General features: G+C 43.6%; 108 protein-coding genes (2 of these 108 running past the window's edge). 73 read left to right on the forward strand and 35 right to left on the reverse strand.

Annotated elements, in window-relative coordinates; genetic code table 11:
• From L2730_RS01390 to L2730_RS01400, 3 genes are all read right to left on the reverse strand, one after another.
• Window positions 1-17 carry the 5' end (the start) of a DUF2960 domain-containing protein gene (locus L2730_RS01390; RefSeq protein WP_020914207.1) on the reverse strand. 238 nt of this gene lie to the left of the window's left edge, so 17 of the gene's 255 nt are visible here — the first part of the coding sequence; it begins with the start codon at window positions 15-17; its stop codon lies off the left edge, out of view.
• Window positions 18-116: 99 nt separating this feature from the next.
• On the reverse strand, window positions 117-596 hold the full coding sequence (locus L2730_RS01395) for a GNAT family N-acetyltransferase (RefSeq protein WP_248972954.1): 480 nt from the start codon (window positions 594-596) through the stop codon (window positions 117-119).
• Window positions 597-620: 24 nt separating this feature from the next.
• Window positions 621-2,108: a carboxypeptidase M32 gene (locus L2730_RS01400; RefSeq protein ID WP_248972955.1), complete on the reverse strand. Its 1,488-nt coding sequence runs from the start codon at window positions 2,106-2,108 to the stop codon at window positions 621-623.
• Between the two features lie 114 nt (window positions 2,109-2,222).
• Between L2730_RS01400 and L2730_RS01405 the strand changes: the two genes are divergently transcribed.
• The 4 genes from L2730_RS01405 to L2730_RS01420 all read left to right on the forward strand — a co-directional run bounded on the left by L2730_RS01405 (window position 2,223) and on the right by L2730_RS01420 (window position 7,737).
• Window positions 2,223-2,771: a DsrE family protein gene (locus tag L2730_RS01405; protein ID WP_248972956.1), complete on the forward strand. Its 549-nt coding sequence runs from the start codon at window positions 2,223-2,225 to the stop codon at window positions 2,769-2,771.
• A gap of 152 nt (window positions 2,772-2,923) precedes the next feature.
• Window positions 2,924-3,547, forward strand: coding sequence for an OB-fold-containig protein (locus tag L2730_RS01410; RefSeq protein ID WP_248972957.1), 624 nt, complete (start codon window positions 2,924-2,926; stop codon window positions 3,545-3,547).
• Between the two features lie 46 nt (window positions 3,548-3,593).
• Window positions 3,594-5,369, forward strand: coding sequence for a flotillin family protein (locus L2730_RS01415; protein WP_248972958.1), 1,776 nt, complete (start codon window positions 3,594-3,596; stop codon window positions 5,367-5,369).
• A gap of 541 nt (window positions 5,370-5,910) precedes the next feature.
• Complete coding sequence (locus tag L2730_RS01420; RefSeq protein ID WP_248972959.1) at window positions 5,911-7,737, forward strand: S8 family serine peptidase; 1,827 nt, start codon at window positions 5,911-5,913, stop codon at window positions 7,735-7,737.
• A gap of 69 nt (window positions 7,738-7,806) precedes the next feature.
• On the opposite strand, the gene L2730_RS01425 is transcribed toward L2730_RS01420, so the two are convergent.
• From L2730_RS01425 to L2730_RS01440, 4 genes are all read right to left on the reverse strand, one after another.
• On the reverse strand, window positions 7,807-8,451 hold the full coding sequence (locus tag L2730_RS01425) for a DUF2913 family protein (RefSeq protein ID WP_248972960.1): 645 nt from the start codon (window positions 8,449-8,451) through the stop codon (window positions 7,807-7,809).
• A gap of 94 nt (window positions 8,452-8,545) precedes the next feature.
• A complete protein-coding gene (locus L2730_RS01430; protein ID WP_248972961.1) occupies window positions 8,546-9,190 on the reverse strand; it encodes a peroxiredoxin-like family protein in 645 nt (214 codons plus the stop codon).
• Window positions 9,191-9,637: 447 nt separating this feature from the next.
• Window positions 9,638-10,936: a DEAD/DEAH box helicase gene (locus L2730_RS01435; protein ID WP_248972962.1), complete on the reverse strand. Its 1,299-nt coding sequence runs from the start codon at window positions 10,934-10,936 to the stop codon at window positions 9,638-9,640.
• A 186-nt stretch (window positions 10,937-11,122) separates the two neighbouring features.
• Window positions 11,123-12,910, reverse strand: a complete 1,788-nt coding sequence (locus L2730_RS01440; protein ID WP_248972963.1) for an aminopeptidase P family protein — start codon at window positions 12,908-12,910, stop codon at window positions 11,123-11,125.
• Between the two features lie 296 nt (window positions 12,911-13,206).
• Here L2730_RS01440 and L2730_RS01445 point away from each other — a divergent pair, with 296 nt between their 5' ends.
• The 3 genes from L2730_RS01445 (at window position 13,207) to L2730_RS01455 (ending at window position 17,042) form a co-directional block, all read left to right on the forward strand.
• Window positions 13,207-14,397 carry an MFS transporter gene (locus tag L2730_RS01445; RefSeq protein ID WP_248972964.1) on the forward strand — a complete coding sequence of 397 codons (1,191 nt, stop codon included), beginning with the start codon at window positions 13,207-13,209 and terminating at the stop codon, window positions 14,395-14,397.
• Between the two features lie 69 nt (window positions 14,398-14,466).
• A complete protein-coding gene (locus L2730_RS01450) occupies window positions 14,467-15,237 on the forward strand; it encodes an ROK family protein (RefSeq protein ID WP_248972965.1) in 771 nt (256 codons plus the stop codon).
• A gap of 587 nt (window positions 15,238-15,824) precedes the next feature.
• Complete coding sequence (locus tag L2730_RS01455) at window positions 15,825-17,042, forward strand: M24 family metallopeptidase (protein WP_248972966.1); 1,218 nt, start codon at window positions 15,825-15,827, stop codon at window positions 17,040-17,042.
• Between the two features lie 71 nt (window positions 17,043-17,113).
• Here L2730_RS01455 and bamJ read toward each other — a convergent pair whose 3' ends face one another.
• Window positions 17,114-17,584, reverse strand: coding sequence for a BamJ family beta-barrel-assembly machinery protein (gene bamJ, locus L2730_RS01460; protein WP_020914190.1), 471 nt, complete (start codon window positions 17,582-17,584; stop codon window positions 17,114-17,116).
• Between the two features lie 266 nt (window positions 17,585-17,850).
• On the opposite strand from bamJ, the gene L2730_RS01465 reads away from it, so the two are divergent.
• On the forward strand, window positions 17,851-18,903 hold the full coding sequence (locus L2730_RS01465) for an OmpA family protein (protein WP_248972967.1): 1,053 nt from the start codon (window positions 17,851-17,853) through the stop codon (window positions 18,901-18,903).
• Between the two features lie 12 nt (window positions 18,904-18,915).
• Window positions 18,916-23,928, forward strand: a complete 5,013-nt coding sequence (locus tag L2730_RS01470; RefSeq protein WP_248972968.1) for an Ig-like domain-containing protein — start codon at window positions 18,916-18,918, stop codon at window positions 23,926-23,928.
• Between the two features lie 87 nt (window positions 23,929-24,015).
• Here the strand turns inward: L2730_RS01470 and L2730_RS01475 are convergent, their stop codons facing one another.
• Entirely contained in the window at window positions 24,016-24,360 is a 345-nt protein-coding gene (locus tag L2730_RS01475) for a DUF1294 domain-containing protein (RefSeq protein WP_248972969.1), read from the reverse strand.
• A 208-nt stretch (window positions 24,361-24,568) separates the two neighbouring features.
• Here L2730_RS01475 and L2730_RS01480 point away from each other — a divergent pair, with 208 nt between their 5' ends.
• A complete protein-coding gene (locus L2730_RS01480) occupies window positions 24,569-25,228 on the forward strand; it encodes a cupin domain-containing protein (protein WP_248972970.1) in 660 nt (219 codons plus the stop codon).
• 3 nt (window positions 25,229-25,231) lie between these two features.
• On the opposite strand, the gene L2730_RS01485 is transcribed toward L2730_RS01480, so the two are convergent.
• Window positions 25,232-25,525 (reverse strand): ArsR/SmtB family transcription factor, encoded by a 294-nt coding sequence (locus tag L2730_RS01485; protein WP_248972971.1) that lies wholly within the window; start codon window positions 25,523-25,525, stop codon window positions 25,232-25,234.
• A 143-nt stretch (window positions 25,526-25,668) separates the two neighbouring features.
• Window positions 25,669-26,169, reverse strand: a complete 501-nt coding sequence (locus L2730_RS01490) for a hotdog fold domain-containing protein (protein ID WP_220738131.1) — start codon at window positions 26,167-26,169, stop codon at window positions 25,669-25,671.
• A 159-nt stretch (window positions 26,170-26,328) separates the two neighbouring features.
• Between L2730_RS01490 and L2730_RS01495 the strand changes: the two genes are divergently transcribed.
• From L2730_RS01495 to L2730_RS01555, 13 genes are all read left to right on the forward strand, one after another.
• Window positions 26,329-27,249, forward strand: coding sequence for a polyprenyl-phosphate transporter (locus L2730_RS01495; RefSeq protein ID WP_248972972.1), 921 nt, complete (start codon window positions 26,329-26,331; stop codon window positions 27,247-27,249).
• A 167-nt stretch (window positions 27,250-27,416) separates the two neighbouring features.
• The gene (locus L2730_RS01500) at window positions 27,417-28,373 is read left to right on the forward strand and encodes a YbgA family protein (RefSeq protein WP_248972973.1); all 957 of its coding nucleotides are present in this window, start codon (window positions 27,417-27,419) and stop codon (window positions 28,371-28,373) included.
• A gap of 58 nt (window positions 28,374-28,431) precedes the next feature.
• A complete protein-coding gene (locus L2730_RS01505) occupies window positions 28,432-29,397 on the forward strand; it encodes a MerR family transcriptional regulator (RefSeq protein WP_248972974.1) in 966 nt (321 codons plus the stop codon).
• Window positions 29,387-30,859, forward strand: a complete 1,473-nt coding sequence (gene phrB, locus L2730_RS01510; RefSeq protein ID WP_248972975.1) for a deoxyribodipyrimidine photo-lyase — start codon at window positions 29,387-29,389, stop codon at window positions 30,857-30,859. The genes L2730_RS01505 and phrB overlap by 11 nt, the downstream gene beginning before the upstream one ends.
• The gene (locus tag L2730_RS01515) at window positions 30,856-31,389 is read left to right on the forward strand and encodes a nuclear transport factor 2 family protein (RefSeq protein WP_346347803.1); all 534 of its coding nucleotides are present in this window, start codon (window positions 30,856-30,858) and stop codon (window positions 31,387-31,389) included. The genes phrB and L2730_RS01515 overlap by 4 nt, the downstream gene beginning before the upstream one ends.
• Window positions 31,386-32,240, forward strand: coding sequence for an SDR family NAD(P)-dependent oxidoreductase (locus L2730_RS01520; RefSeq protein WP_248972976.1), 855 nt, complete (start codon window positions 31,386-31,388; stop codon window positions 32,238-32,240). Before L2730_RS01515 ends, L2730_RS01520 begins: the two co-directional genes overlap by 4 nt.
• Window positions 32,240-33,514 (forward strand): NAD(P)/FAD-dependent oxidoreductase, encoded by a 1,275-nt coding sequence (locus L2730_RS01525; protein WP_248972977.1) that lies wholly within the window; start codon window positions 32,240-32,242, stop codon window positions 33,512-33,514. Before L2730_RS01520 ends, L2730_RS01525 begins: the two co-directional genes overlap by 1 nt.
• Complete coding sequence (locus L2730_RS01530; protein ID WP_248972978.1) at window positions 33,511-34,278, forward strand: DUF1365 domain-containing protein; 768 nt, start codon at window positions 33,511-33,513, stop codon at window positions 34,276-34,278. Before L2730_RS01525 ends, L2730_RS01530 begins: the two co-directional genes overlap by 4 nt.
• 2 nt (window positions 34,279-34,280) lie before the next feature.
• Window positions 34,281-35,522: an SAM-dependent methyltransferase gene (locus L2730_RS01535; protein WP_248972979.1), complete on the forward strand. Its 1,242-nt coding sequence runs from the start codon at window positions 34,281-34,283 to the stop codon at window positions 35,520-35,522.
• A gap of 7 nt (window positions 35,523-35,529) precedes the next feature.
• Window positions 35,530-36,036 (forward strand): DUF2878 domain-containing protein, encoded by a 507-nt coding sequence (locus tag L2730_RS01540; protein ID WP_248972980.1) that lies wholly within the window; start codon window positions 35,530-35,532, stop codon window positions 36,034-36,036.
• Window positions 36,037-36,076: 40 nt separating this feature from the next.
• On the forward strand, window positions 36,077-36,709 hold the full coding sequence (locus tag L2730_RS01545) for a chalcone isomerase family protein (protein ID WP_248972981.1): 633 nt from the start codon (window positions 36,077-36,079) through the stop codon (window positions 36,707-36,709).
• On the forward strand, window positions 36,697-37,299 hold the full coding sequence (locus L2730_RS01550; protein WP_248972982.1) for a DUF3833 domain-containing protein: 603 nt from the start codon (window positions 36,697-36,699) through the stop codon (window positions 37,297-37,299). Before L2730_RS01545 ends, L2730_RS01550 begins: the two co-directional genes overlap by 13 nt.
• A 131-nt stretch (window positions 37,300-37,430) precedes the next feature.
• Window positions 37,431-37,634, forward strand: a complete 204-nt coding sequence (locus L2730_RS01555) for a hypothetical protein (RefSeq protein ID WP_248972983.1) — start codon at window positions 37,431-37,433, stop codon at window positions 37,632-37,634.
• Between the two features lie 38 nt (window positions 37,635-37,672).
• Here L2730_RS01555 and L2730_RS01560 read toward each other — a convergent pair whose 3' ends face one another.
• A complete protein-coding gene (locus tag L2730_RS01560; protein WP_248972984.1) occupies window positions 37,673-38,017 on the reverse strand; it encodes a DUF3634 family protein in 345 nt (114 codons plus the stop codon).
• 503 nt (window positions 38,018-38,520) lie between these two features.
• On the opposite strand from L2730_RS01560, the gene L2730_RS01565 reads away from it, so the two are divergent.
• Window positions 38,521-38,703, forward strand: a complete 183-nt coding sequence (locus tag L2730_RS01565; protein ID WP_020914180.1) for a hypothetical protein — start codon at window positions 38,521-38,523, stop codon at window positions 38,701-38,703.
• 75 nt (window positions 38,704-38,778) lie between these two features.
• Here the strand turns inward: L2730_RS01565 and L2730_RS01570 are convergent, their stop codons facing one another.
• From L2730_RS01570 to aptA, 4 genes are all read right to left on the reverse strand, one after another.
• Window positions 38,779-39,501, reverse strand: coding sequence for a TorF family putative porin (locus tag L2730_RS01570; RefSeq protein WP_248972985.1), 723 nt, complete (start codon window positions 39,499-39,501; stop codon window positions 38,779-38,781).
• A 113-nt stretch (window positions 39,502-39,614) separates the two neighbouring features.
• The gene (locus tag L2730_RS01575) at window positions 39,615-39,986 is read right to left on the reverse strand and encodes a cupin domain-containing protein (RefSeq protein ID WP_248972986.1); all 372 of its coding nucleotides are present in this window, start codon (window positions 39,984-39,986) and stop codon (window positions 39,615-39,617) included.
• Between the two features lie 85 nt (window positions 39,987-40,071).
• Window positions 40,072-41,565, reverse strand: a complete 1,494-nt coding sequence (locus tag L2730_RS01580) for a CoA-acylating methylmalonate-semialdehyde dehydrogenase (RefSeq protein ID WP_248972987.1) — start codon at window positions 41,563-41,565, stop codon at window positions 40,072-40,074.
• Between the two features lie 118 nt (window positions 41,566-41,683).
• Window positions 41,684-43,024 (reverse strand): omega-aminotransferase AptA, encoded by a 1,341-nt coding sequence (gene aptA / locus L2730_RS01585; protein ID WP_248972988.1) that lies wholly within the window; start codon window positions 43,022-43,024, stop codon window positions 41,684-41,686.
• Between the two features lie 283 nt (window positions 43,025-43,307).
• On the opposite strand from aptA, the gene L2730_RS01590 reads away from it, so the two are divergent.
• Complete coding sequence (locus tag L2730_RS01590; RefSeq protein ID WP_248972989.1) at window positions 43,308-44,807, forward strand: aldehyde dehydrogenase; 1,500 nt, start codon at window positions 43,308-43,310, stop codon at window positions 44,805-44,807.
• 2,150 nt (window positions 44,808-46,957) lie between these two features.
• Here the strand turns inward: L2730_RS01590 and L2730_RS01595 are convergent.
• Both L2730_RS01595 and L2730_RS01600 read right to left on the reverse strand, forming a co-directional pair.
• The gene (locus tag L2730_RS01595; protein WP_248972990.1) at window positions 46,958-48,994 is read right to left on the reverse strand and encodes an alkyl/aryl-sulfatase; all 2,037 of its coding nucleotides are present in this window, start codon (window positions 48,992-48,994) and stop codon (window positions 46,958-46,960) included.
• Window positions 48,995-49,076: 82 nt separating this feature from the next.
• A complete protein-coding gene (locus tag L2730_RS01600; RefSeq protein WP_248972991.1) occupies window positions 49,077-50,108 on the reverse strand; it encodes an AraC family transcriptional regulator in 1,032 nt (343 codons plus the stop codon).
• 150 nt (window positions 50,109-50,258) lie between these two features.
• Between L2730_RS01600 and L2730_RS01605 the strand changes: the two genes are divergently transcribed.
• On the forward strand, window positions 50,259-50,780 hold the full coding sequence (locus L2730_RS01605) for a GNAT family N-acetyltransferase (protein ID WP_248972992.1): 522 nt from the start codon (window positions 50,259-50,261) through the stop codon (window positions 50,778-50,780).
• On the opposite strand, the gene L2730_RS01610 is transcribed toward L2730_RS01605, so the two are convergent.
• On the reverse strand, window positions 50,777-51,361 hold the full coding sequence (locus L2730_RS01610) for a TetR/AcrR family transcriptional regulator (protein ID WP_248972993.1): 585 nt from the start codon (window positions 51,359-51,361) through the stop codon (window positions 50,777-50,779). The two genes, L2730_RS01605 and L2730_RS01610, sit on opposite strands and share 4 nt — an antisense overlap.
• Before the next feature lie 177 nt (window positions 51,362-51,538).
• Between L2730_RS01610 and L2730_RS01615 the strand changes: the two genes are divergently transcribed.
• On the forward strand, window positions 51,539-52,081 hold the full coding sequence (locus tag L2730_RS01615) for a carboxymuconolactone decarboxylase family protein (RefSeq protein WP_248972994.1): 543 nt from the start codon (window positions 51,539-51,541) through the stop codon (window positions 52,079-52,081).
• Between the two features lie 197 nt (window positions 52,082-52,278).
• Entirely contained in the window at window positions 52,279-52,692 is a 414-nt protein-coding gene (locus tag L2730_RS01620; protein ID WP_248972995.1) for a GNAT family N-acetyltransferase, read from the forward strand.
• Window positions 52,693-52,835: 143 nt separating this feature from the next.
• Here the strand turns inward: L2730_RS01620 and L2730_RS01625 are convergent, their stop codons facing one another.
• Window positions 52,836-54,143, reverse strand: a complete 1,308-nt coding sequence (locus L2730_RS01625) for an NAD(P)/FAD-dependent oxidoreductase (RefSeq protein ID WP_248972996.1) — start codon at window positions 54,141-54,143, stop codon at window positions 52,836-52,838.
• A gap of 246 nt (window positions 54,144-54,389) precedes the next feature.
• Here L2730_RS01625 and L2730_RS01630 point away from each other — a divergent pair, with 246 nt between their 5' ends.
• The 12 genes from L2730_RS01630 (at window position 54,390) to L2730_RS01685 (ending at window position 68,315) form a co-directional block, all read left to right on the forward strand.
• Window positions 54,390-54,938 (forward strand): cupin domain-containing protein, encoded by a 549-nt coding sequence (locus tag L2730_RS01630; RefSeq protein WP_020914162.1) that lies wholly within the window; start codon window positions 54,390-54,392, stop codon window positions 54,936-54,938.
• A 459-nt stretch (window positions 54,939-55,397) separates the two neighbouring features.
• Window positions 55,398-56,159: a gamma-glutamyl-gamma-aminobutyrate hydrolase family protein gene (locus L2730_RS01635; protein ID WP_020914161.1), complete on the forward strand. Its 762-nt coding sequence runs from the start codon at window positions 55,398-55,400 to the stop codon at window positions 56,157-56,159.
• 2 nt (window positions 56,160-56,161) lie between these two features.
• Window positions 56,162-57,511, forward strand: a complete 1,350-nt coding sequence (locus L2730_RS01640; protein ID WP_248972997.1) for a glutamine synthetase family protein — start codon at window positions 56,162-56,164, stop codon at window positions 57,509-57,511.
• 266 nt (window positions 57,512-57,777) lie between these two features.
• The gene (locus L2730_RS01645; RefSeq protein ID WP_020914159.1) at window positions 57,778-58,878 is read left to right on the forward strand and encodes a polyamine ABC transporter substrate-binding protein; all 1,101 of its coding nucleotides are present in this window, start codon (window positions 57,778-57,780) and stop codon (window positions 58,876-58,878) included.
• 110 nt (window positions 58,879-58,988) lie between these two features.
• Window positions 58,989-60,125, forward strand: a complete 1,137-nt coding sequence (gene potA / locus L2730_RS01650; protein WP_248972998.1) for a polyamine ABC transporter ATP-binding protein — start codon at window positions 58,989-58,991, stop codon at window positions 60,123-60,125.
• Window positions 60,126-60,135: 10 nt separating this feature from the next.
• Complete coding sequence (locus L2730_RS01655) at window positions 60,136-61,041, forward strand: ABC transporter permease subunit (RefSeq protein ID WP_248972999.1); 906 nt, start codon at window positions 60,136-60,138, stop codon at window positions 61,039-61,041.
• On the forward strand, window positions 61,038-61,853 hold the full coding sequence (locus tag L2730_RS01660) for an ABC transporter permease subunit (RefSeq protein WP_020914156.1): 816 nt from the start codon (window positions 61,038-61,040) through the stop codon (window positions 61,851-61,853). Before L2730_RS01655 ends, L2730_RS01660 begins: the two co-directional genes overlap by 4 nt.
• Before the next feature lie 181 nt (window positions 61,854-62,034).
• Window positions 62,035-63,321, forward strand: coding sequence for an NAD(P)/FAD-dependent oxidoreductase (locus tag L2730_RS01665; protein ID WP_248973172.1), 1,287 nt, complete (start codon window positions 62,035-62,037; stop codon window positions 63,319-63,321).
• Between the two features lie 477 nt (window positions 63,322-63,798).
• The gene (locus L2730_RS01670) at window positions 63,799-64,131 is read left to right on the forward strand and encodes a c-type cytochrome (protein ID WP_248973000.1); all 333 of its coding nucleotides are present in this window, start codon (window positions 63,799-63,801) and stop codon (window positions 64,129-64,131) included.
• A 3-nt stretch (window positions 64,132-64,134) separates the two neighbouring features.
• Window positions 64,135-65,544 (forward strand): cytochrome-c oxidase, cbb3-type subunit I, encoded by a 1,410-nt coding sequence (ccoN, locus tag L2730_RS01675; RefSeq protein ID WP_248973001.1) that lies wholly within the window; start codon window positions 64,135-64,137, stop codon window positions 65,542-65,544.
• Window positions 65,534-66,148: a cbb3-type cytochrome c oxidase subunit II gene (locus tag L2730_RS01680; protein WP_248973002.1), complete on the forward strand. Its 615-nt coding sequence runs from the start codon at window positions 65,534-65,536 to the stop codon at window positions 66,146-66,148. Before ccoN ends, L2730_RS01680 begins: the two co-directional genes overlap by 11 nt.
• Window position 66,149: 1 nt before the next feature.
• Window positions 66,150-68,315: a cytochrome c gene (locus L2730_RS01685; protein ID WP_248973003.1), complete on the forward strand. Its 2,166-nt coding sequence runs from the start codon at window positions 66,150-66,152 to the stop codon at window positions 68,313-68,315.
• A gap of 62 nt (window positions 68,316-68,377) precedes the next feature.
• Here the strand turns inward: L2730_RS01685 and L2730_RS01690 are convergent, their stop codons facing one another.
• Window positions 68,378-69,907, reverse strand: a complete 1,530-nt coding sequence (locus L2730_RS01690) for a cytochrome-c peroxidase (RefSeq protein WP_248973004.1) — start codon at window positions 69,905-69,907, stop codon at window positions 68,378-68,380.
• Between the two features lie 304 nt (window positions 69,908-70,211).
• Here L2730_RS01690 and L2730_RS01695 point away from each other — a divergent pair, with 304 nt between their 5' ends.
• Window positions 70,212-70,670 (forward strand): hypothetical protein, encoded by a 459-nt coding sequence (locus L2730_RS01695; RefSeq protein WP_248973005.1) that lies wholly within the window; start codon window positions 70,212-70,214, stop codon window positions 70,668-70,670.
• A gap of 102 nt (window positions 70,671-70,772) precedes the next feature.
• Here the strand turns inward: L2730_RS01695 and L2730_RS01700 are convergent, their stop codons facing one another.
• Window positions 70,773-73,139 (reverse strand): TonB-dependent receptor, encoded by a 2,367-nt coding sequence (locus tag L2730_RS01700; protein ID WP_248973006.1) that lies wholly within the window; start codon window positions 73,137-73,139, stop codon window positions 70,773-70,775.
• A 137-nt stretch (window positions 73,140-73,276) separates the two neighbouring features.
• Here L2730_RS01700 and L2730_RS01705 point away from each other — a divergent pair, with 137 nt between their 5' ends.
• From L2730_RS01705 to L2730_RS01725, 5 genes are all read left to right on the forward strand, one after another.
• A complete protein-coding gene (locus L2730_RS01705; RefSeq protein WP_248973007.1) occupies window positions 73,277-73,606 on the forward strand; it encodes a hypothetical protein in 330 nt (109 codons plus the stop codon).
• The gene (locus L2730_RS01710) at window positions 73,596-73,859 is read left to right on the forward strand and encodes a hypothetical protein (RefSeq protein WP_020914139.1); all 264 of its coding nucleotides are present in this window, start codon (window positions 73,596-73,598) and stop codon (window positions 73,857-73,859) included. The genes L2730_RS01705 and L2730_RS01710 overlap by 11 nt, the downstream gene beginning before the upstream one ends.
• Window positions 73,860-73,870: 11 nt before the next feature.
• Complete coding sequence (locus tag L2730_RS01715) at window positions 73,871-75,457, forward strand: PepSY-associated TM helix domain-containing protein (protein WP_248973008.1); 1,587 nt, start codon at window positions 73,871-73,873, stop codon at window positions 75,455-75,457.
• A 367-nt stretch (window positions 75,458-75,824) separates the two neighbouring features.
• Complete coding sequence (gshB, locus tag L2730_RS01720) at window positions 75,825-76,862, forward strand: glutathione synthase (protein ID WP_248973009.1); 1,038 nt, start codon at window positions 75,825-75,827, stop codon at window positions 76,860-76,862.
• A complete protein-coding gene (locus L2730_RS01725; protein ID WP_248973010.1) occupies window positions 76,846-78,840 on the forward strand; it encodes a flavohemoglobin expression-modulating QEGLA motif protein in 1,995 nt (664 codons plus the stop codon). The genes gshB and L2730_RS01725 overlap by 17 nt, the downstream gene beginning before the upstream one ends.
• A gap of 248 nt (window positions 78,841-79,088) precedes the next feature.
• Here the strand turns inward: L2730_RS01725 and ppiC are convergent, their stop codons facing one another.
• Window positions 79,089-79,367 (reverse strand): peptidylprolyl isomerase PpiC, encoded by a 279-nt coding sequence (gene ppiC / locus L2730_RS01730; RefSeq protein ID WP_248973011.1) that lies wholly within the window; start codon window positions 79,365-79,367, stop codon window positions 79,089-79,091.
• A gap of 151 nt (window positions 79,368-79,518) precedes the next feature.
• Between ppiC and L2730_RS01735 the strand changes: the two genes are divergently transcribed.
• Complete coding sequence (locus L2730_RS01735) at window positions 79,519-80,298, forward strand: CLCA_X family protein (protein WP_248973012.1); 780 nt, start codon at window positions 79,519-79,521, stop codon at window positions 80,296-80,298.
• 52 nt (window positions 80,299-80,350) lie between these two features.
• Here L2730_RS01735 and L2730_RS01740 read toward each other — a convergent pair whose 3' ends face one another.
• A complete protein-coding gene (locus tag L2730_RS01740; protein ID WP_248973013.1) occupies window positions 80,351-80,695 on the reverse strand; it encodes a DUF3718 domain-containing protein in 345 nt (114 codons plus the stop codon).
• A 215-nt stretch (window positions 80,696-80,910) separates the two neighbouring features.
• On the reverse strand, window positions 80,911-81,948 hold the full coding sequence (gene pyrC / locus L2730_RS01745) for a dihydroorotase (protein WP_248973014.1): 1,038 nt from the start codon (window positions 81,946-81,948) through the stop codon (window positions 80,911-80,913).
• 275 nt (window positions 81,949-82,223) lie between these two features.
• On the opposite strand from pyrC, the gene L2730_RS21920 reads away from it, so the two are divergent.
• The 3 genes from L2730_RS21920 to L2730_RS01760 are packed head-to-tail and all read left to right on the forward strand — an operon-like array spanning window position 82,224 to window position 83,814.
• A complete protein-coding gene (locus L2730_RS21920) occupies window positions 82,224-82,754 on the forward strand; it encodes a type II secretion system protein (RefSeq protein WP_283105614.1) in 531 nt (176 codons plus the stop codon).
• Between the two features lie 37 nt (window positions 82,755-82,791).
• The gene (locus L2730_RS01755) at window positions 82,792-83,478 is read left to right on the forward strand and encodes a pseudouridine synthase (RefSeq protein ID WP_248973015.1); all 687 of its coding nucleotides are present in this window, start codon (window positions 82,792-82,794) and stop codon (window positions 83,476-83,478) included.
• 27 nt (window positions 83,479-83,505) lie between these two features.
• Window positions 83,506-83,814, forward strand: a complete 309-nt coding sequence (locus L2730_RS01760) for a hypothetical protein (protein WP_248973016.1) — start codon at window positions 83,506-83,508, stop codon at window positions 83,812-83,814.
• Between the two features lie 85 nt (window positions 83,815-83,899).
• Here the strand turns inward: L2730_RS01760 and L2730_RS01765 are convergent, their stop codons facing one another.
• Entirely contained in the window at window positions 83,900-86,047 is a 2,148-nt protein-coding gene (locus tag L2730_RS01765) for a cation:dicarboxylate symporter family transporter (RefSeq protein WP_248973017.1), read from the reverse strand.
• Between the two features lie 570 nt (window positions 86,048-86,617).
• Between L2730_RS01765 and L2730_RS01770 the strand changes: the two genes are divergently transcribed.
• Window positions 86,618-87,388: a hypothetical protein gene (locus tag L2730_RS01770; RefSeq protein WP_248973018.1), complete on the forward strand. Its 771-nt coding sequence runs from the start codon at window positions 86,618-86,620 to the stop codon at window positions 87,386-87,388.
• 56 nt (window positions 87,389-87,444) lie between these two features.
• On the opposite strand, the gene L2730_RS01775 is transcribed toward L2730_RS01770, so the two are convergent.
• Window positions 87,445-88,341, reverse strand: a complete 897-nt coding sequence (locus L2730_RS01775; RefSeq protein WP_248973019.1) for a LysR family transcriptional regulator — start codon at window positions 88,339-88,341, stop codon at window positions 87,445-87,447.
• A 173-nt stretch (window positions 88,342-88,514) separates the two neighbouring features.
• On the opposite strand from L2730_RS01775, the gene L2730_RS01780 reads away from it, so the two are divergent.
• Window positions 88,515-89,039: an NADPH-dependent FMN reductase gene (locus L2730_RS01780; RefSeq protein ID WP_248973020.1), complete on the forward strand. Its 525-nt coding sequence runs from the start codon at window positions 88,515-88,517 to the stop codon at window positions 89,037-89,039.
• Between the two features lie 295 nt (window positions 89,040-89,334).
• A complete protein-coding gene (locus L2730_RS01785) occupies window positions 89,335-90,411 on the forward strand; it encodes a LysR family transcriptional regulator (RefSeq protein WP_248973021.1) in 1,077 nt (358 codons plus the stop codon).
• A 27-nt stretch (window positions 90,412-90,438) separates the two neighbouring features.
• Here the strand turns inward: L2730_RS01785 and L2730_RS01790 are convergent, their stop codons facing one another.
• Window positions 90,439-91,419, reverse strand: a complete 981-nt coding sequence (locus L2730_RS01790; protein ID WP_248973022.1) for a LysR family transcriptional regulator — start codon at window positions 91,417-91,419, stop codon at window positions 90,439-90,441.
• 479 nt (window positions 91,420-91,898) lie between these two features.
• Between L2730_RS01790 and L2730_RS01795 the strand changes: the two genes are divergently transcribed.
• From L2730_RS01795 to nrfD, 4 genes are all read left to right on the forward strand, one after another.
• Window positions 91,899-92,318, forward strand: coding sequence for a DUF2726 domain-containing protein (locus tag L2730_RS01795; protein ID WP_248973023.1), 420 nt, complete (start codon window positions 91,899-91,901; stop codon window positions 92,316-92,318).
• Window positions 92,319-92,400: 82 nt separating this feature from the next.
• Complete coding sequence (locus L2730_RS01800; protein ID WP_248973024.1) at window positions 92,401-92,874, forward strand: multiheme c-type cytochrome; 474 nt, start codon at window positions 92,401-92,403, stop codon at window positions 92,872-92,874.
• A gap of 10 nt (window positions 92,875-92,884) precedes the next feature.
• The gene (locus tag L2730_RS01805; RefSeq protein ID WP_248973025.1) at window positions 92,885-93,568 is read left to right on the forward strand and encodes a 4Fe-4S dicluster domain-containing protein; all 684 of its coding nucleotides are present in this window, start codon (window positions 92,885-92,887) and stop codon (window positions 93,566-93,568) included.
• The gene (gene nrfD, locus L2730_RS01810; RefSeq protein WP_248973026.1) at window positions 93,565-94,506 is read left to right on the forward strand and encodes a cytochrome c nitrite reductase subunit NrfD; all 942 of its coding nucleotides are present in this window, start codon (window positions 93,565-93,567) and stop codon (window positions 94,504-94,506) included. The genes L2730_RS01805 and nrfD overlap by 4 nt, the downstream gene beginning before the upstream one ends.
• 112 nt (window positions 94,507-94,618) lie before the next feature.
• Here the strand turns inward: nrfD and L2730_RS01815 are convergent, their stop codons facing one another.
• Complete coding sequence (locus tag L2730_RS01815) at window positions 94,619-94,795, reverse strand: hypothetical protein (RefSeq protein ID WP_020914117.1); 177 nt, start codon at window positions 94,793-94,795, stop codon at window positions 94,619-94,621.
• Window positions 94,796-95,132: 337 nt separating this feature from the next.
• Between L2730_RS01815 and L2730_RS01820 the strand changes: the two genes are divergently transcribed.
• Both L2730_RS01820 and L2730_RS01825 read left to right on the forward strand, forming a co-directional pair.
• A complete protein-coding gene (locus L2730_RS01820; RefSeq protein ID WP_248973027.1) occupies window positions 95,133-96,905 on the forward strand; it encodes an ABCB family ABC transporter ATP-binding protein/permease in 1,773 nt (590 codons plus the stop codon).
• A 127-nt stretch (window positions 96,906-97,032) separates the two neighbouring features.
• A complete protein-coding gene (locus L2730_RS01825; RefSeq protein WP_248973028.1) occupies window positions 97,033-97,296 on the forward strand; it encodes a hypothetical protein in 264 nt (87 codons plus the stop codon).
• On the opposite strand, the gene L2730_RS01830 is transcribed toward L2730_RS01825, so the two are convergent.
• The gene (locus L2730_RS01830) at window positions 97,293-97,487 is read right to left on the reverse strand and encodes a hypothetical protein (protein WP_248973029.1); all 195 of its coding nucleotides are present in this window, start codon (window positions 97,485-97,487) and stop codon (window positions 97,293-97,295) included. The two genes, L2730_RS01825 and L2730_RS01830, sit on opposite strands and share 4 nt — an antisense overlap.
• A gap of 179 nt (window positions 97,488-97,666) precedes the next feature.
• Window positions 97,667-98,209: a histidine phosphatase family protein gene (locus L2730_RS01835; protein WP_248973030.1), complete on the reverse strand. Its 543-nt coding sequence runs from the start codon at window positions 98,207-98,209 to the stop codon at window positions 97,667-97,669.
• A 169-nt stretch (window positions 98,210-98,378) separates the two neighbouring features.
• Here L2730_RS01835 and L2730_RS01840 point away from each other — a divergent pair, with 169 nt between their 5' ends.
• The 6 genes from L2730_RS01840 (at window position 98,379) to L2730_RS01865 (ending at window position 105,036) form a co-directional block, all read left to right on the forward strand.
• Window positions 98,379-99,128, forward strand: a complete 750-nt coding sequence (locus L2730_RS01840; RefSeq protein WP_248973031.1) for a ferredoxin--NADP reductase — start codon at window positions 98,379-98,381, stop codon at window positions 99,126-99,128.
• 10 nt (window positions 99,129-99,138) lie between these two features.
• Complete coding sequence (locus tag L2730_RS01845) at window positions 99,139-99,738, forward strand: glutathione S-transferase (protein ID WP_248973032.1); 600 nt, start codon at window positions 99,139-99,141, stop codon at window positions 99,736-99,738.
• 199 nt (window positions 99,739-99,937) lie between these two features.
• Window positions 99,938-100,945, forward strand: coding sequence for a Fe(3+) ABC transporter substrate-binding protein (locus tag L2730_RS01850; RefSeq protein ID WP_248973033.1), 1,008 nt, complete (start codon window positions 99,938-99,940; stop codon window positions 100,943-100,945).
• A 145-nt stretch (window positions 100,946-101,090) separates the two neighbouring features.
• Entirely contained in the window at window positions 101,091-102,722 is a 1,632-nt protein-coding gene (locus L2730_RS01855) for an ABC transporter permease (RefSeq protein ID WP_248973034.1), read from the forward strand.
• A gap of 2 nt (window positions 102,723-102,724) precedes the next feature.
• A complete protein-coding gene (locus tag L2730_RS01860; RefSeq protein ID WP_248973035.1) occupies window positions 102,725-103,753 on the forward strand; it encodes an ABC transporter ATP-binding protein in 1,029 nt (342 codons plus the stop codon).
• Window positions 103,754-104,103: 350 nt separating this feature from the next.
• On the forward strand, window positions 104,104-105,036 hold the full coding sequence (locus L2730_RS01865; RefSeq protein ID WP_248973036.1) for a Dyp-type peroxidase: 933 nt from the start codon (window positions 104,104-104,106) through the stop codon (window positions 105,034-105,036).
• A gap of 359 nt (window positions 105,037-105,395) precedes the next feature.
• On the opposite strand, the gene L2730_RS01870 is transcribed toward L2730_RS01865, so the two are convergent.
• Window positions 105,396-105,854: a cupin domain-containing protein gene (locus L2730_RS01870; RefSeq protein WP_248973037.1), complete on the reverse strand. Its 459-nt coding sequence runs from the start codon at window positions 105,852-105,854 to the stop codon at window positions 105,396-105,398.
• 162 nt (window positions 105,855-106,016) lie between these two features.
• Window positions 106,017-106,487, reverse strand: coding sequence for a transcriptional regulator ArgR (gene argR, locus L2730_RS01875; protein WP_220736962.1), 471 nt, complete (start codon window positions 106,485-106,487; stop codon window positions 106,017-106,019).
• A gap of 351 nt (window positions 106,488-106,838) precedes the next feature.
• Here argR and mdh point away from each other — a divergent pair, with 351 nt between their 5' ends.
• Window positions 106,839-107,774: a malate dehydrogenase gene (gene mdh / locus L2730_RS01880; RefSeq protein ID WP_020914103.1), complete on the forward strand. Its 936-nt coding sequence runs from the start codon at window positions 106,839-106,841 to the stop codon at window positions 107,772-107,774.
• A 77-nt stretch (window positions 107,775-107,851) separates the two neighbouring features.
• On the opposite strand, the gene ispB is transcribed toward mdh, so the two are convergent.
• The gene (gene ispB / locus L2730_RS01885; RefSeq protein ID WP_248973038.1) at window positions 107,852-108,823 is read right to left on the reverse strand and encodes an octaprenyl diphosphate synthase; all 972 of its coding nucleotides are present in this window, start codon (window positions 108,821-108,823) and stop codon (window positions 107,852-107,854) included.
• Between the two features lie 280 nt (window positions 108,824-109,103).
• Here ispB and rplU point away from each other — a divergent pair, with 280 nt between their 5' ends.
• The 7 genes from rplU (at window position 109,104) to L2730_RS01920 (ending at window position 113,254) form a co-directional block, all read left to right on the forward strand.
• Window positions 109,104-109,415, forward strand: a complete 312-nt coding sequence (gene rplU, locus L2730_RS01890; RefSeq protein ID WP_020914101.1) for a 50S ribosomal protein L21 — start codon at window positions 109,104-109,106, stop codon at window positions 109,413-109,415.
• 15 nt (window positions 109,416-109,430) lie between these two features.
• Window positions 109,431-109,685, forward strand: a complete 255-nt coding sequence (gene rpmA, locus L2730_RS01895; protein WP_012154114.1) for a 50S ribosomal protein L27 — start codon at window positions 109,431-109,433, stop codon at window positions 109,683-109,685.
• Window positions 109,686-109,823: 138 nt separating this feature from the next.
• A complete protein-coding gene (gene cgtA, locus L2730_RS01900; protein WP_248973039.1) occupies window positions 109,824-110,990 on the forward strand; it encodes an Obg family GTPase CgtA in 1,167 nt (388 codons plus the stop codon).
• 26 nt (window positions 110,991-111,016) lie between these two features.
• Window positions 111,017-111,778, forward strand: a complete 762-nt coding sequence (locus L2730_RS01905) for a threonine/serine exporter family protein (RefSeq protein ID WP_248973040.1) — start codon at window positions 111,017-111,019, stop codon at window positions 111,776-111,778.
• Window positions 111,775-112,245: a threonine/serine exporter family protein gene (locus L2730_RS01910; RefSeq protein ID WP_248973041.1), complete on the forward strand. Its 471-nt coding sequence runs from the start codon at window positions 111,775-111,777 to the stop codon at window positions 112,243-112,245. Before L2730_RS01905 ends, L2730_RS01910 begins: the two co-directional genes overlap by 4 nt.
• Before the next feature lie 21 nt (window positions 112,246-112,266).
• Entirely contained in the window at window positions 112,267-112,749 is a 483-nt protein-coding gene (gene folA / locus L2730_RS01915) for a type 3 dihydrofolate reductase (RefSeq protein ID WP_248973042.1), read from the forward strand.
• 109 nt (window positions 112,750-112,858) lie between these two features.
• On the forward strand, window positions 112,859-113,254 hold the full coding sequence (locus tag L2730_RS01920; RefSeq protein ID WP_248973043.1) for a DUF3718 domain-containing protein: 396 nt from the start codon (window positions 112,859-112,861) through the stop codon (window positions 113,252-113,254).
• Between the two features lie 282 nt (window positions 113,255-113,536).
• On the opposite strand, the gene L2730_RS01925 is transcribed toward L2730_RS01920, so the two are convergent.
• On the reverse strand, window positions 113,537-115,343 hold the 3' portion of the coding sequence (locus L2730_RS01925; RefSeq protein WP_248973044.1) for a methyl-accepting chemotaxis protein. The gene runs 215 nt beyond the window's last position; only the last 1,807 of its 2,022 coding nucleotides appear in the window; the start codon falls outside the window, past its right edge — the gene reads right to left on this strand; the stop codon is at window positions 113,537-113,539.

Here is a 115,343-nt window from a genome sequence, read left to right on the forward strand (position 1 = left end):
GTGATTCTTACGGCCATATTGCTCTTCTCATTTGAAATTGGGTGCAAGCCCAAGCAGCCTCAAAATGCAGTCTGTAGCATGTTGAGGTTATTTATCGCTATGATAGCAAATCTCGACTACAAGGTATAAACCATATAACAGGCATCGGCAGGATAATCGCTAAGATCTTTATCAATTTCCTGCACTTTAAAGCCTTGTCGTTGCCAATAGCGATCAGCGCCTTGTACGGCAATCAAGCTAATGTTGCTAAAGCCATTATTCTTGGCGAATTGCATGAGTTGCTCCAGGATCAGGCGGCCAGCTCCTTTACCTTGAGCCTTCGCAGACAGTGCAATATCGTGCAGGTACAGCGTGTCGCTTGCAGTGATTCTCTCTAACTCTTGCTCTAAGGTGGGCGGATGATTGATTATCCAAGGATGAGCCAAACAATAACCTACAACTTGTTGGCTAAGTTCCAGGCTAAAACAAGACTGCGGTGATGCTAACCATTTACTCTGCAGCACTGCTAATGACTCCGGTTCTATCTGTGGATAGCACTCAAGCTGGATCTCAAGAATACTCGGCCAGTCACTTGTTTCAATATTGCGTAATCTCATCAATTTATACCGCCTGTGCTTAGCTTAAAAGGAGTATCTTTGTATTAAATGCTGTTTAAAGTATTCAGGGTTGAGTGTCTCTCCCGTGGCCTGCTTAACCAGTTCATCGGTGGACAATAAACTGCCTTTTGACCAAATATTATGTTCAAGCCAACCCATTACCGATGATAATTTTCCATTTGCGACAAGTGACTCCATAGAGCCTAATTGTTGCTCCATTGCCATCCTAAATTGAGCCGCATACATAGCACCTAATGTGTAACTAGGGAAGTAACCCATCTCACCAACAGCCCAGTGAATATCTTGCATGCAACCGTTCTTGTAGTCACCATCGGTATTGATACCTAAAAGGGACTGCATCTGCGCCGACCAAAAATCGGGGAGATCGGCGACAGCGAGTTGATTACTGACTAATGCTTTCTCTGCTTCAAAGCGCAGCAGAATATGGCAAGGGTAGGTGAATTCATCGGCATCGACTCTGATATGACCGGGTGTGACTCTAGAGTAGATATTAAGCAACTGCTCGTAGTTTAAGTTGCAATTCAAGCGCTGTTGCAACATAGGTTGCAGTTGTTTGAGAAAAGCACCACCGCGCCCAAGTTGCATCTCGCAGAACAAACTTTGGCTTTCGTGGATTGCCATTGAGCGCGCAACACCTGCGGGTTGACCGCGCCATTTAAGCGGTAAGCCTTGCTCATATTTTGCATGACCGGTTTCATGCACAACGCCCATCAAGCCGCTGGTAAAGTCAGCTTCATCATAACGAGTGGTTAGGCGAACATCACTGGCAACGCCGCCACAAAATGGGTGGCTGCTGGTATCGAGCCTGCCGTGATTAAAGTCAAACTGTAGTAATGTCATTACATCACGACTTAACAGTGCTTGGGCATCACTTGAGGCATGGGGGATCGTAAAACGATCTTGATGTCGTTGCTTTTCCTGAACTTGCTCAATTAACCCAGGTAACCAGCTTTTCAAACCACCAAATATTTGCTCAAGCCTTGCCGATGTCATCCCTGGCTCAAACTTATCCAATAGTGCATCGTAAGGGGAGATGTTGAGAGCTTCAGCACGGATCTGCGCTTCCTCTTTTGCGAGTGCGAGTACATTTTCAAGGTTAGGTCTAAAACCTTGCCAATCGTTTTGACTTCGCTGCTCTCGCCAAGCTTGCTCGCATTTGTATGCGGCTTTGGTTTTAGCTTCAACAAGACTTCCTGGAACAATATTCGCTTGTTGAAACTGATAGCGGATCTCTCGAAGGTTGGCCTGCTGTTGGGGAGCTAACGCTTCTAACTCAGCAGCGGCAATAGTTTGCTCTAGCATGGGCGCCGTTTTCAATGAATGAATATGCTTGGCAAGTTCAGCCATTGCAGCGCCTCGCGCCTCACCGCCGCCAATAGGCATCATTGCGGCTTGATCCCAATCACCGAGTGCGCTCAAATGCTCAAAATGGCTAATGCTTTGAAAGTGATCGCAAAGCAATTCATAGTGCTTATTTGCAGGTTGATTCATAAAGGTCTGCTAATGATGGTTAATCTCGCTATGCTAGCACGAACTTTAACGGCAAATAAGCGTACGAAATCGATTATTGATATTGCATTCGCAGTAATCTAAAAGGAGATAATAATGAACAAAGTTCAGGGGCAGAGTTTTATTGCGGCAAGTTTAATGCTGTGCAGTTTTAACCTCATGGCAGGGGGCGATGCATTTAAGTCGGGTGTTGTCTTACCCCAATACGGTAAAGTTGCCGATGTTGAGACTAGCTTAGTCATCCCTAAAGGGATGACATTCAAAGTGGTATTCGATGTGAGTAAAGCCGCTGAACCAGGCAAAGTTAACCGTAGTTTGGATACGTTGGCGCGTTTTATCAATATGCATGTCAGTAACGGTGTCGCACTCGATGATATCGACTTGATGATGGTGGTACACGGCAGTGCCGTCAAAGATTTTACAAAGGAAAAATACTTTCAATCAACTCAAGGTCAGCCTAACACCAATGCGGAGTTGATAAGCCAGCTATCAAAGCTTGGGGTTAAGTTTAATTTGTGCGGCCAAAGTGCTGCTTATTATGATGTTACGCTACAGCAACTGTTACCCGGAGTTGATATGGCATTGTCTGCAATGACTGCTCACGCCATTGCAGCAAGAGAGGGCTACAGCTTGAATCCTTTTTAAGCTGCGGATTTTTTAGTTTGGCTAAGGGACAAAGTTTGGTATGCTGAATACTGCATAAATTATTTTAAATTATGCAGTTAGCCACATTGTAAGGCAGCGAAGCCTTACGCCGCAGAGGATAATGCGGATAAATTGTGTTCACGGAGGATTTAATGGTTTTATTTCTGTTAAGCCAAGACAATTTACCCTATGCCATCGCGCTTTGTATCGTCGGTATATTAGGTATTGTAGAAAGCTTATCTCTTGTCATTGGTGCCAGCTTTTTAGGGCTGCTCGATGATTGGGCGCCTAATGGTGACAGCAATGATGTCGGTGGAGTCACAGGGCTCGCTGGTTGGTTGTGTATTAGTCGTTTGCCACTGCTCATTTGGTTTGTATTGGCACTAGTTAGCTTCGCCATTGCAGGTTTATCTGTAAATTACTTCTCCCTTAGCTGGTTTAACAGCCTCCTATCTCAATCTGTCTCTTTGCCCATTTCACTAATGCTGATGGCTATAAGTTGTCATTTTCTTGGGGGCAGGCTTGCTAATATTTTGCCAAAAAATGAATCATCAGCCGTTTCTGTCGAAGACCTTAATGGATGTGTCGGTATTCTAACAATCGGTAAAGCCGTTTTAGGTAACCCAAGTGAGGCTGTTGTTAAAGACGGTTATATGCAAAAACACTACGTTTTAGTCGAGCCCGATGAGCTTGGTGTCGAGTTTCCAACAGGCACTCAAGTCGTATTATTAAAACGTAAGGGGAGCGTTTGGCGGGCTGCCAAATTAGAACCTTAAGCTTATATTTAATAAATTTAACGTAAATAATGAAGGAACATTATAGATGGAACCAGTACAAGATATAGCAGCAGGATTTGGTGGTAGCTTTGCTTTGATAGTCGCGGGCTCAGTCTTTGTCGGTATGTTGGTTATAGGGATGATTTTTGCCAAACTATATTGCCGCGCCACCAAAGAGATGGCGTTTGTTAGAACAGGTTTTGGTGGTGAGAAAATAATCAAAGACGGTGGCGCCATCGTGCTACCTGTATTGCACGAAACTACCGTAGTTAATATGAATACCTTGCGCATTGAAGTGGAAAAAACCCAAAAAGATGCCTTGATAACCAAAGACCGCATGCGAGTCGATGTTAAAGCTGACTTTTACCTGCGAGTTGCTCCTAATGTTGAGGGGATCTCCATGGCAGCGCAAACACTTGGCACCAGAACAACACGAGTTGAAGAGCTTAAAAAGTTGATGGAGAGTAAGTTTGTCGATGTACTTCGAGCGGTGGCGGCAGAGATGAATATGACCGAAATGCATGAGCAGCGGGCTGACTTTGTACAGCGAGTGCAAAATAATGTCGCTAATGACCTTGAGAAAAATGGTCTTGAGCTGGAATCGGTATCGTTAACAGGCTTCGATCAAACTGACCTGCAGTTTTTCAATGAGAATAATGCCTTTGATGCAGAAGGTCGCGCGCGCTTAGCTAAGATCATTGAGGAGAAGCGCAAAGAGACCAATGATATCGAGCAGGAAAACCGAATTAAAATAGAGCAGCGTAACCTCGAAGCTGAAAAGCAGTCGCTTGAAATTGAAAAGACGGAAGAGGAAGCAAGGCTAGTGCAACAACAAGCGCTAGAGTTTAAGCGGGCAGAGCAAAAAGCGGAGATCTTAAAGCAACAAGAGCAAAAAACGCGTGAAGAGCGAGAGGCTGAAATTGCTAAAGAGCGTGCTATTGAAACTGCAGAGATTGAGAAAACCAAAGATATTGAAACCCGTGAAATCGAAAAGCGTAAAGCGATTGAGCAATCACGTATTCAGCAACAGCGCGATATCGAAGTGGCTGAGCAAGACAAGCAGATTGCGGTTGCCGCTAAATCAGAAGAGGAGTCTGCAGCGCGTGCGCAAGCAGCTGACGCTGAGAAGCTCAAAGTAGAGAAGGAAGAAGCGGTTATCACTACTCGTCAAGTGGCCGAAGCTAACCGTCGTAAAGAGATTGAAGTGATTGATGCACGTAAAGAAGCTGAGCGTGAGGCGGTGGGAGTCACCGTTGAAGCTGAAGCTGAAAAGCGTGCAGCTGAAGATAGATCGAGTGCGATCTTAATTGAAGCGAAAGCCGCTGCAGATGCGAAGAAGTTAAGCGCAGAAGCGGATGAAAAGGTCTATGCGGTTGATGCCGCCGGTAAGCAAGCGCTGCATGAAGCTGAGAACGTATTGAGCGATGAGCAGATTGCACTGCAACGCTCACTGGCGATTTTAGCTTCGTTGCCTGACATTATTAAGGAATCTGTTAAGCCACTGGAAAGCATTGAAGGCATTAAGATCTTGCAAGGCTACGGTGCAGGCACAGGTAATGCGACTGCTGTAGATACTGTTGGCCAACAAGGGGGCATTGCTGAGCAAGTCACTACCGCAGCGTTAAATTACCGCGCTAATGGGCCTGTAGTTGATGCGATGCTGCAAGAGCTAGGGCTAGTTGATGCAAAAACGGGTAATTTAAGTGAGCTGCTAAAAGGTAACAACAGCCTCACAGAGCAAGCGCTTAATATCCCTAAAGTTGAGCTCGATACACTCGACGGTCACAGTCATAAGCAAGCCACAGCAGCGGACCTCAACTAAATTCTCTGTCATCTAAAAAGAGCGCCTTTCGGGGCGCTTTTTTGTGTCTAAAGCAAATGAGTATTATGTAGTACAGAGTATTACCCGCTTTTAAACTTGGCTGACAAAGTGGATTTTTACTTTATCTTACCTTACCAGAGTCACCTCCAGCGCCGCCTGCAATTCTAAACGCGTATTTGCGGCTAATTACTCGATAATACTTTAGTGCGAGGAAGATATGCCAAAAAAATATGTTGAATCTTTAATCAGTAATTCCACATTTTTAGTTCATATAGAATATTCTAAAATTTTAGTTAATTAATTGAAAAAAGTAATGATAATTTTTTTGGGTTAGCAACCTAGCGATGTCTTTTTATTCACCTTGTTATGTGTTTACAGTGTTTACATTTGTTAACTTATTGTTACATTTGATGGGTTGTGCTAGGTTTTTAAGTTCCATTTAGTTGGTATTACTGCCAATTAAGGGATTTGTAGTTAAAGAATCTAATAATTAATTGGGCCATAAAAGAGCCTTGTGCAAACCTTTCTGGAGTAACACTTTATGAAATTGACAAGAATTGCAGCGACCTTAATAGCACTATCTGTTGGCGCCTCTGCGGCAGCAACAGCAGATGAGCGATATGTTATTCAAGTGGATAACAGTAAAAAAGGCGTTGTAAAAGCCTTAGCAAAGAAGATGGGCGGAGAATTAAAGCTTGATGGTGATGGCTTTATTGCAGCGACATTTTCAGGAAAAGATCTCGCTCAAGTGAAAGGTTTGCTTAACAACCCACATATTCAGCTTGTCGAAGTGGATCAGCGTCGAGCGTTAATGTCATTCAGTGACGACGTTGGCAACCCTATGACGCAGCAAATAACTCCTTATGCCGTTTATCAATCTAATGTGAATGATATTGGATTTAATAATGCTGCTGGTATGAAAGTTTGTATCATTGATTCTGGTTTAGATGCTTCGAATCCAGATTTTGAATGGGGCAATATTAGCGGTGACAATGACAGTGGTACTGGCAATTGGGATGAAAATGGTGGCCCACATGGTACGCATGTGGCCGGTACGGTTGGCGCTGCAGATAATAGCGTAGGTGTGGTGGGCATGGCACCTGGCGTTGATATGCACATTATTAAAGTATTTAATGCCGAGGGTTGGGGTTATTCATCCGATCTTGCTCATGCTGCTAACTTATGTAGTGCGGCTGGCGCCAATATTATCAGTATGAGCCTAGGTGGTGGCGGTTCAAACTCTACAGAATCAAATGCATTCCAGTCTTTCACTGATGCAGGTGGCCTAGTCGTTGCGGCAGCGGGTAATGATGGCAACAGTGTTCGCTCATATCCTGCAGGTTATCCTTCAGTGATGATGGTTGGCGCTAATGATGCAAATAACGACATCGCTGATTTCTCGCAGTTTCCAACGTGTACGACGGGTCGAGGTAAAAAGCAAAAAACAGATACCAGTATCTGTGTTGAGATTGCCGCAGGTGGTGTAGATACCCTATCAACCTACCCTGCGGGTATGGCAACAGCATCCAACATGAGTGCTGATGGCGTAGCGTACTCAAGCTCTGCAATGGAAAATGCTGGCTCTATATCAGGCAGTGTATTTTATATGGGCACAGCTGAGACGACCAATGCTGGTGCAAACGGTATGGTTTGTATGATTGATCGTGGCGTTATCTCTTTCCATGACAAAGTGCTTAATTGTGAAAACTCAGGTGGTGTCGGCGCCGTTATTATCAATAATGAACCCGGTATGCTTTATGGAACATTAGGCGACACCAATGCCACGACTATCCCAGCTGTTGGCGCAGCATTTGAAGACAGATCTGCGCTGATTGCGGCTGCTAATGCGGATATTGCAATTGGCACCTCTGATTACGGCTTTATGAGCGGTACTTCAATGGCAACACCTGCTGTATCGGGTATCGCAGCAAGAGTATGGTCTAATCATACAGAATGTACCGGCAGCGAAATCCGCGCAGCATTGAATGCTTCAGCAATGGACAGTGGTGCAAGTGGTCATGACGTTTACTTTGGTCACGGTATTGCTGATGCTGCAGCGGCTGATGCTTACTTAACGGCTAATGGTTGTGCAGGTGGTGATAACGGTGGTGACCCAGGCACGGGCGATGGTCTAGCTGTTACGACTAACCATTATAAGCAACGTGGTGTAAAAACCGTTGAGCTTAGCTTTAGTGGCGCAGCAGGCAGCACTGTGGATGTTTATCGTGATGGCAACCTTGTTGGTTCATCAGCAAGCAATGCAAACTATATCGATACTATTACGACTAAAGGCGGCGGAACATACACCTATAAAGCATGTGACGCAGGAACAACAACCTGTAGTGCTAATGTGAGTGTAACATTCTAAAAGCTATTTCAACTGAGTAGATAAAAAAGGCCTGCATTTAGCAGGCCTTTTTGTTTCATCATAGTGAGATTAATGCGTTAGCGGTTGCAATATTGATAGTGCTGGCTGCAAGTTTTTCGGCCATATTTGGTAAGCCTTATGGTGCTTAATCAAAGAGGCCTTTTTGTTGCCAGGGCTGAGCAGTAGATCATGCTTATAAGCCACCGCGGAAAAAGTAGGCTCTTGGGCACGCACATAAAGGGTAATGGGTTTTACCAGTTCTGCGCCGTCAATGCGTTGCTGAAATTGATCTTCAGGTATGATCAAACTCGAGTGACCATCACTTGCAAGTTTTAGCTTTTTAGTCACTTCTTGATCGGTAATGATAAGCCAATCGTCGGCTTCAAGCTCAACCAACATCGCCTTTAAAGATGCCGCCAGCCCTTGTTGTTTATCGGCAATGTAGCTGTACTGCTGACTAATTTTTTGCAGTAACAGCTTAAGCTCTGCAGCTGCGCCCATGCTACGAGCTTGTCTTATCCAAAAGGTGAGATCATCGGCGATTAATTTAGGGAAGCGACGTTCTTTAAGGGCGGTTACCATCCAGCTACATAAAAAATGACTCTCAGCGGCGGGGGTTTTAGCACTGCTGCTTTTTGCCGCATAATCGGAAAGAGCAGCAAGACCTGCGTTAGCAAAGTCTAAAAGGGCTTGGTTATAACTGGTATCGGACATGAGATCTCCGCCGTGGAAAGTAAGTGAGGATACGGCGGAGAGATTATAGCTAATCCCGTCTTTAACAGCTACGTTGAAGCGCAGCTGCAAGAGATTATTTGAGTGCCAATTTTGCCGCGGTAGTAATTAGTTCAGGTGCTGGGCGCACTCTAAAGTTTGGATTTACATATTGGAAATGCACTAGGCCGCTAGCATCGCTGATATAAACGGCAGGAACAGGTAATACTAAGCGCTGCTCGCCAGATGGCGTTTGCCACAGTTTATTTTCAAGCTTCATCTTGCTGGTGTAACGCGCAGTGGTTTTGGCACTGGTGTAATAGGCTAGGCCGAAGGCTTTACTGGTCTCTAAATTGGCATCGGATAACAAGGTGTAACTGAGGTCTTGTTTGGTCATCGAGGCCTTTAGTTTTTCTGGTGTGTCGGGAGAGATCCCAATCAGTTGATAGCCCATCTCAAGTAGCTGTGGCTCAATTGCTTGTAACTGACCCATTTGAGAGTTGCAAAATGGGCACCAGCCACCACGATAGAAAAAGATAATGCTGGGTTTTCCGGCAGTGAGTTTGGCGATATCAACACTGTTGCCATTGAGATCTTTTAGTGAAGCAGAAGGGATAGTTTGTCCGTTCATTAACGGCATCACATTCAATTCATCGAGTGCGATAGGTTTAGCAAAAACAGGCAAGCTAAACAGCAGTGTTGATAGTGAGAGTGACAGTGCAACTAAGGTCTTTTTTAACATTATTTTGGCCTTTGAATGTAGAGGGAGTTATTCGCCAAATAATAGACCTGTGAAATGTAATTTAACTTTCAATGTCTGTTGCTAGGGGCTGTTGATCTTTCACGGTTGTTTTTGCCGCAGTTTATTGGCTATTTTGACAAGGCGGAGGCTATGCCGTTTAGTTATTCTCCACAAATAGTCTACAACACAGTAAAAATAGCCAAGAAACGCGGCCCTTTGGGTTCGATTCAATGCTTCTATTCTTTTATGACTAGAATGTGTTATGAGCTTTTCACTTAGCCAGCTAAGCTTTATCGCTCAAGCCTTGTACTAGAAGCATTATTCCTTACGGTAAAGAGCCGAACAAAAACTAAGCTCGAAAGATCAACAGCCCCTAAATAATACGCACAAAAAAGCACCATATGGTGCTTTTTTTGATTATAAAATAATTCGATGTCCGTACTGCGATTATTTTATCTTCTTAATTTTTGCCGGAGAGGCGTTTTTCACTTTCACGCGACGACCTTGCATGTTTTTCTCGGCAATCACTTGAGCGCCAGCATTATCGCTACGTTGTTGTTTCTTGGCGAAACTGCGACGAGTTTGCAGCTGTTTGATAAGTAGATCTCGACTACCCACTTCGTAACCTGGAACCGTTACGCGGCGTAATTTTTGGCCAATCAGTTTTTCAATATCAGCTAAGGTGCGTTCCTCTTCACGACTGACAAATGAGATGGCAACGCCAGATTTACCTGCGCGGCCAGTACGGCCTATACGGTGAACATAATCTTCTGCAAGGAAAGGTAGGTCGTAATTGACCACATACTCAAGGTCTTGAATGTCGAGGCCGCGAGCTGCAACTTCGGTTGCAACTAGCACGCGCATCTTGCCTTCTTTAAATTCACGCAGTGCACGACGTCGGCTACCTTGCGCTTTTTCGCCGTGTACTACTGCCGTTGGAATACCATCAAGGTTAAGCTCTTTCTCGAGTTTATCCGCGGCATCACGGGTGGCTGTAAACACCAATACTTGTTGCCAGTTTTTCTTGCCGATAAGTTCTGAAAGTAGCTCACGCTTACGGCGTTGCTCTACTGGGTATATAACTTGGCTAACAGTATCAGCGGTGGTGTTCTGTTTATCAGCCGTGATGACATTGGGTTTAGTCATCATTTCACTGGCAAGCTTTTTCACTGCAGAAGAGAAGGTAGCTGAGAACATTAAGTTCTGACGTTTGCTATTCACTGCTTGTAGAATTTTTTGGATATCGGCACTAAAACCCATATCTAGCATACGGTCGGCTTCATCGAGTACTAAAAAGTCGACATTTGAAAGGCTAAGGTTACAGGCAACGATATGCTCAAGTAAGCGACCTGGGGTGGCGATAATAATATCGGCACCGCGTTTTAGCTTAGTGGCCTGGCTATCCATTTTTACGCCGCCGACAATTGTGACGACATTGACCTCAAGGTATTTCGCGTAATCATTAATGTTGTCGGCAATTTGCGCCGCTAACTCGCGAGTAGGCGTTAAAATTAACGCTCGAGTGTTAGAGCGTTGCGTCGCGCTTGGGTTATCAAGCATTTTTTGCAAGATAGGCAGTGAAAATGCAGCCGTTTTACCTGTACCAGTTTGGGCGCTAGCTAACACATCCTGACCACGGCGAACCGCTGGAATTGCCTGCTGCTGAATAGGTGTCATTTTTTGATAACCACATTCAGAGATGGCGCGCAAAATCTCGGGAGCAAAACTAAAAGATTCAAATCTCATGATGAGGGTCCTGTAATCAACTATTCAACCGCTAGCGTACAGCGCTAACTTCTATCCACCATTAAAATGGAGGCGGCGGAGTATAGCAAACTTTAGCTTAAAACCTGTACTTATTTTCTAGACTACGACAAATGAAATCAATAAAAAAGCAGCGCTGAAGCGCTGCTTGTTCGGTAGTGCGCCAAACTAAATCGCGGCGGTAACCTTATTGAGCCATGCTAGCTCATCAGCTTGCATGTGCGGCGTTAGCTTTTCTCGCACCTGCTGGTGGTATCGGTTGAACCACTCAATTTCAGCGCAAGTCAGTAAGCTCTTATCTATTAGTCGAGCATCCATCGGAATAAAGGTTAGCGCTTCGAACTCTAACATCTCGCGCTCACTATTGGCTAAAGTGACAGATGGACGCACAGCGACTAAGTTTTCCAGCCGAATACCAAACTCATTGGCACGGTAATAGCCAGGCTCATTGGATAACACCATTCCAGCAACTAAAGGAACCGTAGTTCTATTCTTGCCTATCCCCTGCGGCCCTTCATGAACGCTGAGGTAGTGGCCTACACCGTGACCTGTACCATGATCGAAATCGAAACCATGTTGCCACAGATATTGACGAGCGAAAGAGTCTAGTTGTTGCCCTGATGTGCCCTGTGGAAACTTAGCTTGATCAATGGCGATATGACCTTTAAGCACTAAGGTAACCATCTTGCGTTGCTCGTCAGTCACTTCACCAATAGCGATGGTACGAGTGACATCGGTAGTGCCATCTAGGTACTGAGCACCAGAATCGACCAGATAGATACTGTTCATGGTCATCAGTGCTGGCGTGCCATCGTTATGGTTGTAATGACACATCGCTGCATTGGCACCTGCGGCTGAAATAGTATCGAAACTTGGCTCTTGATATAGCGGATCTTCAAGGCGAAAGCTTTCTAGCTTATCGGCAAGTTGTGCTTCATCATATAAACGCTCAGCCTTCACTTCGCTATCGAGCCAAGCTAGAAAACGGCTAACGGCGACACCATCACGAATATGACAGGCCTTCATTCCACCAAGTTCAGCGTCATTTTTTTGCGCTTTAGGCAGAGCAACCGGATCGGCACCAGCAATAAGCTCTGCTCCGGCATTTTTTGCGGTGATCTGTAACCAAGCATTGGTGGTATCTGGGCTTGCGAGCACTTTAGCGCCTTTAAGCTTGCCTAGTTCAGTTTCAAGTTCTGCTTCGGTTTTAAAGCTAACACCTTGCCCAACATGTTGCTCAATTCCTTCAGGCAGCTTTGTGGTGTCAGTAAATAGCAGCATATCGCCGTTGGCATGAAGCAAGGCAGTACCTAAAACTACAGGTAAACGTGGCACATCTTTACCACGAATATTGAGTAGCCAACAGAATGAATCTAGGGTTGCGATAATTGCGATATCAGCGCCAGCGGCCTTAACTGCTGCGCCTATTGTACAGCGTTTCTCTATGCTGCTGCGACCGGCACTTTGTTCGCTAAAGGCCATGATAGGTTCACTTGATGCTTGTGGTCTATCGCTCCAGTTAAGGTCAATTGGATTGTCTTTAACGGCGACTAACTCTATCTGTGCTTTGCTTAATGTATTGCGAGTATTGTTGAACCAAGAAAGGGTGTGTAGTCTTGCATCAAAGCCTACATTAGCGTTGGCACTAAGTTTCTCTGTCAGCCATTGGGCTTGCGGGGTGTCGTGTAAGCTTAAGTATTCAAATAGTTCTGCATCAACTTGTTGACGAACCTGCACCGTGTAGCGGCCATCGACAAAGATAGCTGCTGAGTCTTTTAAGACAATGATCATGCCAGCAGAACCGGTAAACCCGCTGCTCCATAGCATACGTTCATTATGGGCAGGCACATACTCTCCCAAATACTCATCTGCGCGAGGAATAATAAAAGCATCGAGATTAGATTTTGCCATCTCGGTTCGAATCGCACTGAGACGCGCGGCAATAGTATTTGACATTTTGGCTCCCAACTAGCACTTATTCAGCAACAGGTTATTGGCTGAAGGTTATGAGTTTTAGTTCTACTTTAGCGCGGAGGTTATCACAATCTATTATCGCTAGGGGAGTGACTTACTCGCTTATTTGTATCATCTTTTTTACTATTTTTTAGCATTGTCTGTGACAAGAAGCCTATATTCAGAGGTTTACCTTGGTGAGTTAACACTAAATTCGTGCCACTATGTTGCAACAAATTTTTTGAGCAAAGTTACGACGTCGTATTTTAATTGCGTTGTTTAAGGATAATTAAAAGCTTATGTCATTTAATGTATGGCTACTAACGTTGGCACAGGCATTTGCCATGAGTGCCACGCCAATGATGATGTTGTTAGGCGGCATTATCGGTGCAGAGATCGCACCATCACCAGAACTGGCAACCTTGCCGATAGCTTCTATGGTCGTGGGTGTCGCATTGTCTATCGTACCTGTGTCTAAATTGATGCAAGCTTTTGGTCGAAAATCGATATTTATTTCAGGGGCATTGGTGGCCGCAAGCTCTGGAGTATTAGCGGCTTTTGCGACGTCACAGCAAAATTTTTTCCTATTTTGTTTAAGCGGCATGATGCTAGGTTCTGCAGGCGCTGTGGTGCAGCAATATCGTTTTGCGGCGATGGAGTCGGTGTCTGAAGCTTTGGCTGCTAAAGCGGCCTCAAGGGTATTATTGGGTGGGCTAGTGGCAGCCATTATTGGACCTGAATTGGCGGTAATCGGTGATGTTTTATCAGAGCAAGCTTATGTTGGCGCTTTTTTCTTCCTAACCATGGTGAGTTTGATAGCTGCGGTCATTCTATGTTTTTATCGGGAAGCTGAAATCGAACGTAAGCCTACGATTAAATCAGCTCAAAGCACTGGTCGTCCTCTAGGGATTATTTTGTCACAACCGCGAATTTGGGTGGCGATTGCGGGGGCAACATTGGGCTATGCCATGATGAGCTTTGTGATGACGGCCACTCCGCTACATATGCATCATATTGAACATCACTCGCTTGCCGATACTAAATGGGTTATTCAAAGTCACATTATCGCTATGTACCTGCCTTCATTGATCAGTGGCGCATTGGTGGTACGCATTGGTGTATCTAAGATGATGTTGCTCGGCTTACTTGCTTATGTGATCACCATTGTCACCGCGCTGCTTGGGCATGATCTACTAAATTATTGGGCTGCGTTGGTCTTACTTGGTCTAGGTTGGAATTTTCTTTTTGTGGCGGGAACTGCTTTGCTACCTCGCTGTTATAACAAAGATGAACGCTACAAGGTGCAAGCGTTTAACGATAGCTTTGTTTTTGGTGCACAAGCGATGGCGTCACTGAGCGCAGGTTGGGTGATTTATGTACTAGGGTGGGAGATATTACTGATCAGCTGTTTGCCACTGATTGCTGCCTTACTGTTACTCATCGCTTGGTGGAAACTATCCAAAAGTCGCATGTTACAAAAAGATGGCTAACTAACCTGATATTAAGTTTGTTGTGGTAAGCTATTTAATCGATATTTGTGAACGTCTTAGGAGTAGTTGGTGCAAACATTAACGGTGGATATTAGTGGTTCAAAAGCTTTATTTGAGATTGAAACTCAAGGGCGAGTTGAACAATATAAGATCGGTGCCAGCGATTCGTTCAATATAGACAGTTTAAACACTCAAATTGCAGAGCTAGAGCAAGACTATGATCTTAATGGCTACTCGTTGGGGATTGCTGTTCCTGGTTTGGTGCAAGACAAGCAATTAGTCGCTTGTAAGTCACTACCGGGGCTTAATGGTTTGTCAGCTGAGCAGCTGGTGACACGGGCTAAGCGGAGCATCATTGCTAACGATAGCGATGCCGCTATGCGAGCATTGTTAGAGCCTAAGCAGCAGTGTGAACTGCTAGTAATGTGTGATACTGGTATTGGGATGTCGATAGCGATTAACGGTAAACCTTTTACTGGGGCTGCGGGAATAGCTGGAGAGCTTGGGCATTGCAGAGTGATGACTGAGTCAGGCGAATTTAGTTTAGAAAGGCTTGCGAGTGGTGAGTCTATTGTGGCGCGAAATCTCAGTAGTAGCGCGGATCTATATCGCGCAGGTAGCTACTTAGGCATGGGGTTAGCTTGGACAGTTAACCTTTTTAATCCCTCTCGAGTCTATCTTGCGGGCAGTATGATGAATAACCTTGATTACTATAAAGGCTGCGTCGACACATTAAAACAGATGGCATTAAGAGCGCCGTTGGCCAGTGCAAAGATTAATCGCGTTGATGACCGTGAAACCATAGTATGTCGCGGGCTAAAAGTGATGTTAGCGAGCTAATGACTAAATCGAATCATATTAAGGAGCGCTAGTCGCTCCTTTTTTGTTGCTGATAAACAACATTTCCTCAGATTAATGCAAGCTTTCAATAATACCAATTGCATTAAGTATTTGGCCAGTTCAGAGCCCCTCAGCCTTTTCAATTCAAAGCGCATTGGTAAAGAAATGGTTGTTCCCTTTTAAGCCAATGCAAAGCAGAAGTGGAAAGACTGAGGAACTCACGTAGTGCGGCTGAGGTGAAACAAATTGGCAAAACGCTGTATGATTCGCTATGGGATTTGGATATAGAATAACTATTAGCTCATATCCCACTACTTTCCTACAGCGTTTTGAATTCCCGCTGAATGGTCAAACTTTTAATGCAATTGGTATAACTATTTATCAATTACCTGTAATTCTCAGTGAACTTTTGTATATTTTATGCTAGAAAGTGTGGCAGATATTCTAAAATAGACCTTCCTGTTCAAATATTGCCGTAGTAATGGCGATAAGGTGGGAGGGATGCTTCATTTATTATAAGCGTTGAACGCCGTGAATACGGAGTGGCTTCACCGCTTAGCGTTAACTTTTAAGGTAAGGGTAAGCAGATGACTATAGGTGTAGGCGGTTCTACCGCAGAACAAGAGCTAGCAAAGCTCACAGACATGACTCAAGGTGCAGCGCCAATTAGCCGCGATGAATACTCAGCACGCATCGCAAACGCACAGTCAATAATGCAGGCTGAAGGAATTGCCGCTATTTATGTCAACGCTGGCACCAACCTATACTATTTTACTGGAACACGCTGGTATGCTAGCGAGCGCATGGTGGGAGCGATTATTCCTGCTAGTGGCGCGGTTGAATACATCGCGCCTGCATTTGAAGTTGATACCTTACTTGGTTACATGACGATTGAAGGTAAGGTAAACACTTGGCAAGAAGATGAAAGTCCTTACGCACTATTTGGTAATGTTCTGGCTCAAATGGGCATTAGCTCAGGTGATATCGGTATTGATGAGTCTGCAGCATTCTTTATTTTTGATGGTGTTCGTCAAGCGCACCCACAGTTCAATTATGTTAATGCCAAACCTGCAACAGCAGGTTGCCGAATGATTAAATCTGCAACAGAGCTAAGTTTATTGCAACGCGCTAAAGATATGACGTTAGAGGTACATAAGGCTGTAGCGCGTATACTTCGCGAAGGTATCACCACTACTGAAGTTGAAGCCTTTATTAATGCGGCGCACATCAAGGTTGGTATCTCGGCAGGATCTTATTTCTGTATTGTACTGTTTGGTGAAGACAGCGCTTATCCGCACGGAGTTAAATCGCCAAAAGCGCTGGAGTTAAACGACACGGTATTAATTGATACAGGTTGCCAGCTATTTGGTTACAACTCAGATATTACCCGTACTTATGTATATGGTGAACCATGTGCGCGCCAACGTGAGTTATGGCAGTGTGAGCAAGATGCGCAAATTGCAGCATTTGAAGCGGCGCAGTTAGGGGCAAGCTGTGCTAGTGTCGACCGTGCTGCTCGTGATGTGCTAGAGGCTAAAGGTTTTGGCCCTGGTTATGACGTACCGGGTTTACCACATCGTACTGGGCACGGTATTGGCTTAGATATTCATGAATGGCCGTATTTAGTGCTTAACGATCAGACTCCACTGGCAGCAGGTATGTGTTTTAGTAACGAGCCAATGCTATGTGTCCCGGGTGAGTTTGGTGTACGTCATGAAGACCACTTTTACATGACCGAGCAAGGCCCTGTTTGGTTTACCAAGCCTGCACATTCAATCGATGATCCATTCGGTTATGAAGCTTAGCGTTTACTCAAAAACATGACACAAAAAAGCCCGAATGGTTAACCGTTCGGGCTTTTGTTTTAAAGCGACGGTTAATCGATACTGATGAGCTCGACATCAAAGATAAGTGTTGAACCGCCAGCAATTTTGCCAGCACTGCGATTGCCGTAGGCTAATTCACTTGGAATAAAAAAGCGCGCTTTCTCGCCAACAACCATCAGTTGCACACCTTCTGTCCAGCCCTTAATCACGCGATTTAATGGAAAGCCTATTGGCTCGCCGCGCTCAACAGAGCTATCAAATACAGTACCGTCTATTAAAGTGCCATGGTAGTGAACGGTAACAGTATCACTTGCCTTGGGATGGACAGTACCATCGCCCGCCGCCAATACCTGATACTGCAGCCCTGACGCAGTGGTGGTGACACCCTCTTTCAATTTGTTTTCTGCTAGAAAGGCATTACCCAGTTCAATATTCTCTTTAGCTGCTTTTTGGTTATTCATTGAAGTAAAGAAGTAAAAAATTACGCAGGCAATGACGACTACGGCGAGGATCATTTTCATTATGGTGTCATTTGATTAATAAAACGGTGGAGCCATCATAACCAATCTAAATCTTAAGTTAAATCGTCGCCATCTCAGATTGATGTATAGAGGTAAAACTTCGCATTAATACGCAGCATATTAGGATAAAAAATTTCAGTTCTTATATAACTATATGCTTAATATTTAAACTGAAAACTGGTGAAATACCAAATAGGGTTTAGACTGAATAATCAATAACTGTTAGTCACTCTGGTGATTGAATTTTCTTGCTCAAGGAAGAATATATGTCAAAGTTGAACGTTATTAGTTTTTCTTTCTTTACGCTGGTTAGCGTGATGTTTTCATCTTCTGCATTTGCAAACCCTAATGACTCTGAGCATGCTCAAACACCATCGTTTGAGTCATATTTCTACGCTGGCGCTAAAGTTGGCCAAATGCATTATCAAAATGCCTGTGAAGACTGGAGCATCAGTTGTGATGCTAACGATACGGGTTATGGTGTTTTTGCTGGGTACCTGCTTTGGCAACACTTAGGATTTGAAACTGCTTATTTAGATTTGGGTAAAGCGGTTGCGGATTATTCTGAAAGTGGTGTTGATAATCGATATGTAGGAACAATGAAAGGCTGGGAGCTTTCAGCTATCACTCGTATGAACTTGAGTGAGAGCTTTGAACTGTTTGCTAAAGCTGGCAGTTTATACTGGGATGGTGACAATCAAGGTCCGCTGAATACCATATCGGACTCGGACTGGGCGCCAATGGTAGGTATTGGCTTAGGGTACGCAATTACACCATCTTGGGTTGCGCGAGTTGAATATCAATACATGGATTCGCTTGGAAGTGAGCTTATTGGTGGTAGTAATGGTCATTTGACGACTTTAGGCATTAGTTACCGTTTTGGAAGGAGTCACTCTAAGACAAAACCTGCGCCGCAACCAATGACGCAGCCCGCGATTGTTGAGCCAATAGTTCCCGCTGTTATTACCTTACCGGCTCTTGCTGTGACCACTCTGTTTGAATTTGATAGCAGTGAAGTTAGCGAGGTCGCACCTTTAATGTCAGCACTAGAACGTTTGCTGCAACAGCCCGCAGCCATAGCTAACATAAAGGGTTACACCGACTCCAAAGGTCATGCTGAATACAATCAAGCTTTATCAGAACGACGGGCTCAAGCCGTTGCTGATTACTTTATTTCGCAAGGTGTTAACCCCCAGCAGGTATTGGCGCACGGTTATGGTGAGCAATCTCCTATCCTCGATAACAACAGTGAAAGTCATCGGCATGAAAATCGTCGAGTACTTATCTATATCCCACCTATGACCTTGCCTGTAAGATAAGGACTGATAACCATGAAAATGTTGCAATCGATTTACAGCCATTTTTTGTTGATGAGCCTACTTTTTATTGCTGGTTGTGGTGGAGACGACGGCTTTCCTACAGGGCAATGTGGCGGGCCTGATAACCCGTGTGCTGCCTATGCTATTGGGCTGGAGGTAACGCCTAAGTTAGCAACGTTAGCAGTCGGAACTCAAACCCCATATAAGGCGGTGGCCACATATAGTGATGGTGTGCTGCTCGATGTGACTGATGAGGTTATGTGGTCTAGCTCTGAAGACGCGATTGCGACAATATCTAATGTTGGAGTTGCTATAGCAACTGCTGCAGGGCAGACACAGATAACCGCAACCTTGCCGCCAGAGCAACAGGGCGGGCTAACGCTTGTCGATTCAGGGATTCTGAATGTGACAGACGCAAAGCTTACAGCGCTAAATATAGAGCCTGGTCAAGCCGAAATACTTGTGGGTATGCAGCAAGCTTTTTCGGTGCATGCACTTTATGCTGATGGCCATCAACAAGATGTTACTCAAGATGCAACTTGGTCGGTTGATGATGCCAGTATTGCGACAATCTCTAATGAGCCAGCAATGCAAGGCGTCGCCAAAGGGCTTAATGTTGGCGTTACTGGTATCAAGGCGTTATGGGCTGAACAAACCGCAACAGCAGTATTGGCAGTGCTAAGTGCGCAGCCGAGCCAGCTCATTATCAATCCAATCGATCAAAGTTTGCCAAAGGGAACAAGTCTGCAGTATCAAGCTCACCTATTATTGGATAACGGTTTAAGCCTTGATGTTACGCAGCAATCTCTATGGCGCTCAAGTAGCGCTGAAATCGCGAGCATTGACGACGGTGCTTTTTTAACGGCGAGTCAACTGGGGGTGACTAATGTTAGTGCGAGTTTAGTCTTTGCCGATATCAACTTAAGTGCAGTGACAACTGCTACCGTGACAGATGCTGCAGCCGAAAGCTTGCTAGTAACCCCTAGCAATGGCCTGTTCCCACAGGGTACTAAGGGGACTTATATCGCGACAGCATATTTCTCTGACGGACAAGTGAAGGATGTTACCCGAAATTCACTGTGGTCAACGTCAAATGACAGTGTTATTGCTATTGAAGCTCAAGGTTCTCAAGCGGGGGATGCAACAGCATTGAGTGTTGGTGCAACAGATATTATGGCGACCTATGGCGAGCTTACCAGCACTGCTAATGCAGAGGTGACAAACGCGACACTTGCAGCAATTCAACTATCGCCGCTTAATGATCAAGTGCCTGCTGGAACGAGTGTGCAATATCAAGCAAACGGTATATACAGTGATGGTAGCATTAGAGACCTGACCCAATTAGGCTACTGGCAGAGCAGTGAGACGAGTGTTGCCAGTATAGGTTTGACGGGCGGGCTTTCGGGTAGAGCTGACACTTATGTTGCTGGTAGCACGCAAATCAGTTTTACCTATATGGGAGTTGAGCAGGTAACGGGTTTAACCGTTACTGCAGCAACAATGACGGCGTTACAGATCTCGCCGATTAATGAGCGAGACCCTATTGGAACCGAAGGTCAATATAGAGCAATTGCGTTTTATTCAGATGGTCATAGCCAAGACGTTACTCAAGATGCTAGTTGGGTGTCAGATGCGCCGAATATCGTCAGTATTGTTAATACTGGCGCTAATGGTGGTTTTGCCTCTGGGCTTGCCGTTGGCAGTACTAATATTTCCGCTAGCTATGGAGGTATAAAGACCGGAAGAGCATCTGCAGCATCGGATAAATCAGTTGGTGTAGCATCTCCAAATAGCGCCACGGTGAGCAATAAAACTCAGGCAACTGTCACCTCTGCTATTTTGCAGAGCTTGGTTATTACGCCAAACAATGCCTCAATTGCGAAAGGAAATTATCAACAATATCGCCTATATGGCCTCTTTTCTGATGGTAGTAGTAAAGAGGTCACCCCTTATGCATTTTGGCAAACAAGTGATGCCAACATAGCGCAAGTTTCGCGTTTTGGTCGAGCACACGGGCTTGCTACTGGTGAAGTACAGATTGCTGCTCGTTATCTGGGGATGCAAATAACAGCAACACTAACGGTTACTGATGCTGTCATTACATCATTACAAGTTGCACCAGCTGTCAGTACACTCATTTCTGGTTATCAGCTGCAATTGGTTGCGACGGCTTATTATTCTGACGCGCACAGTAGTGATGTGAGCGAGTTGGCAAACTGGGTGTCGACTCGGTCTGATATTGCAGAGGTCGGCGCAACGGGCAACATTGGCGGGCTTGTCCATGGACTTGAGCAAGGCAGCACTCAGATTGAAGTTAGTTTTGATGGGATGCAGGCCGATGCGAGAGTTGATGTCACTAGTGCCATTCTAGAGTCTGTCAGCTTAACACCAACTGATGCATCAATTGTCGCTGGCAATAGCCAACAATATAGCTTTATTGGTTTCTTTTCTGACGGGACCCACCAGGATTTAACTCAACAGGCGAGTTGGCAATCGAGCGCTTTAGATATTGCAACGATCGACAAGCAAGGCTTAGCCACAAGTTATAAAGAGGGTGTAAGTGAAATTAAAGCCTCCTATATTGGTTTTTCATCTACAGCTACGCTAAGAGTGACTCAAGCGACTGTTACCGCTTTGCAAATTACACCTAATAACGTGGTCGTGCCATTAGGCACTAAAGGACAATATCAAGCCGATGCTTTTTACTCGGATGGTTCAAGAAGTGATGTGACCAAACTAGCCATTTGGAGTGTTAGCGATTCTAGCGTTGTCAGTATTACGCCTGCTGGAACTGGCGCAGGACGCGCTGAAGCGGCTAAGGTTGGTACTACTGAGGTTCAAGCCGTATTTGACGGGGTAAGCAGTACTGCGAAGGCAACCGTTAGCAATGCGATTATCGAACAGCTAATCGTCTCTCCGAGCAGTGCATCGGTATCGCTGGGTCTAACTCAAACTTATCAAGCTGTGGGAATTTTTTCAGATGGAACTCATAAGGATCTCACTCGACAATCAAACTGGTTTAGCTCTGTTGCGAGTATTGCGACGGTTAGTCGATTGGGAGTTGCTCATACATATGCGGTTGGCGAAGTTACAATCACTGCAAACTATGCCGGTTTAGTAGGAACCGCAGCATTAATGGTCAGTGACCGAGCGTTAGATTATATAAAAATGACACCGACGCTAGTAGAGGTTCCTTTGGGCACAGAAGGACAGTTCACGGCTCGGGCTTATTACACCGATAAGTCTTCTGAAGATATAACCCAAATAGCCACTTGGAGAAGTGCTGATAATACTGTTGTTCAAGTGGCAACCGAGGCGCCTAATGCTGGCTATGCCAAAGGTGTCGGAGTTGGGCAAACAGCAATAACGGTCGAGTACAAGGGGCGTACAGATACTGCGGTGGTAAGGGTTAATGATGCAGCGGTGGTTGAACTCAATGTTTCTCCGCACGATAAAACGATACCTGCAGGTTTAGAACAAGCTTATCAAGCATTTGCTGTCTTCTCTGATGGTAGCAATAAGGATGTAACTTTAGCATCGAGTTGGCAAAGCTCTGTGCTCAGTGTGGCATCTATTGATGCCGAAGGAATAGCGCACACGATTGTTGAAGGGCAAACAGGAATAAAGGCAAGTTACCGAGGACAAACTGCAACAACAACTTTATTTGTAACTGCCGTGGAGCTGTTGGAAATACAGGTGACGCCGAGTATTTCGCAAGTCAATATTAACGAACAGCAGCAATATACAGCGCGTGCTTTCTACAGTGACGGTCATAGTGAGGATGTCACTCAACTCGCGACATGGAGTGTCGGCGATGAGATTATCGCTCACGTTGTAACTGCAGGAAAAGAAGGTGGCTTAGTTTCGGGAGCAAGTCATGGTCGCACCTCTGTCAAAGCCAGTTTTAAAGCTATTAATGGCTTAGCTTTGGTAACCGTTACTGATATTGAATATTTGGGCGTTAATATTGAACCTGCAGACAGTAGCATAAAGATTAATGATACCCGGCAGTATATTGCCTATGCTGTTTATGAGAATGCGGCAGGTGATATTTCAACTAAGAATGTCACGCTATTGAGTGATTGGTACGTCAGTAAACCCAATATTGCTGCTATTTCCGATCGAGGGCTTGCGACGGGTCATGAGGTGGGCAAGACTGATGTCTTTGCGATTTATAACAACATTGAAGGCCAAGCGAATCTAACGGTTATAGATACCTATGTGGTGAGAGTTAAAGTATCACCAGAGCATTTAAAAGCACCGGTGGGATCAAAAGGAGGTTATCGCGCAAGGGCTGAATATAGTCATGGTTTACCACCTGAAGATATAACTGAAAAAGCGAGTTGGGTCTCTAGTGACCCTGATATTGTCCATATCGTTGCTTCTGGCTATAAAGGCGGTAGAGCAACTGCTGTTGCTGTTGGTTCAAGTGATATCACCGCGACTTATCAAGGTGTGAGTGATACGACTTTAGGCACGGTAACGCCGGCCGTTTTAGTCAGTGTAGAGATAACCCCTAAAGTTGATTCACTATACACTCAGAGCTATTTTCAGTTTACGGGACTTGCGCACTATTCGGATGGAAGTACCAGCGATATCACTTTAGATGCGAATTGGAAGAGTGATGATCCAAGCGTTATTGAAATTGATACTGGAAATATTAATGCTGGTCGCGCCATAGGTTACGCTGAAAGTAACAGCGCGACTATTAGCATGAGTTATCAAAAGTTAACCGACAGTATGGAACTGCTTGTTAAACCTGTTGAGCCAACAAAAGTTGAGATTATTCCAAGTAGTATGACAATTGCTAATGGCAGTTATCAAGAGGTACAAGTAATGGTCACTTTTACCGACGGGTCAGTGTTTGATTATGCTGATTATGTTGATTGGAGTTCAACGGACAACGATGTTGCATTTGGGGCGAAAAGTATTGTCACGGCCTCAGGTGTTGGCACTGCTACTGTTACCGCAAAATTTGGCGCTATTACCGGTAGCGCATTAGTGACAGTAACGCCTAACAACTAGACATTATGCCGGGGTTACTTCAGTGGTAGCGTGCTTTTTCTAGGTAGATTAAATGCAGCATTAAATACAGTGCTGCATTTTTTTGCTCTAAATATAATGGTTAAAAAAGTGCTCGTATAATAGATAGACAGTTGTTAGGTTGACCAAAATACTCAACCAAAGCACGATTTTAAATGAGTTTTTGGCTGACTTATGCCTTAATGTCTGCTGCGCCAGTAACGCTCCAGGCCAACCGCCGAGCAGTGCTAAAAGGTGCAATTTAAACTCTTGTATACGCCAACTTTGTTTTTTTGCTGCTTGCTTATCCAGTGCGTAAGCGATAAATGTAATGCCAGATGCCGCTAGAAAATATACTGCGGCAGCAAGTGGTATTATCGTCATGTAGTACAGAATAAAAATGCCGATAATCGCTAAAACGGCAAATAGACTCACAAGATTTAGTCAGCTACTGGTTGTTCGGCGCTGGTGGTGTTTATTAGCAATTCTGCATTGACTAGCGCTTTATACACTTCTAATTTGAATTAACTTATTCATAATATCCCCATCATATTGGGACTTCGACAGTTAAACTGTACTGGCTATAATCATCGCCACGTACGTATTAGTTTATCAAAATGTGCAGCGCGCAAAGGGGGATTTAATGTTAAATATGGATTTAAGCCAGCGAGTCGTCATTAGAACCCAAGAGCAACCTTGGTTAGATAGCCCGTCTGCAACGGTGTTTCGTAAGCCATTGGAGCGCGCAGCAGCAGAAAGTGGCCACACAACCAGTATCGTAAAGTATCAAGCTGGCGCCAGTTTTAACAGCCATAGTCACCCTTATGGTGAAGAAATACTCGTGCTTGAAGGTGTATTTTCTGATGAAGAGGGTGATTATCCCGCAGGCACTTATATTCGTAATCCGCCAGGAAGCAGCCATGCACCGTTTAGCAAAGAGGGTTGTGTGCTGCTGGTAAAGTTAAACCAGTTCGATAAACGTGATTTACACAAAGTGCGGATCAATACTCGCACTAATGAATGGCGAGCGGGGATCGGTGGTTTACAGGTCATGCCGCTGCATGAGTTTGAGCATGAACATATCGCGTTAGTTAAATGGCCAGCGGGCGAACGCTTTCAAGCACATCGTCACTTTGGCGGTGAAGAGGTCTTAGTGCTTAGCGGTGAGTTTATCGATGAACATGGCGCTTATCCACAATACACATGGCTTAGAAGCCCACATCAGAGTGAGCATTTTCCATTTGTTAAACAAGAAACCATTATCTATGTAAAGACAGGCCACCTTTATCCTAAAGGGTCATGAATATTAACACTTCTCGTCGCTGCAACACTCCTCTTGCAAAAAAGCGACTAACCCGTCTAAACAATCAAATTGAGGGATACAGTGCAGAACTCTTCCCTCTCTTTGCTGCTTAACAAGGCCGGCAGACATCAAACTTGAAAGGTGGTGAGATAAGGTTGAGTTAGGGATCTGCAATGTTTCTTGTAGTTGTCCAACAGGTAAACCCGCGTGACCCGCTTTTACTAAGCAGCGAAATAGCGTCAACCTTGTAGGGTGACCAAGCTCTTTTAATGCCTTTGCGGCAACATCAATATCCATAATTTCAACTCAGTGTCATTGTCTTTAAGCGCAGAATTAGCTCACCGTGATAAAGCTTAATTTCTCTGGCCTGCTATTATTTCGATTATTACCGAAATAATAGCAGGGTATGAGCTGCCATTGAAGCTCTATCCGCAAATACTTTATTTTCTCGATGGTTTTTCTGAGATCCATAGCTTAATTGTACCCTGCACAACAGCTACGCCGTCGGTATCATATGCCGTTACTGGCACTAACATGTCACCAACAACCCATTGCTCAGGTTTTACTTCAGCAACACAAGTGATATCGCTGCCCGCTTTAGCAGTGTAATCAACACTCATTCCCTTAGGGATCCAACGTAAGTGACTCGGAATAGAGGCTTCAGCCATGGTGCCCATCGCCATCTCTAGACCATTGCATATTGCGATTACGTGCACAGTTTGAATATGGTTGTGGACTAATTTACGCTTTTTAATAAGACAAACGCATTTATTCACTTTTAATTCACTGATAAAAGGTTTTACTGTACCGAAGTAAGGGGCCATGCGGCAGACCATGAGTGAAAATATCTTGTTGCCAAACGGTAAGCGAGTAATTCGCTTGTACAGAGACATCACTTTAGTCGGTTTGTTGCTTTGCTTGTTATTCGTTGAATTGCTCATCTTCTTCCTTGTGAACTTTACTGGTCGGATGAGATTAACATTGAATTAACATCGATTGCTAGCGTCTTACTTGTTTCGCGGCAAAGATAAGCTTCGCTTCTATGGTGCAGCGCAGTATAATTTTGTCATAAAACTCTACTGAGTCGATTAAGGAATAAAGTGAATTATTTAAAGACCTACCTTAAAGGGATGGCAATGGGAGCAGCTGATGTCGTTCCCGGTGTTTCTGGCGGTACTATCGCCTTTATTACAGGCATATTAGATCAACTGCTTGATAGCATAAAAAAGATAAGACCCTCTTTATTTAGCGTTATAAAGGAACAAGGCGTTAAAGCGGCTTTTATGCACATTAATGGACCATTTCTTGTGTGTGTGTTTGGTGGCATCTTAACTAGCATCCTCACGTTAGCTAAGCTTATTACCTATCTACTGCATACCCATCCTATCCCCGTTTGGTCGTTCTTCTTTGGATTAATAGTAATATCTGTAGTGCACATGCTCAAACAGGTTAAGGGCTTCACCGTTGGCCGCTTAGCCTTGTTCGTATTAGGGGTCGCCATTGCATGGGGGATCACTATGCTCAATCCTATTGCGCTAGAGATGACTTACCTCAATGTATATCTGGGTGGTTGTATTGCGATAACCGCGATGATTTTACCTGGGATCTCAGGCAGTTTTATTCTATTGCTGTTAGGGCTTTATACTTCGGTGATGGGCGCAGTAAAGGGATTTGATATTGCCATTATGGCAACATTTGCTGCAGGTGCAGCCACTGGCTTACTCAGCTTTAGCCATGTGTTATCGCTATTATTACGTAAGTATCACGATGCAACCTTAGTATTTTTAACTGGGCTGATGCTAGGAACACTTGGCAAAATTTGGCCATGGAAAGAAGTACTGACTTTTCGTGAAAACTCAAAAGGCGAGATGGTGCCATTGGATGAACGTATTTTGTCACCATTGCAGTATGAACATATTACCGGTCAGCCTGCATTGTTAAGCTATGCCGTTGTCGCCATGCTATGCGGAGTCTTACTAGTATGGGGGCTTGAGCAGTTCGCTAATAAAAATCGTCCTTAGCAAAAAAGCAAATTGAGAAGATAAACGCCAGCATATTGCTGGCGTTTTTTTTGGATAAATCCAGCAAAGATACTGATAGTTGCCATACTGAATTATAAACTTGTACAAGAAAGTGATCCTTGTACAAGTATGCCGCGTAATGACTTTAAAATTAAGGGAGTAATGCTATGAGCCATTTTAATTCAGACAAAATTCAAATCGGAATAAGCGCATGTTTATTGGGGGAGAAGGTTCGTTTTGACGGCGGACATAAAGCCTCGAGCTATTGTCGCAAGGAGATAGCTGAACATTTTGACTATGTGCCAGTTTGCCCTGAAATGGCAATTGGCATGGGCGCACCTAGAAAGTCTGTACGCCTCGAAAAAAAGGGTGACATCATATTTGTTAAAAGTGCCGATGGTTCTATAGATGTTACCGAAAAACTTAATGAGTTTAGCGATAAAAAAGTGGCACAACTTGATTTTCTCGGCGGCTATATTTTGTGCGCTAAATCACCAACGTGCGGCATGGAACGAGTAACCGAATACAAGTTTGGTACTAATAATGGCTGGAAGTCTGGTGTAGGGGTATACGCGCGTAAACTGATGGAACGTTATCCGTTGTTGCCAGTTGAAGAGGAAGGACGATTACATGACTTGCCAATCCGCGAGAACTTCTTTACCCGTGTTTATGCTTATCACGATTGGCATTGTTTGCAGGCATCAGGTTTTACCAAGAGCAATATTCTTGAATTTCACGCTCGTTATAAATATATGTTGATGGCTCATAATCCCAAGCTGTACCGCGAGCTTGGCCCTCTGTTAGCGGATATGAGTGGCGACTTGAATGAAATAGCTAATACCTATTTCACTCACTTCATGCAGATCTTAAAGGTCAAAGCGACTCGAAAGAACCACACTAGTGCGCTGCAACATATGCAGGGATATTTTAAAAAGCACCTGTCGAGTTCGCAAAAGGCGGAGCTCACAGAAGCCATTTTAAAGTACAACCAAGGGCTACAGCCTATCTTGGTGCCAATGACCTTAATTAACCATTATTTGCGTGAGTTTCCAACGCCGTATATTGAAAAGCAGGTTTACCTTAACCCGCACCCACAAGAGCTCAAGCTACGCTACGCGTATTAATGGATTAGAGAGTGACTGTCGTCTGGATAAAGTCAGTAAACATCAGTGGGGAGGGGTCATGACTCAGCTTAAGGCAGAAACAACAGCTGAAGACTGGTTTAGTATCGGTGAAGCTGCAGAGCGAACAGGGGTAAACCCTGTTACGCTAAGAGCTTGGCAGCGACGCTTCGGTATTGTAATCCCCAAGCGCACAGCTAAAGGTCATAGACTATATAGCCAAGCACACATAGATCAAATCTTGGAGATCCTTGAGTGGCTCGATAAGGGCGTTGCGATTAGTAAGGTAAAGCCATTACTCAAAGGCTCGATGTCAGCAGCTAAAGAGACATCTACAGGCTCTGATTGTTTGCTAGGTGATGAGAAGCTGAGTTTCTGGCAACAGAATATTGGCTTTTTGAATCAATGCTGCGCCAACCTAGACGCCTGTGGGCTGCATCGTAAACTCAGTGAGCTGACAGCTATCTACCCCTTTAATGTGCTTAAAAGCTGTCTTTTCTTACCTTGGTTAGCGGACTTTGGAAAAAACTCACCATCAACCTCTGATGTAGAAACGGTTCAAAAGTGGTTGGCAAGAGAGTTAGCGGATGCTTTCTCTGCAAGGCGCTTAGCGTTATTGGAGGGTAACAACCCTGCAATGTTACTGGTTAGCTTTGGCGATGTGGATGAGTGGCAACCAATACTGCTGTCAGCAGAGCTCAGCGCCAATAACGTTAAGCATCAGCAATTCTCAATTAATAAGATCGCGCAACTCAAACAGTTAATTAGTCGAGCTAATTGTTATGGAGTGCTGCTAGTGGTACCGCCTCAGTTTACTCAAGACGATATATGCGAATTTCAGGGGTTACGCCAAGCTTTGCAAGACAAAGAGCAAGCGGTTGAACTGCAATTATGGGGAATCGATGCCCAGAGTCATAATCGCAGCTTGGGTTTAGCTAATATCACGCATCAACGGTTATCAAACAACATATCACTAGCAGGTTCTAGATCTAAAGTAACAACTAAGAGAGTTAAAAATGACAGTTAAAGCTGCAACTACGCTTGTATGGTTTCGAAATGACTTACGTGTACAAGACAATCAAAACTTAGTTGATGCCTGTGAACATGCACTGCGTGAAGGTAACTCTGTTAGAGCGCTATTTATTGCGACTCCAATGCAATGGCAGCAACATGACGTTTCCCCGATTCAGTTAGATTTTGTTGAAAGGCAGCTAAACCAACTTGCGGTGTCGCTAGCAGCACTTGGGATCTCGCTAGATGTTTATCATCTCGATAATTTTCAGCAGATCCCAGATTATCTAGTGCAATACACAACCCAATGGCAGGTCGATTACGTGTTTGCCAGCTGTGAGCCTGAATATAACGAGCAGCAAAGAGATCTGGCCGTTGCCGATAAAGTCGATCTGGTGCTCTGCCAGCAGCACTGTTTGATCGCGCCCTTAACCGTACGGAATCTATCGGGAGAGATGTACAAAGTCTTTACCCCATTTGCTAAAAAATGGCGCGCAATAGCGAGTCGAAGCGCTATCTATACAATTGCTCCACCCACGCCTATTGGTGCGCCATTGCGAATCACTGACAAAATCACCCTCCATTGTGACAAAGTATCCAGTGGTGCTTGGGCGGTTGGCGAAGAGGCCGCACTCACGCAATTACGTCAGTTTGCTTTGACTAAAATGGCAGACTATCAAGCAAACCGGGATTTTCCTGCGATTGATGGAACCAGCCAGATATCAGCTTACTTAGCCATCGGTATTATTAGCGCAAGGCAGTGTGTAGTGGCGTTGCTAAGTCATTATCCTGATGCTTTGATTGATGATCAAAGTCCTGGCCGCTGCTGGCTAAATGAGATTATTTGGCGGGAATTCTATCGACATCTGCTGGTGGCATTTCCTCGACTATCAAAAGGACATAACTTTAACCGCTTAGCTGACAATATCGCTTGGAGAAACAATGAGCTGGAGTTTAAGGCATGGTGTGACGGTAACACTGGCTATCCATTGGTAGATGCAGCTATGCGTCAATTAAACCAAACTGGCTGGATGCATAACCGGTTGCGGATGGTGGTTGCCAGCTTTCTGACCAAGCACCTACTTATAGATTGGCGTTGGGGAGAGCGTTACTTCAGGCAGAAGCTTATCGACGGTGATCTGGCTGCCAATAATGGTGGTTGGCAGTGGTCTGCTGGAACCGGTTGCGATGCACAGCCCTATTTCAGAGTATTTAATCCTATATCTCAGTGCGAAAAGTTTGATCCAACTGGTGGGTTTATCCGTAACTACTTACCAGAGCTTGAAGCGGTAGATTTAAAGTTAATTCATAAACTTAAAATACCTAATCAAGCAGAACTTTTTTCAGATAAAAGCTATATTTACCCTATCGTCGAGCATAAATTTGCCCGCGAAAGAGCATTGAAAGAGCTAGCGGCAATGAAGCGCGGAGTTAGCCAAGTGGAAGTGGTAGATCTAGACAAGGAGATTTTCGGATGACAGCAAGTGCAGATTCACTCAACCACGACACTCTGAATGTTTTGCCAAACAAGACTAATGAGCCAGCAGCTCAAATCGATGAGACGTTACAAGGTACTGATGTATTGCCGCAAGAGATAATAGCGCGCTTTGTTTCTGTGTACCAAAAATTGAACAAAGACAACCTCGAACTGCTCAATGAAATCTACTCAGATGACATCCGCTTTAGCGATCCACTACATAAAATCGCCGGTCTCAATGCACTAACAGATTACTTTAGAACACTCTACCAAAACGTTGAATCGATAGATTTCGTTATCCATCAAGTGATCCGTGATGAAAGCACCGCAGCACTGAAATGGACCATGAATCTCGTTCACCCCAAGTTAAACGCAGGTAATGCCATTAGTGTAGAGGGCGTTAGTTTACTGAAATTCGATGGCAAAATTAGCCAGCACCAAGACTATTTTGACTTAGGCGCTATGCTCTATGAGCAATTGCCTATAGTGGGTGGTTTGATTGGGTTTATTAAGTCTAAGGTTGCCAAATGAATCCTTCAGCCTCCGCCTCACAGCAACAAAAAACAGTACTGATCACCGGCGCTAGCTCAGGTATCGGTCTGCAGCTTGCTAATGATTACTTGCAACATGGCTGGAAAGTATTTGCTTGTGGCCGTAATAAACAAGGGCTGGATAAGCTAATTGGTGCAGAGAAGCTACTGTTCGATATTAATGATATTGATGCGATAAAGGCTGAGGCTGAGCGTCTTCAAAATGGTGGCTTTGCAAAACTGGATTTGGTGATCCTCAATGCGGGTACATGTGAATACGTAGACGATGCATTGCACTTTGACTCTGTACTGTTTGAGCGAGTTATCCGTACTAATGTGATCTCGATGGGTCACTGCATCAGTGCCTTTTTACCGTTAATGTCTCGCGGAAGCCAGCTGGCTTTAATGGGCTCAAGCGCTGTTTACTTACCGTTTCCAAGAGCAGAAGCATATGGTGCTTCAAAAGCGGCTGTGCAATACCTCGCCAGCAGTTTAGCCATTGATCTTAAGCCACATGGGATAGGAGTAAGCGTTATTTGTCCAGGTTTCGTGAAAACGCCACTAACAGATAAAAATGACTTTGCTATGCCGATGCAACAAACGCCAGAGCAAGCATCTATTGCCATTCGAAGCGGCTTAGCAAAGGGTCTGCAAGAGATACACTTTCCACGTCGTTTCACTCTACTTTTAAAATTTATCTCACTATTACCACGAGGGGTTTGGCAAAAGTTAGTGCAACCAAAGCATGATGAATCATCAGCTATTGACACAAACAACTCACAACATGATGTTAATGAGCATGGCCAAAGTAGTCGCTCAAATATCCCTACAGAGAATAGGAAGGTGCGCTAATGGAAACGATTGATAGCAGTAATCGTAAAAGAATTGCCATTGTAGGTTCAGGGATCTCAGGCCTTACTTGTGGGCATATTTTATCGCAAAAGCATGATGTGAGTGTATTTGAAGCTAATGATTATATCGGTGGCCACACCGCCACTATCGATATTGAAAAAGACGGTAAACAGTACGCCATTGACAGTGGTTTTATCGTATTTAATGACCGAACCTACCCAAGGTTTGAGCAGCTTCTAGCCCGCTTAAACGTAAAAGCATTGGCGACAGAGATGAGCTTTAGCGTGCACAATGCGCTGACCCAGCTTGAATATAATGGTAATACGTTAACAAGCTTGTTTGCGCAGAAGCGTAATCTGTTTCGCCCACGCTTCTGGTTATTTATTAGAGAAATTTTACGTTTTAACAAGTTGTGTAAACAAGCATTTGTCGACGATAGATACGATTACCAAACGCTCGGTGAACTGCTTGAAAAAGAACGCTTTAGTGAGTTCTTTAGCCTGCACTATATTCTGCCTATGGGCGCTGCTATTTGGTCATCAAGCATCGATGACATGAAGGCATTTTCATTACGTTTCTTCATTCAGTTTTTCCAAAATCACGGCTTGCTAAATATAACCGACAGACCACAGTGGTACGTATTAGAAGGTGGTTCACGTAGCTACATACCTGACCTTATTGCACCATTTGAATCTGCAATTCACCTTAATAGCCCTGTGAGCGCAATAGTGCGCAGTGACGATGGCGTAAAGCTGCAGGTTAATGGCCAGTGGTTAGAATTTGACGAGGTGGTACTTGCTTGTCACAGCGACCAAGCCCTCGCCATGCTGAGTGATGCCACTGAAGATGAAGTTAACGTATTGAGCAAGCTTGCTTACCAAAACAATGAAGTGGTTTTGCATTGTGACGAGTCTTTATTACCTAAGAGAAAGGCTGCGTGGGCCAGTTGGAATTACCGCTTAGATGGCGACACACAAAAGCAAGCTTCAGTGACTTATAACATGAATATTTTGCAGCGTTTGCCGATCGATGCGCCAACTTTCTGTGTAACGCTTAACCAGTCTGAACTTATCGATAACAGCAAAGTGTTGCGGGTATTTAACTATTCGCACCCAGTATTTAATGAGCAAACGATGCAAGCTCAGTCGCAGCGAACGCTGATTTCTGGCGTGAATAACACCCACTTTGCAGGAGCTTACTGGTACAACGGCTTTCATGAAGATGGGGTGCATAGTGCCTTTGATGTGTGTGAATCATTTGGGCTACAGCTATGAACATTCAACTAAATAGTGGTGTTTATAAAGGTGATGTTAAGCATCGCCGCTATAGCCCGCGTAAGCACGATTTTGACTACCAAATGGCAATGTTGGTGCTTGATCTAGATGAAGTTAACTTAATCGAACAGATGAGCTGGCTCTTTTCTGCAACGGGCTTTGCTCCTTTACACTTTAATCCAAATGATTACTTGAGAGCGACCAATCGAGACTCAGTCGGTTTAGCTAAAGTGAATGACTTAAAGTTAAAAGTGCTTGAGAAAATTGAAGCGCTTGGCGCCGAAATAACCTGTAATCGAGTGGTATTTGTCGGCCAGGTGCGTCACTTCGGGATCTATTTTAGCCCGATAAACTGCTTTTTTTGTTATCAAGGTGATGAGCCTAAATATATGTTGGCGGAAGTCAGTAATACCCCTTGGAACCAACGTCACTATTACTTGGTTGATTTAGCGAATCCACAACCAAGTGACAAAGCTTTTCATGTGTCGCCCTTTATGGACTTAGACATGAAATATATTTGGCGTATTCAACCGCCCTGTTCATCAGTGAAAGTGGGTATTGAAAACCGTAGCAGTCAAAAATTATTTGATGCCAATCTGTGTTTATTTAGGCGAGAGATGAGTCATCAAAGTTTACGGAAAATGTTACTGCAGTTTCCATTGATGACATTGCGAATTGTGCAAGGGATCTATTGGCAAGCACTGAAAATTTTTATCAAGCGAGTGCCTTTTATTGGGCACCCCGGTAAGTCAGCGGAGAGATAATAATGGAAAATATAGCAACTAAGAAAAGTCTGGCGAGCGCGGGTTTACCGGATAATATAGCCAAAAAATTGCTGCTAAGTGTGTTGCCTGCGCTAGCTAATGGGCACTTGAGTCTTATTGATGGAGACAACAGTTATGAATTCGGTAACAAAGACTCTGATCTGCATGCGACTTTGGTGGTGACGCATCCAAGATTTTACCGGCAGATACTACTGTCGGGCTCTATTGGCGCTGGAGAGGCTTTTATTCAGCACCATTGGAACAGCCCAGATTTAACTAAAGTTGTGCAGATTTTCGCTAGAAATTTACCGCTACTCGATAAGCTTGAACAGAAACTATCTTGGCTAACCACGCCATTTAGTCGACTAGGACATCTGTTTAACCGTAACACTCAAGCGGGCTCAAAAAAGAATATTCTAGCGCATTACGACTTGGGTAATGACATGTACCAAGCGTTTTTAGATAAAGAGATGCTCTATTCAAGCGCGTTATATCCACATGCCGATGCCTCGCTTGATGAGGCGCAGCAACATAAACTTGAGACCATCTGTCAGCGATTGGATTTAAAAGCGGGGCAAACTCTGCTTGAAGTCGGCACCGGCTGGGGAGCATTAGCTATTTACGCCGCAAAACACTTTGGCGTTAAAGTGACCACCACTACGATTTCAGATGCACAGTTTGAGTACGCCAAAAGCCGAGTCGAACAAGAGGGGTTAGCTGATAGCGTCTGCTTGCTTAAAGATGACTACCGAATACTAACGGGTGAATACGACAGAGTGGTGTCCATCGAGATGATTGAAGCTGTGGGGCATGAGTTCTTGCCGGGATTCTTTAAGAAGCTAGAGTCACTATTGAAGCCCAATGGTCGTCTACTCATTCAAGCCATTACCATTGCCGATCAACGTTATAATAGTTACCGAAAAAGTGTCGACTTTATTCAGCGTTATATTTTCCCTGGTGGATGCCTACCGTCTGTGACTCGCATGACCAATGAGTTAACCAAGCATACTGATTTTGTTACTTGGTCAGTGGATGACATGGGGCTCGATTATGCCAAGACCCTTAAAGATTGGCAGAATAACTTTGATGCCGCATTACCAAAAATTAAAGCGCTTGGCTATGGCGATGATTTTATTAGAATGTGGAAATTCTACCTTAGTTACTGTGAAGGCGGTTTCCTTGAGCGCACGACCAGCACAGTGCACCTAGTTGCCGTTAGACCACAATATAGAACAGAGTTATAGCTTCAAGATGCTACTAGCTCGAAGAGGTAAACTCACCACAACACAGTTGAATCTGGTTAATTTACTGATGTTTCAAGCTGTGTGGTGGTTATCTATCTTGTACCAGAACAGTGCAATAGTAATAAGCTCAGGGTTATTGCTACTGCACTTTGCATTATCGAGTAATAGACAATCAGATCTGCTTAGTATGGTTAAAGTGGTTGCTTGCGGGGGGATTATCGACTCGCTTCTTACCTATATGCAGCTGTTTGAGTTCCAACAAACGCCATACTGGCTGGGGCTGCTTTGGTGCCATTTTGCCATCAGCATGCGTTATAGCTTAGCTTTTACTCAAAGACTGCCTTTTTATATCAATGCGATCCTAGGTGGTGTATTTGGTTGTATCAGTTACCTCGCCGGAGCGCGCTTTGACGCCGTTGTGTTGCCACAAGAGTATTTAACCAGTGTACTGATCCTATTTAGCGTCTGGTTCGTAATATTTCCTATATTTGTTAATGTCAGTAGGCAACGTTAACGCGTTAACCTGACTGGTATACCCTTATAGGAAGGTTATCATGGGATCCTCTCTCCTTTTTCGAGCAGCAATATGTTTCGCGGCCGCAATTAGCGCACATTCTATGGCGCAGCAGGGTTTTGATAACCCTCAGCTTCGCACCGTTGGACCTACAGAGCTGCAGGGACTATCAGCTAGCTCACAGTTTGTTGCCAGCAACAGTTCACAAGCGAATGTTGCCGCAGATCTCACCTCTTTAAAGGAAGTGGGAAGAGGTGAGATGGAATGGTGGTGGTTCACACTCTACCGAGCTCGTCTACTAACCGCAGATGGTGAATACAATCAGGGTACATATCCAATGGTACTAGAGATTGAGTACTACCAAGATATCCCCAGTGAGCGTTTGCTCGAAGCAACAGTCGACCAATGGCAACATTTGCAGTTGGATCAAAGCCGTCAGGTACAGTGGCAAGCATCGCTTAGTGAACTATGGCCCGACGTGAACGAAGGAGATACCTTGAGCCTACAAGTGCTAAGTGCTGATAGCAGTCAATTTTATTTTAACGGTAAGCCGTTAGAAGAGCTGATGCCAGAGGGCTTTAGCGAAGATTTTCTCGCCATTTGGTTATCATCTCAAACTAGTCGACCTGAATTACGTAAACAGCTGTTAGGGGAGATAGCATGCGATTGTTAAATACTATTAACCAATTTAAATCGAGTGTGTGGCTCTCAACTCGCGTTAGTACTTTGCTAAAAGCGTTAGCTATTTTCGGAAACGTTTTACTACTGAACGCCTGTAGCAGTCGTGATATAGAAGATTACCAAGGCAGCGCACCTAGGCTAGATTTAAAAACATTCTTCAATGGCCCGCTAACGGCTCATGGGATCGTGCAAGATTATAGCGGTAATGTGGTGCGTCGTTTTACCGTTGAGATGATCGCTAAATGGGACGGTGATGTTGGTGAGATAAAAGAGTGGTTTGTCTATGATGATGGTGAAAAACAGATCCGTATTTGGAATATCACCAGTCTCGGCGATGGTAATTATACTGGTACTGCCAACGATATTCTCGGTGAAGCCACTGGCCGTGCAGTAGGTATGGCATTGCAGTGGGAATACGAGATGATACTGCCAGTCGATGGCAGCGAATACCAGGTTCGCTTTGATGATTGGATGTTTTTAGTGGATGAAAATACTATTATTAATCGCACCGATATTATTAAGTTTGGGATCACCATGGCTGAGGTGACCTTGGTGATCGCTAAACAAAGCGATACAGAGTAACGAAATAACTGACCTATTTTGGGCTAATCAATCTGCAATCAGCAGAAACATTTTATGGCAGAACATAGCTAACTTTCTTTAGATAATTCATTTATGCTGCTAGCTCTCGTCTATTTAAAAGGAATTTTTTAATGAAACATTTAGCAGTTTTATCTTTGTTTATACTGTTGTCTGCATGTGGTTCTAATGCCAGCTACTCGGTTTCTGCTAGTTCAGATGATGATGTGATGGGCTCACGACAAGCGCCGATGATGAGTGATAACACCCCGATTATTAATGACGAACTGGTGAAGGAAGCAGATGAGAAAGAGCAGGAAAGTAAAGCAAAAGAATAGAGCGCCACAGAGTGAACGCTCTAGCTTATAGCTGGTAATTAAGAGCTTTTACGGCTGTTATCGACCTGCTTCTTGTCGTAATACTCAAAGGGGAACATGTTTCTAATTCTTTGAGTAATATCATCGCTAACATTGGCGGATACATGCAATCTGACGCCGTTGAGTTTTTCAGCTCTAACGGTACAGGTCAGTTTGTTGGTTTTGGCGATAGCGCGGCACTCTTTTTCAAACTTCTCAGGGATCTTACCTTTGTGGGAGTTTAATCTGCCTTCTTTAAAATGCATTTCAAAAACGGTTAACCCTTTCTTACCGCTGAAAATCAATTTGTAGACAATGAAGATGCCGATAGCAATAAAAGCGATTTTGAGTAGCGTTGGCGTCATATCTATTCCTTCTATTTTAGGGACTGTAGATCTTTCACGGTTGTTTTGGCCGCAGTTTATTGGCTATTTTGACAAGGCGGAGGCTATGCTGTTTAGTTATTCTCCACAAATAGTCTACAACACAGTATAAATAGCCAAGAAACGCGGTCCTTTGGGGTCGATTCAATGCATCTATTCTTTTATGACTAGCATGTGTGATGAGCTTTTCACTTAGCCAGCTAAGCTTCATCGCTCAAGCCTTGTACTAGAAGCATTATTCCTTACGGTAAAGAACCGAACAAAAAATAAGCTCGAAAGATCAACTGCTCCTAGTCCTATCACCTAAGATACTCTGGCTGATTGCTTTTTTAAAGTGGGCAGAGCACAGTTTGCCAAGATTTGTAATTTTTAATCAATAGGATATATTGATGTTAATTGCATTATGCAATTCAGATAGTTAATACAGTGTGTATTAGCGGCCAAGGAGTGATGGCTGGCTATTCTTTTCGGTAAAGGATGACAATATGAGCGTTTCTAACGCAAAAAGATGGGCTGAGCTGTGTCAACAGCAGGCTGAGTTGATTGATAATCTGACTCGTGTTTTCCCCGAGCGCAGTGATGAACATGCACATTTGAGTGACCATTGGCGTGAGGTTGGTCGGAAGATCACTGAGGGTGAAGTTGTTTTAATGCCAAAGCTTAGATAATTGAATATCAGTCAGCTAATAAAAAACCGCCAGCAGGCGGTTTTTTTATGGGTAGGAAACAAGGTAAAAGCAGTATTAGAAAGCGTAGCTTGCTGACGCTAATACTGTGCCGTCGTTTCTCCAAGGCTCAGAAGAGTCAATGATATTGTCTGAACTTAGGTTAGTATCTAACCAAGCTAAGGACAGCGCCACACCGCCAAGTTCTGTGGAGACACCAATAGAGTAATCGGCGTAGTCTTCACCCCAATCATAGTCTGCTCCATCGCCATAGCTGTAACCTACGTGAGCATCAATACTCCAGTTTTCAAAAATCTCATAAGAGTAGTTAAGCTCGGTATAGTTTAACGCGACATCGGCATTGGAATAATCATTGGTATACCACTGTGCAAGATGGAAATCGCCATAGTATAAGCCGACTGAAGCTTCTAAATACTGCGAGCTTTCATCTTGTCCAGGGTAAGTGTAGTAGGTCAATGTAACGTCATATTCCCACTCTTCATCGGCACCGAAAGCCCCAGCATATCCAGCATAAATATCAACTTCTACATCCGCATCGTAGCTAGCATCATCAACATTACTTGCCCACACGCCAAGGAAAATACCATTTTCCATGCTGTAATCAACACTGCCCTGAACGGCAAAGTCACCCGCAGTCTGAGATACGCCACGGAAGCGATAATCATTGGTGACTCCAATTTCACCAGAGAACTCTGCTTGAGCAAGTGGTGCAATTAGCGCTGTTGATAAGGTTAGACCGACAACTTGGGCAATCCGTTTATTATTTAATTTTTTATACACGGTAGTATCTCCATTTTACTATGTTGACTTAGACGCTCCATTATTATGTTTTAAGCATCTTATGGTTTTGCCAAACAGCAGCGTTTGCTACGACCTCATGGCTAAAAATGATTTCAGCGCCTAGTTGGCTCGAAAATCACATACACTTTGCGACAATCTTCAAGTACCTCCCAGGTACCCTCAAACCCCGCTGGGATCACAAATCTATCACCAGCTTTTACGGTGGTTTGGTTACCATCGCTGTCGGTGACGACACTCGCCCCAGAGAGAATTTCGCAGTATTCATGTTCGCTGTAACAGACTTTCCAGCGGCCAATATCACCTTGCCAAACCCCAGCATGAAACTGCTCACAATCACTTGAGTAATGGTTTTGCAGCTGCTGCTGAGGGTCGCCCTGAAGCCGTTTTTCTGCAGCTAGCTTGTAACGTTCTACGGCGGTATTGATGGCCGAAAAATCAATAATTGAATCAATGCCTATGCTCATCGGACTCTATTCCCTTTACGTGCATGAGTTATGTTGTTGGCTGATAACAACGACAAATGCGCAGCGTTAACTGCGCATCAATCGGTTATTTCATTGTAGGCATAACAAACTCTGCTTTGGCTTGCTTACTTGGCTGCGGCCAGCGAGCGGTAATCGCTTTACGTTTGGTGTAAAAACGCACTCCATCTGGGCCATGCATATGCAGAGGACCAAACAGTGAGCGCTTCCAACCGCCAAAACTATGGAAAGCCATTGGAACAGGGATTGGTACGTTCACCCCAACCATCCCCACTTGCACGTGATGGCAGAAATGACGCGCCGCTTCACCACTTTGGGTAAAGATGGCGGTGCCATTACCAAACTCATGGTCATTGATGAGTTGCAACGCTTCGGCGTAGTCTTTTACTCGCACAATGGCGAGTACTGGGCCAAAGATCTCCTCTTTATAGATAGTCATCTCAGGGGTGACATGGTCAAACAAACAGCCACCTAAGAAATAACCTTGTTCATGGTCAGCAACGGTTAGCGCTCTGCCATCGGCAAGTAACTTGGCGCCTTCATTGAGGCCCGTTTCAACATAGCTGGTCACTTTCTCTAGGTGTTGCGCCGAGATTAGTGGCCCCATATCCATCTCTGGCGTCACGCCGTTGCCGACTTTTAGTGCTTTGATTTGCGGCAGTAGCTTTTCAACAAGGGCATCGCCAGAATCTCCAACCGCTAGCACTACTGATATCGCCATGCAGCGTTCGCCCGCACTACCGTAGGCTGCGCCCATAAGGGCGCCAACGGCTTGGTCTAGATCGGCGTCTGGCATTAATACCATGTGGTTTTTAGCACCGCCTAAGGCTTGAACACGTTTACCGTGTGCTGAAGCGGTAGCATAAATGTATTCTGCAATAGGGGTTGAACCAACAAAGCTAACCGCATGCACATCTTTGTGAGTGAGCAGGGTGTCTACCGCTTCTTTGTCGCCATTAACGACGTTGAATACCCCATCAGGTAACCCAGCTTCGGTAAGTAGTTCAGCCATACGCATCACTGAGCTTGGGTCTTTCTCTGACGGCTTCATGATAAAGCTATTACCGCAGGCAATGGCAATTGGGAACATCCACATGGGTACCATCACCGGGAAATTGAACGGTGCAATACCCGCCACAACGCCCAAAGATTGGTTTAAGGTCCACGCATCGACGCCGCCACCGACCTGCTCTGTATGCTCACCTTTCAATAGGTGCGGAATACCACAGGCAAACTCAACCACTTCTAGACCACGAATGATCTCACCCTTAGCATCGTCGAGTACCTTGCCGTGCTCGCGAGTGATCAGCTCTGCCATCTCATCCATATTGGCTTCGACCAGCGCTTTGAACTTGAATAGCACTCGAGAACGGTTTAGTGGAGTGACTTTAGACCAAGACTCATGAGCCTTTTTTGCTATTTCAATGGCACCTGCAACATCTGCTGCGCTGGCTAAGGAGACACTGCCGCGCTCCTCTCCCGTTGCTGGCTCATAAAAAGCTTGTGTACGTTGGCTAGGCGCAGTGTGGCCGCCATTTATGTAATGGTTAATCGTGTGCATAGCGCAAAAATCCTAATTCTAATTCCCTTTAGGGAGCCAATGGTGTTTATAGGTTTTAATGGATTAGCCTGTTGCTGTTATCACCTAAACTCGGACAATTGAGGCAACAGGCTTGAGATTAACCGACAGCGCTAATCGCATCCGATAAGGTATTAATGATGGTATCGACCTGTTGCTTATCGATGATCAACGGCGGCGATATCGCAATAATGTCGCCAGTTGCTCGCACTAAGGTGCCATTAGCAAAGCAGTGCTCAAAGATACCAAAGCCACGCTTGCCGACTCCTTTATCACTTGGGGCAAACTGAATACCGCCGACCAAGCCGGTGTTGCGGATATCGATGACATTGGGCAAGCCTTTTAAGCTGTGTACAGCATCCTCAAAATAGCCTTCAAGTTCGCGGCTGCGTTCAAATAGCTTTTCGTTTTCATAGATATTTAGGGTGGCGATAGCGGCCGCAGCTGCCACCGGGTGGCCTGAGTAGGTGTAACCATGAAACAGCTCGATGGCGTTTTCTGGTCCTTGCATGCAAGTGTCGTAGATGGCGTCATCTATCAACACCGCGCCCATAGGAATGGCACCATTGTTAAGTGCTTTGGCTGTGGTGATCATATCTGGAGTGACTCCCCAGCGCTGACTTGCAAAGGCATCACCAACACGGCCAAAGCCGGTGATCACTTCATCAAAAATCAATAAAATGCCATGCTTTTTAGTGATCTCACGTAATTTTTGCAAATAGCCTTCTGGTGGCAAGATAACGCCAGCAGAACCTGACATAGGCTCAACAATCACCGCTGCGATATTCTCGGCACCGTGCAGCGCAACTAACTGCTCAAGCACTTCTGCTTTTTCTGCACCAGTCTTTGGCATGCCACGGCAAAAAGCATTTTCTTGCATATCAAGTGTATGGGGGAGATGGTCAACACCTTGTAGTAGCTGCTGATTAAAGGTCTTGCGGTTGTTACCAATACCACCGACTGAAATACCGCCAAAGCCGACGCCGTGATAACCAAGCTCACGGCCGATAAAGCGTGTACGAGTGGCTTCACCATTGGCGCGATGATAAGTCAGGGCAATTTTAAGCGCGCTATCAACAGACTCAGAACCTGAATTGGTAAAGAAGGCTTTATTCAGCCCTTCCGGGCTTATCTGCGCTAAACGTTCAGCCAGTTCAAAAGCAAGCGGGTGACCCATTTGGAAAGAGGGCGCATAGTCCATCTCGCGGATCTGCTTGCAAACGGCTTCAGAGATCTCTTTTCGTCCATGACCAGCATTGCAGCACCAAAGTCCTGCAGTACCATCTAATATGGGGCGACCAGCAGTGTCTTTGTAATACATGCCCTCGGCATGAGCCAACATTCTGGGGTTAGACTTAAATTGTCTATTGGCCGTAAACGGCATCCAGTAATTTGATAAAGACGGTGTTTCGCTGTGGTGGTGCGTCTGTGAATCTGCCATATCATCTACCTTGATTCAGTTTAATTATTGTTGTTTTTTTAGTAAGTGTTGCTTTTTTAATCGAGCGGTTGATATTTGCTATGCTATGTCAGAAATAATGAACATGAAAGCTTTTTGTGCATTTATTTATAGCAAAAATGAACTTTTTGTAAAATATATTGAAATTTAGGGGCGGTTAAGCGTAATCTTGCTTAATACCTTCTTGGGTTCGGTTGCCGTTTATAGGTAAAAAGAGCCCATTTAAAGCGATTCTAATAATTACATACAGCGTTAAGAGGTCATCATGAGCACACCCGAAAACCGCAGCCAGTGGCAAGCACTCGCAGATTCAATCGCTATTAATGGTTCAGCGTTCATCGCTGGCGAATATGTTGAGTCACAATCGAAAGCGACCTTTGACTGCATCAGTCCGATAGATGGCAAAGTGTTGGCTAAAGTGGCGAGCTGTGATGAGGCCGATGCTAATATTGCGGTTAGCAATGCCAGAGAGACATTTGAAAGTGGTGTGTGGGCAAACCTGCCTCCAGTTAAACGTAAACAAGTCATGATCCGTTTTGCCGATCTGCTCGAAGAGCATGTTGATGAGTTAGCGCTGCTAGAAACCCTCGATATGGGCAAACCTATTCAATACTCCCGTGCCGTCGATGTTGCTGGCGCTGCGCGTTCTATCCGCTGGTCGGGTGAAGCGATAGACAAGATTTATGATGAGATAGCGCCTACTGCCCACAATGAGATCGGCATGATCACTCGCGAGCCTGTCGGTGTCGTTGCTGCAATTGTGCCATGGAACTTCCCGCTATTAATGGCATGTTGGAAGCTGGGGCCAGCCTTGGCAACAGGTAATAGTGTGGTATTAAAGCCTTCAGAGAAATCACCGCTAACAGCGATTCGCATGGCGCAGCTTGCCATTGAAGCAGGCATTCCGAAAGGCGTGCTCAACGTACTACCAGGTTTTGGTCATACCGTGGGTAAAGCCTTAGCGCTGCACATGGACGTAGATACCTTAGTGTTCACTGGCTCAACTAAAATCGCGAAACAGTTAATGGTTTACGCAGGTGAGTCAAACATGAAGCGGGTTTGGTTAGAGGCGGGTGGTAAGAGCCCTAATATCGTATTTAATGATGCGCCAGATCTTAAAAAAGCGGCTCAAGCAGCGGCATGCGCCATTGCTTTTAACCAAGGTGAAGTGTGTACTGCTGGTTCACGTTTATTAGTTGAAGCCGGCGTTAAAGATGAACTTATCGGGCTTATTGCTGAAGAGTTACAAGCTTGGCAACCGGGGCATCCACTCGATCCAAATACCACATCGGGCGCGGTGGTTGATAAGCAGCAACTCGACAATGTGCTGGGTTACATTCAGTCGGGTAAAGATGAAGGTGCCACCTTGAATCATGGTGGTCGTCAAGTGATGCAAGACAGTGGTGGTGTCTATATTGAACCAACTATCTTTTCAGAGGTTGATAACAAGATGACCATAGCGAAAGAGGAGATCTTTGGCCCAGTGTTATCGGTGATCACCTTTGATGGCATGCAACAAGCGATTGAGATAGCAAACGACAGTATCTATGGTTTAGCCGCTGGCGTGTGGACCTCTGATATAAGCAAGGCGCACAAAACAGCCAAAGCCCTACGTAGCGGAATGGTATGGATAAATCATTATGACGGTGGTGATATGACCGCGCCATTCGGTGGTTATAAGCAATCGGGTAACGGCCGCGATAAATCGCTACATGCGTTTGATAAATACACCGAGATTAAAGCGACTTGGATAGCGCTGGATTGAGCTTGAGCTTAGCCATAAGGAAAGCCAGCCTCATTAGAGACTGGCTTTGTGTCATAATTCCACGGTCCGGTTGCAGGTTGCAGGAGTTTAATCGTTTTTGTGAGCACTTAAGTAAACGACGGCGGCACTTTTCCAACAGTTGTCAATTTATGCAGGTCAGCTAATTTAAAGCAGTACCTTTTGCCACCTTTTCCTCTGCTCCCCGATAGAATGTCTTCGAGCAGATTGTTTTGGCTTCATTCATCCATTTTACCTTTTGTTCTTCCGCAATAAGCATTGAAAGTACTTTTGTAGAAGTAGGGCAAGATAGTATCAGTTGATATTGAGAGGTAAGCTGGCTATGTTATTGATTTATAGTGGCTGGCAATAGATATTGGCTGGGTCAATTGTTAAGTCTGTTGCAAATGGAGCGGTAGTTGATGTTGTAGCACAGACTGCATCAAAAACAGTTGATGGTGTGTTAGACACACAAAAAAATAAATAGGATATATTATGAATTGGAAAGCTCATTCTTTCAGGACATTAAAGGTCGCATTGTACACTACGATTCTAATAGCAGTTTTTGTTTTATTACGAGTATTAATAGCGCCAAAAGTTGGCAGTTGGCTAGAAATTGCAAGTAGGTCATTATCGGGATTATTAATTGGATTTTTAGGTTTTTTTGTATTCTTTTTTATTTATTTACTATTTCATCCCGTGGAGAGCAAAGAGGATAGATAGTACAAAAGCTACATAGGCACGGATAGTTTAATTCGAATGGCAATAATACATAAAATAATACATAGACACCCATAGTTAATGCTTAAGTAAACGACGACGGCACTTTTCCAACAGTTGTCAATTTATGCAAGGCAGCTAATTTAAAGCAGTACCTTTTGCCACCTTTCCTCTATATTCCCGATAGAGTTAGCTAGTTACGTATTCGAGCACATTGTTTTGGCTTCATTCATCAATTTTACCTTTTGTTCTTCCGCAATAAGCATTGAAAGTACTTTTGTAGAAGTAGGGCAAGATAGTGTCAGTTGATATTAAGAGGGGAGCTGGCTATGTTGTTGATTTATAGAGGCTGGCAATAGATATTTAGCAATAGAGATTTACACGTTAGAAGCAATGACGGGGAAGCGTGTGTCGCTTATTGCGTGAATCTAGGAAAACAGAGCGACAAGCTAATGGGCTCTGACGCCTTTATCTATTCTTCATTTATTAGTTACTTTCATCAGACTTATTTCTTAATCTTCTACATTCAAACTTTGAGATGATATTAGCAATTTCAAAAACAAGAAAAATGTAAGCAATCAAAACTATATTTTTAACACTATCTTTTTCAACATTTAAGACAAGAGCCAAACTTTCAAAAAAAATAATTTGTGAGTGGTAGCACCATAGGAGCATCGAACTATAGATAGCAAAAACAAGAAATACCTCAACATAATTTGTTATACAGCGTTTTTTATAAAACCTCCTAAGAACCAGTCCATATATCGGTGTATAAATGCAAACAAAAATAAAGAACACCTGAAGACCATTCGAGCTAATATATATGTACTCAGAGACTTCCTTAGAAATAATTAACACAACCATAGAAGGTATCCAATAAAAAAATGTACCTATAAAATGTTCGTTCTCTCTAACTAATGTGGGCATGACAGTCCGGTACCTCCTGTTGCACAAGTAGTCGTTTCAGACTTTATGGCATTAATTCCATTTGCAATATTATGCCCATTAGTCATACGAAAATACATAGACAGCCATAGTTAATGGCATCAATCGCGACCTCCTACTATGCTTGCTTTGAGCATTGAACAAGGAGGTTGCATGCCAAGGCCAAGACGAACCCTCATTAGTATTGAGCTCTTTATTTGGTAAGAAGTCCTTATTATCACTGCTGCAGCCGCGTCGTTCGGCGTGCATGCTGTCGAAACAAAAAGTGTGTGGTGATGATAAATACACAGGTAAAAACTATGACCACCGCAGAGGCTGGGTTGAGGGAAAGAAATACATAGACAGCCAAAGTTAACGCCATCCATTGCGACCTCTTATCTATGCTTGACTTGATTAGAATCAATATGGACAGGCTTAATCAATGATGACGCGGCTAGTTCATAGTATCTAAACTATGGGCTAGCCGCTTAATATTGAACCTATAAACCTTACGGCGTGACGATATTAAACACCCCTTTAGGCTTATCCAGTTTGGAGAAGAAACTGGCTAAATCAATCTTACTGCCCTCAATTTCTAACTCATCTGAAAATAGCACATCCTTTACGCCAGCCTTACCAATAATCAGGTCGATAAACAGTTCGTGACTGATGTTAAGCGTGGCATTAGCGGTAGAAGATTTTGGAGCGAGTTTATGGTGCAGCACTGCATTTTTAAGCGTTAGCACGTAGTTGTTATCAAGGTCAGTAAAGTAGATATTAAGCTCAAACTCCTCACCAAACGCCTTTGGCCCTATAACCCTTGATGCCATCGATTGCAGAAAGTTCTCGACTGGCGATCGCAGTAAGATTTGTTTCATGGAGGCCAAATCAATGCCAGTCTCTGGACTACCATGTCGCAGTTCATAGGCCGCGCTCAGGTACACATCACGCCAAGGTGCTGACTCAGCCTGATACCCGAGTTGATCGTAGCTTGAAGCCAACAGCTCTTTAGCTCGGCTGTTGCTATCATCTGCCACCACAAGGTGGTTAATGAGTTCTGCCGCCCAGCGATATTCGCCGTCTGCTATGGCGATTTCAGTCTGCTTGATAATATTGTCAGCGCCGCCCATTAAGGCGACATACTTTTCTGCTGACTCGACTGCAGGTAGCGGGTTTAAGTTAACGGGATTGGCGTCGTACCAACCTAAATAGGCTTGGTATACCGCTTTAGCATTGTGTTTAGCTGTGCCGTAATAACCGCGACTAGAGAAAGTATTTGCCAGTACCGGCGGCATTTCAATCGCTTCGGCTATCTCTGCTGGAGTAAGCCCAGCATTAAGCATGCGCACAGATTGGTCGTGGATATACTTATAGGTATCGCGCTGGGTTTCTAAAAAGTGATTGATTGGCTCTTGCCCCCAAATTGGCCAGTGGTGACTACCAAAATATACCTTGGTATCGCGCTGTGCATTGAGCGCTTTATCAATCGAGTTGCTCCATGTAAGTGCATCACGCACCTTAGCACCGCGCAGGGTGTAGAGATTATGCATGTTTTTGGATACCAGTTCTGCGCCGCAATAAGCCTGTTGCTCTGGTAGGTAAAAGGTAAATTCAGCTGGCGCTTCACTGCCAGAGACAATTTGAAACTCAAACGGCACCCCATCAATGAGTTGCGTTGAGTCATGTTCAATGACGGTGGTGGGGTTCAAAATGCCAAATTGTCCAAATGCTGGCTCTTTACCTAAACCAGAACCAATATGCCCCCTCGCTGAGCGAGGAAGTTGTTTACCGTACATATACATGGCGCGACGGCTCATTGCGGTACCTGCCATGACGTTTTCACTGGTGGCTTCATGCATAAAGCCTGCGGGTGCGATAATGTCTATCTCTTTTAGGGAGCTATTCTTTTTCGTATTGTTTTCAAGTAAGCCGAGCGCGCCGCCAAAGTGATCCATGTGGCTATGGGTAAATAAAATAGCGCTAATCGGTCGCTGTCCTAGTTGTTGGTTAAGAAAATCAAATGCAGTTTTGGCCGTTTCTGCGGTGGTTAACGGGTCTACCACTATCCAGCCTGTCTTACCTGCAATCACTGTCATATTGGCTAAATCAAAGCCACGTAGTTGATATACGCCTTCGGTGACTTTAAATAGGCCATCAATATTGTTCAGTGTTGCTTGGCGCCAAAGGCTCGGATTGACGCTGCTGGGTGCTTCTCCAGTAATGAAATCGTAAGCGGTTCTATCCCAGATAGTTTTACCTTGACCATCAGTCACAACCAGTTTTGGCATTCTGGCGATGAAACCGCGTTTGGCATCGGTAAAGTCTTGGGTGTCTGCAAAAGGGAGCTCATCCAACAGCGCTTTATTTGCATTGATGGTATGGCTACTTGCCGCGGTAAAGCCATAGTCATCATTGCTACTGTCATCGGTGATCGTTTGATTTGGCTGACATCCAGCTAACAGTATTGCGGTTAAACTAGCAGCCAACAGCGGCAAAGAGGTGCCGGAGGTGAAGGGAAAACAGCATTGTGAAGATTGATTTGGCATAATGACTCACTGGCTAGGGAATTAACAATTAACTGTAAGTTATTACAAGTTGATAACGAGTTAGTTATCATTTTTCGCCAACTTAGCTTGTGACTTTGAAATTATCTTTAGATAGCAGGCGATAATTTGCCGGGCTAACGCCGCTCCACTGGCTAAAGGAGCGGCTGAAATTACTGACACTGCTGTAGCCTAAAGTGTCTGATAGGGCGCTAACGGACATCTGAGTATTCAGCAGATAATGACGGGCCAGCTCTTGGCGCTTTAACTTCAACAAGGCTCTAAATCCAGTCCCTTCAAGCTTGAGATAACGGCTTAAACTGCGCTCACTGATGTTGTACATCTGCGCAATTCTAAGCGCTGTTGGCTCGCCATTAACCAGTAGGGCATGGATCCCTTGGCTGGTTTTTTCCTGCCAGCTTAGCGCTTGCATGTTATTTAGATACTGCCTGACAACTTGTTCATTGTACTGTGCTAGATGGCGATTTCTACTGATAACGGTCTGCTCAAGCATGGTGCGGTCCATCCACATACAGTTGCTGTCTGCAGCCATCGTCACCGGGCAGCCAAACATGTCAGACCAAGCTTGTTGTGACTTAGGTATTGCTCTGAGCAGGTCAACTTTTCGGACAAAGTCGCTATGACCAATCATCTGTTTACCGTGCAACATCAAGCTGGCGAAAAAGGCATCTATCGCGAGATCGCTGATCTCAACGCCATTAAGTGGGATGATTGTAAACCCAAGTAGCTGCGGGGTACGTTGTAAGCTAATTACTGCTGAATTACTCACTAGAGCAGCATAGTCGGGCAAGGTTTCAAAGGCTTGGGCGAGCGTATCACTGCTTAGCATGAGTGCGCCAAGGGCGCGAAAGTTTATTGGGTAAGCATATTGGCCGACGGTAAGTCCAAAAGCCGCAGAGCCAGATTCTTGCTCCGCTGCCTGCCAAAGTAATGTCATTTTATCAATCGCCACCCGTGAGTCGGGTTCGGCTTCTAGCTGAGGCAGAGATAAACCCGCTCGTTTAAATAAGGCATCTGCTTCGATATTACTTGCGCTGAGAGCCCGGGCAATCGCTAACGACCAAGCGGCAATAGTGCTGTATTTTGCGGTTGTCAAAGCTCACTCCACTTCTGCTTAGTCGATGTTATATCTTAACCTGTGTAGTGATTGTAGCGTTAAAATCTATAAAATTGATATGGTTATAATTCATCCTGTTATGTAGTCTGGGTGATGACAATGGCATAAAAATGGAAAGGTATAGCTGTTATGGCTTCGATAGAAGTAAGGCAATTAACGGAGCAAGATTGGCGCGAATATAAGCGTTTACGCTTGGCATCTTTACAAGATGCCCCCGACTCATTTGGATCCACTTTTGAAAAAGAACAGCTGTTTACTGAAGCGACATGGCGGGCCCGTTTAACACCTGCAACAGTTACAGCGCAGTTGCCATTAGTTGCATTTATCGATGGCACAGCAGTTGGCTTGGCATTTGGTGTACTGCATAACAGTGGTGATCGCTGTGCTCATGTATATCAAATGTGGGTAGCCAATAGTGCACGCGGCCAAGGTATTGGTAGGCTGTTGCTGCAAAAAATACTTGCTTGGGCAACACATTTTAATATTGATGAGGTGAACTTGCTTGTGACGATTGATAACGCAGCGGCTATTACGCTTTACCAAAGGTTAGGTTTTCAAGCTCGGCCAGAACTTGAACCACTAAGAGATGGTTCAAAGATCATGGTACAGGCGATGGTCTATAAAGTTGGGCCGTTAATCCCTAGTGACTAGAAAGGGTAGTGGTTAAAGATATCGTCTATCATTTCAGCTAATGGCGCGTCTCCATCGCAGGTTCTGCTGTATGTACGCAGACCTGAGACCTGGATCTGAATATGGCGAGCTAACTTCTTGGCATCTTTATCTGTGCTAACGTCACCTAGAGCTTGGGCTTCTATAATGAGTTTTTCAAATTCATGTTCCATCGCTTTCAATGAGTCTTTTGCAGCTTGCAACAGTTCCTGCTGCTCATCGGTTAGTTCTGCAACGGTTTTTGCCAACATACATAAGGGGCTTGGCGCGCAAGCTCGCTGTTCAATAATCATTCTTTTCATAAAGGCTTTTAGCGCCTCAATTGGCGAACTAGTCTCTGCACGAGATTGCGCGAGCTGTTCGATACCAGCTTGGGTATAACTTGCTAAAGCTTCCTTAAATAATCCCTCTTTACTACCGAAAGTCGCGTAAATACTGCCGGGGCGCATATCGATGACATCCTGCAAATTACGCATAGAAGTAGCATGAAAGCCTTTCTCCCAGTACAAATCTTTTGCTTTTTCAACAACCTGTTCTCGATTGAATTTTGCATTCTTTGCCATATAGCCATCACACCAATAAAAAGTTTGAACGATTGTTCAATTTTATCTTGAACGATCGTTCAAAGCTAGTTATATTGTTTTTAAAGAAAGCGATGTTGTTTTTAAATCGACTAATCAGAGTGACGTAGTTGCTCTTAAATTAGTGAATCAAGTAATACTAACTTTAGGAATATCCTCATGAATGACTTTAAATTTCATACCGTTGAATCTGCACCAGCCGAGAGTAAAGCTATTTTAGAAGGCGCTGAGAAACAGATGGGAAGAATACCTGGCTTATATTCAGTGATGGCTGAGTCACCCAATATTTTGCAAGCGTATACGCAGTTGCACCAGCAATTCACCAGTTCGTCTTTTGATGCTGAAGAGCTCACCGTTGTATGGCAAACCATTAACGTAGAACATGAATGCCATTATTGTGTTCCTGCTCATACCGGTATTGCCCACTCAATGAAAGTGGATCCTGCTTTAACTGAGGCGTTGCGTAATCGTCAACCAATGCCAACAGCTAAGCTGCAGGCACTACAAGACTTAACGCTGAGTATGGTGCGCAATAGAGGCAATGTTGAGCCCGCAGAGTTAGAGGTATTTTACGCGGCAGGTTATGAACAGAAGCAGGTACTAGAGATAATCCTAGGCTTATCGCAAAAAGTGATCAGCAACTACGTCAATCATGTAGCCAAGACTCCGGTAGACAAAATGTTCGAGCAGTTTGCTTGGTAGCGGATAGCGGCGTAAAAAATGTGAGTAAAAAGACAAAGCCTGTAGAGAAATCTGCAGGCTTTCTGGTTTCTAGCCTAGGTGAACATATAGATAGTTTATTTACAACAGTATGTTACAGGTGCTAGCTTAGAGTACAAGTAAAAGGCAATATGAAAGCGCCTTGCTGTATCTAGCATAGTAAGCCATGAGAAACCATTATGAAAATCGAAGTATTACACTGTGAAGACCGCAGCGTATTTGACGAATTAGTTGCCGGGCTTCGCCAGCATAGAAATGAAAACATGGGGGATGAAGACACTCAGCCATTGTCCGTTGTCGCCAGAGATGATGCCGGAAATATTATTGGCGGCGTTACTGGCCGCAGCATCTACAAAAATTTTCTTATTGAAGTGGTGTGGGTCGACAAAGCAGCTCGAGGCACAGGCCTTGGCCGTCAGTTAATGCAGCAAGCGGAAGAGCAGGCTAAGCAAAGAGGTTGCCTTGCGGCTCAACTTGATACTCTGTCTTTTCAAGCACCGCAGTTTTACCAAAAGCTAGGTTTTGAAGTTGTCGGTACCGTGCCAGAGTTTGCAGGTAGTCCTGCCCGCTATTTTATGTTGAAAAAGTATTAAACCAGCTTCTGTGCTGCGATAAGTAAATTCATTTATATTAGGCGCGATAGATCTGCAGGCATTATACTAACCACTGACAGCGACAGCTTCAATTGAATAACAGCAGCTGACTGCTCTGCTGTAGCGAATATCATGCCGCAAGTTTAAAAAATATCTCTGAATCTATGATAGAGCATGCCCATAGCAAGCAGCGGCGAACGTAGGTGAGGACCTCCTGGGAATGTCATGTGAGGGATCTGTGCAAAAATATCAAACCGTTCTGCTTGGGTGCTAATGGCTTCTGCAATTAGTTTGGCTGCCATATGGGTGGCATTTACGCCATGGCCTGCATAGGCCTGAGCGTAGAAGATATTTTTTGCATCTGGCAAGCGGCCTATTTGCGGTAGGCGGTTCGCGCCTATTCCAATCATACCACCCCATTCGTAATCGATACGTACACCCTTAAGCTGCGGGAATACTTTTTCAAGATTGGGTCTGAGTGCGGCCTCTATATCCTTAGGGTCTTTTCCTGAGTAGGTGCATAAGCCGCCGAATAGCAGACGGTTATCTTCTGAGAGATGGTAGTAGTCAAGGTCGACTCTTAGGTCGGCAAAAGCCATATTTTTGGGAATGATGCTGTCACATTGTGCTTGCGTTAATGGCTCTGTTGCCAAAATATAAGTGCCAGCAGGCAGGACTTTTCCACCAATATTACTCTCAAGTTCGTGACCCAGGTAAGCATTACCTGCCAGCACCAAGTATTGGCAATTCACCTCACCATGTGCAGTCATCACTTTAGGTTTATCACCTTTAATGATCTTCTCTGCCGCACTGTACTCATACATTTTCACCCCTAAACTGCGAGCAACCTTGGCTTCACCTAACGCCAAATTCAAAGGGTGTAGGTGACCGCTCGCCATATCGACTAACGCGCCTTGATAGAAGTCTGAGCCTATCACTTCGCCAACACGCGACTTGTCGAGTAGGGTCATGTTTTTGCCGTAACCAATCTTGGTTAGGTGTTCAAGATCTGCTTCGAGCTCATGCATATGTTTAGGTTTTATTGCTAAGTCGCAATAGCCCATCTGCAAATTACAGTCGATGTTATGCTGTTTGACTCGCTGCCTGACAATGTCGACAGCTTCAAAGCCCATCTGCTCGATGCTGTTTACTCCTTCACGGCCGATGATATTTTCGAACTGTTCAATATTATGACCAATGCCGCGAATAAGCTCTCCACCATTGCGCCCAGAGGCTCCCCAGCCAATCCTTTTCGCTTCGAGTAGCGCGACAGAAAAGCCTTTTTGCGCGAGTTCAATCGCAGTATTAATGCCACTAAAGCCACCACCTACAACACATACATCAACATCGATTACCTCTTCCAGTCGCGGTGATTGGTGTAGCTCTTTTGCTGTTGCAAAGTAATATGAGGCTGGGTATTGCTCACTATGCACCGGGCTTTTAGTTGACATATTTTCTCCAAACATGTGTTTTTATTGTAAATTGGACTTGGGACAGTATACTCAAGACTCTGTAAATAAATTATTTACAGATGTTCGTTATTTTTAACACGCTTTCCTGTAGAATACAAACTACGCCCGATAAAATGAACAGCACTTATTGATTCAAGCTGTGCTGAGTTAGATCCGGGTCGTGCGTTTTATTGTTCTGCATGTTGTTGGAGGCATAGAACGACAACTTCAATTAGGGGAAAGAATTTGGATATTGGAGCAAGCCTTAAAACCGTTAGAAAAGAGAAAGGCTTATCACAGCGCGAACTTGCTAAGCGCGCAGGTGTGACTAACAGTACCATCTCGATGATTGAGAAAAATAGCGTTAGTCCGTCAGTGAGTTCTTTGAAAAAAGTACTATCAGGATTACCTATGTCTTTGGTGGAGTTTTTTTCCATTGAAGATGAGACTGTCAGCGAACAGAAGGTGGTTTATCGTAGTGATGAACTTTTGGATATTGGTGATGGTGTTTTAGACTTCAAGTTAATTGGTCGAGATTTTCCAAATCGCGCCATGTCTGTGATGAGTGAGACTTATCCTCCGGGCGCTGATACAGGCATTGAGATGCTTAAGCACGAAGGGCAAGAAGCCGCGATGGTGATTGAAGGGAAGCTCGAGCTCACCGTTGGTGAAGAGGTCTTTGAACTTAACGAAGGTGATAGCTATTACTTTAATAGTGAACTGCCTCATCGTTTTCGTAACCCGTTTGATACGCCTTGCCGTATTGTTAGCGCGACCACTCCAGCGAACTTCTAATCGTAAAAGAAAATTCTTTATAAGACCTTACCAGCTAAATACTTATTTAGCTGGTGGCTTTTGTCGCTTTATTTACGCGAATGTCCAGTGTCCTTTCTAAATCCCCGTGTACCATGTGTAAATAATATAAAGCATATTAGCGCTGTTTCTGTGAAGTGTGTCAACAATGGAGAACATGAGTAAATCACTCGGCTATTGCCTGTAAAAGCCACTGTTTTACTGGTAAAACAAACCTTATCAACTTCAAGTTGCTGTAATTATGTGCTTTTTAATTTTAGTTCGATATTATTTACATTCCTGACTGTTAATCTATTGCCTAGTTTCAAAATTAAGTGTACTGTGTGAAAAAATGAACATTTGAGTGTAATTTGTTCATTATAAAAAATTCGTAAATCAAGATTAAAAATTACTATAAAAACCATTGAAAAAACTCTGAATACGAAGGATTGAAGGTGTTATATGTCGGAAGTAGGGCTCGCGGTAGTAGGTGTGACGGCATGCAATCAACAGTTAGGATTGCACCCATTTAACATTGTTGGCGAAAAGTACTTATTAGCTATAGCAGATGCCACTCAAGCTTGGCCTCTGGTTATCCCTTCGCTGGGACATTGCCCTGCAGAAGTCGTGTTATCAAGACTCGACGGCATTTTGTTTACCGGCTCCCCCTCAAACATTGAGCCGCACCATTTTGATGGGCCTGCAAGTGAAGCGGGAACACATCACGACCCCAAGCGAGACGCCACAACTTTACCGTTAATTCATGCCGCTATTAAGGCGGGTGTACCTGTGCTTGGAATTTGTCGTGGCTTTCAAGAGATGAACGTCGCATTTGGTGGCAGCTTGCACCAAAGGTTGCATGAAGTCGGTGGCTTCATTGAGCACCGTGAAGACAAAACGGCACCCGTTGAAGAGCAATATGGTTTATCCCATGAGGTCAAGATAGAACCTGGGGGACTGCTTCACGATGCGTGGGGCCGCAGCTCCGCAGAGGTGAACTCTGTGCACACTCAAGGCGTAGACCGTTTGGGTGTTGGGTTGCGGCCAGAAGCATATGCAAATGATGGATTAATTGAAGCGTTTTCAGTCAAAGACGCAAAGAATTTTGCATTAGGTGTTCAATGGCATCCTGAGTGGAAAGTGTTAGATAACGCTTTTTATACTGCGGTTTTTAAGGCCTTTAATGAGGCTTGCCAGCACCGTGCAGCGAGCAGAGTAAAATAATAATGAAAAAACTAATTAGCTATTTAAAAGACGAAAAGATCACCGAAGTTGAATGTGTTGTTTGTGATATGACCGGTATTGCACGTGGCAAGATTGCCCCTGTGGGTAAGTTCATCGATGAAAAAGGCATGCGTATGCCAGAAAGCGTGCTATTGCAGACAGTGACTGGTGATTATGTTGAAGATGAAGCTTATGACGCCTTATTGGATGCTGCTGATATCGATTTTGTTTGCGTGCCCGATGAGAATGCCGTTTATAAGCTTCCTTGGACGATTGAAGCGACAGCGCAAGTGATCCACGATACTTACGATAAAATGGGTAATCCGATAGAACTATCTCCACGTAATCTACTTAAGAAAGTACTTAAGTTGTATGAGGATAAGGGCTGGAAGCCAGTTGTAGCCCCAGAAATGGAGTTCTATCTTACTCGCATTAATGAAGATCCCGATCAGCCGCTTATTCCGCCGGTTGGTCGCTCAGGTCGCCAAGAGTCAGGTCGTCAGTCATTCTCTATTGATGCTGCCAATGAATACGATCCGCTATTTGAAGATATGTATGACTGGTGTGAGATCCAAGGTTTAGATATCGATACCTTGATCCATGAAGAGGGCACTGCACAAATGGAGATTAACTTCTCCCATGGTGATGCATTGACGCTTGCTGACCAAGTGTTTGTGTTTAAGCGTACCTTGCGTGAAGCGGCGCTGAAGCACAATGTATGCGCCACCTTTATGGCAAAGCCTATCACTAATGAGCCAGGCAGTGCGATGCACTTGCATCAAAGCATTGTTGACATTAAATCAGGCAAGAACATCTTCTCTAATGAAGATGGTAGCAAAGGCCCATTGTTCTATAGCTACATTGGTGGCCTGCAGAAATTCATCCCAGAACTACTGCCACTCTTTGCGCCAAATGTGAACTCTTTCCGCCGTTTTCTACCTGGCACTTCGGCGCCAGTTAATCTGGAATGGGGCGAAGAAAATCGCACCTGTGGTCTGCGTATTCCTGAGTCGTCACCGCAAAATCTACGTATTGAGAACCGTATTGCAGGTGCTGATGCCAACAGTTATCTGTCGATAGCTGCAAGCTTATTGTGTGGCTATATGGGCATGGTTGAAGATGTTAAACCTATGACGCCAGTTCAAGGTCGTGCCAATGAAACCCGTAGCGGAATATCGCTACCACTCACCCTTGAAGAAGCGTTGGCAGTGATGGCTGAGAGCTCAGCTTGCCGTGAGTATTTAGGAGAGATCTTTACTAATGGTTATGTGGCCGTTAAACAAGCAGATTTAGAGAACTACCGCCAAGTGATCAGTTCTTGGGAGCGTAAATTCCTACTGTTAACCGTTTAGAACGTGTCGCTACAGCTATCGATTTTGGGGATTGATAGCTGTAGTGGTTTAAAGCAAAAGTTGAGATTAATAAAAAGGAGTCATTCATATAGATAGTGCTATAAAACAAAGCATTATCTATATGAAAGCTGTAAAGCAGTAGCAACTGCCGGTGCGGTTTTTCAGGTGTAGCATTGGTTAACAATAAGAACTAAGTCGATTAATCGGCAAACAATGCAGCAACAGCAGAGAAGGTATCTCTGCTGCTACGCTAAATAGGAGATAGCATGAAGCTTATAAAAAAGGTGACCACTCTAGCACTCGTCACTGCAAGTGTTTTGGCCAGCAGTGTCACTTACGCAGAAGAAGTGGTCAGGGTATATAACTGGTCTGATTATATTGCCGAAGATACGCTTGAAAACTTCCACAAAGAGACTGGCATTCGCGTTGTCTACGATGTGTTTGACAGTAACGAAGTGGTTGAAGCTAAGTTACTTTCTGGTCGCTCAGGTTACGACATTGTCGTACCATCAAATAGCTTTTTAGCTAAGCAGATTAAAGCGGGTGCTTTCCAAAAGCTTGATTCGAATCAATTATCAAACCATAAGAATCTAAGCCCTGAGCTAATGACTCAGCTGGAATCTGCTGACCCGGGCAATCAGTATTCAGTGCCATACCTGTGGGGAACAAATGGTATTGGTTACAACGTTGATAAAGTCAAAGCGGCACTGGGCGAAGATGCCCCGGTTGATTCATTAGAGCTTATCTTTAATCCTAAATATGCTGAGAAATTGTCTAAGTGTGGACTATCGCTGTTAGATAGCGCAGATGAGATGATCCCAATGGCGCTAATCTATTTAGGGCTTGATCCAAACAGCACTAAGGCTGATGATTTTAAAAAGGCGGGTGAAGTACTGGCTAAAGTGCGTCCGTACATCACTTACTTCCACTCTTCACGTTACATTACTGACTTAGCCAACGGCGATACCTGTGTTGCATTTGGTTACTCAGGGGATATTTTCCAAGCTGCTGCTCGTGCAGAAGAAGCGGAAAATGGCCAGGTTATTGAGTACTCAATTCCAAAAGAAGGCTCAAACCTATGGTTTGACATGTTAGCGATACCTGCTGATGCAGCTAACGTGAAAAATGCCCACACCTTTATCAACTATCTACTTCGTCCAGAAGTGATTGCGCCTATTAGTAACTATGTTGCTTATGCGAACCCAAATGTTCCTGCGCTGCCGTTGGTGGATGAAGAGGTACGTACTAACACCTCTATTTATCCAAGCAAAGAGGTGTTAGATCGCCTTTACGTCGGTGATGTACGTCCAATGAAATCACAGCGTGCCTTGACTCGCGTGTGGACCAAAGTGAAATCGGGTTATTAATCAAATATAGGGCAAGGTATTACCTTGCCCTTTTTGATCAACAGCAAAAATAGACACAATTTTAAAAGGTAAGCCCTTGACATTAAGGGCTTATCTGTTGGAGAAGTAATATGACTAGTACCTTGGGCGTCACCAATAAACCGATTACAAAGACGCAAGGCGAAGTGCTACTTCAGATCGACCGAGTCAGTAAGCTTTTTGATGAAGTGCGCGCAGTAGATGATGTGTCACTGAATATAAAGAAGGGCGAGATATTCGCATTATTAGGCGGCTCTGGCTCAGGCAAATCAACCTTATTGCGTATTCTCGCTGGTTTTGAAAAGCCGTCTGAGGGGCGAATTTTCCTCGATGGCGAAGATATTACCGATATGCCGCCCCATGAGCGACCTATCAATATGATGTTCCAGTCCTATGCACTTTTCCCCCATATGTCGGTAGAGCAGAATATCGCCTTTGGTTTAAAGCAGGACAAACTACCAAAAGCTGAAATTACTGAGCGTGTGCAGGAGATGCTAAAGCTGGTACATATGGAAGCTTATGCCAAGCGCAGACCAAATCAGTTATCTGGTGGGCAGCGTCAACGTGTGGCACTCGCTCGCTCTTTAGCTAAGCGTCCTAAATTACTATTGCTTGATGAGCCAATGGGCGCACTCGATAAAAAGCTGCGCACGCAGATGCAACTTGAGGTCGTTGATATTCTTGAAGCTGTTGGTGTGACTTGTGTGATGGTGACCCATGATCAAGAAGAGGCGATGACTATGGCCGGGCGGATCTCCATTATGAATGATGGCTGGATTGCGCAAACTGGCACGCCAACAGATATTTATGAAAGTCCGAGTAGCCGCATGGTTGCCGAGTTTATAGGCAGTGTTAACTTGTTCGAAGGTGAGATTATAGAAGATCAAGCCGATCATCTGATGATCGCCAGCGAAGGTCTGTCGCAGAATATTTATATTGATCACGGTGTATCCACCAACGTTGAAGATAAGACCGTTTGGGTTGCTGTGCGCCCAGAGAAGACGCGTATTACTCGTGAACAGCCTCAAAGTGAATACAACTGGTCAAGTGGCGTTGTGGAAGATATCGCTTATTTAGGCGGGATCTCGGTGTATTACATCCGTCTACCGAATAAGCAGTTAATTCAAACCATCATGACTAACCGCGAACGTCGTTCAGATCCCCCTACATGGGAAGAAGCGGTTTTCATTAGCTGGGAGGCCACCAGCGGAGTGGTCCTTAGATCATAAGGAATCGATCATGAAAAAGCCGTTAAAGTTTCGATTACCCAAAGGCCAATGCTGGACCATAGGCGTCCCCTATTTTTGGCTACTACTGTTTTTTGCACTACCCTTCGCAATTGTACTTAAGATCAGTTTCTCTACTCCGATTATTGCCATACCGCCTTACGAGCCGTTATTTCAATACGCAGAAGAATCGCTAAACATTATGCTCAATTTGGGCAACTATCTGCTCATTCTTGATGACTCACTGTATTACAACGCCTATTTAGGTTCGTTGAAAATGGCGACAATCTCAACCCTAGGTTGTTTGCTGATTGGCTATCCGATGGCCTACGCCATTGCAAGAGCCCCAAAGAGCAGCCAAACCTTGTTGGTGTTGTTAGTAATGTTGCCGTCTTGGACCTCTTTTCTCATTCGGGTTTATGCCTGGATGGGAATATTAAGCAACAATGGTGTGATCAATAACATATTGATGTGGACTGGGCTTATCTCTGAGCCGCTGCAGATACTTAATACTAATACTGCCGTATACATTGGCATTATTTATACCTATCTACCCTTTATGATTTTACCGCTATACGCAACCTTGTCGCAGCTAGATATGAGCCTAATTGAAGCCGCATCAGATCTTGGGTCTCGTAGCTTAAATACTTTTTGGAAAGTGACATTGCCGCTATCAAAAGGTGGCGTTATTGCAGGCTCGATGCTGGTGTTTATTCCTGTCGTAGGTGAGTTTGTTATTCCTGAACTATTAGGTGGCCCCGATTCCTTGATGATAGGTAAAGTGCTATGGCAAGAGTTCTTTAATAACCGAGATTGGCCGGTAGCGTCTGCGCTAGCGATTGTGATGTTGGGTTTATTGATTATCCCTATCACGCTCTTTCATCGTTATCAGGCACGTGAAATGGAGAAAACAGCATGAAGAAGTTAAGTTTCTCTACCATTATGCTTTGGGCTGGCATGTTCTTCCTGTACGCGCCAATGTTCATCTTAGTGTTTTACTCATTCAATGAATCTAAGCTCGTTACCGTGTGGGGGGGATTTTCGGTTAAGTGGTATGGCGAGCTGTTTCGCGATCAGCAGATTCTAGATGCGGTAGGCACCAGTTTGCAGGTGGCGTTTTACGCCTCTACCATGGCGGTTATTCTCGGCACGATGGCGGCGTTTGTGATGACCCGTTTCGCTCGAGGTTGGGGCAAGTTAACCTTGTCGAATATGATTACGGCGCCGCTGGTCATGCCTGAAGTGATCACCGGTTTGTCCTTGCTGTTATTGTTTGTGCATATGGCCGACTTTCTGGGCTGGCCGGCAGAAAGAGGCATGCTAACCGTGTGGATTGCGCACTCAACCTTCTGTGCGGCTTATGTGGCGGTTGTGGTGTCGTCGAGATTGCGCGAGATTGACCGTTCAGTGGAAGAGGCGGCGCAAGACCTTGGTGCTACACCGTTGAAGACCTTCTTTCAAATCACTGTGCCGATGATATCACCAGCAATCGTCGCAGGTTGGTTGCTGTCGTTTAGCTTGTCATTAGATGACTTAGTGATCGCAAGTTTCGCATCAGGTCCAGGGGCAACAACCTTACCTATGGTGGTGTTCTCCTCTGTAAGAATGGGGGTATCTCCTAAGATAAATGCCTTGGCGACCTTGATTATTCTTATGGTGTCCTTGATAGCATTCATCTCTTGGTATTTTGCCCGCAGAGCCGATGCTAAGCAGCGCTCAAGCTCAGCCTAGACAGCCAAAAAGAGTCAGATCATGTAAAGCTTTGTTCTACATGATCTGCCGCTAGGCATTATTAGATTGTTGAAGATTCAGAGCTGTATATAGCTCACCGATAGTGATCGTAAAATTCGCTTACAAAGCGAGAAGGACAGAAGTTATGTCAATAATAAATAACCAAAGGCAGGCGGAAACCATGACCAGTACACCACATGCAGATTCATACTACGCGGCATCGGCTAATGACAAAACAGAGCGTGCTCAACTGCAAGATAATATCGATACTGACATCTGTATTATTGGCGCTGGTTACACAGGTTTATCGACTGCACTGCACCTATTAGAGATGGGCTATAGCGTGACGGTATTGGAAGCGGCGCGCATTGGGTGGGGCGCGTCGGGTCGAAACGGCGGTCAAATCGTCAATAGCTTTAGTCGTGATATCGATTCTATTGAAAAGACTGTTGGCAAAGAGGCGGGTCAGTTGTTTGGTGAAATGGCCTTTGAAGGCGCTCGTATTATTAAGGAGCGGATCAACAAGTATAATATTCAATGTGACCTGCAAGATGGTGGCGTATTTGCCGCGCTTAATAACAAGCAGATGGGACATCTACAGTCACAAAAGGCGCTGTGGGAAAAGCACGGCCACATGAATCATCTAGAGTTACTGGATGGAAGTGCTATTCGTAAAGTGGTTGATACCGAAGCCTATGTTGGTGGATTACTCGATAAAAGCGGTGGTCATATCCACCCACTGAATTTAGCCTTGGGGGAGGCCGCTGCGGTGGAGTCCCTTGGCGGGAAGATCTATGAAAACTCTGCGGTAATTAAAGTCGACGAGGGGGAAAACCCTGTCATTCATACCGCAAACGGCAGCGTAAAATCGAAATTTGTGGTGGTGGCAGGTAATGCTTACCTTGGAGGGCTAATTCCTAAGTTGCAAGCTAAAGCCATGCCTTGTGGCACTCAGGTCATTACTACTGAACCGCTTAGCGATGAATTGGCGAAAAGCTTACTCCCACAGAATTACTGCGTTGAAGATTGTAATTATTTACTGGATTATTTTCGTTTATCTGGTGATAACCGTCTTATTTATGGCGGCGGTGTGGTTTACGGCGCACGTGACCCGGCGGATATCAAATCAATCATTACCCCCAAAATGCTAAAAACGTTCCCACAGCTTAAAGATGTGAAGATTGATTACACTTGGACCGGTAATTTCTTGCTGACTTTATCTCGTCTACCTCAAGTCGGGCGTATTGGCAGCAATATCTATTACTCACAGGGCTGCAGTGGTCACGGAGTTACCTATACGCATTTAGCCGGAAAAATCTTAGCTGAAGCGATTAATGGTCAAGCAACACGATTTGATGCCTTTGCAGGCTTGCCGCACTATCCATTCCCTGGTGGGCATATGTTCCAGGTGCCATTCAGCGCTATCGGCGCTTGGTACTACACCATGCGTGATAAGTTAGGCGTTTAATCCTAGTCACTATCCACCCAATACATAAAGCCTACTTGAGTAGGCTTTTTTTGTGTTGCTGCAGTGACTTTAAAAACTCGATTGCAGTTTTTTAATCGCTAGCCCCAAACCTATTACCAACACCTCAACAGCGGCAATCCCTGCGATAACGTGAAGTAATGCAGGTACATGTCTAATAAAATCCATCTCTATTTCTCTCTAGATACATGTTGTTACGTGTTCTAAATATCTCATACATCTAGTTCTAAAATTTTGATTTTGATCGCAAAAAGCCTGTTTTTGAGCGAAGAGATGTTATCTCTTTTAAGTATTTAAAAATGAGTGAGAGGCGTTAGCTTGCCATTCAAATGCTTAAGATTGTGAACTAATTCCACTGTGGAAACGTAAAGTTATTTAGAAGATATGACTATTGATGCTGGCAAATCGAGCCATTCATACTAGTTTCAATAGGGTGCATAAGAAAATAAGAGACAACTAATGAATCGAATAATCCTGCTAATCGCGCTTTCATTTTTAGCCTTTAACGCCAAGGCGAACTATGAACCGTCGTTTGAAATAGGTAAGCAAAAAGCCAAAGTTTGTATGACATGTCACGGTGAAGATGGCATATCAACACTAGATCCTTACCCTAATTTACGTGGTCAGAAAGTGGGTTATTTGATCTCCTCCCTCAAAGATTATAAGTCGAGGCAACGCACCAGTGGCCTTGCGATTCTAATGCAGCAGCAAGCTGATGCTCTATCAGAGCAAGATATCAAAGATATTGCCTATTATTTTTCAGTGCTCGGTACTAAAAAGGAAGGGGAATAGCGTATGTCACCAGGCATGGAGCTCTATGACGTAAAAGTTGTCCGTTACTTTATTGTGGCCGCAGTGGCTTGGTCCATTGCTGGAATGTTTATTGGCGTCGTACTGGCTGCGCAGCTGTATTGGCCAGTGCTCAATTTTGATTCTGAGTATATCCAGTTCGGCCGTTTAAGACCGCTACACACCTCGGGGGTGATTTACGGTTTTGTGGTCAACATGTTGATGGGGACTTCACTCTACATAGTGCAAAGAACTGGTCAAACTAAACTGTTTAATCAAAGCCTGTCCTGGATGGTTTTTTGGGGATGGCAACTCGTGTTGTTTTTGGCTTTAGTTACCTTACCGATGGGATATACCACTAGTAAAGAATATGCAGAGCTAGAGTGGCCAATTGATTTGCTTATTGTACTGGTATGGGTGTTATACGCAGTGCTATTTTTTGGCACGATAGCAAAAAGAAAAGTCAATCATATTTTTGTTGCAAATTGGTTCTTTGGCGCCTTTATTATTGTGGTGGCGCTTATCTTCATCCTTAATAACCTTGCTATGCCTGTGTCTTTAATGAAATCATATTCTGTATTTGCGGGGGCTCAAGATGCCATTGTTCAGTGGTGGTGGGGGCACAATGCCGTTGGGTTCCTGCTAACAGCCGGCATCATTGGTATGAACTACTATTTCATCCCTAAGTTGTCAGAAAGACCTATTTATTCATATCGCTTATCCGTCATCCATTTTTGGGGCCTAGTAGGTTTCTATACTTGGGCGGGTACCCATCACTTAGTTTACTCATCAGTACCTGTATGGGTTCAAAATATCGGTATTGTTATGTCACTCATCCTTTGGCTTCCCTCCTGGGCTGGGGCATTTAACAGTGCGATGACTTTATTGCAAAACAAGGAAAAGCTTAAGACTGATTACATTATGTGGTTTTTCATGTCGGCAATTCTCTATTACTGCTTAGCGACATTTGAAGGGCCGTTACTGGCGATTCGCTGGTTTAACATGGTGGCACATAACACCGAATGGATTATTGGTCATGTACATTCGGCAGCGCTCGGTTGGGTTGGTATGTCGGGTATTGCAACTTTCTATTACTTTATTCCGCGCTTGTGGGGTAAGACTCAGCTTTGGTCAAATCGAATGCTCAAATGGCATTTCTGGTTAGCCCATGTGGGTGTGGCGCTTTATGCCATTGCGCTTTGGGTTGCAGGGATTGGTGAAGGTTACATGTGGTTAGCACAGCAAGAAAATGGCTCGCTTGTCTACAGCTTTGTTGAAGCAATGGACTTTAAAGCTCCTTGGTTATTTGTTCGATTCTTTGGCGGTGCATGTTTTGTAACGGGTCTGCTACTGATGGCATTTAATCTCTACAAAACCGTTTCGCTAGAGCAGGAGGGAGTTGCTGATGCTAACTAAAGACTTTACGCACTCGGTTGTTATCCTGATTATTTCAACTATTGTGGTTGCCAGTTTTTCTGTATTGGTGCTGGTGGTACCTAACCTTGTTCGCACCGATGAAATTAGAGCGACGTCGTTAGCCAAACCACTAACAGCATTAGAAGTCGCGGGTAGAGATGTTTATATAAGCGAAGGTTGTCATGTTTGTCACACTCAGATGGTGCGAGGCATTGAGCCTGAAATAAAACGTGATGGTCGAGCGAATAAGGAGGGGGATGATATTTATGAGTTTCCTAACCTTTGGGGGTCGAAAAGAACGGGGCCTGATTTGACTAATTTGGGACGGAAATATTCAGCGCAGTGGCAACGATTACATCTTATTGATCCAAGGCAGGTTGTTCCAACGTCTTTAATGCCGGCGTATCCATGGTTATTTAAACAGGTGCTATCAGGCGATGATATTGAGAATAAGATGCGCGTCCTACAGGGGTTAGGTGTGCCTTACACTGAGAGTGAGATAGAGCGTTCGCGTCTTGCTGTGAAAGGGGTGACAAAAGGAGAAGCTTTGATTCACTACTTACAAAGCTTAGGGAATGACACTGCCAGCGATCAGGAGCGTTGATATGACTGTTTTCTGGAACACCTGGGTGATTGTATTCATCTTCATCTTTCTCGCATTTATGGCGTTGGTGGTCATTAAATACTGGCGAACTGAGCATACTGCCGATAAAGATAAAACCATTGAGAGCTTTGACGGTATTGATGAAAACGATGCACCTCCGCCACGCATTTTTTACCTGGCTTACCTAATAGCATTTATTATTTCTGCAGGATTCTTAGTCTTATATCCAGGTCTAGGAAACTGGGCTGGTTTAATGGGCTGGAAGCAGATCGACGATGCGCTGAGCTCCCCGACGACTGACTTGGATATGCAAATAGCACCCTTGAGCGATCTCAGTCTAGGAGGATTAGCCGCTAATCCCCAAGTAACTAAAAGCGGAGAGTTGTTATTTCAAAATCATTGCGCAGCATGTCATCGCGCCAATGCTCAAGGGCAAAAGCACTTTCCCAACCTTACTGATAATGAATGGCTTTATGGCGGAACCGAAAAAGATATTATCCACTCTATTGAAAAGGGACGTCATGGTGCAATGCCTGGTTGGAAAGATATTTTGTCGGAAGATCAAATTCTAAAAATGTCTTACTACATAGGCTCCCTACAGCGTCGAAACTTAAATGCGCCACAAGTGAAGATTGACCTGGGTAAAGAGATATTTGTGCAATATTGTTCAAGCTGCCATGGCGACGGTACTGTTGCCAATATTGAAATAGGTGCGCCAGTATTATCAGATGATATTTGGTTGCATGGTGGCAGTATTGAGGAGATAAAACATACTATCGAATTTGGTCTGAATAACCTGATGCCAGCTTTTGCGGAACAGTTAAGTCGTAATGAAATACTGGCTATTGGCGCTTATATTACCGAGCAAAGGCTTCGTTATGACGCCAAACTTGCTGCGCTTGACACTCAATCAGTTGCACGAGGTGAATATTTAGCCAATGCGGGTGACTGTGTTGCTTGCCATAGCTCAGAAAGTGGCGAGCGTTTTGCAGGTGGGCTGCCATTTAAAACGCCTTTTGGCACCATCTATTCAACCAATATTACGCCACACTTCAGTGAAGGTATTGGTGATAATGACTATGCAGAGTTTAAAGCTGCGTTATTTGATGGAAAAGGCAAGCATGGGTATCTGTATCCAGCAATGCCCTATACCTCTTATCAGTATTTAACCGAACAAGACACTCAAGATTTATGGAATTACTTACAATCGATTACGGCGGTGCCAAGACAGAATGATCCTAATGAGATGATGTTTCCGTCCAATATTCGCCAAGGGCTATTAGGTTGGAACCTGGTGTTCATGGATACCGAACCTCTGTCTTATGCAGCCCCCGAGCATGTAGAGCTGAATGAACATGAACTCAAGCAGTGGCAGCAGGGTAAGTACTGGGTGATGGGGCTGGGTCATTGCTCAGAATGCCACACCCCTCGAAATTTGGCGCAGGCTTTAATCCCTGAAAAAATATTCCAAGGTAATATAATTGATGGTTGGAATGCCCCTAATATTTCTGCCCAAGAGCTGCACGAAGACCGATGGGATTTAGAGTCGCTGACAGATTTTCTGCACACTGGGCACTCTGATAAAGGTTCAGCGTTTGCTGGTATGGCTGATGTGGTGAAAAATAGCACCAGCTTGATGACTCGAGATGATATTGAAGCGATATCACGCTATTTATTGGTTGGTGATGTTTATAACACTATTCCAGATGGCCAAAAGCAGCTTTCACCTACGGGGTTTGTGGCGGAGTCATATTCAGCAGAACAATTTGAAACGTTTGCCATGTACGCTGATACCTGTGGAGCTTGCCACGGAGAAGATGGTAAAGGTCGCGATCCGATTGCGCCAACACTGCTTAATAATGGCATTATCATGCACAGTGATCCTTTCAATACTATCGCCGTGACGATCCGTGGTTTAGCGCCGACCTATCTGGATGAAGAGCGGAACTTTATGCCGATGACCAGCTTTCAGAATGTGCTTACCGATAGCGAGTTAGCAAAGCTCATCAGCTTTGTACGCTTATATTTAGGTGGCCGTGAGGAGCCTGTGACTGCCGCGCAAGTCAAGGCGGTGCGCCAACAGTTGGAAAAAGCTGGATTTGCGGGCAACCTGCACACCACTCCAGATATGTATGATCATAAAGATACTGATATCAATATTGATTAGCGAATTTTCGACTGCATAAAAAAGCCTGCTATGCAGGCTTTTTTATGCGTTTCACCATAGCATTAGCGAACAAAAGGGTCGCTAAATTTTTCATCAGTTAACAAACTTTCATCGGTTAAGGTGGCTAAAAATGCCAACAGTTGTGCTTGCTCTATAGCACTGAAATTATAGCGAACGGGGTTACCGTCACTATCCCTTAGTGAGCCTTGTAGTGTAGGGTGAGCTGCAATGCCACTGCTGTAATGTTCTATCACTTGCGATAGGGTATCGAATCGCCCATCGTGCATATAGGGAGCGGTAACCTCAATATTTCTCAGAGATGGAGATTTGAATTTCCCTCTGTGGCCCATACTCCCTGTTGATTCAAACACGCCAAGATCTGCATCAGAGCTTGCATCTAATCCATTGTTGCTGGCACTGGTGGTCGCATTCGAATCATCGGCAATAACAGGTCCAATAAATGCCTCACTGCTGTGACAGCTAGAGCAGGGAGCAATGCCATTCCTTGGCGTCATAAATAGTCGTTTACCTGCATTCTCATCGAGACTGTAATTGCCAAAGTCATCAAGCGGGTTATTGACCGTCACTCGACCTTGATCATATCTAGCATCAATGCTGACCATGGATCGAATAAACTGTGCCAAAGCAAAGCTTATTCTTTCACTCGTGACCGTTTCATCGCCAAAGGCACTGCTAAATAATGCTGCATAATATGGTTGAGCCGTTATGACATCGACCAGTTGAGTTAAGGTTAAGCCCATTTCTACGCTGTCTTGAATCGGCATCAATACTTGCTGCTCCAATGTTTCTGCTCGCTCGTCCCAGAAAAACTTTCCTGTTTGATAAAACCTTGCATTGGTTAACGACATAGAGTGGCGACGCGTCTCTCCTCCGTCAAAACCGACACTTAAACGACGAGAGTCGGAAAAGCCTTCAGCTTGTACATGGCATGACGCACAAGATACTGAATCATTAAGGCTCAACTTTGTTTCGTAAAAAAGTACTCTGCCCAAGGTGGCTCCATTATCCGTGATGGGATTATTGTCCGGCGTATTATCAGATGTGATTGCAGCAGATTGAAACGGAAAATTATTTGCGAACGCATTAACGTTGTAATGCTGGGGCAACACAATATTGGCGTAGTTAAACTGTGATTCTGGAAGTGTTAGCAGGCTTTGTTGGGTTATGGGGCTGATGATGACTAACAAGGTTTGTTCAACGCTAACCTGCCCATCCGATAGACTAACTATAAGGCTTTCTTGTTGTTGTGTTTGTACATCGTTAGCATTGATAAGTAGTTGGCTGCCCTGTATTTCGGCGCTGATGAAAGATGGACTGCTGAGGCTTAGGGAGAGTGAATCGCCATCGGCATCGCTCGTTATCAATTCTATGCTGCTAGTACTTAAACTTTCGATCTCTAGACTAGAGGTTGCCAAGGTCAATATGGGAGCTGTGTTTGTGGGCACTGCACTGATGGGCGCGAGATCTGCAATTGTGGTGTCAGTACTGTCTCCACCTCCTCCACAAGCTACGAGAGAGATAGTTAATGCTGCTAAAGCAATATGGGGCGTTATTGTGTCATGCAATCTCATAGAATCTACTCTCAAGTTAACCAGTTATTAACGTTTGTAACTATAGATAATTAGAGGTCAACGAGTGACTGCTGTTTGTAAAGATACGCAAAGCTGCAGCGAGAGCATCTTTTGATTACACCGCACAGGCAGGTAATAGACTTAGCTGCTTGAATGAATCTAACTTGATAATAGATCATGCCACTGCTAGCTTTTATTGCAGTGTTTTATACTGCGAAAAGATTTGCTGTTTGGGAAGTTGTCCTAATTTATCTGGCCGCTAATATGCAATTTTGCATGAGCTAAAAGGACTAAAGGGATTTGTATGAATTACTTAAAAATAGTCGTCTTGCTGCTGTGTATGGGGGTGGCTGTCAACGTTATCGCTGGCGATAATCATGATTCAGCACCATCAAGTGGCGCGAAAGATATGCCGGGTGCTAAAGGTGTATTTGCTTTTAAACCCAGTGATTGGATAGAAGGAAAAACGACCTGGTGGAAAGACAGTGATGGAGTCGCGCCTGGTGTTGCGGGTTGCCATATTGGTACTGATAAAAATGGCGTCGCAAACGGCAGAATGTTTGGCGAAGCATGCTTACCCGATGGCTTGCTGGTTGAGTCTAACCCAAGTAAAGATGTTGTTCATGCCCACGCTAATGATACGGGGCACCCTGATACATTTGACTGCAATGCTTGGTGTGTCGGTACGGGAAATAGCAGTGGTATGTGCACTATTGCATCCGCGGCACCTTGCGAGCAATCTGCTAAGTGTGTCTGTAAATAGCGGCTAGCTATATTAAATTTAAAGCAAACCGTTTACCTGTCGTTGGGGGGAAACGGTTTGCTTTATTGGCCATTAAATCAATCTTGCAGGCTAACTATTATATTAAAGGCTAAATTCTCCACGTACTGTCAAAGCAAACTGTCTTGGTTCGCCTAACGCCGGCGTACGAGTAAACTTATTGGTTATGTACTCTTCATCAAATAGGTTCTTACCTTGTAAGTAAACCCCTACGTTTTGCCACTCATAGCCTATCTGCATATTCACCAGTGTGCGGCTGTCGTTGTATGGATCAAACAGAGCGTCACCTTCTTTATATCCTTCACGGTACGGATCGACCTTAACTGGCGCACTGTCGGCGTAGTTGGCATTGAGGTTAGCGAAAATACCATTATCGGCGGTGTAAGTTGCGCCCACATTACCTGTCCACTCTGGCGCGGTAAATTGACGACCCGATAAGTCATTCACAATGGGAGTGGTTTCAGTCGGAATGGAAATTACAAATTCAGTAAACTCGGTCTTTGATTGCCCTACTGAGGCATAAAGCGCTAGCTCGTTAGTTACTTGGTAATTCAGTTCAAGCTCAAACCCTTTCACGGTTGATTGACCCGCATTGACTGTTTCGCTGTCATAACGGTTGGGTGAAAGCTGTACATTTACTTGTTGATCGCGCCAGTCCACATAAAACACGTTGGCATTGGCAATTAGGTCACCGTCTAACCAAATTGAACGCAGTGAAAATTCATAGTTATCAGTATATTCTGGGTCATATTCAAACACCTCTCCACGCGCATTATTAATGCCTACGCCGCCTGAACGGTAGCCCTTTTGGAAAGAAAAACTGGTGATTAAGTCTTCAGTCCAGTGATAGCTCACGCCTAATTTCGGCAAAATGGTATTAAAGTCATTATTAATTTGCGGGGTGGCTGTTGAAGCATTCGCAGCTAAATCATAAAACTGCTGATTAATACCGGCGATTAAAGGTGCGATACCTTCATAAGGGGTACCCATATAACTGGCTGGATCAGGCATTTTATCTTTATTTAAAATGATGTACTGGGCGTCATTCTGGGTTTCTTGTTTTTCATGGTCAAAGCGAATACCGCCAAAAATATCCCACTTTTCAGTTATATTCCAAACGGCATCAGCAAACAGTGCATAGCTGGACACAGTCTGTTGTGATGACGTTAGCGCGCTCGTGTGAGCGGGGTTAAACTCGGCATATTGGTTAACCACTAGATCAGCGATAGGTTGGCTTAAACCGTACCTTGCTTGTAAAATATCACTTGTCAGCCCTAAGCGGTTTAGCTTTAAGTTACTTAAACCGTTAGAGTGGTCATCGATGTCTGTATTGAAATAATACGCACCAATAATGCCACTAAAATCATCGTACTCAAAGGTAAGTCTCAGCTCTTGACTGAGCGAGTCGGTAGTATTGTTATAGTTAGAAATGCTGCCGGTATCTTCTGGGAATTCACTTCCCTCGATTGCCAAGAAGTCAGAGTCCCAAGTAAATTGTGTATCGACACTAGACCAAGTGGTGTAGGAGCCAAGTGCCCAATAATCACTTAAGTCATAGTTTAGCTCCAACACCAGTATGTCGGCATCGATAGCCTCTGCTCTTTCATCATTATTGTAAACATAGCGGTTTTCAAATGGATTTTGACCTTGGGCAATTTCTACCGCGGTATGACCATACTCACTATTGGCACGGGTATAACCGAGTTGAGCTGAAAACTCAGGCATTGCCGATGGCTGATATAGCAGCTTTAATCGGTAAGTGCCGTCCTCACGATAATCGGCAGCTTCATTACGCACTAGGTTTTCGATATAACCATCAATCTCTTTTTTTTCGCCACTAAAACGAAATGAAAGTTCATCTTCGATAAGACCACCACCAATTGCAACGCCAATCTCTCTTTGACCATTTTCACCTACCGTTAACTGATATTTGCCTTGCCAGTCTTGGGTTGGTGCTTGGGTCGTCATGATGACTGCGCCCGCTAACGCATTACGTCCTTGCAAAGTAGATTGTGGGCCTCGTAATATTTCAACTTGTTTAGCGTCCCAAGTTGAAAAGCCACCACCATAAATCATGCGTTCTGGCAAAGGGGCCCCGTCCACGTAGACACTGGCTAAGAAACTATTCCCACCACCGGACACGTTAAAACCATCAATACCACGAATACTAAAGCTGCGATTACCGGTGACTTGAGCATTAGCGGTATTGATTAACACTTCACGAAAATCATTAATATTTTCCTGCTCCATCTGCTTCTCTGTTAGTACGGCAACACTGGTCGTCGTCTCTTGTACTGAGCGAGCAATTTTCTGCCCAGTAACCATGATGCGTTCGATGTTTGTTGTATCGATGCTGTCTTCGGCTATGACAGATAGGCAGGTTAAAGAGGCTGGAATAATTAACCCAAAGCGGATTGCGTTGGTAATAGGGTTTAACTTAGATGATCCCATGGCTTATCGTCCAAATGATAATGATTGCTATTAACTGTGGCGCAGGATGCTATCACAATCATCTTGAGTTTTTCTAACGTTTTTACGATAATAAATACAAATCGTTATCATTTGTATTTAATTTGTGGGTTGGGTTTATGATTTTTGTGGGCACATTACTGCTTTGGTTCGCTTGCTTTTTTAGTTATTTATCTTCTAATAAACAGCGGCTTATTGATTATTCTTTACCAAAGTACATTGTTTGGATTGGTTTTGTAGTCGCCGTGGCTTTGGCCGTCAGTATCTTTACAAGTTACTACGGTTTGGTTGTTGCTATGTTAATCGCTTTGTTATTAATTATGGCGATGTGGATGATATTAGTGGTGATCTCCTCTCATGCTAACCGTCGTAGCATGTTGGTCTTTTCCCTCGGTGTGGGTTTATTTTCAAGTATTATTTTACTAGGGGGCATTAACCATGTGGCCTAAGTCTATTATCGCTTTTCTCGGTGGTTTATTGCTCTCTGTGAGTATTATGCTGAGTCTTTATCTGTTGCTCCCTTTAGCTATAGATATCAAATTACTGCTAGGTCTTTTGTCGGGCTTTCTTATTTGGGTTGCTGTCATGGTTTATTGCTATAGCTTTAACAATGGTAAAGCAGTGGCAGTCGCCTGTGGCAAGCTGTTGATGCTGTCGCTGCTCGTTAATGCTGTACTTTTCTGGACTCTACCTCCGCTATGAATACTCAAACAATGAAGAGACCTCAAAATAAATTAATTAAAAACCTCACTGAATCTCATAGTTGGATAGGGGTCATCATTTCGCCATTGCTGTTCCTTATATTTTGGGCTGGAGCTGTCACACTTTTCTATGAAGAGGTGAAACAGTGGGCTGTGCTACCGCAGTTCCCGGTTGCTGTGCAGCAGGAGCTACCTTTACAAGAGATTGTAGAAAGCAAGTTAGCACAACATGATTTTGACTATAAAGAGCACTTGATGGTGCAAATGCCGTCAGAGCATGACCCCTACTATAAGGTGTACCTAGATCTTGTTCGTGAGGAGGGAAAGGAGGACGAACATGGCGAGGTTGTATCTTTATTAATTGACCCTAACACTGGCGTCAGTGTGGCTGATAAAGAGGACTTTTTCTTAGGTGACTTTCTCTATCAACTGCATTACAACCTAAATTTACCAGGAGGAACCTATCTCGTCGGTATCATCAGTTTGTTCTTTTTGTTTGCTTTGGTTTCTGGCGTATTCATTCATGCAAAAAAGTTTTTTAAACACTTCTTTTTATATCGACATGATAAAAATCGCCGCGATAAATTGTTAGATCTGCACAATGTGGTCGGGGTGATGACGCTGCCGTTTACCTTAATGTATGCCATCAGCGGCTTGGTATTTAATTTAGCGATAATTTATCAAATTGCCTTTGTAGTGTTTATCTATCAAGGCGATCAAGACACGCTATTTAAAGATGCTGGGTTTACGTTGTTCGATGAACCGCAAATCGAAAAAACAATCGACATGAGCGGTGCATACCAGATTATCGACGAGGTAAGGGCACGAGATGATTTTCACTTGCGGAATGTGATTTTTTATAATTATGGCGACGAAGCGGCCATTATTCAGCTAAGAGGTAATGACTTAGTTAACTTCTCTCAAAAGGATGAGTTTTTCTATCGCGTTAAAACCGGCGAACTACTTAATAAAACCGATATCAGTAATTACAATGTATTCCGTAAAGGTAGAGAGATTATAGCAACCCTGCATTTTGGTGATTTTGCTGGCGTTGATGTGCGGGTTCTCTATTTCATCTTGTCGTTGGCAATCTGCGCCATGATAGTCATTGGTAATATGCTGTGGCTGGATAAACGTGTTTTACAACAAAATGTTACGCAGCGAAGCATAAGTATTATACGAGGGCTGACTCTAGGTGGCTGTGGTGGCTTAGTGCTGGCAACAGCTGTGGCTTTCTTTATTGAGCGCGTGCTGCCTGCAACTATGCTAAATCGCGCAGACTGGCTGGTTTATAGCTTTGTCGGCAGTTTATTGCTTGCCATGGTGCTTGCGTATATCGTCGACGATAAAAAGCGTTATCTGGCACAGATGATCCTCGCCACTGTCGTGATCCTCGCGGTGACGCTGGTCGCTGACTGGATATTATTTGGCGCGCAGTTAATACAACTTTGGCAATCAGGGTTTCAATCGGTGTTTGCTGTAGAAGTCGGCTTATTACTGTTTATCTGCCTTGGTTTATGGGTCGTGAAAAAACTGAATGTATTTAAACGGCTTCAAGCGAACAATGTTGCTTCGACAGGCGTGTTTGAAGGCTCATAACTTGGGTTGTTTTTAATGGCTCATCGGTGCCCCATGAGCGCAGTGTTACGCTGCGCTTTTGCTGTTTATTCGTATTTTATATCAACACATTGAACAGGTTGCCTATGATTTACATGAAGTAAATTAATTGGATTTTAATGCTTTAGTAAATATTATCCTTCGACAGTAAAATTTTAATTTACAATCCTAAAAATTGGTGTAGATTACGCCGCCTTATCTAGTTCAACTTGTATTGATAGATAGATGCCATAGTCTGATTTAGGTCATTTTACCTGGGTCATTGTGTTGTTTATTTTGAATACTCTACACCTCCCAAAGTCTCATGACCCCAAGAAAGATAGAGCATTCCATTTTATAGGAAAGTTCAATGAATATATTATTTCTAATGTATCCATGGAAAAATATTGAGCCCGAAACCGATACCACTTTACGTCTCATTCATGAGTGTGTGGCGCGTGGCCACACTGTGGCACTGGCGACGACGAGCAATTTAACCATGCGCGACACTGAAGCCAGTGCTTATTGCCGTGTATTTAGTAAAGCGCAGCCAACGCCTAATAATATCGTTTCGTTTTATAAGAGGGCGGAGTTTAAAACATTACGTTTACCCTTGGCTGGGTTTGACAGCATCATTATGCGTGCCAATCCGCCATTGGACACTATCGCGCTCAACTTCCTTGATTCGGTGCGTGATGACGTATTCATTATGAATGATATTGATGGTTTACGAATAGCTAACAATAAGCTGTATACCGCGTCTTTTGACGACCCTGACAATAAGTTTATTCCGGTGACGCATGTATCAAAGACACCTGAGTACTTAGAGGAAGTGCTGCGAGAGTCTAAGACCGACAAGATGATCATGAAGCCGCTTGATGGCTTTGGCGGTCAAGGTGTGATCTTGGTCGAAAAAGCAGCTCAAAAGAGCTTCCATTCGTTGCTCGAGTTTTACATCAACAGCGGCAAGGGCGGTAACTACGTTATTTTACAGGAGTATGTAGAAGGCGCTGAAGAGGGCGATGTACGTATTCTAATGTTAAACGGTGAGCCCATTGGCGCCATGAAGCGTATTCCTGCATCAGGAGAGGTGCGCTCGAATATCCATGCTGGTGGTAGTGTGGTTAAACATACATTGACCAAAAATGAAAAAGCACTTTGCAAACATATTGGTCCTAAGTTGGTGCGTGACGGATTGTTCTTTGTGGGGATTGACGTCATCAATGAGAAGTTGATTGAAGTTAACGTGCAAAGCCCCGGTGGGATTATGCGTATCAACAAGCTAAATAACGTCAAGCTGCAAAAGAAAGTGATTGATTTTGTAGAAAGCGTTGTGAATGCCAAAGAGGCGTTAAACATCAAGAAGACAGCGTTTAGAAAGGCGATTGACGATGCTCACATTAACTGAAAAAGAGTGCATAGCATTAATTAATAAAGGCGAGTGCTTTCAAGCTGAAGTTAATAACGGATCGTATATTGTTAAGGTTGATGAATATTCGCCTGTTGTCTGTACGGCGATTCATAATGGTCATCGCCTGCGAGACGATTTGAATAAAAGCTTTTTGCTGACCAAGCCGGAGCGGTTTTATGAGGAAGATCCTTATACCGATGAGCTACTGTCATCTTTTCCTATTGTACTGATAGGCAATGACTCACGTTTTGAATATGACTTGAACCGCCCAAAAGCGTTATCGACCTATTTCAAAACAGCTTGGAATAAGCAGGTCTGGCAGAAACCATTAACACCAAAGCAGCGTGGTGAAAGCCATGCAAAACATCAGTCTTTCTACAATGTGTTGGCAGCACTGATAGCAAAGTTAGAGCAGCAGTTTAAAAACAGTATTGTGTTTGATCTGCACTCTTATAATCATCAACGAATCGAGGCTGATACGCCGACATTCAATATTGGCACTAGCCAGATTGATATTGAGCGGTGGGGAGCGACTTGTCATCACTTTGAAAAGCAGCTTAATAGAATAGAGCTGCCTAACTTAGTAGTGCGAGCAGCGACCGATGAGGTGTTTCAAGGGCGTGGCTATTTAATCGCTCACGTCAATGCCCATTTTGACAATACACTAGTGTTGCCGGTTGAAGTCAAGAAAGTGTTTATGGATGAAACCACGGGCGAGTTATATCCGTTGGTATTAGAGGAGTTAAAAGCGGGCGTTAAGCTGGCTATATCAGAAACAGCGGCGTACTTTATGCGCCGCTTTGGTCAACGTAAGTCGGTGCGTAATGTTGACCTTTTATCATCGACACTGTCGCCAGAGATTTTGTCACTTGATAAAAGCTTATTTAAGTTGGCTAATAATGTCGCCACACTGAAATATATTAACCCGATAAACATCGCCAGCGAACGTAAGAAGTTTTTAGCGAAAAAAGGTGCTGTGACGCCTGAGTTTAACTATAAGCAGTTGAATATTAATCCATACCAATTCCGTGAGCAGCTATACAAGCTACCGGTTGAAAATGTCATGGATGCCGATATTCAACAGCTTTATCGTCATGTGATTGATAACTTAGCAACCAAAATTGATCTGCTTTGTTCGATTGGCACTGATGACTTTGTTTATAACTCGCTGAAATATTACGGTCAGCCAGATAAGGATGATATTGCTAACGCTGAGTTTTTGCTGCGCGCCCCCGTGATAGAGGGTGATGATGACGCCGCAATCTATGATGCTGACCATGCGGTTAAATCGTTTCAAACGCAGGCGGATGAATGGGGGCTGAAGTGTAAAGTGGAAAAGTCTTCGCGCATTGTCGCCAAAGCGATGGTGGATAACGAGAAGGGCAGTTTGTTAATTAACAAAGATGCCATGTTCTCAGCTAAAGAGCTGATCGCATTTGCCTACCATGAATTAGGTGTGCATATGCTGACGACCATGAATGCAAGACGCCAACCGCTGCGAGTTTTGTCTTTAGGTTTAGTCGGTAATACTCATACCCAAGAAGGTGTGGCTATTTACAGCGAGTACTGCTCAGGAAATTTAACCCTCAATAGGTTGAAGGTGTTGGCTATGCGCGTTATCGCGGTCAATTTAATGTTAGCGCAGCGGGATTTCTCGATGACGTTCCAGACATTGATGCGGCAATATGGACAAACAACAGAGCAGGCATTTACGTTAACGACACGAGTCTATCGTGGTGGCGGTTTTACGAAGGATTTTCTCTATCTAAAAGGCTTTAGAGATATCGTGAACCTAAGCAAGAGTTCACCGCTTGATAATTTATTGGTTGGTAAAGCAGGGATATTGGACTTGCCAATTATTAGCGAAATGGTGGAGCGTAATATGCTGGAGAAACCAGTGCCTTTGTTTGCACTTGAGCATTGCCAGACGCCAGAAAGTGCAGTAATAGACTATCTCGTGTCTGCCATTCGATAGCGCTGCATTGTTATATAAAACGCCTGACTTCGATTATGGAGTCGGGCGTTTTTTATGTTTCGAGCATTTTCCAGATTCTCGGCATAACTGACATATTTGGAACAAGCTCTTAGTTTGCAGTGCTTGATCCAAAGATAATGTTCAAGATACTAGTAAGTCACCTTACTCGGTCTATGCAAGCACTAAATGATTATGTTCTGTAAAGTACCTTGGTAACGTAATCATTGCCAGTAACTTGGTTGGCTGATTTATGTTCTGTAAAGCACTTTAATCACATGCCAGCCGAATTTTGTTTTGACTAGGTGCGGAGTGATCAGCTCGCCGCTAAAGCAGACTTTATCAAATTGTGGCACCATCTGACCTCGCTTAAACTCGCCTAAATGACCGCCCTTTTTACCTGAAGGACAGCTCGAATGCTTCTTTGCTAGCACATCAAACTTAGCGCCCTTGTTTAATTGTTTAATAATATCTTCAGCAAGCTCTTTATGCTTAACCAAAATGTGCAGTGCCGCAGCTGTCTTTGCCATGTTTTGGCCTTTATTTTGTTGAAACTAATGTACTGATTATACCGTTTAAGCTAAACCGTTAGCTAGTGCAGTACACAGGCAGATATATAATCATATTGCTTTATAATGGGGGAAGACCTAAGGCGCAGCCGTTAGAAGAGTAAAGTTAATAGTGTTAAAAAATCGCAGTTATCGCCGTGTTGGCCCCGATTATCGCTTTGATGAGCAGGTGAGTTTTGTGGACATCAAGCAGGTATTTGGCCTTGGGCATATACGTTTGGGCAAATGGGTTGAAAATGATGAGCGTGACAAGGCGGCGAACCTTATTTTTGACTCTTTGGCAGACTTGGCTTTTATCTTAAAGCTTCCGCCAAAAGCACTGGGTTTGCGTGAAACGTTAAATTTAGCGTTCGGTAGCGGAGGGCAAAAAGGTGTGCAGGCTCATTATGCACCCGATAGGCGAGAGCTTGCTTTGGCCAAGAATGCAGGGGCTGGAGCGCTTGCTCATGAGTTTTGGCATGCATTTGATCATTATATTGCCGCTAAGTCATTTTATACTGCCCCACAGGGGATCTCTTTTGCCAGTCATAGCTGGATTGCAGATGTTAAACCCAGAGTTCATCCTCTTAATCAGCGTTTAGAGCGAGTCTTTGAAGTTAGTATGCTCAGCGACAATGGTGAAGATGGACATGAGTATGTTAGCCGGGCGATTGCATTAGATAAACAATATGGCACGCAGTATTTTTCTAAGCCAACCGAGTTAATGGCACGGGCGTTTGAATCTTGTATTGAATCCTACGAGGAGATTAGCAATCCATACTTGGTGGATGAAACACTTAAATCATCACTTTTCGATGCTGGTGGTTACCCGAGCATTGAGCATCGACAACAAATCTATAGCGCTTTAATTGAGTATTTTGAACCTTTAGGCTGGGCGTTGGCAAAGGAGTGAAGTTGAGGTGTTGGGGATGCTAAAGGCCATTCCAGCCTTTAGCGAAGCAGCTTTAGAAGGTAACTGAATAATAATTGTCGTCGAGCTTATTCATTGCTATTGCTTGATTTAGCTCTACGTCAGTTGTGTAGTTAGCAATTTTTTTTGCTACTTTGTTAGCACCTTGAGCCAAGGCAAAGTCATGGAATGTTTGGCCATTACAAACTAACTTTGGAAAAATCAGCTTTTTGTTTATACGGTATGCTTTTAGCGTGCGATTGAACTGAATCAGGTTATTTTTGGTTGCGGCTTTGCAGACTGCGATAAGGCTTTTTTCCATTGTGGGGCTGATGGCAGCAGATGCACCAAATGTAAATATTGATAAGCCTAACCCTATAATTGCGATTCCCTTCTTCATACTTTGCTCCTAATACTAACGTCAGTTAATGAGGCAAACTAAATGCTGTTTGCAATATCGGAATTAAAACCGATATCAAAAGGGCAGGCTGTACGCCAATAGTATTAACTTGTATTTAGGTGAGTATATTTCAGTTAGTTCGCTATTGAGTGTGACTTTTGATTGAACATAAAAAAGCCCGCAGTCAGCGGGCTTTCACTTTAATGCTTTGGAAGTTAGTCTGTTTTTACTTTCCAGTTAACCTCTTCTCCCGCGAAGAATGGCACTATCGGGTTACCGTTTGGCAAAATGATCTCTGATGGCACCGTCCAAGTCTCTTTTACTAGTGTCACTGAGCCCGTATTGCGCGGTAAACCATAGAAATCAGGGCCATGAGTACTGGCAAAGCCTTCTAGTTTATCTAGCGCGCCTAAATCATCAAAAACTTGCGCATATAGCTCTAACGCACTCCATGCACTGTAGCAGCCAGCGCAGCCACAGGCAGATTCCTTACGGTGCTTTTCGTGCGGCGCAGAATCAGTACCTAAGAAGAACTTGCTTGAGCCAGTAGCAACGGCTGCACGTAGCGCTTCTTGATGAGTGCTGCGCTTAAGCACGGGTAGGCAGAAATTGTGCGGACGCACACCGCCAACAAGCAGGTCATTTCGGTTTAGCAATAGGTGTTGTGGGGTAATCGTTGCTGCGACATTATCAGCCGCTGACATCACAAAGTCTGCCGCATCTTTAGTGGTGATATGTTCAAACACCACTTTGAGACCAGGGAATGCATTAACAATACGGGCAAGGTATCGCTCGATAAAGAGTGCTTCACGATCAAAAATATCGATGTGTGACTCGGTCACTTCACCGTGAACGAGAAGCAGTAAACCGTGCTTTTCCATGGCTTCAAAAATAGGAAACAGTGCATCAAGTGCTTTTACCGCAGCATCTGAATTGGTCGTCGCACCTGCAGGGTAAAGCTTCGCGGCAACAACGCCGGCAGCTTTAGCATCAATGATGTCTTGCTCAGTGGTGTTGTTGGTTAGAAAAATAGTCATTAATGGTTCGAAAGTAGAACCTGCTGGACGAGCAGCTAAAATACGCTCACGGTATGCACTTGCGAGCTTGGCATCTGTCACCGGAGGTAAAAGGTTTGGCATTACGATAGCGCGATTAAATAATCTTGCGGTTGCAGGTACGGTCTCTTGCAACATATCTCCATCACGGAAATGAAGATGCCAATCGTCAGGTGTAATTATAGTTAGCTGCGTCATGTAGGGTTCCTAAGCGTTTACGACAAAGTATTAGGGAGCTTTATTATCTATTTTTTCGAGCGCTATTATGCCTGAAATCGTATTTGCTTGATAGGTTCTGCGGTAGATAAGCATTAGTCTATTGCCCTCTAACCAAGTAAGCTGCAGCACTTTAAAATGCTATCAGCTACCATAACGGTATTAACACTTTGCTGTATTGTGTTTTACTAGCCGCTAGAATAGTAAAAACGATCAGCAAGATAGCCAGATTAAATAACTTTCAGGATGGATAAAGTATGAGTAAACAAAAGGGATTTACGTTGATTGAGCTGGTTGTAGTTATCATTATACTGGGCATTCTCGCTATTGTGGCTGCGCCAAAATTTATCAGCTTATCCCGTGATGCTAAGATTAGCGCGTTAGAGGGTATTGGTGCTGCTATGACCTTTGCTGCTGATGAAACTTATTTAAAAGCACAAATCGAAGGCGCTGCAGAACAAGCAAGGAGTTCTGCGAGTAACCCTCCTTTCGTTGAGATCCCCGCTGGTATCTTTGAGCTCAAATATGGTTACCCTGAAGCTTGGCCTGAGAGCGGCTTAGGGATCCTTGATATGGTTGATATTGACGACTCTATTGTGGTTTGCTTCGGTAGTGGGTGTGATAGTGCAAGTAACTCTAGTCGAGTACAGATCGGATATAACCTCGTTCAAGGGGAGTCTTTGCCTAGTGATGATGAAGCCTGTTACCTAAGGTACAGTGAGCCGGGTGGAACGGGCGGGAACTCTGAGACGCGGTACACTGTGACTTACTTAACCGATGGTTGCTAAGCCATTGCTGTTTAATGAATAATGAGCTTCATCTTTTATGCGTCTTGATAAGTTTCTATGTAAAAGTACCGAACTGACCCGCAGCGCTGCTACTCAGGTCATAGCGTTAGGGGATGTGAGCGTTAACGGCTGCATTGTTACAGAGGCGCGTTTTCAGGTGCATGAGAATAACAGCGTGCTCTGGAGAGGGGAGCGGTTAATTGCTCGGCCCTCGCGTTATATTATGCTACACAAACCGCTCAATACTTTAAGCTCAAATGTTGATGGTGACTACCCAAGTTTATTCCATTGTATTGATATTGAACGCGCTGAAGATCTGCATATCGTAGGGCGCCTAGATGCTGACACCTCTGGGCTGGTCTTACTAACTGATGACGGTCGTTGGTCATTTGAGATCATCAGACCTGATAAGCAATGCCCTAAAACCTATAGAGTTATTCTACGCGACCCTATTGCTGCTGATGTGGCTGAAAAATTTAGTGTGGGCGTTCAGTTACAGAACGAATCTAAGCTGACTGCTCCAGCAATGCTTAAGCTGATTAATGAACGTGAGGTGCTGCTGACTATTACGGAAGGACGTTACCACCAAGTAAAGCGCATGTTTGCCGCAGTGGGCAATCGCGTCAACGGATTACATCGAGAGCAAATTGGTGACTTACAGTTAGATGTAGCACTTGGAAATTGGCGTTTTCTTTCCCCACAAGAAGTCGCGGGTTTTCTTTGATAGTGCAAATATATTTTTGGTGACAATTTGAAGCAACAGATTAAAACGCCGCTTTGGAAAGCTGTTTGGTTATGGGTTTTCCCCTTGCTGCTTATTTACCAACTGCTTTGGGGGCTCGTATTTAACCTGCCGCTGGAGGGAGGAGATTACGCTTTTTACTCGCAGCTAATTCTGATTAAATTAATCATCGAATTGCTGGCTTATTTTTTCCTGCCTCTGTACTTCTATCGAGCGACAGCGACTCGCGGTCGTTATAGTCATCATCTTACTGCGCTATTTTTTGCTATTCTATTTGGTATAACTTTGGAGGCTATTCTAGTGCGCTTTATTTTATAAAGGATATAAGCGTTTATAAAATAAAGCACTTTACTATTGATTGCCAAGCGGCTTCCAAGATACTGACTTTGATTGCTGTTAAGGGTCACTCTACCCAATGTAATACGTCACGGATAATCGACCAGCGCGGTTTCTTCTCAACGGCACCTTGCCCGAGCATCCAATAGTTATAGATCTGATCTTGGTGGCCATCGACTTTGCGAAGTCGCTGCCAATTGTTGACATAATTGAGTAAGGATTGATTTGATTGCGCTACAGCATAAGCCACTGGGTAACGAGATTTTCCTTCAAGTAGCGCAATGCCATAACCGGGGAAGAATAATGTCCAAGCTGAACCTGCCTGGGCGCTAATCACTACCGCATCATATTTGTTTTTTTTCTGCCTAAAAAAGTCTTTATAACCATCAATTTTGACGAATTTTACATTGGGTGCTTGTAATCGCGCGTCTTCGACTGCATCACTGTGCTCTACATACGCTATGGTTACCGGCCCCATATCGAGAATTTTAGCGTTGCTTTTAAAAGTATTAACCAGGTGATCTTTAGTCGCAATGGCTAGGTTCAACTCTAGCACTGGATCGGCATAACTTAGTGCATCCATCTGTTCGATATCCATGGCTAAACCAGACATGGCAATATCGAAGAAACCGGCATCCAAGGCTTGCGCGAGTTTATTTTTTCTAAACGGAATAAACTCAACTTTTACATCGAGATCTTCAGCTAACTTGGTTGCCATCGCGGTATCAAAACCAACCAAACGGCCTGCATTATTGTAGTAACTAAAGGGAACATTACTTGGTATGTAGCCAACTCTTAATATACCTCGACTACGGATCTGTTTTATTCCTGCTATGGGTGTGTTCGGGGTTGTGCCAATAATTGGGAATTGTTTGCTGACCTTAGTCGGAACCTTATCTGCCACCTGCATATTAGCAATCACACCGCTGGTCGTTTCAGGGCTGTGAATAAAGAGTCCCATACCCACGCGACATACTACGAGTGTAAGCACTAAGCTGACTCCGATCCCAAGCCCCATTTTTATCAATTGTGGTGCTCGTATCTTAAGGCTTTTCTCAAATAATGCTGCGGTGAGTAGCGTGAGAACAAATAGATTCATCACAGCGGCAATAGAGTTGAATTTACCAGTGATGAAACCAGACATGACAAATAACTGGAACAGATCTGAGGGGAGATGGACCAAATCTAGCATAAAGGGTATGGCGACATATACGCTGCCAAATAAGGATAAAAGTCCGCTAATAGAGAGTGACGGAATGCTACTGACGTCAACGGGGGTGCCATTGAACCAGCCTGCAAACAGTACAAATAGGATGACAGTCAGCTTACCTATGTTGGGGAAGGTAAAGGCGATAGGTACTAAAATTTCTATTAAAGTCGCACCATCTTCACTTAAGTTTTCATGCTCACGCATGACTTGCTTGCACTCTTCTACGATAACAGGGATCACAATGAAAATGTTACCAGTAGCAAATGCAGTAACTAAGCTCGCTTTTGAGATCCGCAGTGCTTGGGCAAAAGTGATAGGTGTTAATGAGGCGACAATCCAAGGTAAAACCCAGAAAGTGAGTAGCAAACACAACACAAAGTAGCTGATTAAATACACCTGCATACTGGCAAATTCGTCGACTCCCATTGTCCCTGCAGCAGACGCCGACATTGCAAAAATACCGATAGGCAAGATTTTCACTAAGCCGCGAGTGATGCGAGAGAAGATCTCGGAGCAGGTGTGCATAAAGGTTAAGATTTGCTGTTTGTTCTCTCCCTGCATGCCGATAAGAGCAAGCCCCATGGCGATACTAAAAACCACCATAGCAGGGACGTAACCATCGGCCATAGACTCGAAAGGATTTGAGGGAATATAGAGTTTAAAATAGTCTATTGGTGTAACGGGTTCGATACTGCTAGTGCTAAAGAAAGACGCAGACTCAACTACAGGAAAAGAGAGTGGCATCAGGGCTACAGTCAATAAACCTAAACCCCAAAGTAGTAGCATGATGATACCCGCTCGGCTAAAAATAAGCTTAGCGGTATTTTTTTGCAGCTTGCCTATACCACCTACTAGAGATACGACAATATAGGGCAAAACGGTCATCTGCATCAGTAGAATGACACTGGTTCCTATGGTACCCATCCAGCCCACGGATTCACCGAAGAACAGACCTACCGCAAAACCAACAAACATGGCCACTAACATCTGGGTTGAGCTGGTCATAGAAAGTACTTTTTTTAGCACAGGTTCCATCCATTATTATTTTTAATTGATCTAATTTTTTTGAACATAGAGTGCTGCATGTTAAACGTCACTAGTCGCGACAGAGAACGTTAATTCTGGAATTATTTTTAACGCTAATAAAGCTATCGTCAAATTAGCAATAGTGCTTACTGATATGCGTTGTCAGGCGTTAATTATAGATATAGAACGATTTAACTTTAAAGTAAATATTTTAAACTTTTACCAATAGCCTTAACAAACTGATTTGCTCACCGCTTAACTTTCATTATCGACTAGAGTGAGCTGTTTATTGTTCTGTTTTAGAATATTGACTATATGAATTTTGAAAGATGTTCCCGCTTATTAAGATTAGCTTTTCTATTGGTGTAGTTAACAACTTTGGCTTAATAACGATGGCCTGTAGCGGGCGCAGCTGTTAGACAACTCGCAAGTTTGCTAATAGTTGCTAGGCTTTAAACGTAATTATGTTGGCATCTCTTGAACTCAGAATTCCCCTTTATCTCATTTAATGATCTTGATGCTGACTCACTCACTGTAAGGATGATAGGAATGAAAAATATTCTATTAAAGATAATTGTTGGTAGTTGGTTGCTGACGATGGGCTTGAGTAACGTGGCTTTAGCAGCTCACCATAAACCAAATTCGTTAGCTGACGTATGGGTTATGGTACCTAACCAAGGCCAACAAGCTGCATTTGAAAAAGCATTTGTTAAACATATCCAGTTTCGAGCCAGCAAGGGCGATCCGCGAGCATGGAAAGTTTATCGCCCAGCGATTGGCACGGGAATGGATAGGTATATCATTCGTTACTGTTGTACCAAATGGAACGACGTAGATGGCTACCAGAAATGGCAAGCAGATAACAAAATTCTTGATGATTGGTACGCGAATGTGGCGCAGTATATTAATCATTACGAGCACTTTTACAGCCGTATTGATATGAAAAATAGCCACTGGCCCAAAGATAGTGAAGGCTTCAAATATTTTGCCGTGACAAACTATCAAGCGAAAATGGGCAAAGCTAAATCAATCGCTGACGGAAAGAAGCTGCTTAGTGACAACGCTAAAGCGATGAAGTGGCCTTATTTATGGTCATGGGGCAATGCTATTGGTGGCGAAGGGGGGCTATCTCTTGTCATCCCTTATAAAAATTATGCTGAGATGACTCCACCGGATAAATCATTTTCAGAGGCATTAGCGACCCATATGGGGGATGAAGCGAAAGCGGGGGCAGCGTTAAAAGCTTGGTCTGAGAATTTTCACTCGACGACCTACACGGTTTATCGATTAGTTGATGAGTTATCGATGAAAGACAAATAGTGTTAATTTAAGAAGCACTTAATAAAGCCGCTTTTGCGGCTTCATTCTTTTACAACCTATGCTAACCGCTCAGCAGCCAGATCGATAAATGCTCTTACCTTGGGTGATAGGTGCTTGCGGCTAGGGTAGATCACGAATACATCAACAGTCGTTGTTGGAAAGTCTTCAAACAGCACTTGGAGCTGGTTGCCTTGTAAAGCTTCTTGCATATAGAACAGTGGCAACCTTGCCACGCCATGTCCCTCCAAAATCATAGCAAGCTGCATATGACCATTATTGCAAAGGACTTTAGGGCGTACATCAACAGAGAAAGGCTTACCATCCTTGTCGACATAATCCCAACGGCTGGGGGATTTAAGGTTGGAATAACAGATCCCATTATGAGTCTCTAGCTCTCGTGGGTGATAAGGTTTTCCGTGACGTGAAATATACGCTTTTGAGGCTACGGTGAAAGCGCCGCAGCTGTATAGTTTTCGGCAGATTAGACTAGACTCATCCAGCTGTGAGGATGCTCTTATAGCCAAATCATAGCCATCGGCAATCACATCAGTGCGATTATCACTTAAGTCTAACTCTAGGCTGACATTAGGGTAAAGCTGCAGGTATTCAGAGATAATCGCTTTGAGATGAGCTTGGGCAAAACCGATGGGACAACTAAGTTTTAGCACACCTTTTGGACTTACTTCGTGCTGTGTTATCAAGCCTACCGCTAGTTCAGCATCGCTGATTAGTTGCAGGCATTGTTGGTAATAGGCGTCACCTTCAGGGGTCAAGCCAATTGAGCGCGTGGTGCGATTGAGTAATCTAACACCAAGCCGAGCTTCTAGCTTATTGACCTCTTTACTCACATATGAGGTTGAGTGACCTAATGCATCCGCTGCAGCTGAAAAACCGCCGCTCTTAACCACTTGGGCAAATATCACCACACCGTCAAAAAGTTTATTCATAGTCATATGGAAACAGTCATTATCAATTTAGGTTATTAATTACTTCTGGATTGTAATATACACTGCTCCCTATCGAGTTGTCGCTCAAAACTTAAGCTTAGTCTGATAGTTACGCTGACAATTTAACGCTTTTACGCTGCAGGGTTAACTGCAGACACAACGGAATAAAGGATCAGAATATGAAACTATTAGCATTTGCAGCCAGCAGCAGTAGTAAGTCAATCAATAAACAGTTAGCCATTTACGCGGCTTCACTGGTAGAGGGCGCTGAAGTTGAAATCTTAGACATAAACGATTATGAGATGCCTATTTTTAGCCAAGATAGGGAGGAGTTGTTAGGTCAGCCTGAGCTCGCCCAGCAGTTTTTTTCCAAGTTAGGCGAAGCTGATGGGATTATCATCTCCTTTGCTGAACATAACGGCTCATACACCGCGGCTTATAAGAATTTGTTTGACTGGACCTCACGCATCGATATGAAAGTTTTCCAAAATAAACCTATGGTGCTGCTTGCTACATCTCCAGGCCCTGGTGGCGCAGCATCTGTATTGGCCGCAGCCTCGGGTTCAGCCCCATATTTTGCTGCAGACGTAAAAGGGAGCCTATCAATTCCTAGCTTTTTCGATAATTTCGATATGGAGCAGCAAACCCTTAGAAACCCAGAATTAAAAGCCTCTCTTATTGCAGCGCTGGCAGGACTGCAGTAAGCGCCTAAGGCGCCTTACATCTTGATAAATAGTCTGGCTTTGATAGCCAGGCTATTTGGCTGTAGCTACGATTATCCTTTCGTGATGTTTTATGGCGGTGAATCATTCTCCCCGCTCATTGTTATTTTTGTTGGTCGTATTGTGACCGATTACGCAGTATTGCTTTTGTTCCAATGCTAAAAGTTATCCTTGTATTTCATGTTTCTAGCCCAACTAACTTTGTAATCTTGGTTGCTGGTAACATTTCAATTGGGTTTATTCACCCAGAAAAGGCGCTAGCACAAGGACAAGACTAATGCTGAAGCAAATCAGTCGGCTCGATTATTTCACCTTGCAGGTTTTTATTGGGCTCGTCGATTTAAAAAATGGCAGTGCAGTGGCTGCAAAGCTTAATACCAGTCAGTCAAAAGTCAGCCGCGCTCTGGCAACGATTAGAGATGTATTGGGCGATGAGCTATTTGTGAGGCAAAAGTATGGGCTTGAACCTAATCAAATTGCGTTAAAAATCACACCGATGGTACGAACTATATTAGAGCAACTTGATAAAATTATTGAAACAACGCTAGATAAAAAAGATGCGCCTTATGAACTTACTTTTGCGGCAAACGAGCACTGGTCGTTAACTGTTCTTAACTGCATCCAACAGTCGTGCCGCTGTGTTACTGGTGGTGTTTATGTCAATGTGCAGCCCTGGTCAGAGACGGTCAGTCAACGCCTATGCCAAGGAAAAATCGATTGCTCTATCTCTATAGAGCCGGTCAATCACCCTATGGTAACCGACACTAAAATAGGTGATATCAGCCACTTCTTTATTGTTGCTAGAACTGGACACCCTATTTTAAGTTCACCTGAGCCGCTTAAGGCTATCTTTGATTACAAAATTGCCTTGGTAAACTCTAACCTTCAGTCTCATCAGTTGCATCGTATTGAGGAGTATGCGCAAGTTGCAGATATTGATATTAAAGTGGTACTTAAAAGCCCGAGTGTACGTATGGTTGTTGATCACGTGAGTATGACTGATGATGTCGCCATCTTGGTTTCTGCAATGACTTACTATTATTTCGAAAATAGAAAGGACGTTGATTTCTTAGATATCTCGAATGCATGGAAAGCGACTCAGGCTTTAAAATCTGATAGCTACTACTTGCACAGCCATCAAAGTGTCATGCCACCAATGGTTAACTGTTTGAAAAACTTATTGGGTGATAAACTGATTGAGATGCAGAGCCATTTTGAAAATATCAATACCGGCAATAATTCTCCAGCCCCCTTAATGACCTGCTGTACTAATAATGACTGCACTGCCACTAAGTGTAATGTTGACTGCCTACAGCGTACCTGTGCAACAGCCAACAATAGTGTTACTGAGTGAGATTTGAATACAGCCACTAATCGATAGTTAGTGCAGGCCGTGGCTAACAATACGATTAATCGCTTTGTTTATATCGTCTAATGTGCTCGAACGGTTTGACTTTGCTTTTACTAAGTAAATGGTAGGGTGAGGTTGAGACAAGTAGAGTCGGTTGGTTTCCATTTCAGATAAGCAACACACATGCAAACCTGGTAATAGATTACTGTGCTCATAAACCTTGCTATAGGGCAGTAGTGCTAAGTGATCTGTCTGTGCTAGAAGAGGTTGTAAGTCGTGAAAACTTAGATTGCTGTTAAAGTTATCGGTATTAGCTAGTCGACATTGGATATGATGTTGCTGGCAGTAAAATATAAAAGGATCAACGGAGGTCGGAGTTGCTAAGTCTTGTGCGCTGACATAGGGATAGTCAGCAATGGTATCTAAATCCAAATCTCGTTTTAGAATGGGGTGCAAGGCGTCGCTTACAAGGTACATATGGTTTAGCTTTTGCAAAGGGGTTATCTCCAATGCATTGGCATAAAACTGCAGTAATTCATGATTCGATTCTGTGACAATAGCAACATCTAAGGCTCCAGACTCTATGTCGGCAAAGGTATTAATTGATTGAGTGTGTAGTTTGTAACTTACATGAATTTCAGACTGCTCAATAGCTTGGTTAAGCTGCTGATGAAGGTGTTGAGCTAACATATCGCTGGCATATATATTGACTCGCTGGCTACCCAAAGCCGTTACAGATGTTGATAGCTGTTGTAAGTGATTTGAACACTGTAAAAGTTCTTTCGCGATAGGGTAGAGCTGTTGGGTAAACTCGTTTGGGACGAGCCCATGTTTCTTCCTAATAAATAAAGGGTTATTAAATATGAGTCTTGCATTTTGTAGGCAGCGACTTACTTTTGGTGCAGGAATATTCATTTTCTTTGCAACGTATGTTGCTGAATGCTGCTCATATAAATTAACGAGAATACTAATGCTAAGTATGTCTAGATTTTCAATAGTTATATTTTGCATGCTGAACTCCTCACTATTTCAATCTTTAATATTAACCATACACCAATTGTTATGTTCGGTAAAATAATAATTGAACATGCTTGTTTAATTTATTAATATATTTCGCGCTGGTTTTTAATATCAGAGGTCATAGTTACCTCTCTAACTTGAGCGTCTGTAATACTTTGTTTTTAATTGATTTGTTTTAATTGTCTTTTAATGTGAAGTTTGAGTTTCTATATTTTGATAACGTCATATCTACTTTCTGCATATCTGAAATTATTAATATCTATAATTGATTTTGTGATTGCTTATTGATTTATATATAATGATTTTTATATTTGTTGCTAACAGTTTTTTAAGGCGTAATAATTATATCGAAAGTTAAAAAGTAAGTAAGAACTTGGAGGTTTATTATGAATGCCACAGTGATATTCAGTTATGCTTTTATATACTTTGTTTTATTTCTGATTGTTCCTCTCGTAATCGTAACTTTTGTAATGACATGCATTAAATTTTTTAAAGCCAGTGAAGTTGAGATGGTCGGTGCTGAAATTAGCATTAAGCCTCATTTGCTTGATAAAGAATCAATGCATTTTTTGAAAAGCTTAAAGGCGATAGCTAATAAACGTTACGATATTCTTTATGGTGCGTCATTGGTTAATGTTGTTGATATTGACGATTCGGTAAGGCACCACGAAGAGGTTGAAGATTTTATGGAGCACTGTCACCTTGATTATGTTGTTGTCGACAACGAGTCATCTTCGGTTAAGTTGGTCATTAGCAACCCAGATGAGAGCTCTCCTGAACAGGCCAAGTTCATTGAAAAATGTTTAGATTATATTGGTGTGCAATTCATCAAACTAGATAAGCACAAGCAGTGCGATGAAGCCCTAATTAAAACAGCGCTAGCCGCATAATTCAGTCTGACTCAGCGCCAAATGAATCATTTGGCGCTTATTCCTTATCTTTGCTGTTCACCTATTGGTGTAAGGTTTTGTTATGTCATTGACTAACCGTTACGGCGTTTCTGTTATCTATATCGTATGGTTTCTGCTCCTGTGGTTAAGCTTTCCAGGCTTACCTGTTGCCGTTGAAGTGAGAAGTATCGACACTAGCCACTGTTTAAAGTGTCATAAGCGCAATGGCAAAATGCTGGGGTTACATGCAAATCAAGGACTTGCTATTACCTGTGAAGATTGCCATGGCGAGAAAGGTAAGCATCCTAGAAAAGACTCTAAGATCATCAGATTTGGCGTGGAAAGCGATACTCAAATAAAGCGACAAGTAGAACAATGTTTAGCTTGTCATGATCACGAAGCACTTGCACAGGCGCTTTGGACTCATAATGTGCACTCGACGCGAGTATCTTGCGCCCAGTGCCATCAACTTCACACCGAAACGGATCCTGCATTAATGCTCATTGGCCCAGCTATAAGCCAATCATGTGTTAAATGCCATCGAGATAATCATTAGGAGGCACAGGGTGGATACTTCAAAGAGAAGATTTCTAAAAGGTTGTGGCGGAGTGATTGCTGGGGTTTCAGTGTATTCAATGACGCCGCAGCCACTGGCTAGCAATGCAGTCGGGGACAGCGAAATTAAGTATGCAATGTTACATGATGAAAATCTCTGCATAGGCTGCAATGCTTGTGAAGATGCTTGTCGAGAGGTAAACCAGGTTCCGGTTGGTGTCTCTAGAGTTAACATCATACGAACGGGTCCTTATGGTGAATACCCTGAACAAAGTTATCGATTTAGTCGCCATTCTTGTCAGCACTGTGAAGCTGCACCTTGTGTCAAGGTCTGCCCTACGGGAGCGGCCTATATTGACAAAGACACTGGCATTGTTGCTGTTAACGAAGATCGTTGCGTAGGCTGCCAGTACTGTATTGCAGCTTGCCCTTATCAGATACGTTTTATCAATCCGCTGACAAAAGTCGCTGATAAATGTGACTTTTGCCAGCAAAGTCAGTTAACTCAGGGTTTACAGCCAGCTTGCGTGTTGGCCTGTCCTACAGAGGCACTGGTTTTTGGAAACCTAAAAGATCCAAACTCAGCATTGGTTAAGGCTCTTAAGTCAAAACCCACCTACCGGCAAAAGATTGATTTGGGGACTCGGCCTAAGTTGTTTCATGTACGAACTGTTGATGGGGAGATAGTATTATGAGTGCTTTTCACTTTGACGGCCTAGTTTGGCATTGGCCGATTGCGATTTACCTTTTCTTAGCAGGCTTATCGGCTGGAGCAGTCTTTTTCGCCATTATGCTAAAGCATTTTAAGCTGGCTGAAAGGGCATATTTATCACCCTTTGTGCAAGCGGCTGCCATTATTGCACCGATTGCTGTTTGCGCCGGTTTAGGCATTTTGGTGATAGATCTGACCAAGCCGTTAGCATTTTGGAAAATACTGGTGTTTTACAACACCTCATCAGTGATGTCGATGGGGGTGCTTGTACTTTTGGTTTATCAATTAGTGCTATTCGCCTGGATTGGCAGTGTATTTAGCTTGCCAGTAATTAAGTGGTTAGATGGCCGTTTTCATCTGCTGGCTAAGTGCTTAACGCTGTTGGCGCGACATGAGGATGTTATTACCGGTGTGTTGGTTATTTTGTCGCTATCTCTTGGTGCTTATACCGGTTTCTTATTGTCAGCTCTTATTGGTTTCCCGTTACTAAATAACCCTGTTTTACCATTGTTATTCTTAATCTCAGGGCTGTCTTCTGGAGCCGCTGCGACGCTTTTGGGAGGGGTATTGATGCGTGGTAACCCTAATGGCACCGAAGTGAAATTTATACATCGGATTGAGATCCCGATGATCTTAGTCGAAATTATGCTGTTATTTACCTTTTTTGCGGGGCTAATTTTATCGGGAGGACAAAGTCAGGTTGCAGCACTTAATGCTATTGGAGAGGGATTTTGGGGCTGGATTTTTTGGGGCGGAGTGGTTGGCGTTGGATTAACTTTACCCCTAGCCTTTAATCTATGGATGAAGGTTTCATCCGAACGTAAGTTGACCTACGTTGCAGTGACCGCGAGTTTTAGCTTGCTTGGGGTACTGCTATTACGAAATTTTATTCTGTACACCGGCCAGATGACAGGTGTGTAAAGAATATACTTTTAAAATTCAACCAAGAGTTATTTCTATAAAAAAGGCTGTTCACTTTATGTGCACAGCCTTAATCTATATATGGTGAAAAGCGTAATCAACAATAATATTGTTATTTTTGATTTTGCTCCATAAGGTATTCATTGGCTTTTGCTAAACTGCCAAACGAAGCAATTAGATTGCTTTGACCTTTTTCTTGGATTTCAGGGTTTCCAGATTGGGTCATCATCCATATCCATGTTTGGATGAGTGGTAAAGGTGGATATTTTTGATTGGATGAATCCAACATACTTGCATCCCTAGATAGTTAATTTGAACTGAGCATTTCGATGCCCTTAGTTCTGTTTGCTTTAAAATCGAAGTTAAAGATAGTATCAAACCCTTTCCGGTTGAGTAATAATGTTTGCACTACTTTAAGCAATATTTAGATGCCTCAATGGGGGAATATCTGTTGCGACCAAAGATACCCCCACATAGTGCTAAAGTAGTACTTTTTGTGGGCAGTTATCAAGCTTTAATTTAACAAAATCACTACAGCTGTTACCTGTTATTTGGCTCTGAGTCGTTATTTTCCATACTCAAGAGTCGATCTTTAATTTGTAAACTCTTATTTATTGGAAGTAATCATGCGCCCCTCCTTATATTTTGATGGTCCCGTCGGAAAACTCAATTGGCATGTATTGAAACTGCTTTGGCCATATTTGTTAGAGTTTAAGCAAAGAGTGGGGTTAGCATTGCTATGTTTAATTGTGGCGAAGGGAGCGAGTGTCGGTTTACCGTTCGTGTTAAAAGCACTGGTTGACGATTTGACCCTCGATGGAAAGAGTGCCCTTTTAGCCGTACCTGTTGGTTTAGTCGTAGCCTATGGCGGTATCCGTCTGCTAAACACCATCATTTCAGAGGTCAGAGACACGCTATTTGGTAGAGTGACTGAGCGTGCGATACGGCGCTTAGGGATCGCCGTCTTTGAACACCTGCATCGACTTGATATGGCTTTTCATTTAGAAAGACGTACAGGTGGTTTGTCTCGTGATATAGAGCGAGGCACCAGTGGTGTGAGTTTTTTGATGCGCTTTATGGTGTTCAATATCGTGCCAACATTGTTAGAGATTATCTTGGTTGTCGGGATCTTATTTTATAACTATGGTGTCGGTTACGCTGCAGTAACGCTGCTTTCTGTGGTGGCTTATGGTGCTTATTCTGTGGTGGCGACCGAGTGGCGTACAGGTTATGTCAGAGATGCAGCCAAAGCCGATTCCGTTTCTAACACGCGAGCAGTCGATAGCCTGCTTAACTATGAAACGGTAAAATACTTTAACAATGAACAATATGAAGCTAACCGCTATGACAGTGCTTTAGCTGACTGGGAGGAAGCCAAGCGCAAGAATCGATTGTCATTGTTTGCTTTAAATGCGGGCCAAGCTTGTATTATCTCCGTGGCGATGACCATCATGCTCGCTATGGCGGCAAATGATGTTGTTCAAGGTGTTATGAGCATTGGTGACTTTGTACTGATTAATGCATTTATGATGCAGTTGTTTATTCCGCTTAATTTCTTAGGTTTTGTCTACCGGGAGATCCGTGGAGCATTCGCCAATATAGAGCGTATGTTTGGCTTGTTAGATAAAGAGCCGTTGATCGAAGATATCGATAATGCAAAAACTGAGAAGCTGACCAAAGGCGTCGTTTCATTTGAGCAAGTCAGCTTTGGTTATGATAGCAGGCCTATTCTTGATGAGGTCAGTTTCTCTGTTAAGTCTGGGCAAAAGGTTGCGATTGTCGGCGACAGCGGGGCAGGAAAATCGACAATCGTAAAATTACTGTTTAGGTTTTACGATGTTGTGTCTGGAGTTATTCGCATTGATGGCCAGGATATTAGAGAATTAAGTCAAGATACCCTTAGGCAAGCGATTGCAATCGTCCCGCAAGATACCGTGCTATTTAATGACACATTAATTGAGAACGTACGCTATGGTCGCCCCAGTGCGACAAATGCTGAGATAGCTGAAGCAATTGAGATGGCGCACTTAGGGCATTTTATTGAAAGCTTGCCTGAAGGTGGCGAAACCCGTGTCGGTGAACGCGGTTTAAAGTTATCTGGCGGTGAAAAACAACGGGTAGCAATTGCCCGAGCAATTCTCAAACGGGCGCCAATTCTAGTCTTTGATGAAGCAACCTCTTCTCTGGATAGTCATTCTGAACAGGCTATATTAACTGCACTAAAAGAGGTGGCGAAAGGCCACACGAGTTTAGTCATTGCCCACAGATTGTCGACTGTAGTTGATGCTGACCAAATATTGGTGCTTAGTCAGGGGCGGGTGGTTGAAACAGGGACTCATACTCGCTTGCTTAATGCTGGAGGTTTGTATGCCAAACTTTGGCGGATCCAACAAGAGTAGTTACTCGAATAGATTGGTATAAGTGTTTGAGGTTTTAAGCAAAGGCTGTATACAATTCAGCCTAGGTTCAGATTAGTGTGCTTATAATCAGCTTAACATTAATCATGATTATGCTGAGAAGGTCAAAATGAAGAACATACCTCTACTTGTACATATCGAAGGGCAAGACAGCAAGGTTAACACCGATTGGCTTGCCATTATGGCTACGCTTAAAAAACGTGGTTTAGAAAAAGATGAGCTCGAAGTGGTTTATTTTGAATTATCAGCAGGCATGCGCGTTACGACTCGTGGTTTAAGCTTGGCGAAAGCAAGTCCTGTGGATCCGCTTAAAGGATTGTTGTACGAACCGAAATTTTCAGCCCGTGATTACGCTGGAATGCTAACAGCTTAGTAGTTTAGCTTGCCTATTTTCCATCCTTCACAAAGTAAATTTTGAGGGGAAGGTGTTTTCATCGGCTGCAAGCTGGTGATTTTGCCTTCTCTAAAACAGACATATTCCCCCTCTATCACTGTCATTCGTTGACAGCTATTGCAGCTTATAGATAGCCCTTTATTTTGCTCAGGCATATCTTTGTCATCCATTACTTGACTCCATACATAAAAGAATGCTGTTTGGGCTAGTATTAACCTACTTAGTTAAAGATAGTTCTAACTAACCCTTATTGGATATGCTATTTAATCACTAAAAATGCAGTAGTCCAAGTCTATTTAACTATAAAACTAACTTTATTAACTAATCATTCAAATTGTGACAACGTAAACTATTTCCCAAAGTGACGTTTTTCTAACCTCACCTCGCCCGTTTCCTCAATCGTTAATAGGTACAGATCTCCGTAGTCAGATTCTGTTAATGGTGTTATTTTTGGACCGCCCAATGCACTGATAATAAGTGAAACCGTATTGGAATGCCCTGCGACTATGCTGTTTTCATCTGAAGCGTTAACGAGCTCAACGATTTGTGTTACGTGTTCTTGCAAACCGTCAGCAGTGCCGACGATGGATATTGTAATATTATTAGCCTCTGCAATGGGCTTTAGTGTTAATTGTGTGCGCTGGTAGTTACTGGCGATGGCTTGGGAAAAGGAGAGTTTAGGTAAGGCCTTAATGAGTGCCGTGGCTCGTATTGTTCCCTTTTCACTTAATGCTGGGTCGCGTGTACCATCACTGAGTTTTTCTGCGTGACGCACCACTATGACCGTTTTGCTTTTTACTGCATTGGGAGTCGCTTGTTCGACAGCGAGTACGCTATTGCCATTCAACATGAAAATGGCGAATACAAATATTGTTTTGATGGTGACTTTCATAGGTAGGCCTTGAGTTTACTCATTTTATTTCTGATAAAGAAAGGTTTAACTGCATTACTCGTTTAGTTGTTAACATTTTTACAGCTCAAAAACATCTTTGATAGATTAATCTTTCTGAATATGAAATAAAAGTTTATGCTGAAATGACGACGCACTTTTGGAGCAGATTATGTGGATTGAAGGCAAAGTCATAGAACGCCAAGATTGGAGTGACAAGTTATTTTCCCTAAAGATTAAAGTCGATATTGGTGACTTTATTGCTGGTCAGTTTATTAAGTTGAGTCAGTTGATTGATGATAAACGCATTGGTCGAGCTTACTCTCTAGTCAATCCGCCCGGAACCGATTATATCGAAGTGTTGGCCGTTGCTGTGGATGATGGCCAGCTGTCGCCTAATCTTCAAGCACTCTCTAAAGGGGATGTTATTGATGTAGCGACCAAAGCCTCGGGCTTTATGACCCTTGATGAGCTTCCTAAAGATGATAACAAGGGAGAGCATTTATGGTTTTTAGCAACAGGCACAGCCGTCGGCCCTTTTATCTCAATGATGGCGACCAATGAACCATGGCAAAGCTACCAGAAAGTAGTGTTAGTTTATGGTGTGAGAGAGGTTGAGGATTTAGCCTACTTGCCCCAACTTAGAGCGTTTGAAGCCAAATATCCGCAGCAATTTAAACTGGTGTTATCGGTGACGCGAGAGCCTTTTGAGGGCGCATTAACTTGCCGGATCCCTGATGGGCTTAACAATGGTGATATAGAAGCTAAAGCAGGTATCAAGCTATCAGCTAAAGATTCACAAGTGATGATTTGTGGCAATCCAGGAATGATTACAGATGCTCAAGATTGTTTGAAAGAACGGGGCTTAACTAAAAATTTACGCCGTGCCCCTGGGCAGATTACGGTCGAAAAATATTGGTAAGGAACGCGTCATGAAATTGTATTATTCCGATGCATCGCCCTATGCGCGCTGCGTTAGAGTGTTTATCTGCTATCACGACATTGAAGGTGTTGAAGAGATTATTGCTAATCCTTTTGATAACTCCCCTGAACTCCTTAGAGTCAACCCGCTAGCCAAAATTCCCTGCTTACAACTGAATGATGGCTCTGCACTCTATGATAGCGAGGTGATAATGCGTTATTTAGACGCTGAATTTGGTCAGTCTCGCTTATTTGGTTCAACGGGGCATAATTGGTTGCAGCAGTGCCATTTTTCATTGTTAAAAGGCATTTTTGATAGCGCTGTTTCGTTAAGGCAAGAGCAACTTAGGGAGGATGAAGGCTTACGGTCTTCGTTCTGGACCTCGCGATATGAACAGGCTTTATTAAGAGGCCTAAAAGAGGTTGAGACGTTGGGGATTACTCGTAGTGCTGAATTAACTGCGCTGCAAGTTATGTTGGTTTGTTTATTGGAATACATCGACTTTCGTCATCCAGATCTGCCTTGGCGAAATGTTACTTCAGCATTGAGTGTTTGGTTAGAGCAAGCGCAGCAAGCTGATGTTTTTATTGCGACAAGACCCAAGATGTAGATTGGTATAGATAAATAGCCCAGTTGTATTAAGTTTATGTTAATTAAGCCATTACTAAATAGAGATGGCAAGTTTTTAGTCGCTAAAAGTTTGCACTAATTACTTGCTGTTATCGCTCTGATTGATTACTCTTGTTGCAATTGAGAATTATTATCAGCGTCGTGCTGGCTATTAGATATTGTTAAAGGGGTAAAAGGTCATGAGAGTAATCACCAGTCTAATGATGGTTGGACTTCTGTGTAGTGCAAGTGTGGTGAGTGCCGCTGAAAGGTTAACGGTTTATTCGTATCGTCAGGCCTTCCTTATTGACCCTATTCTAGCTGACTTTACTAAGCAAACCGGTATTGATGTCGACGTCGTTTTTTCAAAAAAAGGTATTGCTGAACGTATGATGCGTGAAGGTCGGTTATCAAAGGCCGATATTGTACTGACATCAGATTTTTATCGTTTAATGGAGTTAGCTGAAAAAGATCTGGTGATCCCTGCTAAAAGTGATGTCCTTAAACAAAACATACCGCAAAAATATCGCTCTCCTGATGACATGTGGTATGCACTCACAATGCGTGTCCGTAATGTTTACAGCTCAAAAGAGCGATTAGGTAAGCTGGATATCAATTATGAAGATCTTGCTGACCCTAAATTCGCAGGCAAAATATGTACCCGCAGCGGTAAGCATCCTTACAATGTGTCATTAGTTGCTTCGATGATCGCTCACCACGGTGAAGCGGAGGCAAAAACATGGTTAGAAGGTCTAAAGTCGAACCTTGCACGTAAGCCACAGGGCAATGATAGAGCTCAGGTGAAAGCGGTAAGTGAAGGGTTATGCGATATAGCGATTGGTAACAGTTATTACCTCGGTAAGATGTTGCAAGACCCTAAACAGAAGCCATGGGCTGATGCGGTGGAGATTAATTTCCCAAATCAAGATAATCGTGGCTCGCACATCAATGTATCAGGTATGGCGTTGGCTAAGCACACTAAAAATGCAGAAGCGGCTATTCAGTTGATGGAGTTCTTATCAAGTGATGCAGCGCAACAAACATATGCTGATGTTAATATGGAGTATCCGGTTAAGGCTGATGTAAAACCGTCAAAACTTGTCGCTTCTTGGGGGAAATTTAAAGCAGATGATCTTCCTATCTATAAGTTAGCACAATACCACGGTGCAGCGATTAAGCTTTTAGATGAAGTGAAGTTTGATCTTTAAGCTTACTATTTAAGGTTGGTCTAACACTATTACTATATAGTGTTTCAGCTTAAATCTTTTGTGGTTGTACTGTCAGAGCCTATCTTTATGATAGGTTTTGTTTTTTAGGTACTTTTATTTTCATGACTTCTGGGCATCTAACATCATGATACTAGGCTTAGCAAAACGCTGGTCTGTTGCAAGTTACACCTTAGCGCTTCTCATTGTCATGCCGCTCGTAGCGCTTATATTGCAATCATTTTTGCCCGATGAAGCTGTTTTCGGTCATCTGATGGCAACCGTTTTGCCGACTTATATAAGCAACACTTTGTTGCTTATATTTTGGGTGGTGATTGGCGCTCTTATTTTTGCAATCCCAGCAGCTTGGTTAGTGGCAAAGTGTCGATTTCCAGGCCGAAATATATTCCAATGGGCACTGCTATTGCCTTTAGCTATGCCTGCTTATGTCGTTGCCTACGTTTACACTGATCTTTTTGATTATGCAGGCCCTGTGCAACGAACTCTTCGAAGTCTATTTAGCTGGCAAACACCTCACGATTATTACTTTCCGCAAGTACGCTCTTTAGGGGGCGCCGCAATTATGCTGGCGTTAGTGCTGTTTCCATATATCTACCTATTGGCTCGCACTGCGTTTATGGAACAATCCACAAGTTTAGGCCATGCGGCTCGAGTTATGGGCTGTAGTCCGTGGAAGAGCTTTTGGAGACTCAGTTTACCAATGGCAAGACCAGCCTTAGCTGTTGGTGCGACGCTTGTTGCCATGGAAACGGCAGCTGACTTTGCTACAGTAAGCTATTTTGCAGTGCCTACACTCACGACTGCGGTTTATGATACTTGGTTCGAATATGGCAGTTTAACGGCCGCCGCTAAGCTTTCTACTATCATGTTGTTTGTGGTATTTGCCATGGTGGGTTTTGAGCGCTTTGCACGTCGCAAACAACAGCTTTTTCAAAAGCAGTCTGCGCCAGGCGAGCTTGACTACTTTTGTCTTAATGGTGCAAAGGCGTTTGCTGCTACAGGCTATTGTTTTATCTTACTGGCACTCGCATTTATGCTTCCTTTTGCAATATTATTGCAATATGCATGGGGCTATTTTGCAGAGAGCTGGAATGCTAAGTTTTTCGAATACAGCTTTAACAGTTTGTGGATTTCGCTGGTTGTCAGCCTTGTCTGTGTCTGTATCGGTATTGTGCTAATGTTTGTCAGAAGGGTGAGTCCACATAAAGCTGATATGTTGCCTTCAAGACTCGCTTCTACCGGCTATGCGCTACCTGGAACAGTATTAGCCATTGGAATCTTGGTCCCTTTCACTCAACTCGATTTTGCTATTAATGATTTAGCTTACTATTTTGGCCTACAAGAACCTGGGCTGATACTAACGGGAAGTTCATTCATTCTAATATGTGCCTTTTGTATTCGTTTTGCTGCAATTGCTATCGGTAGTATAGAGAACAGTTATAAACGGATTTCACCCTCTTTAGACATGGCAAGTGTGACATTAGGTCTTACCCCTAAATCACTGCTTGCGAGGGTTCATATTCCTTTACTCAGAAAAGGTATTTTTGCCGGGTTATTGTTGGTTTTTATAGAGTGTATGAAAGAGCTTCCAGCAGCTCTGTTACTTAGGCCGATAGGTTTTGAAAATTTGGCAACCTATGTTTTTCAATTTGTTTCAGATGAGCAGCTCGAACACGGTGCGTTAGCGGCAATCGTTATCGTATTGGTTGGTCTCGTTCCTTTGATTTATCTGAACCATTCGTTGGAGCAAGAAAAGTAATTATGGCTACATTACAAGTAAGCAATGTTCATAGTAGTTACCAAAAGCACGTTGTGCTGAAAGGGCTGGATTTAACGGTTGAGAAAGGTGAAATTGTCGCCTTGTTGGGACCGAGTGGTTGCGGTAAAACCACACTGTTGCGCGCGATTGCTGGTTTACAGAGTATTTCTGCTGGCGAGATAAAAATCAACGGTAAAGCAGTGGTATCTGATAACGAGTTTGTTGCCAGCGAGAAACGTGGAATTGGGATGATTTTCCAAGATTACGCTTTATTTCCTCACTTGACTGTTGCTGAAAACGTACTCTTTGGCGTAAAGCTAGCTGATAAAGCCAGCAAAGCTGCAAGGCTTGAGAATATGCTGGCTCTAGTCAAGTTGGATGGGCTGGGGGAACGTTATCCACATGAACTATCTGGTGGACAGCAACAAAGGGTATCGATTGCTAGAGCACTGGCCTATGAGCCAGAAGTCCTTTTGCTCGATGAACCCTTTTCTAATATAGATGCCAAAGTCCGCAGAGAGATGATGCTTGAGATCCGTAATATTTTGAAGAGTCATAATATTAGTGCGGTTTTTGTGACGCACAGTAAGGACGAGGCGTTTGTTTTTGCAGACAAGTTAGCATTATTTAACCAAGGGCAAATCGTGCAATGTGGTGATGCCGAACGCTTGTATTTACGGCCTGAAGATAAGTATGTCGCTGACTTTCTAGGCGCTAGCAATTATCTTGAAGCGACAGTGATAGCAGACAAAAGAGTGTCTACACTTATTGGTGATATCGAAAGTGACCAACAACTTAAGGCCACAGTCGGTAGTGAAGTTGAGTTATTACTTAGACCACAGCAACTGCAGATCGCTAGAAGTGAGTCGGGCGTTGGTGAAGTTATCGAACGACGTTTTCTTGGTAGCGTTTGCCAGTACTTGGTCAGTATTGGTAGCAAAACACTTGATATTCACAGTGAATACTTAGATATCAAGATCGGAGAAAAGGTGGCAATTACTACAACGCTACACGGTTTAGTATTATTGTAATTGACGTAATTGACGTAATTGACGTAATTGACGTAATTGAGGCCATTAACTGACTTTTATCGCTACATAGTAACGTCCAGTGTATTTATTGAGTTGTTTTTTCCTGTGTTTATTGACTATTTTACTAAGCTTGAATCTAGTGTGTTTAGCCCAATATTAAATTGCGCGCTCTCCGTGCTTACTCTTGCTGATACTATTGGAAAAACTGAGTGATACTGGTGGCTAGCTTAGTAAGTTGATTAAAGATAAGTCTTTATTTTTGGTTAATGTGCGTCAGATATAATTATTAATGACTAAAGTTGTAGATAATATTGCCGAAGATTAATGAATAATAAGGGTTACAGATAAAAATGGATAGTCAGGTTATGCCTCGTGAACAGCTGGGAGTTTGTGCGGAAGGAAATTTGCACAGTGTCTATTTAATGTTTAATGCGAATGATGGTGTTGATTCGCAGGTGCGCCCGTGTGTAGCAAATGTGGCTCAATATATTCATGATCTTGCCGATCAATTTGCCGACAGTGCCTTTAATGGCTTCGTCGCAGTAGGCGCCAACTACTGGGATACGCTTTATCCTGCAGCTAGACCTTGCCAGTTGAAACCATTTCCAGCCATGAACCAAGAAAATAGAGATGCACCGGCGATAGAGTATGATCTGTTTGTGCATGTTCGCTGTGACCGCTTTGATATTCTTCACCTTGTTGCCAACGAAGTATGTCAGATGTTCGAAGGCCTGGTTGAGCTTGTCGATGAAGAACGCGGCTTCCGTTTCATGGATAGCCGAGATTTGACTGGTTTTGTCGATGGCACTGAAAACCCTAAAGGTCGTAGTCGCCAAGATGTCGCATTAATTGGAGAGGAAGATGCAGCATTTAAAAATGGCAGTTATATACACGTGCAAAAATTTGCGCACAATTTGAGTAAATGGAATCGCCTACCTGAAAAGAAGCAAGAAGACATCATTGGCCGTACTAAAGCCGATAATATTGAATATGCTTCTGCAGATAAGCCGTTAACCAGTCATATTAAACGGGTCAATTTGAAGGATGATGCCGGTAACTCAATGGAGATCTTACGCCAGAGTATGCCTTACGGTACGGTCAAAGAGCAGGGGTTAATGTTTATCTCTACTTGCCGTAATTCGGTGAACTTTGAAAAAATGCTCGAGAGTATGGTTTATGGTGATAACGAGGGAAATCATGATCACCTTATGCATTTCACCCAAGCTTTAACTGGATCATCGTTTTTTGCACCCTCGTTAGATTTTTTAGATAAATCGGCTTAAAAGACTAGGGGCTGTTGATCTTTCACGGTTGTTTTTGCCGCAGTTTATTGGCTATTTTGACAAGGCGGAGGCTATGCCGTTTAGTTATTCTCCACAAATAGTCTACAACACAGTAAAAATAGCCAAGAAACGCGGCCCTTTGGGTTCGATTCAATGCTTCTATTCTTTTATGACTAGAATGTGTTATGAGCTTTTCACTTAGCCGGCTAAGCTTTATCGCTCAAGCCTTGTACTAGAAGCATTATTCCTTACGGTAAAGAATCGAACAAAAACTAAGCTCGAAAGTTCAACAGCCCCTAAGCAATATCGACAAAAAAACGCACATTCAGTGCGTTTTTTGTTGATATGAGTTATGACTCTTAATCTTCATCTTTATCAAAGTAGCTCATGGGACGACGGCTATAAACTTCGTTCATGCTTCGAACCAATACTTTATTGGTTTCGGGATAAACGACTACATCGTGAGCATCGCGGTTTCCTACAACTAAAAAGATAAAATCAGCGTCACTGTGATTAACAAGTTTGTGCGCGACACCAGAGTTGGCAGTAAAGCAGATATACTTGCCTTCACTAAACATATGAGGCTCTCCATCAAGATAAAGCGTAGCTTCACCTTGCATAGCATATATATGTTCTTCTTCCTTGGTGTGATAATGAGAAAGGGCTGAAGTCATGCCTGGCGCTAATTTTTCCATGGTGACGCCGACTTTTTCTGCTCCTGCCGTATCACCAATGTGTTTTTGATGACTGCCATAGTCCTTTTCGTGAGACCAATACTCCCAGCCCACATCAGAAACATCAATTAATTTATTTTTCATTTTTATTATCCTCAACGTAGGAATGCTGTCCTATTTGGCAGTATAACGATATTGTGAGAATAAAAAATGATAGATTCAATATATTGTATAAAGAAAACATTGGAGGATTGCTTAGAGAAGGAGTAGGGCGGCGTTTCCGCCCGTTTGTTGTTTTTTGAAAAGTTAATCCGTGTAATTGAACAACGACTTAACTGTTTCTAATGTATCTTCAATTTGCTGAATATTTGATGGGCTGATAAAAATGGTATCATCGCCAGCGATAGTGCCAAGGATGCCTTCAGGCTTGCCTATTGAGTCGAGTAACCTTGCGATTAATTGCGCCGCACCTGGACTGGTCCGTACCACAATCATCGACTGATTATGATCGACATCCAATACTAAGTTTTTAAGTGGGCTACCGGCAGTTGGGACACCAAGCTCAGCCGGCAAACAGTAAACCATCTGCTGTTTGGCATTTCTGGTTCTTACTGCGCCAAACTTACTCAGCATGCGGGATACTTTAGATTGATTAATATTACTAAAGCCTTCCCCTTGAAGGGCTACCACAATTTCGCTTTGGGAGCCGAAACGCTCCTCTTTAAGAATTGACTTAAATGTTTTAACTAATTCGTCTTGATTTTTACTTGCTTGCATATTTTATTATTCTTTATTCAAAAAAATCCGTTATATGATGATTATATTCGGCTTTCATGTCAAATGTTATTCGTTTTATTGAATAAAAATTCATAGGGTAAGTGTGTTTTTAGTTGTGAGTTAGGGTGTAGAGTATAAATTCTAATTTTTTTAGTCTGTCTATTTCGAAGATGTAACTTGCCCAAAGCTAGGCGGGCTGGGCTCTGAATGTGATTGCATACTGAAAAGTGAATCTAAAGTAGATTGAACACGACTAAGGGATAATTGAATTTTTGTTGTGAATCCAGTACTGTTGCGCCATTAGAAAAACAGATCTAAATCACAAAAATCCAAGAATTGACGGAGATAACTATGAAAGTTGCTGTACTTGGTGCTGCTGGCGGTATTGGCCAAGCGCTTGCCCTACTATTAAAAACTCAATTACCTGCTGGTTCTAAATTATCGCTTTATGACATTGCTCCTGTAACACCTGGTGTTGCGGTTGACTTAAGCCATATACCAACTGACGTTGAAGTAAAAGGATTTGCTGGTGAAGATCCTACCGCTGCACTTGAAGGTGCAGATGTAGTGCTAATTTCTGCTGGTGTTGCACGTAAGCCTGGTATGGATCGTTCGGATCTATTCAACATCAATGCAGGTATCGTACGTAACCTCGTTGAAAAGTGTGCAGCAACAAGCCCTAAAGCGCTTATCGGTATTATTACTAACCCTGTAAATACCACGGTAGCGATTGCTGCTGAAGTACTTAAGAAAGCAGGCGTATATGATAAAAACCGTTTATTTGGTGTCACGACCCTTGATGTTATCCGCTCTGAAACTTTCGTTGCTGCGGCAAAAGGTTTGAACGTTGCTGACGTGAAAGTTAACGTTATCGGTGGCCATAGTGGTGTGACAATTCTTCCGCTTCTTTCTCAAATCGAAGGCGTTAGCTTTACTGACGAAGAAGTTGCAGCACTAACAACACGTATCCAAAATGCGGGTACTGAAGTGGTTGAAGCTAAAGCCGGTGGCGGAAGCGCAACACTTTCTATGGGTCAAGCGGCGTGTCGTTTCGGTTTGTCTCTAGTGCGTGGCCTGCAAGGTGAAGCAAACGTTGTTGAGTGTGCCTATGTCGATGGTGGCAGCGAGCATGCTGAGTTCTTCGCACAGCCTGTAGTTCTAGGTAAGAACGGCGTTGAACAAGTACTTGCATACGGCGATGTTAGCGCATTTGAAGCGAATGCTCGTGATGCAATGTTAGACACACTAAAAGCTGATATCGATTTAGGTATTGAGTTTGTTAAGTAACTCTATTTTTTAGAAGTTAGTTGCTTAAAGCCAAACGGAGCCAATTGGCTCCGTTTTTGTTTTGATAAGCAGGAATACTAGTGGTTGCGTTGTACCGCAATTTTAGCCAGCGATACTAACGCTGTTTTATATTCTGACTCAGGCAGTATGCTTAATGCTGAGATAGCCTTATTTGACTCTTCAATAGCACGTTGCTCAGTATACTCAAGTGCGCCACAGCTTTTTAGTGCACTCAAAATAACTTCGATGTGCTCTGTGCCGTCACCTTTCTCGATCGCTTCTCTAATCAAGGCTTTTTCAGTGTCGCTGCCATTAGCCATGGCGAAAATTAGCGGCAGTGTCGGTTTACCTTCTGCTAAGTCATCCCCTATGTTTTTGCCTAGCTCTTCTGTTTCAGCTGTGTAGTCAAGAAGATCATCGGTCAACTGGAAAGCAGTGCCTAAGAACTTGCCGTATTCAGCAAGTGCCGTTTGCACCTCTTCTGAGCTTTCTGCTAACAGGCCTGCTAAACGTGTAGCGGCTTCAAACAGTTTTGCTGTCTTACAATAGATGACACGCATATAGCTGTCTTCTGTTGTGTCAGGGTCGTTACAATTCATTAATTGTAAGACTTCCCCTTCAGCGAGGACATTGGTGGCATCAGCTAGGATCTCGAGTACTTCAAGACTTTTTAGCTCTGTCATCATCTGAAATGAGCGGGTATATAGAAAGTCACCGACCAGCACGCTCGCACTATTGCCAAAAAGGGCATTGGCCGTTTCTCTGCCACGACGCAGCATTGATTCATCAACTACGTCATCGTGTAGCAATGATGCGGTATGAATAAACTCAATAATAGCAGCCAATTTTAGGTGAGACTCACCGTTATAGTCGATCGCTCTAGCGGCTAAAATTGACAATAAAGGTCTTAAGCGTTTACCGCCACCGTTAATAATGTAAAAGCCTAACTGGTTAATTAGGGCTACATCAGACTCTAGTTGTTTATAGATCAGTTGGTTGACAGCTTGCATATCGCTATCAGCCAATTGACGAATGGCGTTCAAATCCATAAATAGGCTCTATTTGTTGGCTACAATGACAATCAGCAGCTCATTTTAGACATAAATGTTATAATAGAAGGATTCTACCTAAATTTGAGCTGCAAGACAGTAGTTGTCGGTAATTGTGAGAGTTATTTGGGTCTTTTTTTATTCTTATTCAATTAGCACTTGTCAGATGCGGGTTCTTAGCGTAAACTCCGCGACCATTGTCATTAAAGCTTTTATAGCACCCCTGCATCAATCTATTATGTTTTGAGCGGCGTGTTAGAAATATCGGAGTAAAATAGCTATGTACGCTGTTTTTCAAAGTGGCGGCAAGCAACATCGCGTTGAAGCCGGTCATACAGTTCGTTTAGAAAAATTAGAAGTCGCTACAGGCGAAACTATCGAGTTTGATCAAGTTCTTTTGGTTGCTGATGGTGAGACTGTACACGTAGGTGCACCTTTAGTTGAAGGTGGTAAGGTTGTTGCTGAAGTAGTTAGCCATGGCCGTGCGGAGAAGGTAACTATTGTTAAGTTCCGTCGTCGTAAGCACCACGATAAGAAGATGGGCCATCGTCAATGGTTCACCGAAGTTAAAATTACAGCTATTAGCGCTTAATTAGGAGTCTAACTCATGGCACATAAAAAAGCTGGCGGTTCTACTCGTAACGGCCGCGATTCAGAAAGTAAACGTCTTGGTGTAAAGCGCTTTGGCGGTGAATCAGTTCTAGCTGGTAACATCATCGTTCGTCAACGTGGTACTAAATTCCACGCTGGTGTTAATGTTGGTATCGGTCGTGACCACACTTTATTCGCACTTACCGATGGTAAAGTGAAGTTTGAAGTTAAAGGTCCACAGAACCGCAAGTTCATCAGCATTGAAGATTAATCTTTAGCTTCAGCTAAGATTGATACTAAGCCCCGCCATTGGTGGGGCTTTGTTTTTTTTAATATTAAGTAAATTGTGTTTTGGCGACTAGAATCGTTAAGAGTATAATTCTTTCATTCTGTGGTGCCAGGAGTTGGTATGAAGTTTGTCGATGAAGCGACTATCCGTGTAGAAGCGGGTAATGGTGGCAGTGGTTGCGTCAGTTTTAGACGTGAAAAATATGTTCCTGATGGTGGTCCTGATGGCGGTGATGGTGGCGACGGCGGCAGTGTTTATCTGCAGGCTGACGAAAACCTTAACACGTTAATTACCTATCAGTTTGAACGCTTCCATAATGCCGAACGCGGTAAAAATGGCCGTGGTCGTGACTGTACCGGTCATGGTGGTGAAGATCTCGTGCTTAAAGTGCCTGTTGGTACAAGAGCTGTAGATGCTGAGACAGAAGAGACTCTTGGTGATTTAACCACGCATGGTCAGAAAATGCTTGTGGCTAAAGGCGGTTTTCATGGTTTAGGTAATACTCGTTTCAAGAGTAGTACTAACCGTGCCCCAAGACAGAAAACGCTTGGTACCGATGGCGAAGTGCGTAGTTTGAGACTTGAGCTGATGCTACTTGCTGATGTGGGATTGTTGGGGATGCCTAATGCAGGTAAGTCTACTTTTATTCGTTCTGTCTCAAAAGCAAAGCCGAAAGTAGCCGACTACCCATTCACAACTTTGGTTCCCAACCTTGGGGTTGTTAACCCAAGACCGGGTCAGAGTTTTGTGATTGCTGACATTCCCGGCCTTATCGAAGGTGCGGCAGATGGCGCAGGTCTAGGTGTTCAGTTTTTGAAACACTTAGAGCGCTGTCGTGTACTGCTGCATATCTTGGATATCGAGCCGATTGATGGCAGTAGTCCAGTTGATTCGGCACGTGCAATTGTCGGTGAACTAGAGAAACATTCTCCAAAGCTTGCAGGCAAGCCACGTTGGTTAGTGATCAATAAAGCCGATCTAATGCTTGAAGAAGAGCTGCAGCAGAAAATCGATAAGGTTGTCGAAGAGCTTGAGTGGGACGGTGAAGTCTTTACTATCTCTGCTTATAACCGTGAAGGCACTGCCGAACTCGCGCTTAAACTTTTGGACTTTATTGCTACGCTACCTCCTGAAGAGGAAGTTGACGTTGAAGCGGAAGTTGAGTTTAAGTGGGATAACTACCACCAAAATGCCAACGAATCAGTTAATGAAGATTATGTCGATGATCATGATGACGATGATTACGATGATGATGATTATGACGTTGAGGTTATCTATCAAAGATAGATAGTTTCAGTTAAGGACGTTGAGAATTGTACGCTGACACACAAAATGATATTACACGTCAAGTTGTTAGGGTTGCTCAACTTCTTTTAGCTTATGGTGCTGACTCTGAACTTGTTGAAGAGATTAGTCAGCGCCTAGGCTATGCGCTAGGCCTTGTTAGTGTTGAAATCTCGATCTCTTCAAACTCCCTCGTTTTAACTAGCCTAGTTCATGGGCGCTGTATAACGACTACCCGACGAACCCGTGAGCACGGGATCAATATGACCATAGTATGTGAACTTCAGCGTATTTGTCTATTGACCGAGAAGGGGATCTACGGCTTGAATGAAGTGCGTAAGCGTGTCGCTCGCATTGAGCCTAAAACATATCCAGCAAAGTACGTTGTACCTATGATCGGCTTGTCCTGTGCAAGCTTTTGTCATCTGTTTGGCGGAGACATTGCTGCTTGCGTAATCACCTTTATGGCTTCAGCGATTGGCATGTTTGTTAGGTTGTCGATAGCAAAACGACATTTCAATCTGCTACTGAACTTTAGTGTTACAGCTTTTGTGACTACTATTATCGCGCAAACCGGCTTTCAATTTGATCTCACTGAAACACCTAAATTACCGATGGCGGCTAGTGTATTAATGCTGGTGCCAGGATTTCCGATGATTAACGCTATTTCGGATATGGTAAAGGGCCATTTAAATGTAGGGATTTCCCGCTGGGGCCATGCGACCTTGTTAACACTTGCGTCTGTTATCGGTATTACCATGGCAATGCAGATTGGTGGCTTGTTTTTATGATGTCTCTTATTTTAGCAATGCTAAATGATGCGGTGTTTTCTGCTATCCCTGCAGTGGGCTTTGCTATGGTGTTTAATGTTCCACGTCGTTTCTTGCCTTTTTGCGCACTTGCAGGGGCATTAGGGCATGGTAGCCGTACTTTATGGCTTAGTGCTGGTTTACCTATAGAATGGGCCACTTTTTTGGCGGCAGCGCTTGTAGGGATTGTTACTATTGGTTTTGCTAAAAGACATTTAGCCCCTCCATTAATGTATGCTGTGGCGGCTATCATTCCAATGATCCCTGGGACGTACGCATTTAATACTGTTATTGCGCTTGTCCAGTTGACTGCTCAATCGCATGTGAGTCCTGAACTGACGTCAGAAGTTATCAGTAACGGACTTAAAACTGTATTTATTCTTGGCGCATTATCTGTAGGTCTTGCCATGCCTGGACTGCTTTATTTTCGCTCGCGTCCAGTTATCTAACAACATTAAGAGGGAACTGTTTTGAAAATTGCTATGATTGCCGCAATGGCGAACAACCGGGTTATTGGTAAAGACAACAAAATGCCTTGGCATTTGCCAGAAGATCTTCGTCATTTTAAGGCGTTAACTTTAGGTAAACCCGTTGTAATGGGGCGTAAAACCTATGAGTCTATAGGTCGGCCGTTGCCTGGTAGACATAATATTGTCATTAGCCGCCAAGCTGATCTAAACATTGAAGGTGTAACTACTGTCACCAGTTTTGAAGATGCAAAAATTGCAGCTGGCGATTGTGAAGAGCTGATTATCATGGGAGGAGGGCAACTTTATGCTGAACTACTCGAAAAATCGGATATTTTATATTTAACTGAAATCTCGCTTGATGTCGAAGGAGATACCTATTTTCCTGATTGGGACGATGGTTCTTGGTTGGAAGTATCGAGAGATGTAGCTAAAAATGATAAACAATTGGAATATAGCTTTATCAAATTAGTTAAAAAGTGTTAAATTAATAGGGTTGTTTAGTACCCTGTAACGATGATTAAGAAAGCGCGTTATTAACTAATTGTGCTTTCTTAATACAATAAATAAAAACTAAAAGAGTAAGGAGTGTCTGATGCGCTTGCTATCCATGAGCATCGCTACACTATTTGTGGCATCTTCAATATCGATTTCATCCCCGGCGTTAGCTAACCAAGACCAACTTGCTGCAAATATTTGTAACTACGTTGTTAGCGACGATAAAAACCGTCTTCGTAAAAAACTAAAAGAAAGCCGAGTTAAGCTGCGAAATATTTATGACGGTGTTTCATGTAATGGTGACAGTTTATTAAGAGTCGCTATGAAAAGCGGTTCTAATGCAGTAGGTACATTCGTCGCTAAAAGATTACCAGTGTCGGATCTTGGTAAAGCAGAAGCCGATGGACAGACTATTATTGCATGGGCTGAAAGTAACGGACATGCAGGTAGTGAAATAACCTCGGCAATTAAGAGCCGTATCTCTGGCGGTTAATTTCCAGTACTTAATTGTGCAAATAAAAATACTGGGTTAACCCCAGTATTTTTTTACCTAAAATTTAATATGAGTAGAGTTTTACCTTAGTATAAAAAGGCCATCTACTCGTATTTCAAATGAATAATAAGTTCTTTAATCTATAACTTCGAGTTCAAGAGGCATTTAATGCTAACTCGAACTTAGTTTTATCGGTAAATAAATAGATTGATTGGGGACAAGCAAATAAAAAAGGGGGCCGTAATGGCTCCCTTTTTTATTCGTTTCTATCAGAAAAAGAATTTAGACTTTAAACTCTTTCACTGAAGCTTGAAGCTCTTCAGCAAGCTGGGCAACTTGATGGCTAGATTGCGCAGTTTGATCTGCGCCTGTAGATGTTTCTTCTGAAATAGCGGCAATGTGTTCCAGCTTCTCCGAAACTTGCTGGCTAACTAAGTTCTGCTCTTGTGCCGCATGTGCGATGTGGGTACCTGAGTCATGTGCTTGGTGCACCGCATTACTAATACTCTCTAGTGCAATGTTAGCCTGCTCAGTTTTATCGACGCATGAGCTTGCTTGTGAACGACCAAGCTCCATTACCGCAACAGCTTCTTGAGTACCCTGTTGGAGCACCTCAATCATCTGCTGGATCTCTTGAGTTGAATCTTGGGTTCTAGAGGCCAGACTACGAACTTCATCAGCGACAACGGCAAAACCTCGGCCCTGTTCCCCTGCTCGTGCAGCTTCAATAGCGGCATTCAATGCCAGTAAGTTTGTCTGCTCTGCGATTGCCCTAATTACATCCAATATTGAGCCAATTGATGCACTGTCTGCATGGACTTTATTGATCACAACTCCAGCCTTTGATACTTCATCGGCTAGGGCAAGAATAGTACGTTTGTTTTCATCAGCAATTAGGCGCATGTGTCGACTTTCGTCATCAGCTGCTTTTATTTGGCTTAGGGCTTCATCAGCACTAGCAGTAACTTGCAGAGCACTTGAGCTAAGCTCAGTAGTTGCAGTAGCAACTTGATCTACCTGACTCTTTTGCTCTTGAATGCTTACCGTCGTTTGTGCGGTAATCGCAGATGTCTCTTCTGCTGCCGCAGCGAGTTGATCTGAGCGATCTAGGATCCCTTGGATTAAGGAGCGTAAACTGTCGACCAGTTTATTACAGTTACCTGAAAGCTTAGCAAACTCATCATGGCCGCTATCATCAAGCTTATGGGTGAGATCGCCAGAGGCTAATACATTGAGGGCGTGATTAATTTTGTCCAAAGAACGTTTAAGAGGACGAACTACAGCAAAACTTACGACAATCGCCACGACTATCGCGATGAGAACCAACAATAATGTTTGTATGCTGGCATTATCGATATCTTTTATTGCGTTGTTGCTGACCTCTTTAGAGATAGCCTCAATTGTCGAGGTGAGGTTCGCCATCTGCTTATTCACGTCGCTTGCCTGTTTCTGGACTGAGCTTAACAGTTGCGATGCTTTACTATTTAATTCTATCTCGTTGGCTTTCATCGAAATAAGGGAGTTGCTACCTTTGACAAGGGCAAAGACTTTAGACGCTTCTGTATTGATTTCATCAATCAGTTCTTGTTCAACAACACCTTCCCAGTGATTAGTCACATACTTCAGCCTGCTCTTGGTGTCGCTGACAATATAGTCGAGTTCTTTTGAGATGGTATTAAATTTAGATTTTTCAGTGGTACCAATTAAATCAAAGCTAGTGCTGACGATGCTGCTTAGGCTTGAATCAAGTGTACTGGCAGTGGCTGCAATTTCCTGCTTAATGACATCTTCGCTAAGCTCAAAATCGATAAGATCTAACAGTAGTGATGCGCTATCATCAACTGCTACTTCAACATCATCATATCTGTTTTTAATTCTTGCTTGAGTTTGCAGTGCACTTTCGTGAGTGCTAATCATGTTTTCGCTTTGGTTCTTAAAGCTGTTGTAGCTGCTTTTTAGTTTGTTAATGACTTGGCTAAAATCGCTTCTGTTACTGACTAACGCCGTAAGTTGGTTGAGTTCTTGTGAAAATGTGTTACTTGCGGTTTTAAATTGCGACTTTATCGCTGGTACGGCATTGCTATCCGGG

Source organism: Shewanella kaireitica, assembly GCF_023284045.1.
Taxonomy (GTDB): Bacteria; Pseudomonadota; Gammaproteobacteria; order Enterobacterales; family Shewanellaceae; genus Shewanella; species Shewanella kaireitica.

Excerpts from the sequence above, each read along its gene's own strand:
- L2730_RS01465 (WP_248972967.1), top strand. The coding sequence starts at position 17,851 with ATGTCAAAGTTGAACGTTATTAGTTTTTCTTTCTTTACGCTGGTTAGC.
- L2730_RS01775 (WP_248973019.1), bottom strand. The coding sequence starts at position 88,341 with ATGACTATGAATAAACTTTTTGACGGTGTGGTGATATTTGCCCAAGTG.
- L2730_RS01830 (WP_248973029.1), bottom strand. The coding sequence starts at position 97,487 with ATGGATGACAAAGATATGCCTGAGCAAAATAAAGGGCTATCTATAAGC.
- L2730_RS01520 (WP_248972976.1), top strand. The coding sequence starts at position 31,386 with ATGAATCCTTCAGCCTCCGCCTCACAGCAACAAAAAACAGTACTGATC.
- L2730_RS01640 (WP_248972997.1), top strand. The coding sequence starts at position 56,162 with ATGAAAAAACTAATTAGCTATTTAAAAGACGAAAAGATCACCGAAGTT.
- L2730_RS01610 (WP_248972993.1), bottom strand. The coding sequence starts at position 51,361 with ATGGCAAAGAATGCAAAATTCAATCGAGAACAGGTTGTTGAAAAAGCA.
- L2730_RS01480 (WP_248972970.1), top strand. The coding sequence starts at position 24,569 with ATGTTAAATATGGATTTAAGCCAGCGAGTCGTCATTAGAACCCAAGAG.
- L2730_RS01620 (WP_248972995.1), top strand. The coding sequence starts at position 52,279 with ATGAAAATCGAAGTATTACACTGTGAAGACCGCAGCGTATTTGACGAA.
- potA (WP_248972998.1), top strand. The coding sequence starts at position 58,989 with ATGACTAGTACCTTGGGCGTCACCAATAAACCGATTACAAAGACGCAA.
- L2730_RS01625 (WP_248972996.1), bottom strand. The coding sequence starts at position 54,143 with ATGTCAACTAAAAGCCCGGTGCATAGTGAGCAATACCCAGCCTCATAT.
- ccoN (WP_248973001.1), top strand. The coding sequence starts at position 64,135 with ATGTCACCAGGCATGGAGCTCTATGACGTAAAAGTTGTCCGTTACTTT.
- aptA (WP_248972988.1), bottom strand. The coding sequence starts at position 43,024 with ATGGCAGATTCACAGACGCACCACCACAGCGAAACACCGTCTTTATCA.
- L2730_RS01605 (WP_248972992.1), top strand. The coding sequence starts at position 50,259 with ATGGCTTCGATAGAAGTAAGGCAATTAACGGAGCAAGATTGGCGCGAA.
- L2730_RS01515 (WP_346347803.1), top strand. The coding sequence starts at position 30,856 with ATGACAGCAAGTGCAGATTCACTCAACCACGACACTCTGAATGTTTTG.
- L2730_RS01430 (WP_248972961.1), bottom strand. The coding sequence starts at position 9,190 with ATGTTAAAAAAGACCTTAGTTGCACTGTCACTCTCACTATCAACACTG.
- L2730_RS01400 (WP_248972955.1), bottom strand. The coding sequence starts at position 2,108 with ATGAATCAACCTGCAAATAAGCACTATGAATTGCTTTGCGATCACTTT.
- phrB (WP_248972975.1), top strand. The coding sequence starts at position 29,387 with ATGACAGTTAAAGCTGCAACTACGCTTGTATGGTTTCGAAATGACTTA.
- L2730_RS01565 (WP_020914180.1), top strand. The coding sequence starts at position 38,521 with ATGAGCGTTTCTAACGCAAAAAGATGGGCTGAGCTGTGTCAACAGCAG.
- L2730_RS01825 (WP_248973028.1), top strand. The coding sequence starts at position 97,033 with ATGAAGAACATACCTCTACTTGTACATATCGAAGGGCAAGACAGCAAG.
- L2730_RS01770 (WP_248973018.1), top strand. The coding sequence starts at position 86,618 with ATGAAAAATATTCTATTAAAGATAATTGTTGGTAGTTGGTTGCTGACG.
- L2730_RS01535 (WP_248972979.1), top strand. The coding sequence starts at position 34,281 with ATGGAAAATATAGCAACTAAGAAAAGTCTGGCGAGCGCGGGTTTACCG.
- L2730_RS01695 (WP_248973005.1), top strand. The coding sequence starts at position 70,212 with ATGAATTACTTAAAAATAGTCGTCTTGCTGCTGTGTATGGGGGTGGCT.
- L2730_RS01665 (WP_248973172.1), top strand. The coding sequence starts at position 62,035 with ATGACCAGTACACCACATGCAGATTCATACTACGCGGCATCGGCTAAT.
- bamJ (WP_020914190.1), bottom strand. The coding sequence starts at position 17,584 with ATGAAAATGATCCTCGCCGTAGTCGTCATTGCCTGCGTAATTTTTTAC.
- mdh (WP_020914103.1), top strand. The coding sequence starts at position 106,839 with ATGAAAGTTGCTGTACTTGGTGCTGCTGGCGGTATTGGCCAAGCGCTT.
- L2730_RS01795 (WP_248973023.1), top strand. The coding sequence starts at position 91,899 with ATGACATGCATTAAATTTTTTAAAGCCAGTGAAGTTGAGATGGTCGGT.
- ispB (WP_248973038.1), bottom strand. The coding sequence starts at position 108,823 with ATGGATTTGAACGCCATTCGTCAATTGGCTGATAGCGATATGCAAGCT.
- L2730_RS01395 (WP_248972954.1), bottom strand. The coding sequence starts at position 596 with ATGAGATTACGCAATATTGAAACAAGTGACTGGCCGAGTATTCTTGAG.
- L2730_RS01555 (WP_248972983.1), top strand. The coding sequence starts at position 37,431 with ATGAAACATTTAGCAGTTTTATCTTTGTTTATACTGTTGTCTGCATGT.
- gshB (WP_248973009.1), top strand. The coding sequence starts at position 75,825 with ATGAATATATTATTTCTAATGTATCCATGGAAAAATATTGAGCCCGAA.
- L2730_RS01780 (WP_248973020.1), top strand. The coding sequence starts at position 88,515 with ATGAAACTATTAGCATTTGCAGCCAGCAGCAGTAGTAAGTCAATCAAT.
- L2730_RS01680 (WP_248973002.1), top strand. The coding sequence starts at position 65,534 with ATGCTAACTAAAGACTTTACGCACTCGGTTGTTATCCTGATTATTTCA.
- L2730_RS01445 (WP_248972964.1), top strand. The coding sequence starts at position 13,207 with ATGTCATTTAATGTATGGCTACTAACGTTGGCACAGGCATTTGCCATG.
- L2730_RS01590 (WP_248972989.1), top strand. The coding sequence starts at position 43,308 with ATGAGCACACCCGAAAACCGCAGCCAGTGGCAAGCACTCGCAGATTCA.
- L2730_RS01850 (WP_248973033.1), top strand. The coding sequence starts at position 99,938 with ATGAGAGTAATCACCAGTCTAATGATGGTTGGACTTCTGTGTAGTGCA.
- rplU (WP_020914101.1), top strand. The coding sequence starts at position 109,104 with ATGTACGCTGTTTTTCAAAGTGGCGGCAAGCAACATCGCGTTGAAGCC.
- L2730_RS01855 (WP_248973034.1), top strand. The coding sequence starts at position 101,091 with ATGATACTAGGCTTAGCAAAACGCTGGTCTGTTGCAAGTTACACCTTA.
- L2730_RS01755 (WP_248973015.1), top strand. The coding sequence starts at position 82,792 with ATGCGTCTTGATAAGTTTCTATGTAAAAGTACCGAACTGACCCGCAGC.
- L2730_RS01715 (WP_248973008.1), top strand. The coding sequence starts at position 73,871 with ATGAAGAGACCTCAAAATAAATTAATTAAAAACCTCACTGAATCTCAT.
- L2730_RS01725 (WP_248973010.1), top strand. The coding sequence starts at position 76,846 with ATGCTCACATTAACTGAAAAAGAGTGCATAGCATTAATTAATAAAGGC.
- L2730_RS01765 (WP_248973017.1), bottom strand. The coding sequence starts at position 86,047 with ATGACCAGCTCAACCCAGATGTTAGTGGCCATGTTTGTTGGTTTTGCG.
- L2730_RS01575 (WP_248972986.1), bottom strand. The coding sequence starts at position 39,986 with ATGAGCATAGGCATTGATTCAATTATTGATTTTTCGGCCATCAATACC.
- L2730_RS01670 (WP_248973000.1), top strand. The coding sequence starts at position 63,799 with ATGAATCGAATAATCCTGCTAATCGCGCTTTCATTTTTAGCCTTTAAC.
- L2730_RS01505 (WP_248972974.1), top strand. The coding sequence starts at position 28,432 with ATGACTCAGCTTAAGGCAGAAACAACAGCTGAAGACTGGTTTAGTATC.
- cgtA (WP_248973039.1), top strand. The coding sequence starts at position 109,824 with ATGAAGTTTGTCGATGAAGCGACTATCCGTGTAGAAGCGGGTAATGGT.
- L2730_RS01615 (WP_248972994.1), top strand. The coding sequence starts at position 51,539 with ATGAATGACTTTAAATTTCATACCGTTGAATCTGCACCAGCCGAGAGT.
- L2730_RS01835 (WP_248973030.1), bottom strand. The coding sequence starts at position 98,209 with ATGAAAGTCACCATCAAAACAATATTTGTATTCGCCATTTTCATGTTG.
- L2730_RS01920 (WP_248973043.1), top strand. The coding sequence starts at position 112,859 with ATGCGCTTGCTATCCATGAGCATCGCTACACTATTTGTGGCATCTTCA.
- L2730_RS01685 (WP_248973003.1), top strand. The coding sequence starts at position 66,150 with ATGACTGTTTTCTGGAACACCTGGGTGATTGTATTCATCTTCATCTTT.
- pyrC (WP_248973014.1), bottom strand. The coding sequence starts at position 81,948 with ATGACGCAGCTAACTATAATTACACCTGACGATTGGCATCTTCATTTC.
- L2730_RS21920 (WP_283105614.1), top strand. The coding sequence starts at position 82,224 with ATGAGTAAACAAAAGGGATTTACGTTGATTGAGCTGGTTGTAGTTATC.
- L2730_RS01645 (WP_020914159.1), top strand. The coding sequence starts at position 57,778 with ATGAAGCTTATAAAAAAGGTGACCACTCTAGCACTCGTCACTGCAAGT.
- L2730_RS01440 (WP_248972963.1), bottom strand. The coding sequence starts at position 12,910 with ATGTCAAATACTATTGCCGCGCGTCTCAGTGCGATTCGAACCGAGATG.
- L2730_RS01860 (WP_248973035.1), top strand. The coding sequence starts at position 102,725 with ATGGCTACATTACAAGTAAGCAATGTTCATAGTAGTTACCAAAAGCAC.
- L2730_RS01580 (WP_248972987.1), bottom strand. The coding sequence starts at position 41,565 with ATGCACACGATTAACCATTACATAAATGGCGGCCACACTGCGCCTAGC.
- L2730_RS01870 (WP_248973037.1), bottom strand. The coding sequence starts at position 105,854 with ATGAAAAATAAATTAATTGATGTTTCTGATGTGGGCTGGGAGTATTGG.
- L2730_RS01545 (WP_248972981.1), top strand. The coding sequence starts at position 36,077 with ATGGGATCCTCTCTCCTTTTTCGAGCAGCAATATGTTTCGCGGCCGCA.
- L2730_RS01595 (WP_248972990.1), bottom strand. The coding sequence starts at position 48,994 with ATGCCAAATCAATCTTCACAATGCTGTTTTCCCTTCACCTCCGGCACC.
- L2730_RS01455 (WP_248972966.1), top strand. The coding sequence starts at position 15,825 with ATGACTATAGGTGTAGGCGGTTCTACCGCAGAACAAGAGCTAGCAAAG.
- L2730_RS01525 (WP_248972977.1), top strand. The coding sequence starts at position 32,240 with ATGGAAACGATTGATAGCAGTAATCGTAAAAGAATTGCCATTGTAGGT.
- L2730_RS01435 (WP_248972962.1), bottom strand. The coding sequence starts at position 10,936 with ATGAGATTTGAATCTTTTAGTTTTGCTCCCGAGATTTTGCGCGCCATC.
- L2730_RS01635 (WP_020914161.1), top strand. The coding sequence starts at position 55,398 with ATGTCGGAAGTAGGGCTCGCGGTAGTAGGTGTGACGGCATGCAATCAA.
- L2730_RS01660 (WP_020914156.1), top strand. The coding sequence starts at position 61,038 with ATGAAGAAGTTAAGTTTCTCTACCATTATGCTTTGGGCTGGCATGTTC.
- L2730_RS01485 (WP_248972971.1), bottom strand. The coding sequence starts at position 25,525 with ATGGATATTGATGTTGCCGCAAAGGCATTAAAAGAGCTTGGTCACCCT.
- L2730_RS01910 (WP_248973041.1), top strand. The coding sequence starts at position 111,775 with ATGATGTCTCTTATTTTAGCAATGCTAAATGATGCGGTGTTTTCTGCT.
- L2730_RS01655 (WP_248972999.1), top strand. The coding sequence starts at position 60,136 with ATGAAAAAGCCGTTAAAGTTTCGATTACCCAAAGGCCAATGCTGGACC.
- L2730_RS01865 (WP_248973036.1), top strand. The coding sequence starts at position 104,104 with ATGGATAGTCAGGTTATGCCTCGTGAACAGCTGGGAGTTTGTGCGGAA.
- nrfD (WP_248973026.1), top strand. The coding sequence starts at position 93,565 with ATGAGTGCTTTTCACTTTGACGGCCTAGTTTGGCATTGGCCGATTGCG.
- L2730_RS01820 (WP_248973027.1), top strand. The coding sequence starts at position 95,133 with ATGCGCCCCTCCTTATATTTTGATGGTCCCGTCGGAAAACTCAATTGG.
- L2730_RS01815 (WP_020914117.1), bottom strand. The coding sequence starts at position 94,795 with ATGTTGGATTCATCCAATCAAAAATATCCACCTTTACCACTCATCCAA.
- L2730_RS01540 (WP_248972980.1), top strand. The coding sequence starts at position 35,530 with ATGCTACTAGCTCGAAGAGGTAAACTCACCACAACACAGTTGAATCTG.
- L2730_RS01710 (WP_020914139.1), top strand. The coding sequence starts at position 73,596 with ATGTGGCCTAAGTCTATTATCGCTTTTCTCGGTGGTTTATTGCTCTCT.
- L2730_RS01405 (WP_248972956.1), top strand. The coding sequence starts at position 2,223 with ATGAACAAAGTTCAGGGGCAGAGTTTTATTGCGGCAAGTTTAATGCTG.
- L2730_RS01790 (WP_248973022.1), bottom strand. The coding sequence starts at position 91,419 with ATGCAAAATATAACTATTGAAAATCTAGACATACTTAGCATTAGTATT.
- L2730_RS01410 (WP_248972957.1), top strand. The coding sequence starts at position 2,924 with ATGGTTTTATTTCTGTTAAGCCAAGACAATTTACCCTATGCCATCGCG.
- L2730_RS01705 (WP_248973007.1), top strand. The coding sequence starts at position 73,277 with ATGATTTTTGTGGGCACATTACTGCTTTGGTTCGCTTGCTTTTTTAGT.
- L2730_RS01530 (WP_248972978.1), top strand. The coding sequence starts at position 33,511 with ATGAACATTCAACTAAATAGTGGTGTTTATAAAGGTGATGTTAAGCAT.
- L2730_RS01420 (WP_248972959.1), top strand. The coding sequence starts at position 5,911 with ATGAAATTGACAAGAATTGCAGCGACCTTAATAGCACTATCTGTTGGC.
- L2730_RS01800 (WP_248973024.1), top strand. The coding sequence starts at position 92,401 with ATGTCATTGACTAACCGTTACGGCGTTTCTGTTATCTATATCGTATGG.
- ppiC (WP_248973011.1), bottom strand. The coding sequence starts at position 79,367 with ATGGCAAAGACAGCTGCGGCACTGCACATTTTGGTTAAGCATAAAGAG.
- rpmA (WP_012154114.1), top strand. The coding sequence starts at position 109,431 with ATGGCACATAAAAAAGCTGGCGGTTCTACTCGTAACGGCCGCGATTCA.
- L2730_RS01425 (WP_248972960.1), bottom strand. The coding sequence starts at position 8,451 with ATGTCCGATACCAGTTATAACCAAGCCCTTTTAGACTTTGCTAACGCA.
- L2730_RS01785 (WP_248973021.1), top strand. The coding sequence starts at position 89,335 with ATGCTGAAGCAAATCAGTCGGCTCGATTATTTCACCTTGCAGGTTTTT.
- L2730_RS01550 (WP_248972982.1), top strand. The coding sequence starts at position 36,697 with ATGCGATTGTTAAATACTATTAACCAATTTAAATCGAGTGTGTGGCTC.
- L2730_RS01845 (WP_248973032.1), top strand. The coding sequence starts at position 99,139 with ATGAAATTGTATTATTCCGATGCATCGCCCTATGCGCGCTGCGTTAGA.
- L2730_RS01415 (WP_248972958.1), top strand. The coding sequence starts at position 3,594 with ATGGAACCAGTACAAGATATAGCAGCAGGATTTGGTGGTAGCTTTGCT.
- argR (WP_220736962.1), bottom strand. The coding sequence starts at position 106,487 with ATGCAAGCAAGTAAAAATCAAGACGAATTAGTTAAAACATTTAAGTCA.
- L2730_RS01500 (WP_248972973.1), top strand. The coding sequence starts at position 27,417 with ATGAGCCATTTTAATTCAGACAAAATTCAAATCGGAATAAGCGCATGT.
- L2730_RS01840 (WP_248973031.1), top strand. The coding sequence starts at position 98,379 with ATGTGGATTGAAGGCAAAGTCATAGAACGCCAAGATTGGAGTGACAAG.
- L2730_RS01560 (WP_248972984.1), bottom strand. The coding sequence starts at position 38,017 with ATGACGCCAACGCTACTCAAAATCGCTTTTATTGCTATCGGCATCTTC.
- L2730_RS01700 (WP_248973006.1), bottom strand. The coding sequence starts at position 73,139 with ATGGGATCATCTAAGTTAAACCCTATTACCAACGCAATCCGCTTTGGG.
- L2730_RS01740 (WP_248973013.1), bottom strand. The coding sequence starts at position 80,695 with ATGAAGAAGGGAATCGCAATTATAGGGTTAGGCTTATCAATATTTACA.
- L2730_RS01490 (WP_220738131.1), bottom strand. The coding sequence starts at position 26,169 with ATGAGCAATTCAACGAATAACAAGCAAAGCAACAAACCGACTAAAGTG.
- L2730_RS01470 (WP_248972968.1), top strand. The coding sequence starts at position 18,916 with ATGAAAATGTTGCAATCGATTTACAGCCATTTTTTGTTGATGAGCCTA.
- L2730_RS01690 (WP_248973004.1), bottom strand. The coding sequence starts at position 69,907 with ATGAGATTGCATGACACAATAACGCCCCATATTGCTTTAGCAGCATTA.